Source organism: Acetobacterium tundrae (genome assembly GCF_008086615.1).
Classification (GTDB): domain Bacteria; phylum Bacillota; class Clostridia; order Eubacteriales; family Eubacteriaceae; genus Acetobacterium; species Acetobacterium tundrae.
Window position 1 is genome coordinate 57672 of the sequence record NZ_RXYB01000007.1, and the last position, 98266, is coordinate 155937.

Annotated in this window: 90 protein-coding genes, 3 pseudogenes and 1 riboswitch; of the genes and pseudogenes, 35 read left to right on the forward strand and 58 right to left on the reverse strand. The window is 38.9% G+C overall.

Translation table 11 applies throughout. The annotated features are described in order from the left end of the window. Positions 1–174: 174 nt before the first annotated feature. The 5 genes from FZC40_RS07470 to FZC40_RS07490 form a co-directional block, all read right to left on the reverse strand. The gene (locus FZC40_RS07470) at positions 175–543 is read right to left on the reverse strand and encodes a DUF7670 domain-containing protein (RefSeq protein WP_148603283.1); all 369 of its coding nucleotides are present in this window, start codon (positions 541–543) and stop codon (positions 175–177) included. Positions 544–587: 44 nt separating this feature from the next. Further along, a complete protein-coding gene (locus FZC40_RS07475; RefSeq protein ID WP_148603284.1) occupies positions 588–1058 on the reverse strand; it encodes a methylated-DNA--[protein]-cysteine S-methyltransferase in 471 nt (156 codons plus the stop codon). A gap of 102 nt (positions 1059–1160) precedes the next feature. Then, the gene (gene nrdG, locus FZC40_RS07480) at positions 1161–1664 is read right to left on the reverse strand and encodes an anaerobic ribonucleoside-triphosphate reductase activating protein (protein WP_148603285.1); all 504 of its coding nucleotides are present in this window, start codon (positions 1662–1664) and stop codon (positions 1161–1163) included. Beyond that, complete coding sequence (locus FZC40_RS07485; RefSeq protein ID WP_148603286.1) at positions 1661–4015, reverse strand: anaerobic ribonucleoside triphosphate reductase; 2355 nt, start codon at positions 4013–4015, stop codon at positions 1661–1663. The genes nrdG and FZC40_RS07485 overlap by 4 nt, the downstream gene beginning before the upstream one ends. A 169-nt stretch (positions 4016–4184) precedes the next feature. Continuing rightward, positions 4185–4360, reverse strand: a riboswitch (cobalamin riboswitch). 142 nt (positions 4361–4502) lie between these two features. After that, the gene (locus tag FZC40_RS07490; protein WP_243135776.1) at positions 4503–5843 is read right to left on the reverse strand and encodes an HAD hydrolase family protein; all 1341 of its coding nucleotides are present in this window, start codon (positions 5841–5843) and stop codon (positions 4503–4505) included. A gap of 179 nt (positions 5844–6022) precedes the next feature. Between FZC40_RS07490 and FZC40_RS07495 the strand changes: the two genes are divergently transcribed. From FZC40_RS07495 to FZC40_RS07505, 3 genes are read left to right on the forward strand one after another with little or no spacing between them, the layout of a single operon-like run. After that, the gene (locus FZC40_RS07495; RefSeq protein WP_243135777.1) at positions 6023–6493 is read left to right on the forward strand and encodes a MarR family winged helix-turn-helix transcriptional regulator; all 471 of its coding nucleotides are present in this window, start codon (positions 6023–6025) and stop codon (positions 6491–6493) included. Continuing rightward, entirely contained in the window at positions 6490–6876 is a 387-nt protein-coding gene (locus tag FZC40_RS07500) for an FMN-binding protein (protein ID WP_148603287.1), read from the forward strand. Before FZC40_RS07495 ends, FZC40_RS07500 begins: the two co-directional genes overlap by 4 nt. A gap of 27 nt (positions 6877–6903) precedes the next feature. Further along, positions 6904–7401 carry a flavodoxin domain-containing protein gene (locus tag FZC40_RS07505; protein WP_148603288.1) on the forward strand — a complete coding sequence of 166 codons (498 nt, stop codon included), beginning with the start codon at positions 6904–6906 and terminating at the stop codon, positions 7399–7401. A 174-nt stretch (positions 7402–7575) separates the two neighbouring features. On the opposite strand, the gene FZC40_RS07510 is transcribed toward FZC40_RS07505, so the two are convergent. The 5 genes from FZC40_RS07510 to FZC40_RS07530 form a co-directional block, all read right to left on the reverse strand. Continuing rightward, the gene (locus FZC40_RS07510; protein WP_148603289.1) at positions 7576–8928 is read right to left on the reverse strand and encodes an MFS transporter; all 1353 of its coding nucleotides are present in this window, start codon (positions 8926–8928) and stop codon (positions 7576–7578) included. 269 nt (positions 8929–9197) lie between these two features. Next, the gene (locus FZC40_RS07515) at positions 9198–9824 is read right to left on the reverse strand and encodes a GyrI-like domain-containing protein (protein WP_148603290.1); all 627 of its coding nucleotides are present in this window, start codon (positions 9822–9824) and stop codon (positions 9198–9200) included. A gap of 15 nt (positions 9825–9839) precedes the next feature. Further along, entirely contained in the window at positions 9840–10301 is a 462-nt protein-coding gene (locus FZC40_RS07520; RefSeq protein WP_148603291.1) for a GyrI-like domain-containing protein, read from the reverse strand. A 65-nt stretch (positions 10302–10366) separates the two neighbouring features. Next, on the reverse strand, positions 10367–11272 hold the full coding sequence (locus FZC40_RS07525) for a helix-turn-helix transcriptional regulator (protein WP_148603292.1): 906 nt from the start codon (positions 11270–11272) through the stop codon (positions 10367–10369). Positions 11273–11502: 230 nt separating this feature from the next. Continuing rightward, positions 11503–12441, reverse strand: a complete 939-nt coding sequence (locus FZC40_RS07530; RefSeq protein WP_148603293.1) for a substrate-binding domain-containing protein — start codon at positions 12439–12441, stop codon at positions 11503–11505. Between the two features lie 223 nt (positions 12442–12664). On the opposite strand from FZC40_RS07530, the gene FZC40_RS07535 reads away from it, so the two are divergent. Together FZC40_RS07535 and FZC40_RS07540 are read left to right on the forward strand one after the other, a co-directional pair. After that, positions 12665–13726 carry an AbrB family transcriptional regulator gene (locus tag FZC40_RS07535; protein ID WP_148603294.1) on the forward strand — a complete coding sequence of 354 codons (1062 nt, stop codon included), beginning with the start codon at positions 12665–12667 and terminating at the stop codon, positions 13724–13726. Between the two features lies 1 nt (position 13727). Further along, the gene (locus tag FZC40_RS07540; protein ID WP_148603295.1) at positions 13728–14741 is read left to right on the forward strand and encodes a type I glyceraldehyde-3-phosphate dehydrogenase; all 1014 of its coding nucleotides are present in this window, start codon (positions 13728–13730) and stop codon (positions 14739–14741) included. Between the two features lie 75 nt (positions 14742–14816). On the opposite strand, the gene FZC40_RS07545 is transcribed toward FZC40_RS07540, so the two are convergent. Next, positions 14817–15146 (reverse strand): DUF2325 domain-containing protein, encoded by a 330-nt coding sequence (locus tag FZC40_RS07545; RefSeq protein ID WP_148603296.1) that lies wholly within the window; start codon positions 15144–15146, stop codon positions 14817–14819. Positions 15147–15498: 352 nt separating this feature from the next. Then, positions 15499–16635, reverse strand: a complete 1137-nt coding sequence (locus FZC40_RS07550) for a baeRF3 domain-containing protein (protein ID WP_148603297.1) — start codon at positions 16633–16635, stop codon at positions 15499–15501. Positions 16636–17130: 495 nt separating this feature from the next. Here FZC40_RS07550 and FZC40_RS07555 point away from each other — a divergent pair, with 495 nt between their 5' ends. The 3 genes from FZC40_RS07555 (at position 17131) to FZC40_RS07565 (ending at position 21601) form a co-directional block, all read left to right on the forward strand. Beyond that, positions 17131–18528 carry an aspartate ammonia-lyase gene (locus FZC40_RS07555; RefSeq protein ID WP_148603298.1) on the forward strand — a complete coding sequence of 466 codons (1398 nt, stop codon included), beginning with the start codon at positions 17131–17133 and terminating at the stop codon, positions 18526–18528. Between the two features lie 5 nt (positions 18529–18533). After that, positions 18534–19778, forward strand: coding sequence for a [FeFe] hydrogenase H-cluster maturation GTPase HydF (gene hydF, locus FZC40_RS07560; RefSeq protein WP_207706705.1), 1245 nt, complete (start codon positions 18534–18536; stop codon positions 19776–19778). Between the two features lie 188 nt (positions 19779–19966). Then, positions 19967–21601, forward strand: a complete 1635-nt coding sequence (locus FZC40_RS07565; protein WP_148603299.1) for a class I adenylate-forming enzyme family protein — start codon at positions 19967–19969, stop codon at positions 21599–21601. 73 nt (positions 21602–21674) lie between these two features. On the opposite strand, the gene FZC40_RS07570 is transcribed toward FZC40_RS07565, so the two are convergent. Together FZC40_RS07570 and FZC40_RS07575 are read right to left on the reverse strand one after the other, a co-directional pair. Continuing rightward, positions 21675–23648 carry an NAD(P)/FAD-dependent oxidoreductase gene (locus FZC40_RS07570; RefSeq protein ID WP_148603300.1) on the reverse strand — a complete coding sequence of 658 codons (1974 nt, stop codon included), beginning with the start codon at positions 23646–23648 and terminating at the stop codon, positions 21675–21677. 55 nt (positions 23649–23703) lie between these two features. Then, entirely contained in the window at positions 23704–24864 is a 1161-nt protein-coding gene (locus FZC40_RS07575) for an iron-containing alcohol dehydrogenase (RefSeq protein ID WP_148603301.1), read from the reverse strand. Positions 24865–25249: 385 nt separating this feature from the next. On the opposite strand from FZC40_RS07575, the gene FZC40_RS07580 reads away from it, so the two are divergent. Next, complete coding sequence (locus FZC40_RS07580; protein ID WP_186843673.1) at positions 25250–26788, forward strand: PucR family transcriptional regulator; 1539 nt, start codon at positions 25250–25252, stop codon at positions 26786–26788. Positions 26789–26858: 70 nt separating this feature from the next. On the opposite strand, the gene FZC40_RS07585 is transcribed toward FZC40_RS07580, so the two are convergent. Beyond that, on the reverse strand, positions 26859–27506 hold the full coding sequence (locus tag FZC40_RS07585; RefSeq protein WP_148603303.1) for a glutamine amidotransferase: 648 nt from the start codon (positions 27504–27506) through the stop codon (positions 26859–26861). 453 nt (positions 27507–27959) lie between these two features. On the opposite strand from FZC40_RS07585, the gene FZC40_RS07590 reads away from it, so the two are divergent. Beyond that, positions 27960–29414, forward strand: a complete 1455-nt coding sequence (locus FZC40_RS07590) for a histidine kinase N-terminal 7TM domain-containing diguanylate cyclase (RefSeq protein ID WP_186843674.1) — start codon at positions 27960–27962, stop codon at positions 29412–29414. A gap of 118 nt (positions 29415–29532) precedes the next feature. On the opposite strand, the gene FZC40_RS07595 is transcribed toward FZC40_RS07590, so the two are convergent. The 3 genes from FZC40_RS07595 to cax all read right to left on the reverse strand — a co-directional run bounded on the left by FZC40_RS07595 (position 29533) and on the right by cax (position 32346). Then, positions 29533–30180, reverse strand: coding sequence for a glutamine amidotransferase (locus FZC40_RS07595; RefSeq protein WP_186843675.1), 648 nt, complete (start codon positions 30178–30180; stop codon positions 29533–29535). Positions 30181–30402: 222 nt separating this feature from the next. After that, positions 30403–31260 carry a YitT family protein gene (locus FZC40_RS07600; RefSeq protein WP_148603306.1) on the reverse strand — a complete coding sequence of 286 codons (858 nt, stop codon included), beginning with the start codon at positions 31258–31260 and terminating at the stop codon, positions 30403–30405. A 42-nt stretch (positions 31261–31302) separates the two neighbouring features. Further along, on the reverse strand, positions 31303–32346 hold the full coding sequence (gene cax / locus FZC40_RS07605; protein WP_148603307.1) for a calcium/proton exchanger: 1044 nt from the start codon (positions 32344–32346) through the stop codon (positions 31303–31305). A gap of 234 nt (positions 32347–32580) precedes the next feature. Here cax and FZC40_RS07610 point away from each other — a divergent pair, with 234 nt between their 5' ends. Beyond that, a complete protein-coding gene (locus FZC40_RS07610; protein ID WP_148603308.1) occupies positions 32581–33099 on the forward strand; it encodes a DUF1003 domain-containing protein in 519 nt (172 codons plus the stop codon). A gap of 149 nt (positions 33100–33248) precedes the next feature. Here the strand turns inward: FZC40_RS07610 and FZC40_RS07615 are convergent, their stop codons facing one another. The 4 genes from FZC40_RS07615 to FZC40_RS07630 form a co-directional block, all read right to left on the reverse strand. Continuing rightward, complete coding sequence (locus FZC40_RS07615) at positions 33249–33635, reverse strand: hypothetical protein (RefSeq protein ID WP_148603309.1); 387 nt, start codon at positions 33633–33635, stop codon at positions 33249–33251. 25 nt (positions 33636–33660) lie between these two features. Next, the gene (locus tag FZC40_RS07620; protein WP_148603310.1) at positions 33661–34563 is read right to left on the reverse strand and encodes a phosphodiester glycosidase family protein; all 903 of its coding nucleotides are present in this window, start codon (positions 34561–34563) and stop codon (positions 33661–33663) included. Between the two features lies 1 nt (position 34564). Then, positions 34565–35617, reverse strand: coding sequence for a bifunctional glycosyltransferase family 2/GtrA family protein (locus FZC40_RS07625; RefSeq protein WP_148603311.1), 1053 nt, complete (start codon positions 35615–35617; stop codon positions 34565–34567). 221 nt (positions 35618–35838) lie between these two features. Continuing rightward, positions 35839–36753 carry a ketopantoate reductase family protein gene (locus FZC40_RS07630; RefSeq protein WP_148603312.1) on the reverse strand — a complete coding sequence of 305 codons (915 nt, stop codon included), beginning with the start codon at positions 36751–36753 and terminating at the stop codon, positions 35839–35841. 451 nt (positions 36754–37204) lie between these two features. On the opposite strand from FZC40_RS07630, the gene FZC40_RS07635 reads away from it, so the two are divergent. The 4 genes from FZC40_RS07635 (at position 37205) to FZC40_RS07650 (ending at position 41061) form a co-directional block, all read left to right on the forward strand. After that, positions 37205–37873 (forward strand): GTP pyrophosphokinase, encoded by a 669-nt coding sequence (locus FZC40_RS07635; RefSeq protein WP_148603313.1) that lies wholly within the window; start codon positions 37205–37207, stop codon positions 37871–37873. Positions 37874–37998: 125 nt separating this feature from the next. Next, positions 37999–38595: an LOG family protein gene (locus FZC40_RS07640; RefSeq protein WP_148603314.1), complete on the forward strand. Its 597-nt coding sequence runs from the start codon at positions 37999–38001 to the stop codon at positions 38593–38595. Between the two features lie 530 nt (positions 38596–39125). Beyond that, positions 39126–39611: a hypothetical protein gene (locus FZC40_RS07645; RefSeq protein ID WP_148603315.1), complete on the forward strand. Its 486-nt coding sequence runs from the start codon at positions 39126–39128 to the stop codon at positions 39609–39611. Between the two features lie 157 nt (positions 39612–39768). Then, positions 39769–41061, forward strand: a complete 1293-nt coding sequence (locus tag FZC40_RS07650) for a hemolysin family protein (protein WP_148603316.1) — start codon at positions 39769–39771, stop codon at positions 41059–41061. A 272-nt stretch (positions 41062–41333) separates the two neighbouring features. On the opposite strand, the gene FZC40_RS07660 is transcribed toward FZC40_RS07650, so the two are convergent. The 3 genes from FZC40_RS07660 to FZC40_RS07670 are packed head-to-tail and all read right to left on the reverse strand — an operon-like array spanning position 41334 to position 43662. Next, complete coding sequence (locus tag FZC40_RS07660; RefSeq protein ID WP_148603317.1) at positions 41334–42098, reverse strand: acyl-CoA dehydratase activase; 765 nt, start codon at positions 42096–42098, stop codon at positions 41334–41336. A gap of 30 nt (positions 42099–42128) precedes the next feature. Beyond that, a complete protein-coding gene (locus tag FZC40_RS07665; RefSeq protein ID WP_148603318.1) occupies positions 42129–42386 on the reverse strand; it encodes a putative Se/S carrier protein in 258 nt (85 codons plus the stop codon). A 1-nt stretch (position 42387) separates the two neighbouring features. Then, positions 42388–43662: a double-cubane-cluster-containing anaerobic reductase gene (locus FZC40_RS07670; protein WP_148603319.1), complete on the reverse strand. Its 1275-nt coding sequence runs from the start codon at positions 43660–43662 to the stop codon at positions 42388–42390. Positions 43663–44027: 365 nt separating this feature from the next. On the opposite strand from FZC40_RS07670, the gene FZC40_RS07675 reads away from it, so the two are divergent. Then, a complete protein-coding gene (locus tag FZC40_RS07675; RefSeq protein WP_148603320.1) occupies positions 44028–45047 on the forward strand; it encodes a spermine/spermidine synthase domain-containing protein in 1020 nt (339 codons plus the stop codon). Between the two features lie 31 nt (positions 45048–45078). Here FZC40_RS07675 and FZC40_RS07680 read toward each other — a convergent pair whose 3' ends face one another. From FZC40_RS07680 to FZC40_RS07710, 7 genes are all read right to left on the reverse strand, one after another. Beyond that, positions 45079–47808, reverse strand: coding sequence for an FtsX-like permease family protein (locus FZC40_RS07680; RefSeq protein ID WP_148603321.1), 2730 nt, complete (start codon positions 47806–47808; stop codon positions 45079–45081). Continuing rightward, positions 47809–48510, reverse strand: a complete 702-nt coding sequence (locus tag FZC40_RS07685) for an ABC transporter ATP-binding protein (RefSeq protein WP_148603322.1) — start codon at positions 48508–48510, stop codon at positions 47809–47811. Positions 48511–48657: 147 nt separating this feature from the next. After that, positions 48658–49269, reverse strand: a complete 612-nt coding sequence (locus FZC40_RS07690) for a TetR/AcrR family transcriptional regulator (protein ID WP_148603323.1) — start codon at positions 49267–49269, stop codon at positions 48658–48660. Positions 49270–49530: 261 nt separating this feature from the next. Continuing rightward, positions 49531–49758, reverse strand: coding sequence for a hypothetical protein (locus tag FZC40_RS07695; protein ID WP_148603324.1), 228 nt, complete (start codon positions 49756–49758; stop codon positions 49531–49533). A 321-nt stretch (positions 49759–50079) separates the two neighbouring features. Further along, positions 50080–51174 carry a ribosome small subunit-dependent GTPase A gene (rsgA, locus tag FZC40_RS07700; RefSeq protein ID WP_148603325.1) on the reverse strand — a complete coding sequence of 365 codons (1095 nt, stop codon included), beginning with the start codon at positions 51172–51174 and terminating at the stop codon, positions 50080–50082. Positions 51175–51510: 336 nt separating this feature from the next. After that, entirely contained in the window at positions 51511–53850 is a 2340-nt protein-coding gene (xdhB, locus tag FZC40_RS07705) for a xanthine dehydrogenase molybdopterin binding subunit (protein ID WP_148603326.1), read from the reverse strand. Then, positions 53840–55408: a xanthine dehydrogenase small subunit gene (locus FZC40_RS07710; RefSeq protein ID WP_186843677.1), complete on the reverse strand. Its 1569-nt coding sequence runs from the start codon at positions 55406–55408 to the stop codon at positions 53840–53842. The genes xdhB and FZC40_RS07710 overlap by 11 nt, the downstream gene beginning before the upstream one ends. Positions 55409–55771: 363 nt before the next feature. Between FZC40_RS07710 and FZC40_RS07715 the strand changes: the two genes are divergently transcribed. Next, positions 55772–56755, forward strand: coding sequence for a Gfo/Idh/MocA family protein (locus FZC40_RS07715; protein WP_148603328.1), 984 nt, complete (start codon positions 55772–55774; stop codon positions 56753–56755). A gap of 33 nt (positions 56756–56788) precedes the next feature. Here the strand turns inward: FZC40_RS07715 and FZC40_RS17090 are convergent, their stop codons facing one another. The 3 genes from FZC40_RS17090 to FZC40_RS07730 all read right to left on the reverse strand — a co-directional run bounded on the left by FZC40_RS17090 (position 56789) and on the right by FZC40_RS07730 (position 58247). After that, complete coding sequence (locus tag FZC40_RS17090; protein ID WP_186843678.1) at positions 56789–56926, reverse strand: hypothetical protein; 138 nt, start codon at positions 56924–56926, stop codon at positions 56789–56791. A gap of 260 nt (positions 56927–57186) precedes the next feature. Next, on the reverse strand, positions 57187–57552 hold the full coding sequence (locus FZC40_RS07720; RefSeq protein ID WP_148603329.1) for a hypothetical protein: 366 nt from the start codon (positions 57550–57552) through the stop codon (positions 57187–57189). Between the two features lie 272 nt (positions 57553–57824). Then, positions 57825–58247 carry a hypothetical protein gene (locus FZC40_RS07730; protein WP_148603331.1) on the reverse strand — a complete coding sequence of 141 codons (423 nt, stop codon included), beginning with the start codon at positions 58245–58247 and terminating at the stop codon, positions 57825–57827. A 416-nt stretch (positions 58248–58663) separates the two neighbouring features. On the opposite strand from FZC40_RS07730, the pseudogene FZC40_RS07735 reads away from it, so the two are divergent. Together FZC40_RS07735 and FZC40_RS07740 are read left to right on the forward strand one after the other, a co-directional pair. Next, a pseudogene (locus FZC40_RS07735) lies at positions 58664–58801 on the forward strand (AraC family transcriptional regulator); the annotation flags it as partial. A 105-nt stretch (positions 58802–58906) separates the two neighbouring features. After that, a complete protein-coding gene (locus FZC40_RS07740) occupies positions 58907–59122 on the forward strand; it encodes a hypothetical protein (RefSeq protein WP_148603332.1) in 216 nt (71 codons plus the stop codon). Between the two features lie 174 nt (positions 59123–59296). Here FZC40_RS07740 and FZC40_RS07745 read toward each other — a convergent pair whose 3' ends face one another. The 3 genes from FZC40_RS07745 to FZC40_RS07755 are packed head-to-tail and all read right to left on the reverse strand — an operon-like array spanning position 59297 to position 61015. Further along, positions 59297–59827 carry a flavodoxin family protein gene (locus FZC40_RS07745; RefSeq protein ID WP_148603333.1) on the reverse strand — a complete coding sequence of 177 codons (531 nt, stop codon included), beginning with the start codon at positions 59825–59827 and terminating at the stop codon, positions 59297–59299. 35 nt (positions 59828–59862) lie between these two features. Next, positions 59863–60702 (reverse strand): nitroreductase family protein, encoded by an 840-nt coding sequence (locus FZC40_RS07750; protein WP_148603334.1) that lies wholly within the window; start codon positions 60700–60702, stop codon positions 59863–59865. Positions 60703–60721: 19 nt separating this feature from the next. Beyond that, positions 60722–61015, reverse strand: a complete 294-nt coding sequence (locus FZC40_RS07755; RefSeq protein WP_148603335.1) for a putative quinol monooxygenase — start codon at positions 61013–61015, stop codon at positions 60722–60724. Between the two features lie 515 nt (positions 61016–61530). Here FZC40_RS07755 and FZC40_RS07760 point away from each other — a divergent pair. The 4 genes from FZC40_RS07760 to FZC40_RS07775 are packed head-to-tail and all read left to right on the forward strand — an operon-like array spanning position 61531 to position 64285. Further along, complete coding sequence (locus FZC40_RS07760) at positions 61531–61860, forward strand: PadR family transcriptional regulator (protein ID WP_148603336.1); 330 nt, start codon at positions 61531–61533, stop codon at positions 61858–61860. A 15-nt stretch (positions 61861–61875) separates the two neighbouring features. Beyond that, complete coding sequence (locus FZC40_RS07765) at positions 61876–62742, forward strand: pentapeptide repeat-containing protein (RefSeq protein ID WP_148603337.1); 867 nt, start codon at positions 61876–61878, stop codon at positions 62740–62742. Between the two features lie 13 nt (positions 62743–62755). Next, positions 62756–63517, forward strand: coding sequence for an ABC transporter ATP-binding protein (locus tag FZC40_RS07770; protein ID WP_148603338.1), 762 nt, complete (start codon positions 62756–62758; stop codon positions 63515–63517). After that, positions 63518–64285 carry an ABC transporter permease gene (locus FZC40_RS07775; protein WP_148603339.1) on the forward strand — a complete coding sequence of 256 codons (768 nt, stop codon included), beginning with the start codon at positions 63518–63520 and terminating at the stop codon, positions 64283–64285. A 151-nt stretch (positions 64286–64436) separates the two neighbouring features. On the opposite strand, the gene FZC40_RS07780 is transcribed toward FZC40_RS07775, so the two are convergent. The 3 genes from FZC40_RS07780 to FZC40_RS07790 all read right to left on the reverse strand — a co-directional run bounded on the left by FZC40_RS07780 (position 64437) and on the right by FZC40_RS07790 (position 67638). Next, positions 64437–64844, reverse strand: a complete 408-nt coding sequence (locus FZC40_RS07780; RefSeq protein ID WP_148603340.1) for a GNAT family N-acetyltransferase — start codon at positions 64842–64844, stop codon at positions 64437–64439. Between the two features lie 258 nt (positions 64845–65102). Next, positions 65103–65960, reverse strand: coding sequence for an AraC family transcriptional regulator (locus FZC40_RS07785; RefSeq protein ID WP_148603341.1), 858 nt, complete (start codon positions 65958–65960; stop codon positions 65103–65105). A gap of 202 nt (positions 65961–66162) precedes the next feature. After that, positions 66163–67638: a protein adenylyltransferase SelO gene (locus FZC40_RS07790; protein WP_148603372.1), complete on the reverse strand. Its 1476-nt coding sequence runs from the start codon at positions 67636–67638 to the stop codon at positions 66163–66165. 428 nt (positions 67639–68066) lie between these two features. Here FZC40_RS07790 and FZC40_RS07795 point away from each other — a divergent pair, with 428 nt between their 5' ends. The 5 genes from FZC40_RS07795 to FZC40_RS07815 all read left to right on the forward strand — a co-directional run bounded on the left by FZC40_RS07795 (position 68067) and on the right by FZC40_RS07815 (position 72737). Further along, on the forward strand, positions 68067–68735 hold the full coding sequence (locus FZC40_RS07795) for a response regulator transcription factor (protein WP_243135778.1): 669 nt from the start codon (positions 68067–68069) through the stop codon (positions 68733–68735). Next, positions 68725–69549 (forward strand): sensor histidine kinase, encoded by an 825-nt coding sequence (locus tag FZC40_RS07800; protein ID WP_148603342.1) that lies wholly within the window; start codon positions 68725–68727, stop codon positions 69547–69549. Before FZC40_RS07795 ends, FZC40_RS07800 begins: the two co-directional genes overlap by 11 nt. A 91-nt stretch (positions 69550–69640) precedes the next feature. Further along, on the forward strand, positions 69641–70258 hold the full coding sequence (locus FZC40_RS07805; protein ID WP_148603343.1) for an ABC transporter ATP-binding protein: 618 nt from the start codon (positions 69641–69643) through the stop codon (positions 70256–70258). Continuing rightward, positions 70255–72252: an FtsX-like permease family protein gene (locus tag FZC40_RS07810; RefSeq protein WP_148603344.1), complete on the forward strand. Its 1998-nt coding sequence runs from the start codon at positions 70255–70257 to the stop codon at positions 72250–72252. Before FZC40_RS07805 ends, FZC40_RS07810 begins: the two co-directional genes overlap by 4 nt. 203 nt (positions 72253–72455) lie before the next feature. Continuing rightward, a complete protein-coding gene (locus tag FZC40_RS07815) occupies positions 72456–72737 on the forward strand; it encodes a hypothetical protein (protein WP_148603345.1) in 282 nt (93 codons plus the stop codon). A gap of 79 nt (positions 72738–72816) precedes the next feature. Here the strand turns inward: FZC40_RS07815 and FZC40_RS07820 are convergent. From FZC40_RS07820 to FZC40_RS07830, 3 genes and pseudogenes are all read right to left on the reverse strand, one after another. Then, a pseudogene (locus FZC40_RS07820) lies at positions 72817–73675 on the reverse strand (AraC family transcriptional regulator). A 103-nt stretch (positions 73676–73778) separates the two neighbouring features. Continuing rightward, positions 73779–74558 carry a GNAT family N-acetyltransferase gene (locus FZC40_RS07825; protein WP_148603346.1) on the reverse strand — a complete coding sequence of 260 codons (780 nt, stop codon included), beginning with the start codon at positions 74556–74558 and terminating at the stop codon, positions 73779–73781. Positions 74559–74740: 182 nt separating this feature from the next. Continuing rightward, on the reverse strand, positions 74741–75673 hold the full coding sequence (locus FZC40_RS07830) for a helix-turn-helix transcriptional regulator (RefSeq protein ID WP_148603347.1): 933 nt from the start codon (positions 75671–75673) through the stop codon (positions 74741–74743). A gap of 120 nt (positions 75674–75793) precedes the next feature. On the opposite strand from FZC40_RS07830, the gene FZC40_RS07835 reads away from it, so the two are divergent. The 6 genes from FZC40_RS07835 to FZC40_RS07860 all read left to right on the forward strand — a co-directional run bounded on the left by FZC40_RS07835 (position 75794) and on the right by FZC40_RS07860 (position 80640). Then, complete coding sequence (locus FZC40_RS07835; protein ID WP_148603348.1) at positions 75794–76285, forward strand: cysteine hydrolase family protein; 492 nt, start codon at positions 75794–75796, stop codon at positions 76283–76285. Between the two features lie 174 nt (positions 76286–76459). Further along, complete coding sequence (locus FZC40_RS07840; RefSeq protein ID WP_148603374.1) at positions 76460–77161, forward strand: lantibiotic protection ABC transporter ATP-binding protein; 702 nt, start codon at positions 76460–76462, stop codon at positions 77159–77161. Next, positions 77158–77922, forward strand: coding sequence for a lantibiotic immunity ABC transporter MutE/EpiE family permease subunit (locus FZC40_RS07845; protein WP_243135779.1), 765 nt, complete (start codon positions 77158–77160; stop codon positions 77920–77922). Before FZC40_RS07840 ends, FZC40_RS07845 begins: the two co-directional genes overlap by 4 nt. After that, complete coding sequence (locus FZC40_RS07850) at positions 77919–78641, forward strand: lantibiotic immunity ABC transporter MutG family permease subunit (protein WP_148603350.1); 723 nt, start codon at positions 77919–77921, stop codon at positions 78639–78641. Before FZC40_RS07845 ends, FZC40_RS07850 begins: the two co-directional genes overlap by 4 nt. 17 nt (positions 78642–78658) lie before the next feature. Next, positions 78659–79333, forward strand: coding sequence for a response regulator transcription factor (locus FZC40_RS07855; protein WP_148603351.1), 675 nt, complete (start codon positions 78659–78661; stop codon positions 79331–79333). After that, positions 79309–80640, forward strand: coding sequence for a sensor histidine kinase (locus FZC40_RS07860; RefSeq protein ID WP_148603352.1), 1332 nt, complete (start codon positions 79309–79311; stop codon positions 80638–80640). The genes FZC40_RS07855 and FZC40_RS07860 overlap by 25 nt, the downstream gene beginning before the upstream one ends. A 227-nt stretch (positions 80641–80867) precedes the next feature. Here FZC40_RS07860 and FZC40_RS07865 read toward each other — a convergent pair whose 3' ends face one another. From FZC40_RS07865 to FZC40_RS07910, 10 genes are all read right to left on the reverse strand, one after another. Continuing rightward, positions 80868–81656: a FlxA-like family protein gene (locus FZC40_RS07865; RefSeq protein WP_148603353.1), complete on the reverse strand. Its 789-nt coding sequence runs from the start codon at positions 81654–81656 to the stop codon at positions 80868–80870. Positions 81657–81835: 179 nt separating this feature from the next. After that, positions 81836–83230, reverse strand: a complete 1395-nt coding sequence (locus FZC40_RS07870) for a sensor histidine kinase (protein ID WP_148603354.1) — start codon at positions 83228–83230, stop codon at positions 81836–81838. Continuing rightward, the gene (locus FZC40_RS07875) at positions 83231–83947 is read right to left on the reverse strand and encodes a LytR/AlgR family response regulator transcription factor (protein WP_148603355.1); all 717 of its coding nucleotides are present in this window, start codon (positions 83945–83947) and stop codon (positions 83231–83233) included. It abuts the gene before it with no gap. Between the two features lie 862 nt (positions 83948–84809). After that, on the reverse strand, positions 84810–85199 hold the full coding sequence (locus FZC40_RS07880) for an FMN-binding protein (protein WP_148603356.1): 390 nt from the start codon (positions 85197–85199) through the stop codon (positions 84810–84812). A 165-nt stretch (positions 85200–85364) separates the two neighbouring features. Further along, positions 85365–86327, reverse strand: a complete 963-nt coding sequence (locus FZC40_RS17415; RefSeq protein ID WP_148603357.1) for a response regulator transcription factor — start codon at positions 86325–86327, stop codon at positions 85365–85367. 226 nt (positions 86328–86553) lie between these two features. Further along, complete coding sequence (locus FZC40_RS07890) at positions 86554–88230, reverse strand: recombinase family protein (protein ID WP_148603358.1); 1677 nt, start codon at positions 88228–88230, stop codon at positions 86554–86556. A gap of 253 nt (positions 88231–88483) precedes the next feature. After that, complete coding sequence (locus tag FZC40_RS07895) at positions 88484–89629, reverse strand: replication initiation factor domain-containing protein (protein ID WP_148603359.1); 1146 nt, start codon at positions 89627–89629, stop codon at positions 88484–88486. A gap of 73 nt (positions 89630–89702) precedes the next feature. Then, a complete protein-coding gene (locus FZC40_RS07900) occupies positions 89703–91016 on the reverse strand; it encodes a type IV secretory system conjugative DNA transfer family protein (protein ID WP_148603360.1) in 1314 nt (437 codons plus the stop codon). Continuing rightward, positions 90991–91422, reverse strand: coding sequence for a hypothetical protein (locus FZC40_RS07905; protein WP_148603361.1), 432 nt, complete (start codon positions 91420–91422; stop codon positions 90991–90993). The genes FZC40_RS07900 and FZC40_RS07905 overlap by 26 nt, the downstream gene beginning before the upstream one ends. Beyond that, positions 91416–91682, reverse strand: coding sequence for a hypothetical protein (locus FZC40_RS07910; RefSeq protein ID WP_148603362.1), 267 nt, complete (start codon positions 91680–91682; stop codon positions 91416–91418). Before FZC40_RS07910 ends, FZC40_RS07905 begins: the two co-directional genes overlap by 7 nt. A 131-nt stretch (positions 91683–91813) precedes the next feature. Between FZC40_RS07910 and FZC40_RS07915 the strand changes: the two genes are divergently transcribed. Next, the gene (locus FZC40_RS07915) at positions 91814–92833 is read left to right on the forward strand and encodes a hypothetical protein (protein ID WP_148603363.1); all 1020 of its coding nucleotides are present in this window, start codon (positions 91814–91816) and stop codon (positions 92831–92833) included. A gap of 363 nt (positions 92834–93196) precedes the next feature. Here the strand turns inward: FZC40_RS07915 and FZC40_RS07920 are convergent, their stop codons facing one another. The 4 genes and pseudogenes from FZC40_RS07920 to FZC40_RS07930 form a co-directional block, all read right to left on the reverse strand. Then, entirely contained in the window at positions 93197–96940 is a 3744-nt protein-coding gene (locus tag FZC40_RS07920) for an ATP-binding protein (RefSeq protein ID WP_148603364.1), read from the reverse strand. A gap of 105 nt (positions 96941–97045) precedes the next feature. After that, on the reverse strand, positions 97046–97276 hold the full coding sequence (locus FZC40_RS07925; protein WP_243135780.1) for a 23S rRNA methyltransferase: 231 nt from the start codon (positions 97274–97276) through the stop codon (positions 97046–97048). A 421-nt stretch (positions 97277–97697) separates the two neighbouring features. Beyond that, entirely contained in the window at positions 97698–97859 is a 162-nt protein-coding gene (locus tag FZC40_RS17095) for a hypothetical protein (RefSeq protein ID WP_186843679.1), read from the reverse strand. Further along, a pseudogene (locus FZC40_RS07930) lies at positions 97852–98266 on the reverse strand (deaminase); the annotation flags it as partial. The pseudogene FZC40_RS07930 and the gene FZC40_RS17095, both read right to left, overlap by 8 nt.

The following is a 98266-nucleotide window of genomic DNA, read 5'->3' on the forward strand; positions in this document are numbered from 1 at the left end:
AGAAGGGACAACCATAGGAGGCAGGTTACTGACAGAAACTTTCTGCGTCTGGACTACCGGCCAGAACTGTGTTTTTATCTACGCATCAATATTATAGCATCTTTTAAACCTAAATCAATTCAAATTAATTTAGGTTGCCAACCAACTGTCATACCGATCAACTGTTAATCTTAGTCAAGTTTTTCTTTTTAAATGCCAATTAAGCAAAAACAATATTCCAATTAAAATCGCTGGTCCGGCAATCGTCAAGCTCCAGGAAATGGCAATATACCAGGGGATACCCCCTTGTAAAGCCATAATTATATAAGCTATTCCTGCTACAATAAAAGCAATGCCGCCAATGATTTCGAATTTCCAGGCGATCGCCAAAATAATAATTAAAGCAAATGTGGGAACATTGTGTATCAGCAATCCCTGGATGATTTCTCCAATGCTGAGTTCTGGCGTGATTACATCCAGAGAAAACAAACCAATGAAAATAACAAACAGAATAGACAAGATTCTTGGCGTCCAATATATAAACCCATTGATTTTTCTTGCCAAATTTCTCACTTCCTTAGTTTTATATCATTTTGGGTCGGTACCCCTTATTTGAAATTATAATTTTTTTCCAATTCGAGCAGCTTTTCTTTTAAATCAACTCCGCCGGCATAGCCAACCAGGGCCCCACTTGAACCAATCACGCGATGACAGGGAATAAAGATGGCAATGGGATTATTGTGGTTTGCACCGCCAACCGCCCGGGACGCATTGCCATTGCCAATGGCAATGGCAATGTCTTTGTAGCAGCAAACCTCCCCATAAGGAATACTTTGCAGGGCCTTCCAAACCTTTTGCTGAAAAACCGTCCCTTCAGGTGAAAGCGGCAAATCAAAACTTTTTCGTTTGCCGTTTAAATACTCTTCAAGCTCCTGATGCGCTTTTTTCAGTAGCGACGTTTCATTGACTGTCAGCCCTTCTGAAATTTCTTCTCCAAAATACAATTGGGTAACAGCCATCCCGTTTTCAGCAATGACAACTTTTCCCAGCTCTGTTTCATAACAGAATGCTTGTTTCATAATTTTTCATCTCATTTTCAATAATAATTAATTAGTATCCTGGCTTATTGGTATCCTCAGCAATCCTTTTTCTTAGTATTATGATTACCCAATTTTCTGCTCTTATATCTCACTCAACACGGTCTCTTTTAATAAAAGCGATTTTTTTACATCAATGATTCTTTGATTTTTCGATCCTCTGAATTTTAACATCATGCTCTTTTTCTCTATCTGAAATTTTCCATCGACCAATAGATCAGTTCTTTCTAATAGATCATGCCAGGCTTTGTCACTGTTTTCCAAAAGTGTTTCGTACGTATAGCCAGTGTATGTCATCACATGATAGCCCAAAACCTCGGCTCTTTCAGCCAGTTCGCCAAAAGCCTCGGCCTGTTCAAACGGTTCTCCCCCACTTAAGGTTATCCCATCCAGAAGTGGATTCTTTTTCATTTCACTGATGATGGCATCAATAGCCACCCATTGTCCGCCTTTAAAATCATGGGTTCCGGGGTTATGACAACCAGAACAATGATGGGGGCAACCCTGGGCAAAGACGACAAGCCGGATCCCCGGACCATCGACAATCGATTCTTTAACAATCCCGGCAATTTTTATTTGGTTATTCATAGCTGTTCAATATTATTTTCGTTGCTGCCTTCACAATTGAAATGTTTGATCCGATCTTTCTCTTCTGCCTTTTTCGCGTCATTGAAGCGGTCCAGGGTTCCAACGAGATATCCGGTAATCCTTCTGATTCGTTCAAATCTCATTTCATCGTCTTCCGGTCGGCCGCATTGCGGACATTCATCCCCGATAATGCCGGTGTAGCCGCAAACCGGATCTCTGTCCACCGGGTGGTTGATGGAGCCGTAGCCAATTCCAGCTTCTTTCATGGCCCGGACAATTTTTTCAAAAGCGTCCAGATTATGAAGAGGGTCTCCATCCATTTCAATGTAGGTAATATGCCCGGCATTGGTTAATTCGTGATAAGGAGCTTCCAGCCTGATTTTTTCGTATGCGCTTGTCTGATAATAAACCGGCAGATGAAAACTGTTGGTGTAATATTCTCTGTCGGTTACTCCCTGGATACTGCCGTATCTGCTTTGGTCCATTTTAACAAATCGCCCTGCGGTTCCTTCCGCCGGAGTTCCCAGAAGGCTGAAGTTCAGTTGGCGCTGCTCACTTTCTTCATCCATTCTTTTTCTCATGTAGCCAATTATTTTAAGGCCCAGTAATTGGGCTGTTTGCGACTCACCATGATGTTTTCCGGTTAGCGCCTTCAAACATTCTGCCAAACCAATGAATCCCACGCTCAATGTGCCGTGCTTCAGCACTTCCCGTACTGCCATCTCTTCTGTAAGATTATCCGAGTCTATCCATATCCCTTGACCCATTAAAAACGGATAGTTTTTTACTTTCTTTCGTGCCTGAATTTCAAACCGTTCCATCAGTTGGTCAATGACCAGATCGACTTTGGCTGCCAGTTTTTCAAAAAATAATGCGATATCATGATTGCTTTCGATTGCGATTCTTGGCAAATTGATCGTCGTAAAACTTAAATTTCCTCTTCCATAGGTGATCTCCCTGGATTTATCATGAACATTTCCGATCACCCGGGTTCGACATCCCATATAGGCAATCTCTGTTTCTGGATGGCCTTCTTGATAATACTGTAAGTTGTAAGGGGCATCCTGGAAGGAAAAATTGGGAAACAGCCTTTTGGCACTGACTCTGCATGCCAGTTTAAACAAATCATAGTTTCTATCCCCGGGATTGTAATTCACGCCTTCTTTCACCTTGAAAATATGTATGGGAAAAATCGGGGTTTCTCCGTTTCCCAGTCCTTCTTCGGTCGCCAGCAACAGATTTTTAATCACCAGTCTGCCTTCTGTGGATGTATCCATTCCATAGTTGATCGAACTAAAGGGAATTTGAGCCCCTGCCCGGCTGTGCATAGTATTGAGGTTATGCACAAAAGCCTCCATCGCCTGATAAACACTTCGGTCAATTTCTTTTTCAGCATTTTTTACTGCAAACTCCTGGACCTTTATCATAACATCCGCATCATCGATCCACTGTGATAACTTTTTAGCTTCATATTCCTGATAGTTTTTCGAATCATCCAAAGCCGGAATCAACCCAGTTTCTGCTTTAATCTCACCACAAATATTTTTGACGCTGGCCGAAACGTCTTCCATTTCTGTCAGCAGACTTACTGCCTTGGCTAAGTTTTCCCGATAAAGACGGGCATAGGTTTTTTTTACCCCATGAGCCATTGCATATTCAAAGTTGGGAATGCTCTGTCCGCCGTGCTGATCATTCTGATTCGATTGGATGGCAATACAAGCGAGCGAGGCATAGCTCTGAATATCATTCGGTTCCCTCAAATGCCCGTGTCCCGTACTGAATCCATTTCTGAATAATTTTTCTAAATCAATTTGACAGCAGGTAGTTGTCAGTGTCAGAAAATCCATATCATGGATGTGAATATCACCATCCTTATGGGCTTTTGAATGTTCTGGTTTCAACACAAACATTTCATTAAACTGCTTCGCTCCCTCAGAACCATATCTCAGCATCGTTCCCATCGCGGTATCGCCATCAATATTGGCATTTTCACGTTTTATATCATTATCTTTTGCCTCTTTAAAAGTGAGCCCTTCATATATTTTCATCAGCCGGGTATCCATTTCGCGAATCCGTGTCCGTTCAGCCCGATAAAGAATATATTCCTTAGCTGTCCGGGCATGGCCGGTTTCAATGAGAATCATCTCCACGGCATCCTGAATTTCCTCAACGGTCGGCTTCTTATTGTCCAATTCCTCTTCAATATAGAGAGTTACACTTTCAGCCAAAGACATGGCGGTATTATAGTTTTCGCCCCCCAGGGCACTTGATGCCTTAAAAATAGCATTTGCAATTTTTTCAATATTAAAAGGTGCTTCTCTTCCATCTCTTTTTTTAATTTTAGTAATCATGCTCTTTTCTTTCCTTCTTTCTTGGTATAACCCTTTTCAAACTAGCTACAAGCAAGCTTGTGATTGACTCATTTATCTTCACTCAAACAAAAAGCCTCCAGACAAAGTGTCAAGAGGCCATCATAAGATTATTTTCATGGTTCTTACACCCTCTATCACGCGTAGAGTGTTTGTGCAAATAATATGGGTGGTGATCTGACTTAGGAAAAATTCTTCACTGCTTTCCAGGTTTCCCTATTTGTTCTGTGAAAAACATCCCATTACAGTGGCGGGACCGTGCAGGGCTTACACCTGCTTCTCCTTTGCCGCACTATCAAGTGCAGCCCCAATATCATCATATTTAGTTGTCTGTTATTTTATCATATACCACATGTAGTGTCAATTGTGTTTATTCGGTATCGTATGTAAGTACCAAAGTAACGCTGCATGGTCATCACTTAGTATTTTGTATCAGAGATATCTATACGATCGCTATTTCTGCATTTTATTAAACATCCTCTTTATTTCGCCCAAAAGGTCTGAGATAAAAATGTTTTTCAATGGTCTTTACCACTGAATCGCTGTCATTATCGCCAATGATCCGTGAGGTTGTTCTTTTCAATTCAGCTGTTGCGTTTTTGACAGCATAACCAAAATCGGCCGCCTCTATCAAAGGAATATTTTTCTCATCATTACCAAAAGCGATGACCTTATCTGCTGACAAATGCTCTTTCATTTCCATTACTGCATTTTTTACCGATGCCTCAGCACCGGTTATTTCTATAAAATAATATCCTTCATGTGCTTCATCAACATAGTATGAAACATTAATTAAAGGTGCTATGTCTAGACTCATGAATATATCAATTAATTTTTCTATTGTTTCAAGTTGGTCCACGGCAACAATTGAAAGCACATCCTGATTTTTCGGCAAATCGCCACAGACATAACTTTTTTCTGGAAGCCGTTTTTTAGAGTGATAGAGCTTTTCCTCTGCGGGGTTTACCAGCTTAGTATAATAGACATGTAAAACATCATTGATGATGGTATGGGTAAAACAGTTTAGATCCAGTTTGTCAAAAACTCCAATTACCCGTAACGCCGTTGTGAAATTCATCGTTTTACATTGCAGATACGTCGATTTTTTGAGATCATACTGTGCCGCTCCGTTCATGATGATAACAGGGAGCTTCATTTCCAAGTCTTTTATAAGCGGCAACAGGGTTTCGACACTCCGGGTTGTGGCAATGGTGATCAAAGCCCCCCGGTTGATCATTGTATTTAATTTAAACTTAGAATAATTATTGATTTCACCTTTCGAGTTCAGCAAGGTTCTATCTAAATTCGTCACAAATAATGCACTTTTATTTTTCCTTCGCGGTAAATGAAAAGCATTGATGCCAAGGGAAACAAAAATACCAATTAACGTATCAATCATTCGATTTATCGCAAACATATACGGATTAACATCAGCGCCATGTACTACCGTAATACTCAAAAATACAACACAGGTTATATAAGACGCCGTCGATTTTTTTACCCGTACCGTGAAATATATCAATGGAATAATGCACAATGAAACGATAAAGTATTGTAACACCGGCAGATCCGTTGGTAAAAAGCTTTTCTCCAAAATCAAAAGACACATTCCCATGATCCCACCGATAAAAGTTCCAACAGTACGATTCGCAGCCACCTTAAAGCTATTGGAAACATAATTTTGCATACATAAAATTGCTGCAATAGCGGAATAAAAGGGATCTCCCTGTTTCCCGAGCAGCAGATAGATTAGAAAACATACATAAACTGCAATAAATGTTTTGAAAATTCTCATTCCTATTTTTGGCATCGAATTTCTCCTTTTTTATCTGTTTTTTTATAATACCATATAAAATGATACTGTATACCCTTAACTTCACTGCAAACCCTTTCAATTTTTTTAATTAAAAAACTATTGACATGCAAATAAAGGTAATGTATCATCTATTAAGGTAACACATTACCTTAATAGAATTTTGGAGGTATTATTTGAAAAATATTGATGCTATGGCTGATCGGCAATTTGTCTTTGGTTCTGTTCAAATTGTCTCAAATCAGATGAACACTTTACTTGAAAGAGATCTTAAAGAACAAGATTTAACTGCAAAACAATGGTTCCTTACCGCTATTATTCAAAAATCTTTTGATTACGCTCCCACAATCAAAGAAACTGCCGAAGCAATGGGCAACTCTCATCAGAATGTCAAACAGGTTGCTCTAAAACTGGCACAAAAGGGATTCCTTACCTTAGAAAAAGATGAGAAAGATGCCAGAGTCACACGGATTAAATTAACAGCTAAAATTGATTCTTTTAGAAAAGAGACCCAATTCAAAGCCTCTAATTTTACAAAAAATTTGTTTGATGGTATCTCAGAAGACGAAATGGCGACAACTCGGTCCGTTCTTGAAAAAATGTTATCAAATTTAGAGAAAATGGAAAATGGAGGTCAAATCAAATGAAAAAAGCACTCATTATTATCTTGGTTATCCTTGGTGTGATTATATTGGCCATTGGCGGTGGTATCCTCTATATAAGCAATGGCTTAGAATCAGGCAAAAATTTAGTAATTAATTCCGTGGATCCCACACAAGTTTCAGATGGTGTTTATACCGGAAGTTATCAAGGCGGAAGATGGAGCAATGAAGTAGAAGTAACTGTTAGTGAAAAAAAGATTACTCAAATTAACGTAATTAAATCCGTAAAGTTTGAAAAACCTGAAGTAACCAATGCACTAATCAATAATGTCATTGAAAAGCAAAATACGCTGGTGGACTCAGTCAGTGGCGCAACCGTTACAAGTAAAGCTTATTTGAAATCCATCGAAAACGCTTTATCAAATTAAATAATTTTTTTGGAGGAATATCATCTTATGAAAACAATGATCCTTTATGCCAGCACCTATGGCTATACCCAGGAATGTGCCGCGAAGCTTTCCAACGAATTAGCTGGCGATGTCCTTCTTGTAAATATTAACACCGATCCTGTTCCGCCATTGGAAGCATATGATACAATTTTAATCGGGGGATCCATTTACATGGGCCAGATTCAGAAAAGAATTAAAGAATACTGTCTTGCAAATGCAGATTCACTGAAAAAGAAGAATCTTGGCTTTTTTATCTCCTGCGGCAGTGCTGAAAACTTTAATGAGAGTGTTAAAAACGCTTTCCCTGAAGACTTAATAAAAACCGCCCTTTCAATCGAAAATTTTGGTGGCGAGTTTCGAACCGACAAAATGAAACTTTCACATAAATTAATCATGAAAATGGTAGCAAAAGCGACTGAAAAAGATAATAAACCACCCGCTAAACCGATGCCTGAAAAAATCGAAAAAATGGCACAGACAATTAATCATTCCCAGGCAATGTAATAATTTAAAGGGACTGTTTTCACAGTCCCTTTAAATTATCGACAAATCGGTCTCGGAGACAATAAAAGATCATTGCTGCTGGTATGCTCGCTCATACCAGTAACTGATGTTGTTGTTATCTTAAAATCTTACTTTTACACTTCATCTGCAGTTTCTTTTAAACATTCAACTATTTCATGTCAAACTTGTGTCTCCACTAATTTCTTCCAATGATTTTCCCATCGTCTCTTTTCCAAATAAGATAACGACCAGTGTGACAATTGCAAATACCAATGTCAGCATGATGAACACATTTCGATAGCCAATATCGGTTCCATAGTAGTTGTAGATAACCGGTACAATAAAAGGCGCTATGAATGCCCCAATTCGTCCGAATGCGGCTGCCCATCCAGATCCGGCAGCTCTAAATAAAGTTGGATAGACTTCCGGTGTGTAGGCGTAAACACATCCCCAGGCACCTAAACTGAAGAAATAAAGCATTGAACCAAACATTAATATTTGTTCTACGCTTCCGGCCTGTCCGAATAACCATGCTGACAATGCCGTTCCGGCAAAGTAAATCGCCAGCACTTTTTTTCGGCCCACTTTTTCAACCAGATAAGCGGCGCTAAAATATCCCGGGAGCTGAGCCAAGCACATGATTAGTGTAAATTCAAAACTTTTTGTAAGATCAAACCCTCTCGCCACAAGAAGAGAAGGTGTCCATAAAACAAAACCATAATATCCAAAGTTAATGCCAAACCATATGACCCATAATACAATTGTAGAACGGATATATTTTTTTGACCATAAATCGAAAAATGATGTCTTTATATTATTATCGGTCCTTTCTTCTGTTTGGTCACTTTTTGCCTGACTGGTGATATTTGCCTGTTTTTCCATCTTCATCACCAAATCTTCAGCTTCATTTGTTTTTCCGACTGATTGCAGATAACGTGGCGATTCAGGAACAGCCATTCGGAAGAAGGCCGCAAAAAGTGCCGGAACTCCGCCAACAAAGAATGCTATCCGCCATCCATATATCGGAATAAGCATATATGCCACAAAGGCAGCAATGATCCAGCCCCAGGCCCAGAAGCTTTCTAATAAAATAACATTTCTGCCTCGTATTTTTGTTGGAGAATACTCACTTACCAAGGTCGATGCGGCAGGCAATTCACCGCCAAGACCGAAACCGGTTAAAAATCTTAAAATTAATAGCATTGTAAAATTGACCGCAAAACCGGAAAGAATACTGGCGATACCATAAATAACCAAAGTCCACATGATTACGGATTTTCTGCCCCATTTATCCGCTGCCATTCCCGACAGTGCGGCACCTAAAATCATGCCAAGCATGCCAATACTGCCCAGCAATCCGATTTGGCCAGTGCTCAGTACCCACTCCTTGCCGATGGCAGCCATAACACCTGATACCATCCCCTGATCCATAGCATCAAACATCCAGCCAATACCCGTTAAAAGCAAAATTTTCTTTAACATAGGTGTCATCGGCAGTTGATCAATACGTGAAGCAATGTTTATCATTATTCGTTAACCTCCTTATAAATTAATCTGACGTTATTATAGCATATTTTTTTGTTTTTTTACACCTGTCTTTTCAGCTGCTATAAAATTTATAGAAAACAAACTCAAATATTTGTCTTATCTTTCCCAAACATAGTCTTCAACCAAATATAAACCTTTTTTTCTTATCACTTTCGCACAAAGAAAGTGCGCCATAAAGAACCAGTAACTCTTGTTCTCTATGACGCATCTTATCTTAAAATTATGTAAAGACAAAAATTCTTATTAATTCATTTTCCAGCTTTCACTGAATACCTTAATACGGTTTTTAATTTTTCTTTGTCAGTTTTTCTTGCATCGGTAATATATATTTCCCGATGTGTCAGTTGTGCTCTCACTAATCCCTTTTCTTTACAGAATTCTGCCATTTTTCCAAAACTAGCCGGTTCATCGTCATAAGAGCCTTTGTGCAAAATCTGGACGGACAAGCCGTCTTCAATGATTTTAAATCTCACCTTATCCAGCAAAGGGTGTTGCTTCTTCTTTTTGACTTGATTAATTATCTCCGCAGCAAGATCTTGAGTAACAAAGTCCGGCTGGCGGATCATTATTTGATAGACAAGCTCATCTTTATTAAAGACATTTGTTTTTTTCGCTTCATCGCTTAAATCCCAGATGCCCTCAAGCGGGTAGATACTGTAATCAAAATAGCCGTCAGGAATTGTTCCTTTTTTTGGCAGCATCTTAACTCCATATGACAAGGCGTACAGCACCCCAATTGCCGTTGCAAATTCTTCGTCATTAGGATTTCCTTTTCCTTCAATGACATAAAAACTGAAACCCGGAACATCAATTACTTCAGGCTCTGCTTTAGGCAAATATATTGACTTCTCCTGTTTCTTCCACTCATGTTTCATAGCATCATGCTCCAATTATTCGTTGATAGAAATATAAACATGTATTTCTGAATTTTCCATATCCCCTCCGGCTTGGTACTCTTCAAAGTCACAACCAAATTTTCGATTAAGATCCATTCCCCATAACTTAGTCCAAAAATCTGCTACAGCATTTTGAGCATGTCCCCGAACCACAAACTTTGCATATTTTCCTGCATCAATGGTTTTTGCATCTAAGTCAGTCGGCAATTCCTTGATTTCAGAAACTTCACAGCAGACTGTTACATCATAGGCATCGCTGGCCCCGTCGTTATAGTTCGAATACAGTCCGATACTGCAATCGTTATTTTTGTCTGGAATCGATCCGTAAACCCCTTCTCCATAAAACTTCTGCCATAAACCGCCGATGGTCTTTGTCATGTTCTCATCTTGATTGCTCGTTCGCGCCGTTAAGCCCACAACCTTCTTTTCTTTTAGTTCAACTACTTCATAATTCATTCTGTACACCTCATTCATTTAATGAACTCAGTTTAGCACAGCTAATGTGACACCAGCATGTCATATTATAAATACTTTTTCAGCGCTTTTTCATATTTTTCCGCAATTTTCTTTTTCATCCGTTCCGGTTCCAGCACCTCAACGCGTTCCCCATAGGACATCAGATAACCGTAAACCCAATTGCCCTCAGGCATACAGGTCTTAACGATAAAGCTTCCGTCCGGATTTATCTTAATGTCTTCTGCCGAAAACTCATCATACAGACGATAGGCCATCTCCGCATCAAACTTCAATACCAGGTTGACAGTCCGACTCTCATAGCCGCTGTCTGTTTCCGTCCAGATGTTTTCAGGTGTCGCCCTTTCAAACGTCTCATCTTTCATGCTGATATTTCTGATCCGAGTTATTTTGAAAATTCGATAGTCACATTTCAACCTGCAGTACCCATATAAATACCAGCTTTGTCCTTTAAACATCAGTTTTAACGGTTCCATTAATCGCGTTGATTTTTCTCCGTAAGAACTGTAATAATCAAAGTCCAGTACTTTTTTATCCAAAATTCCCGTCTTTATTAGTTTGAACTTTTCTTTTTCCATTTCGTCGCTGCCCCAGTGTGAAAAATCCACATCAATCCAATTTGAACTGTTTTTATTAAACAGTGTTGCCATTTTGTTCAATATCGGATCAACGTTGCTACCATTAAGGGCATTCAAACTTTGAAGCGCAGAAATAATTTCATTTTGTTCGGTATCCGAAAGGATCGATTTGTTAAAAACAAACTCCGAAAGGATACTGATCCCTCCACCTTTCCCCTTCGTAGTATAAATGGGAATGCCAGTCTGACTCAGAATTTCCACATCCCGATAAATAGTCCGTTGTGAAACCTCGAAGTGTTCAGAAAGCTCCCGAGCCGTCACTGTTTTTTTATCTAATAAAATATATACTATTTCGAATAATCGATTGATCTGCATTTTCATCACCCACGATATTATATTACATTGCTAGGACACCGAGTTCGTAAAAAGAACAAAGAGGTCTTTCAGGAAATCAACAGTAGCTGCTGCAAAAGCAGTCAGCAGTGTGATCCCTGTATAATCTGGCAATCCCTCTTCAATTTGATATTCATATAAGAATTATAGTATCGGCATCTTAATTCAAATATCCGAAAATTTTCAATGTTTTTACTTCCAAACAAAACTTACTAAGTTTCAATCACAATTTGACCCATATGACTGGCATCATAACCTCCAATTTTATCAAATTCTTTTTTAAACTCATTCGATCGAATAATTTTTAGCATTATATTCACTTCTGGGGTGTTCCAAATCGATTTTTTTATTACCAAATCATAGTGTTCTTTCTGCATTGGTATAAAATCAATATTATCAACTTGCCGGGCTATTTTTTCATTTCCGACTCCGACATCGACCTCACCTCGACCGACAGCACTGGCCACAGTCAAATGAGAGGATGTTTCATTTTGGTAACCATTTACTGTGTTACTGTCAATTTCAAGCAACCGTAGATGTTCATCCAATAAGACTCTAGAACCTGCCCCTTTTTCACGATTGATAATCGAAATATCCTCACGTCCTAAATCTGACCACTCTTTGATCATTTTAGGATTCCCCTGTTTTACATAAAACCCTTGCATACGACCAATTAGATGAACAACGATGCAAGGTATTCCCGGTAAAAATCTCCGAACATAAGATACATTATATTCATCCAAATCACTGTCCCACAAATGTGCAGAAGCAACTTGAACTTTATCTTGATAGAGGGAAAGCAAACTTTCAAAACTGCCTATGTAAGCACGCAAAGCAGGTACTCCGTTAAGACGGAGATAATTTGACAATACATCCAGAATTAAATCCTGACCACAGATAATAAAACTCCGTTCACTTTGTAATCTGCTGAAAACAAGCTCTTCATTAGCAAAACTTTTCTTCAAAAATCCATCCTGCTGATTTCTGGCTTTTCCAATATAGAAATCAATATCCTCCTGGGTAAATCGTATCTTTCGGCCAATCTTATAATAATTGATTTCATCTTGATGGATCAATTTGTAAATTGTGCTCTTACTCACATGAAGCATATCCGCAACCTGTTGGGTTGAAAACGCCTTTTCCTTTTCCATACATTTTTCCTCACTTTAAGCTTTATGTTATTTCGTACTATTTCGTATTATTTCGTGCGTTTCATGTATTTCCATTTTATAATACACCATATTTTATTGTTTTTCAATAAATTAGATGCTAAAATAGCAGATATTTGCTCATTAGAGTGCTTACAAAATCCATCTTATATATCATTTAACATTATTTCATTGTATTTAATATCAGTATTGGAGGCAAAAGTAGGTGTTTAATCTTTTACTCACATTGTTATTCGGTGGCGTCCTGGGTTTTATTTTCAACAAGTTAAAAGTGCCTAGTGGCTTTTTGATTGGTTCGATGATCGGTGCAGCAACATTGAATATTTTCTTTGCTTCTGCTTATATGCCAAATCAAACAAAAATTATTGTGCAAATTATTGCCGGTGCGTTCATTGGCTGCATTATGGAGAAAAGTGATGTAAAGCGTTTACCTCAAATTTGGAAACCGACCATGATCATGCTGATGGCTTTGCTTATTTTAAATCTGACTGCGGGGTTTTTAATTTATTATACGAGTCCTTTGGATTTAACAACCTCACTCATGTCCGTTGTCCCCGGTGGAATCAGTGACACCCCAATCATAGCCGTTGCTATGGGAGCTGATGGACCCAAAGTTGCCGTTATGCAATTGGCCCGTCAAATTCTCGGTATCGCTGTATTACCTGGTCTTATCTTTGCATGGGATCAACGCAGCAAAAAAAATAATGCTCTAGCAACCAGAGAAGCTTATACTAAAAAGCGCCAGAAATCGAAAACAAAGTCCTGGCAGGCGTTTCTTTGTACATTAGCAGTCGCCTCAATTTTCGGTCTTTTAGGAAATACCTCCGGCTTACCATCTGCTACTTTTGTATTTCCAATTATCTCGGTGTTGGTTCTAAAATTATTTTTTGACTTTGCTTACATTCCACGCTGGGCCAAAAAAATCGCCCAGGTGCTCAGTGGTTGTTATCTAGGCAGTACAGTCAGTAGTTCCAATATCTTGGAATTACGATATCTGCTGTTACCATTGTTCATTGTTGTTGTCGGATACACGGTAAACTGTTTTTTAACAGGCAAGCTGATCAGTCATACCTGCCATTTCACTCAAAAAGAAGCGATGCTGATCACCACTCCTGCAGGCGCATCGGATATGGCCCTTATATCGGCAGATCTCGGCGTCGAAAATACCGATATTATTATTTTACAAGTCGTGAGAGCCGTCGTCGTTATGACGCTTTTCCCACAAATCATCGGTTTAATTTTACGTTTTGCACAAGGAGGACTATAAAATGACCGTTAGAATTGCAATTAATGGATTTGGCAGGATTGGCAGGATGACTTTTCGACAATTATATTCGTTAGCAGAATTTGAAATTGCCGCAATCAATGATATTGTCTCACCGGATTTGTCTGCATATTTATTAAAATTTGACACCACACAAGGGAAGTTCGATTTAGCAGATTATGTTGATTCAGGAGACAATTATATTTCAGTGGACGATATTAAAATTCCGTTTTTTCAAGAACAAGATGCTTCTAGACTACCATGGAAAAATTTGAATATCGATATTGTCCTGGAATGCTCAGGTGCTTATCTTTCCAAAGAGAAATCACAAGCTCATTTGGCTGCCGGTGCCAAACATGTTGTGATATCTGCTCCAGCAGGAACTGATATTCCCACGATTGTCTTTGGGGTGAATGAAAACACGCTTTCAACTGAAGATAAGATTATTTCAGGCGCTTCCTGTTCAACAAATGCTTTAGCTCCTATGGTTAAAATTCTCAATGACTATGCAACGATCAAGAGTGGCATGATGCTAGTAGTACATGGTTATACTTCTACCCAGATGCTTTTGGACAATGCACAGAAAAAAGGAAATTTCAGAAGATCAAGAGCTGCCGCTGATAATATTATCCCTACCACAGCAGAAGCTGCAAAAGCAGTCGGAAGAGTGATCCCTGAATTAAATGGGAAACTTTTTGGTTCAGCCGTCAGGGTACCTGTTCCAGTGGGGTGCCTGATTACCTTTACTGCTGTCGTTATGGGATCAAATATAACTGCCAATGATATTAACAAAACCATGAAATCATCAGCCACTGAAATCTTCGGTTATACTGAAGAAGAGTATGTTTCCTCCGATATTGTTGGCAACACTTTTGCTTCTATTTTCGATTCCTCACAAACACTGGTCAGCAAAATCAGTAATAATGAGTATCAAGTGCGTATTGCCGCATGGTTTGATAATGAAAATTCATTTGTTAGTCAATTGGTAAGACTTATACAATACTATTCTAATTTATAAAACAAACCATTCCTATAAAAATAGGCCTGATCATTTTCTGAATTTAAATTGACAACCGGCTTTAATTTTTAGGAATCAATGAATTTTTCCTTGATTATAATGCTGACACTCAACACAATTTTTGCCTGAACAGTAATCTGCCAAAATGTTGTTTAAAGCGCAGGCACTGCTGCTATGAGAATACACAATTTGAGCGCCCGATTTTTCACCGCTTTTTATTGCATTATGAACCATCTTATGTGAAACCGTGTTCGTAAAAAGAACCAGGAGGTCTGGACTTCCAATCATGTTTTTCATGTCCCCAGGCATTTGTGTGAAAACCTTCACTTTGCATTTATATTGTTTGCAAATTTCTTTATATGTACAAACCATCCGATCATGGCCTCCAACAATTACTACACTCATATCAAATCACTGAAAATGGCACTTCTCATATCAACAATAACTTCTATAAATTAATACCATATTTTTATAAAAGTAAAGTCACTTGAAATTTCAAAAACTCTGATTATCCAATTGTTAATAACAATTGGTGCCATAATTTCTTCCTCCTTCTTTTTATTTTATTCATATTATTCTTATATGTTTAATATATATTAACATGTCTTCTAGCTACCGTCAATATTTTTATTAATCTTTTTATTGTTCTCTTGATCAGTTATTTCAAAATAAATAAAAAGGATTAGCTCTTTTCTATAGAAACTAATCCTTACCTATTATCTGACATCTGACAACAACATTCAATTTTAAAATGATTTTAAAACCGATATACCGCAGCTATGTCTCTTTCAGTTGGCATTTCTCCTTTTTCCATGATGACAACTTCTCCGCCCCGGCTAAGAACCGCCTCGGCCATATCATCATAAATATCGCCAATGTAATGATCCGCTGATTTGCCCTCTATAATGGTGCCGTGGTTGCTATCGAATCTTCCTGGATGGACTTTATCTTCCTCTAAATAGAGCGCTCCAACCCGGTTATCGGTAATTGCTCTGGCAATTTGAACAACATCGTCAGATCCCATATCTTTTGAATGTGCTTGAGTAAATGCTTCCATTCGCTCTTTCACTTCTTTTTTTAAAATCACTTTCATAATATCCTGAACCTTATCATGAAGTGTTTTTTCATCCATCGAATCAATATCACTTTTGATACCTTCATTAATGATGTATGAGTTTTTTGATGACTTTCGGAATTCTCCCTGATGTTCATCTAAGCCAACGAGAATCAACGGTACTTTGTAACGATTTGAATATTGCTCTTGAACAAAGGCATCAGCGTGACGAAAAAACCGCTCCTGATCCATGTTTCTCTCATCTTTTGCACCTCCATGTCCGCGATAAACAGATTCTCCTCCGCTTACTCTGGAAACACTTTGATAACGAGATGTTATTTCCGATCCCAAAACCCCTTCCATCGTTGAGTCTTTTTCATCTAAATGAATTTTGTGCATGCCATAACGATCTGCTTCATAGAGAGTAAAACTATCCCGATTGAGGCCAAGAACATGATAGCGGCCATTCAACTGGTAACTTTTCAATATCGGTTTTATATAAAAACTATCTGCAACGATGGTTCGATTGGTTACACTAATCGGCAGTTTGTATACTATACATTCTTCTTCATCTGCCAAGATAGCCATGCCTTCTGTGGCACCTTCCCAGAACAAAGCATCATCCTCCATTTGTTTAAAAAGCGAAAACAGATCTCTAAACCCTCTCACTTCCTCATGTTTTATAGACTCCTGCGCTTCTCTCACAAGATTTTTAAAATAGATGGGATTTTCAAGGCGATCTGGTTTTTTTATTTTGGTGTCAATATAAATAGAAATCACCGGGCTTTTTCCTTTTTCCATAATAGAATGAGGAAATTCTTTGACAATTTGGTATTTCATAATATTAATCCTCCTCTCTGGTTGTGTAATACGTATTTACCCATTTTATTGCTATAATCACACAAACAGCCGTGCTCTTTAATACTTTTATTTTTTATCTTCTGGTTTTGTCAGCAAGGTTGAAATAAATATCTTTCCTCTTCATTCCAGCAAAATCATCTATCTTGACCTGATGAATTTCACCTCTGTTTTTTCTGATTATGAACAGCTCATGAAAATAGCACAAAATAGTATCATAAAGCTTCTTTGACAAACGTGAAAAACAATGCTAAGATAGTGCCAACAATTAACTGTAAACGTTAATAAAACTTTGTGCCTGATCACAGGAAACTGTTCTCCGGCATGAAGCTTGTCATATTTATCCTAACCGAAAAGATTTTTCTGACCGGAAAGGTGCGCATTTGGCAAAGTGTGTAATTTTTGCTCTTACGCTCTCTTTCTGTCTATTTTCAGAAGGAGAGCTTTTATTTTTTGAAATTTTGAAATGAGGAAAAAATGCGAATAGAACATGATTTACTAGGAGAACTTGAAATAGAAGATAATGCCTATTACGGCATTCACACAGTTCGGGCTTTACAGAATTTTCATATAACCGGTATTCCCATCCACAAAGAACTCGTGGAAGCTTTGGTCACCATTAAAAAAGCAGCCGCCATCACCAATCGCAATATTAAGTCCCTGGATGAAAACGTGGCGGAAGCCATTATTCTGGCGTGTGATGAAATTCTGGCGGGCGCTTTTAGAGATCAGTTTGTGGTGGACTGCATGCAGGGCGGTGCCGGCACCTCTGCTAATATGAATGTCAATGAAGTCATTGCCAACAGAGCCATTGAGCATTTAGGCGGAAAGAAAGGGGATTACCATCTGATCCATCCACTGGATCATGTGAACATGCATCAATCCACCAATGATGTTTTTCCCACTGCCGTCCGTATTGCTGCCATCCGCCTTTTAAAACCGGTCACTGAGTCTTTTGCCAATCTTCAAACGGCACTTCAGGAAAAAGAAGAAACGTTTTCAAGAATCATCAAGGCCGGACGAACCCAATTACAGGATGCCGTTCCCGTCACTCTTGGTCAGGAATTCGGTGCCTGGGCTCAAGCCATTTCACGAGATCGCTGGCGTCTTTACAAAGCGGAAGAACGGCTGCGCCAGGTAAACATCGGCGGAACTGCCATCGGAACCGGACTGAATGCCCCTCGCTCCTACATCTTCACCATGATCGAACGCCTTCGGGACCTGACTGGTATCAGTCTTGCTCGGACCGATTATATGATGGATCCTACCCAGAACTGCGACGTCTTTGTAGAAGTTTCCGGACTCTTAAAAACAGCGGCCGTGAACCTTTCGAAAATAGCCAATGATTTACGGCTTCTGTCTTCCGGACCCTACACCGGCATTGGCGAAATCACGTTGCCGCCCGTTCAGGCGGGATCTTCTATCATGCCTGGGAAAATCAACCCCGTGATTCCTGAAGCCGTCAATCAGGCCGCTTTTCAAATTATGGCCAATGACATGGCCATCACGCTGGCCGCCATGTCCGGGCAGTTGGAACTCAATGCTTTTTTACCGGTGCTCTCCAAAAATCTGTTTGAAGCACTGGACATTTTAAAAAACATCCTGCCCTTGTTTACCGAACGGTGCATTGAAGGGATCGTGGCTAATGCCGATGTCTGTCGGCGAAATTTGGACAACAGTACCGTGATGCTTACTGCTCTGACTAACTATATCGGCTATGACAAAGCAACTGAAGCGGCATTATTATTAAAAGAAACTGGAAAATCAATTAAGGAAATCATTATCGAAAACAACTGGATGGATGAAAAATTATTGGATGATCTCTTAAGACCTGAACGTCTGACATCACCCAGCTCAAATAAGGAAGGAAAATAGAAATCATGAATAGTATGAACGAAACACCCATGGCCAACAGAATGGCAATTGGTCTTTTTGGAAAACGAAACGCGGGAAAATCTTCACTCATTAATGCTTTAACGGATCAGCCTGTTGCCGTTATATCCGATGTCGCCGGGACAACAACCGATCCGGTTTATAAAACCATGGAGCTTTTACCCATTGGGCCGGTTGTTTTTATTGATACCGCCGGTTTAGACGACTCCGGTGAACTGGGACTGCTTCGCATTGAAAAAACATATGAGGTCCTGCGAAAATGCAATTTTGCTATTGTCGTCGCCGATATTGAAACCGGGATTACCGATTTTGAAAAAGACTTTATCGATCAACTCGCGCAACGAAAAATTCCCAGCGTCTTTGTCTTAAACAAGTGTGATAAAGGCACCCCCACATCTGAAGAAATCGAGATATTACAAAAATCGATTAAAATTCCGCTCTCATTTACCAGCGTTTATGACGGCACCGGCATCAAAGCCCTGAAAAAGAAAATCATTGATCATGCCAATTATGAAGATGTCGAGCCAGCCCTGGTCGGAGACCTCATTGATTCTGGCGACATGGTTGTACTCGTGACGCCAATTGATAAATCAGCACCAAAGGGACGTCTCATCCTTCCCCAGCAGCAAACCATACGGGATATCATCGAAAAAGATGCGATAGCCATGATCACCAAAGAACATGAACTTAAGCATACCCTGGAAAGCTTAAAGACCCCTCCGGCCCTGGTCATAACCGATTCCCAGGCTTTTTTAAAAGTCTCCGCCGATACCCCGCCCGAAATTCCGTTAACCTCTTTTTCAATACTATTTGCACGACAAAAAACCGATCTTGCCGAAATGGTAAAGGGCATTAAACGGATCGAGCAGCTTGTTCCCGGGGACAAGGTACTCATTGTGGAAGGATGTACCCACCATCGCCAGGCGGATGACATCGGCAAAGTGAAAATTCCCCGTTGGATCAGGCAGATTGCCGGCGGCGATATAGAATTTCATTGGGCTGCCGGCGCTCATTATCCAAAAGAGATTGACGAATACGCCGTCATTGTCCACTGTGGCGGTTGCATGCTTAATCGCCGGGAAATGCAATATCGAACCCGTACGGCAAGACAAAAAGGTGTGTATATAACAAACTATGGCATGCTGATTGCCTATGTTCAAGGAATCCTCAGTCGAGCTTTGGAGCCCTTCCCTGCCGCAAAATTAGCTTTAGAAGAAAATGATCTGGTTTAAGCCTAAATCAGCCATTTCTGATTCGTCCAAAATACAAAGATGTTTTTATAAAGAACATTAAGACAAGTGCCTCCAATGAAGTGTTTCACTTGACTTGAATATTCATCCTATAATAGAATAGAGAAATAATTGCTTTGATTCATATAGACCATAATTTTAAAAGAAACTTTTAGGAGGAACAAATAAAAATGCCGATAACGGAAATATTGTCTCAGAATGCCAAAAATTTCGGTCAGGACATCAGCCTGGTTGAAATTAATCCGGAGACATTAGAAAAACATCAGATCACCTGGAGTGAATTTGAACTGGTTGAAGCGACTTCAGGAATAAAATTTCGGAGAGAACTTTCCTGGAGCGATTTTGACAGCCAGGCAAATCAATTTGCCAATCTCCTGCTGGACAGAGGTATTAAAAAAGGGGATAAAGTCGCTATCCTATTAATGAATTGCCTGGAATGGCTGCCAATTTATTTTGGAATATTAAAAACCGGTGCCATTGTTGTTCCCCTAAACTATCGATATACTGCCGACGAGATAAAATACTGCCTGGAATTATCAGAAACTGATTTCTTGATTTTCGGCCTGGAATTCATTGACCGCATGGAAGCAATAAAGAATAACATTCCTCAAGTGGAAGCCTTATTCTTTGTTGGTAAGGATTGTCCGCCCTTTGCTGAAAGCTATGATCTTCTCTCAGTAACTTATTCAGCTGAGGCACCAAAAATAAAACTGGCGGATGAAGATGATGCCGCCCTGTATTTTTCTTCAGGCACTACCGGTTTTCCAAAAGCAATTTTGCATACCCACAGCAGTCTGATGTCGGCATGCTATACCGAAAACAATCATCACGCTCAAACAAAGGAAGACACCTTTTTATGCATTCCGCCCTTGTATCATACCGGTGCAAAAATGCATTGGTTTGGAAGTTTTTTGGTCGGCGGAAAAGCCGTTTTACTTCGTGCCGTTAAACCAAAATGGATTTTGAGAGCTGTTTCGGAAGAAAAAATTACGATTGTCTGGCTTTTGGTGCCCTGGGCCCAAGATATTCTGGATGCCATTGAAAGAGACGAATTAAAATTGGAAGATTATGATCTTGATCAGTGGCGACTGATGCACATCGGTGCTCAGCCGGTTCCGCCAAGTCTTATTCATCGTTGGAAAAAATACTTTCCAAACCATCTTTATGACACCAACTATGGCCTGAGCGAATCGATCGGACCTGGCTGTGTCCACCTGGGGACGGAAAACATACACAAGGTTGGGGCGATTGGAAAGCCTGGTTACAAATGGGAATTGATGATTGCTGACGAATCCGGATCCCCGGTTCCCCAAGGACAAGTTGGTGAACTGGTCGTTAAGGGGCCCGGCTTAATGAAATGTTACTACAACGATCCTGAAGCCACCGCGGCTGTTCTCAAAGATGGTTGGCTGTTTACCGGTGATATGGCCCGAATGGACAACGATGGCTTTGTTTATCTGGTCGACCGAAAAAAGGATGTCATTATCAGTGGCGGCGAAAATATATATCCGGTCCAGATTGAAGATTTTCTCCATGGCCATGAAGCAATCAAAGATGTTGCAGTGATTGGTTTGCCGGATCATCGACTGGGTGAAATTTCAGCAGCTATCATCGAGTTAAAGCCGGATTGTCTATGTACAAAAGAGGATATCGCAGACTTCTGTACTACGCTTCCACGCTATAAGCGCCCACGCCAGATCATATTTGATATTGTGCCAAGAAACCCAACCGGAAAAATTGAAAAACCGCGACTCCGCGAAAAATATTGTGGCGGCAGCGTCGTTGAAGCACAAACCGAAAACTAAATAATTAATTAAAACATTAAAAGGCTGCTGAAGAATCAATTGATTCTTCAGCAGCCTTTTAAATGTTTAATTTCTATAATTGATAAGCAGCTATGAATCCTGTCTTAACCGCATTTGCAATTCTTCCAACTGTTGCCGTGTCACCAATTTTCACCACTTTATCGAAGTTTTCCGCCAATTCGTCAGCCAAGGTCTGATCGGCCTTTACCCCTAAAGATAAAACGACGCAATCAACGGCTAATTCCACTTGTTCACCGTCTTCTTTTTCCAGTTTGATGGCATCCTTCGAAATTTCAACCAGCTTATGAGATGGCATAAAAACGGTTCCGAATTCGATCAAACGGGCCTGGACATCACTAAAACTCTGCCAGCTTGCATCTGGACCGATTCGATCAGCCATTTCCACTACATAAACTTCATTGTTCTGAGTTTCAAGTAATTCTGCCGTTTCAACACCGGTCATACCTGAACCGATTACGGCTACTTTCTTACCGGATAATTTTACTTTTCCACCCAGAATCTCGGTGCTGGTGCAGACATTTTTCCCATCAATACCCTTGATCGACTGAGGAACGATTGAAGCTGATCCGGTACCAACAAAAACAGCATCAGGGTTTAATCCTTTAATCACATCTATGGTTGCTGGTGTATTCAAGCGAATATCGACACCAAGTTTTTTCAGCTGAATTTCATAATATTCAATCAGCCAATTTATTTTATCTTTATGCGGTGGCTTGTTGGCAAGACACAATTGACCCCCCAGTTCATTTCCTTTTTCAAATAAAACAACCTTGAATTGTCGTTCTGCTAACGCTCTCGCCGCTTCCATTCCGGCAGGACCGCCGCCGACGACAACAACTAGACGATTATTTCCATCCTGTCGCGGATCATTGTAGAACCATTCCCGGGCCGCCCGGGCATTGATTGCACAAGCAAACGGTTCACCCTCCATCGCATTGGTAATCATGGAATCCATACAATTTAGACAGGAAATGCATCGTCGGATATCTTCAACTCGTCCTTCAGCCGTCTTCTTAACCCAATCCGGATCAGCCAGTAAGCCACGGGCAATAGTGACGCCGTCAACTTTTCCGGCGGCAATTATTTTTTCTGCAAAATCGGGATTACGGATTACGCCGACACCAAATACCGGGACATCCACGGCCTTTTTAACCGCTTCAGCCAGATATATTTTCCAGCCTTCAGGATAGGAAATTGGTTCCCAGGCGGTATTCATGGTTTCATAGATACCAGCTGATACATTAATGGCATCAAGGCCAAAAGGAACAAGATATTTGCAGATTTCCACCGCTTCATCCAATAACAATCCGTCTTCCTGGAATGGGAACATTGACTTGCGCAAAAATTCATCCGCTGAAATTCTGAGCATTACCGGATAGTCGCGACCGACACGAACCCGAATGCCTTCAATGATTTCTTTTACCACACGGGCACGATTTTCTGTGCTTCCGCCGTATTCATCCGTTCTTTTATTCGTCATCGGCGATAAAAACTGGTTAAGCATATAACCATGAGCACCATGAAGTTCAACCCCATCAATGCCAGCTTTACAGCATCGTTCTGCCGCATTGATATAATCCTGGACAAAGCTTTTTATTTCCGCATTGCTCATTGCCCGACAGTCCGCCTGAGTCAGCATGCTCTTAATGCCGCTTGGAGAAATGGTTGGCTGCCCGCCAATTGCTTCACAGGAAGTTTGTCTCCCCGGATGATGGAGTTGGATGAAGATCGCCCCATCATAAAAATGAACCGCCTTTGCCAATTTGGCAAGTCCTGGGATACAGTCATCCGTAGCCGCCGATGTTTGTCTCGGCATCATGACACCGGTGTCGTTGTTTACCCGGGTTACCTCATTGATGATAAGACCGACCCCACCTTTAGCACGTTCGGCATAATAGGCACATTCACATTCAGAAACAGTAGCGTTCTCGTTAGCTGTTCCGGAACCCATTGCCCCCATTACAACACGATTTCTGATCTTTAATGTTCCGATATTGATTGGTGATAATAAATTTTCAAAAGCCATCTGAACCTCCTAATTTTTACAACTTAGTGTTGATTTAAAAAAAATGCGGATCTCTCTATTGATACCCATCATAGATTTGTCCCAGCAATTCTGATATTTGTTCTTCTGTGACCTGAACCGGACAAAGAAAACGAAGACCCTCATTGGCTACATAATTTGTGCAGCTACCAATCTGCTCTTTTGATATTTCTAAATCTTTTAAGGTTGGAATATCCAACTGTTTCATAAACTGACGAATGTTGTCGGCAACTTGCAGACCGATTTCCTTTGAATCCGATGAATTAATGGTAAGACCCATAATTTCACCGATTTTTTTGACTTTTTCAGGATAAACGCTTGCCGTCAGTTCCAGCATGACCGGTGTTACCAGCGCACAGCAAATACCATGAGGAATATGAAACGCCGCCCCCATTGAATGGGCTGTCGCGTGTCCGAGATGAACCATTGCATCATTGAAGGCAATCCCCGCGTTATTACTTGCCAGAGCCAGATTTTCTCTTGCTTCAAGATTATTTAAGTCTTTGGCTGCAATTGGCAGCCATTTTGTAATTCTTTCAATTGAATCATAACACAGAATGTCTGAATGGGGATTGGGCTGAATACTGGTTAGCGCTTCACAGGCATGTGAAAAAGCATCCATCCCGGTATAAACTGTAACCTCCTTTGGCATCGTCAGCGCCAATTCAGGATCAACAATGGCAAAGGTCGGCGGTGCCATTGTGCCAGTTTTTTCGTGGTTTTTAGTATCGCTGATGACTGCAATAATCGTACTCTCCGAACCAGTTCCTGAAGTCGTCGGAATGAGGATGATCTTCAAAGGTGGATTTTCCACCGGCATCATTTTTTTTGAGCAGTCCAGCAATTCAGCAACAGTAATATTATTTGTTGCCAAAACACTAATTCCTTTGGCACTATCCAGGACACTTCCGCCACCGATGCCAATGATGCCATCGACACCTTCATTTTTAGCCAAGTCTGCGCCTGCCTGTACCGTGTAGTCAGGCGCATCCATCTCACAACGATTAAATAAAACGGTTTGAATACCAGCTTCTGTTAAACTGTCAATTACTTTTTGAGAATGGCCGAGTTGTTCAATGTTTTCATCCGTAACCACTAAGACCTTCTTTAAGCCTAACTCTTTTCCCACCTCTCCAGTCGTGCTGACCGCGCCTGTTCCAAAAGCCACTGGACATAATTGTGTGTATCTGCGTACCATATTAAAACCTCCATAATATAACGATAGCGACTATAAAAACTAATTGATAGTCGCATTCCTATTTCCTGTTATGAGTCTATCAATTGATAGACAGTATGTCTTCGGTGTGGTTTGAGATTTTTGGGCATTTTTTAGTAATTTCTTATAAGTCAAGTTTGTCGAATTTTACAAATTGAAGCTATAAAATTGTCAAATATTTATAAACAAGCTTAACTGAATTTATATTAAGGGTTTTCAAACCTATTTTTTAAAAAGGTCCTTCCAAATGATCTGCCTTAACTGATTGGTTTATAGACACAATTTAAAAATGAATGATATAATTAGTACTAATAAAAGATGCTTTATCCTGAATTTTGAATTTCCAAACATCCTGAAAGGAGTTTTTATGGCTATTGAGCTTACCAAAATAATTTCCGCATTTGATGGATACCCAAACAAAACAATAATTAACGACTATATGGATATCGAAGGCTATGGCACTTACCCGCAATCTGCCGATAGTTTATTAGCTACAAATATTTATGTTGTAAATGCTTCAGTTATTTCTGATGTATCATTAAAAATTAAAAGCAATTTTATCATTATTGAAGACAGTCTGCTTTCTGAAAACAATATAAAAGACAATGCCGCTAATATTATTATACTCGAAAAGAATTGGACCACGGAAACTGTTATGGACATTCTTGAAAAACTATTCAAAGACAAACAGCGCGTTGGGGATTATTCGGTAAAACTTTTACAGGCCTGTCAAAAAGGATATACCATTCAACAATTAATGGATTTAGGCTATCAGTTTTTAAATAATCCGTTATTACTGGTTGATATTTCCCTTTGCTTTATCGCCCATTCTGGAGGAAATAATATTATTAATGAACCACTTTGGGAATGGACGCTTTCAAAAGGCTATGTAACTAAGGAATACGCCCAATCCATCATGATTGATGACGGTAAATTTGAAGATGATGATGAATTAATTATCTGGGAAACGGGTTTATTGAATCATCGTCAGCTCGTGGGAAGAGTTCTTAAAAGCAATCGACCCCTGGCATATTTAAAGCTCCTCGAATACAACCAGCCGATAACAGCTTGTGATGAAGAAATATTGATTATGCTGTGCAATGTTATCGCTTTAAACATAGAAAACACCAGTACCTTCGGCCATTCTAAAAATTCATTAACTGATACCTTTCTGACTGCCTTGTTGAATCAGAAAATGTATAATCATGCCGCGATCGAGGAACGGGCAAAAATGTATGGCTTGAAATTATATGAAAATCTATTCGTCATTACCATAAGAATTGATAACCGCCAAAACACAAACGACAGACTGTATTATTTGAAAAGAATATTTCAGAATTTCTTCAACCGTCAAACTGTGCTGATCTACAATGGGCAGCTTGTCATTTTGCTTGATACCATGACCGCAGAAATACAAAACGAAAAAGAAATGTTATCATTTCAAGGATTACTGGAAGAAAATGATTGCACCGCTGGAATCAGTAAAATATTTTATCATTTGTACGATTTTTGTGAGCATTATAAACAAGCAGCCAACTGTTTAACTTTAGGAGAACTTTTGAAGAAAAACGAAAGATTATTAAATTATAGCAACCTCATCATTCCTCATATGATCTTAAGCTTTAGAGGCGAGACAAATATCAGGAACTTAATACACCCCGTTGTTAAAACACTAAAAGCGCTTGATGAAAAAAAAGGTAGTAGCTTTTTAGAAACATTAATCATCTATATTAAACATAATCAGGATACGACGCTAACCGCTAAAGCCCTGCATGTCCATTATAATACTTTAAAATACCGAATTAATCGAATCATTGAAATAACCAATATTAATTTTACCGATAATGACATGCTTTTCGATATTCAACTTTCAATTAAAGTCCTTGATATTCTAGCATGTATATAAAGCAATCGTTAAAGCAACTTTTTGACAGTAAAAAAGTTGCTTTAACGTTCTCAAACTGTTCTTTTCACCTTTATCCTGCCAGCTCGAGAAATCTTCTTATCAAAGTTCCGCCATATGAATTTTGACATGTCGCTTCACAAAGAAAATTATCGGTACATTCGGGATGAAACTGCACGCCCCATATTTTTTCGCCATACAAAACTGCATGATATGGTTCGAAATTATTTTTTGCAAGAACGATTGCATTTTCAGGCAACCGTATAACAGTTTGTAAATGAGAAGCATAGGCTAAGAATTTTGCAGGCAATACCCCCAGCAATGGATCCTTTTTTCCTTCTTCGGTCAGTTCAATTTCAATTTCTCCCTTTTCCTCACCTAATTTATGATAACCCACAGATCCGCCAAAGGTTTGAGCCAAAAGTTGATGTCCATAACAAATGCCCAGAATTGGAATATTCTTTTGTGCAATTGCCTTGATCCATTGTGATGTAGCAACACTCCATGGCTCACAGTCTGTAACCATAAATGGCGAACCGGTAATAATAATGGCCGAAACATCGTCCATTAAAACTGGTTTTATATTCTCATATACCGATACCACCTTTACATCTTTATACGGAATTCCTGCGCATCTTGCGATGCGAACATCGCAATCCCCACATTTTTTAATAATTGATTTATCCGAAACTCCGGTTTTTATAATCAGTAACTTACCCATCAAACCTCCCTCTTTGAATCATTCTTAATTTATGCCATTCAAATAGGATTTCATAGATGACCTATATGATAGTTGTATTCTATTGTCTTTTGTTGAAAATGTCAATAACCTATCAGGGTGTCAAATACGAGCTTACTTAAGTGAACACTCTCCACCAATTCAGAATCACACCCTAACTATGATAGTTTATCTGTGACCTTTAAGAGCTTACCGGTAACCGCGAGTTCGTATATCTTCTTAATTTGTTGAGTTTTGATTTTCAAACCGCTAACATTTTATTAAGCTAGTTTACTTGTTTCACTAAAGACGATATGATATCCTAAAAGCGTACAATTTTTATTGAACAAATTTATGTTATTAACACTATTTTGATAACTTTTTTCGAGTCAAACTTATGTAAGTTAAACTTATATGATTTTAACTTGTCACACAAATAATTTAATTGAGGTTTCCATGAATATCTTATTAAGCCGTTTTTTAATATTGACAGCTATAATCCTGATTATCCTAAGTGTTGTCGGAATTAAACATAAAACAGTTTCCGGAGCAAGAGCTTTTGCCATTCTTTTGATCGCCATGGCCATTCATTCGATCGGATATGGCGTTGAACTTATAAGCACAACTGAAGAGAGCCTGTATTTTTGGGTCTGTATTGAATATATTGGTGCTGCCTTTTATCCCATCCTTATTTTATGGTTTGCCAGAGAATATGCGGAAGAGAAGCAATTTGCCAACCGATTCGTTTTAGCTTTTATCTTGGGATTGAATCTATTAACACTGATTTTTGTTTGTACAAATCAGCTGCACGGATGGTATTATTCATCTCTTGGCATTAATTTCAGTCTTGGCTTTCCTTTATTGGTTACTGGAAGGGGAATTTGGTACCTGGTCCAATTAGGCTCTTTTTATTTCGCTATTGGATATGCATTAACTGTTTTTTTTAAGTGTTTTCTTAAAGCACCGATTTTTTCCCGCAAACGGATTGCCCTAATGTTTACCGGAATGTTGATCCCTGCTATTACCAGCATCCTTTATTTAATGGGATTAGGTCCAGCCTTTATTGAGCTCCCCCCTTTCACTTATTTACTTCTAAGCATTTTTGTAGCCCGTGGATTATACCAATATGACATTCTGTTTCTAAGTGAAATTACCCATGAAATGGTTTTTAATACCATTGAAGAAGCCGTCATTGTCATCGACCATGACGGTTTTATTTTAAATCTTAATCAGGCCACGGATCAATTATTTAATACGCTCGGAGTATTAAATATAGGAAATAATGTTAATATGTATCCCGTTTTATCTGAGCTTCTCGTTGGCAACATGGCTCAACTTATAACGATTGAACAGCAGCATTACCAAGTTCGGATGATACCAATTGCAAAACACCATGGGCTCATTGTGGTATTCACTGATGTAACAGAAATTACAAATACAAAGAAGCAATTGGAAGTCTTGGCAACGACGGATCAATTGACTGGCCTTTATAATCGTCGTTATTTTATCGATTATTTTGATAAATTAGAAAATGATGGCGTCATGATATTTCTGGATATTGATGAATTCAAAAAAGTCAATGATCAATACGGACATTCTTCCGGAGATCAGGTTCTAATCGAACTTTCAGTTTGTTTACAAGAGTATTTCCCGGATGGCATTATTTGCCGTTTGGGTGGTGAAGAATTTTCCGTCCTTATTGAAAATGAAACAACGAAAACAATTTATTCTCGGTCAGAGCAATTTTTGCATGCCTTTGATCATCGAAAAACAGACTTCCCATGTACTGTATCAATTGGTTTGTGTCCCTATGAACAAGGAAATTACAATAACACGATAGACATGGTAGATAAACTTTTGTACCAGGCAAAAAATACCGGTAAAAATCGTGTTGTAGCTAGCGATAATTAAACAAAAAATAACCAAGCTCTCTTTATAAAACAGTTTGTTTGATCTGACTGTCCATTCTAAAGAGAGCTTTACTAATACGAACAATTAATAACACTTCTGCACGATGCCTTTCTCATTCTTATCCTGCTAGTTCAACAAAACGTCTTAACAAAGTTGCACCATGGGTGTTTTTGAGTGTGGAGTTGCAGAGAAAATGATCTGTGCATTCAGGATGAAACTGCAATCCCCAAACCTTTTCGCCAAAAGAAACTGCATGAAATGATTCGAAATTATTTTTTGCAAGAACACGCGCATTTTTAGGCAGCTTCGTAACAGTCTGAGTATGAGAAGCGTAGGCTGAAAAATGTGAAGGTAACACACCGAGCAGCGGATCTTTTTTGCCGTCATTTGTCAATTGAATTTCGACTTCACCCTTTTCTTCACCCAGCTCATGATAATCCACAGATCCTCCTAAGGTCTGCGCCAACAGCTGATGCCCAAAGCAGATCCCCAAAATTGGTATATTTTTCTGTGTAATCTCTTTAAGCCATTGCGATGTTGCAACACTCCAAGGTTCAAAATCAGTTACCATGGCCGGTGAACCGGTAATAATAACGGATGATATCTCGTTCATCAGAACTGGTTTCATATTCTCATATACCGATACGACCTTTACATCTTTATAGGGGACGCCCGCGCATCTCGCGATGCGAAAATCACAATCGCCACATTCTTTAATAACCGATTTATTCGAAACACCTGTTTTAATAATAAGCAGCTTCCCCATAACAATTCTCCCCATTTATATTTCAATATTTATTTCATATTAAACATGTATGTTTTACTTTATAATACAATTTTACCGTCTCTTTATAATAATGTCAATACCTTAAAGGGATTTATTTTTGATATAAAAGGAGGACGTATCCCATATTTTAAATTAGTATGCGATATGTCCCTATATTATTATATTTCAATGTACTTAAATTTACTTCATTACCTCTTACTGTTAATGGATTGATCGCTTCTTTTGTTTTCCTTTCATTACATCAAAAACATCACTGATTGTGAGAAATGCATGTTCATCTTTCTCAGCAACGATCGATTTTAGTTTGGAAATTTCCAAACGTGTAATGACCGAATAAATAACGGTTTTAGACTCTTTTGAAAATCCGCCTTTACCCTCAAGAAAGGTTACCCCTCTACCTAATCGGGCCAAAATTGCCTCGGCAATCTCATCTGGATTATCAGATACAATAATTGCTGCTTTCTCCTCATCCAGGCCCTCAATCGTGACATCGATCACTTTGAACGCAATATAATATGCCAGCAGTGAATACATTGCCCGATCCCAACCAAAAACAAGTGCCGCACTGCATAGTATAAAGATATTGAAAAACATAACAATTTCGCCCACTGAAAAGGAACTTCTTCTGGTAAAAGCAATCGCCACCATTTCAGTTCCATCCAGCGAACCGCTGTTACGGATGATTAAACCGACACCAATCCCCAGGATAATCCCCCCGAAGACTGCTGCCAGGAGTACATCATCCGTGAGACCGGGTATGGGTTTGAAAATTGACAGCCAGAATGATAAAGACATAATAGCCAGTGCGGACGAAATGACAAATGTTTTTCCGATTTGTTTATATCCCATAATAAGAAATGGGATATTCAAAACAACAATAAATGCACTCAGGGGAACTCCGGTCAGGTAACTCAGTATGATTGAAATACCGGTGATACCACCATCGATAACATTATTGGGAATAAGGAAAATTTCCAACGCAAACGCTGCAATAATCGAACCGGCTAAGATAAAGAAATATCTTAATATTTCTCTTTTTACACGATTTTTTTTAGTCATTCATTATCCTTCCTTTTTATTTTATTTTATTTTACTTCTTTGTTATAAAATGAAAAATGAAACGGCTATTATTAAATAGACCGCCAGCAGCTGAACCCCTTCCAGCCAGTTGGATTTTCCATCACTGGACACCCTGTTTGCAATGAGAACCGAAAATATCAGAGCAACTAATTCAAACTCATTGAAAACAATGCTCATTGGGGTAAAGAACAAACTGAGGAATATTAGCACCGGTGTTACAAAAAGGATGATCTGCAGACTCGAACTAATTGCAATTTCAACTGCCACATCCATTTTATTTTTATAGGCCATTACAATGGCGGTGCTATGTTCAGCGGCGTTTCCAATAATCGGTACCAGAATAATACCAACAAAGAATTCGCTTAATCCAATCGCCGCCGTCATTGGTTCAACCACACTGACGAAGAGCTCACTCTCAACACCAATGAGTACCGTTGCTCCGACTAAAACTATAATTGCTTTTTTAAGCGACCATTTTGAAATGACTTCCTCGTCATGCTGTACCGCATAGATATCCTTGTGGGTATAAAATGAAAAGTACAAGCTCATCAGATAAATACTAAACATAATAACGGCAACGATAATGCTTAACCCTTCGTACCGGGTATTAAGAAGGTCTGAAGCGACGGTATGTGTAAAAATCGCCGGTATTGTCAATCCAATCACTGCAAACAACAACATACTTGAAGAAACTTCAGTTGATTTTTTATTAAACGACTGTGATTTAAACTTGATTCCGCCAACCAGCATACTCATACCTAGTACCATCAGGATATTGCCAATGACTGAACCGGCAATCGATGCTTTAACGACATCAAACAGTCCTGCTTTCAATGCAAAAAAAGCAATGATGAGTTCGGTCGCATTGCCAAAAGTTGCATTCAGAAATCCACCAATCCTTGGTCCGGAATAAAAAGATATTTCTTCAGTTGCCTCACCCATTAGGCCTGCTAAAGGAATAATCGCCAATGCTGCCAGAACGAACATTAGGGTTGGAGAAACTTGCAACAATTCTCCGATGATACTTATTGGGACAAAAATCAGTAAATATCTCAATATTTTCATTTATCATCTCATCTTTCTAATTTTCTTTTAATAAAAGCATAACATAATGCAACCCAAAAAACAAATAGGATTCCCCTTACATACACAAGAATAAATATTCGCCAATAGACAAATCAAGATAAATCACTTTGGTTAAAGGAAAAGATTGTGCTAGTCGTGTTATTGTATAAATATAACTGGAGAAAATCAACTAATTAAATCTGTGCTGCAAATAAAAAATGGAGAGTGAACAGTATGTCAATCAGTGAACAAAGACTTGAGTTAATCAAAACTATTATTCAAGATGATGAAAGCGCAACCGAAGAAGAAGAAATTCTGCACAAACTCCTGGAAGAGAGTTTATCAAAAAACACCGTTACCGAACATGAAAACAAACTGACTTTTGGTCAGAAAGCGGCTGACCGACTTGCAAAATTTGCCGGCAGTTGGGTTTTTATTATTCTGTTTTTCCTAACCCTGGTGGTGTGGATTACCATAAATACACTGCTCCTCACAAAACCATACGATGTTTATCCTTTCATTCTACTCAACCTCATTCTATCTTGTCTAGCCGCTATTCAAGCGCCAGTCATTATGATGAGCCAAAACCGTCAAGAAGAAAAAGATCGACTCCGAGCAAAAAACGATTATCGCGTTAACCTTAAATCCGAAATAATCGTTGAAGACATTCACCAAAAACTGGATGATATCCTTGAAAATCAGGACGAGCTTATTAAAAGACTTGTTGCTTTAGAAGCAAAGCAAAACAGCTAAATATAATATGCTAAAAGCATGATTTAAAGTCACCATTATAAATAAAAAATTAAACCATTTGAGGGGGAGCGACATTATCGTCGCTCCCCCTCAATATTTTACAAATCAATGTAACCATGACAAACATTATTATTACTAATCCGCTTTTTTCATGCCTGACTTTTCTTGAGGTTTACTGCCAATACCAATAACATCACCAATCCTAGGGCAACAAACAACTCTCCAATTGCATAGAAGACTGCTATATACACAGAACTTGTTCCGGCAATATCAAAAATTCCCTTGAGAAAACTGCCTAGACTCAATGTTGCAATTCCCGAATTATAAATATTGTAAAACATCCGATACGCAACAAAGCGAGCGATATCTGGAACCAACAAGAAAATTAAAAGGTATAAAACCGCTCCGCCCAATAGCGGATATAAAAACATCCATGTCATGGAAGCTGAATGAACCCCATGTCCAAAAAGACCATAAACATCGTTTATAACGATCGCAATTAGCGACAATGCCAAATAAACCAAGGCTGTTTTCATAATTTTCTTTTTATGACTTTTTATTTTAGTATCCAAAATAAACAATATCGCTTACCTCTCTTTCTCCTGTACTTTTACCATCCGTCGGATTATTAACAACTTTCCCATTGAAGTACATGGTGGATGATCCTCCCCCATCAAGATTATAGGCCGTCGTACAGCCTCTTTCCTGAAATTCCTGAGCAAGTTGAAGCAGGGAAAGTCCGGCACTCTCACTGGTGCGGCCATCAGAAACGATAACGATATAATGTAGAGCAGAAATCTGACCAATGGCAGTTCGTGGATTACTTGTCATCGATTGTGAAACTTCACTTGAGCTGTCCACGACAATTTGTCCGTTTTCCACAAGTCCGGGACCAAAAGATAGTACTTGCCAATTATTACTCAATGACTCCATACTCGTCTGGTTTTCCGAAACAACGGATAGATTTCCATCTTTGTCAATTACTAACGCATCATCATCTCCGGCACTTCTGGCGGTATTCCTGTAAGTTACCCCATTACGCAATACATAACCACCATCTCGGAATCCATAATAGTCACCATTGATAGCAAAAATAGCATTCTGCGCTTCTGCAATTTCAGACGTTGTGGCTTTAATATTTCTTCCGTAGGTATTATTGGCAAATGCTGTTTTTAAATAAGAAGCGTCTGAAACCTGAATATCTGCTACGTAAATTGTTGAATCATCATCACGAACGGTTTCAATACTGATTTTTATATTATCATCCTCGTAAGAGTTGTCGCTAATTACCGGATCTGATTGAGAAGCAGCGGTCTCATTCGCTACCATCGCCGACTCTGGTTCAACGACGACAAGGGCTTTCTGTATTGCAAACGTATCTAGCAGAACAAAAGCAACGGCTCCCATCAATAGAATTGAGAAAACCGCCGCCCATCTGTAGGGTTTTGAAAAGAAATTTTTCATTTTAAATTGTACCCTTCCTTTTTTTATGAAAAATCAAATTCTTTTGGATTTGATAACTGAGCAAAAATAATGAGCTGTCTACTAATATTTTTATAATGGTGAGATTATCAGATAAGTTGCTCAGACAGGTTACGAAAAGCCAGCTCAAGATCATCTGAGAAAAAAACAAAACCATGTATTGCAGTACCTCACTGCTGTTATTATTCTTACTTTGAAAAACCCAATGTTTATTGATCATAAAATTCACACAACCGGACATCACTCGTGCAGTGACTGTTGCGGCCAGTATTCCGCCCGATCCTGTTCCAAACAGATAATTAACAAACACTGTAAATAATATTAGATCAATAATCGCTGAAGCCAAAGAAGATAGACTGAATTTTAAGATATTTAAATAAATGCAGACCGAATCTTTTATGGCATGAAAATGAGACGATTTATTGTCTTCCAAATAAATTGTTTCAATCGGCACATAGATAAATGGAATCCCATTTTTTCCAGTTTCCAACAGCATGTTCATCTCATACTCATATCGATCTCCCGGTATTGAAAGACACATTTCCGTGAATTGTTTCGGAATCCCACGAAGACCCGTTTGTGTGTCGGAGCATTGATGACTTGTGCTTAACAAAAAGACAAAAGATGTGATTCGATTTCCCCATCTGCTTTTAAAGGGAATGTTTTTTTTATCAAAATCTCGTGTACCCAGAACTAAACTATCCGGGTTTTTATCCAGCGTATCGGCTACCTTCAGAATATCTTCTGTTGAATGCTGACCGTCAGCATCTGCCATAACATAGCCGCTGCAATCCGGGTATTTCAACGAAGCATACCGAAGTCCTGTTTTTAGCGCAACGCCCTTCCCCATATTTTTAGTATGGGTGCATAATTCACACCGAAACTTGTATTTTAGCAGTTTAAATATATTGTCATATTTCTCTTCACTGCCATCGTTTATTATAACAATACGTATATCGTTCTGCTTTAATTTTTCAACCAAAGTAATTAATTTTTCATCTGGATTAAGGGCGGGTATGATCAAGACAGATTCCATTTCTTTGACCTCCTTGTCTTTCTGTCAATATCATAGCGCGCCAATGTGATTGTTTCGTGACAATAAAATGAATTGTTTTTTTAATCCACTCAAAAAAAGAGTCTCGAAATATCGAAACTCTTTTTTGAAATTTATCTAGTAAACAGATTAATAATGACCAGCAATATCGCCGCGCCTACAAAAGAAACAGAAATTAGCTCTATGCATTTAAACCAACCATCTCAGGCTTTAAGTCCAAGTTTTTCGGCAATCATTTCATAAACGGGCATTTTCACACCGTACTCTCTGCCCAAACGCACCACCTCAAATATAAGACCGTCAATTTCAGAATTCTTTCCCTGTCGCAAATCCCTCTGCATCGAAGTTGAAGCGGTGGGTTCCAACGTATCCAGAATATATAAGTTAGTCTCTACAATATCCACATCGAAATGTATGCCCAGGGCTTGAGCCAATACCTCAATCTCCCGCATCAGTGCTACAAAAGTTTCTCTGACCTTTCCTTTCTGCTGAGCTGCCCCCGCATCAATATCATAATATTCACCACAAGCAGCCATTGGAGACACGTAGGAAAATTTCTGAAGTGCATCTCTTCTGATATCATCAGATACAATACTTGTAATCCCACTATCCTGTAAATCTGAAGCAATCTCATAAAGGACGGGTTGACTTTCGGATTTATTTCTTTCACCATAGACGATTCGAAAAATATCACCTTTTTGCAAGATTGTTCCTGGTTCCTTGATCTCTGCCGCGATATAAATACAGCCATCCGTTACCAATAGATCTGGTAACAGTTTCTGCATTCTTCCGCCGGTGCCATAGATGTTCAAAACCGGAATAACCACCGTATTCTTATGAGCAACTCTTTTGATAAAGGGTATGGTATCTTCCAGTGAATATCCTTTTACACAGACAAATATTACATCTGGCTGTTCATTATAATGTTTCATTTCACAAGCTTTCACAGGATAAACAGTAAAATTTCCTTTAATAGTTGTTTCCATTCTCAAACCGTTATTTTGAATTGCTTCCAAGTGTTTTCCTCTAGCAATGACTGTAATGTCTTTATCCGCCGCTGTCATAAATGCTCCGATGCTTCCACCCGTTCCACCAGCGCCAATCACTAAATACTTCATTTTTTCCTCCGTTTGGTAACACCATAACATCAGTCGATTTTTAAAAGTTCTCTTTTAAAACAAATACTTTTTAATAAGTGTTCCAACAACGATTATAGTAGAGTTAACATTTTCTATCAAGAAAAAAAGTTCAAATAAAAATTAGTTGATTCGGGAATTTTTTATTTTTCAGTATTCCAATTCATTGATCCATTTCATGTTTATTCGTATACATTACATCCCCTTCCTGTGCTTTTGTTGGATTTCTTAACTTATATCTAAGGTTTGAAGATTAGAATAATACCTTAGGCAAATAATTTGTGATTATACAAACGCCATATTCACAACAATTTTAGCCTACTTGTTAATGCTTTTACCGATAACAAAGCTTTTATCTTTTAACACCCTGATCAAAAATAATAATCAGCGAAAGGCACTTTTCATGATTAATGATGAAAAGTGATATGGAATCATGCAAATCAATTCAAAAGATATATCTTATCCCGACAATCTGGAAATTAATGAAAATTTAGAAGAATTTGTTCTTCAACAACAAATCTATCGAGCGGCCATCAAAGAAATAAAAACCAAACTTGAAATACTGGATGAAGAATTTCAAGTCAAATATGATCATAATCCAATTCATCATATGGAATACCGATTAAAAGCTCCAAAAAGTATTGCCGAAAAAATGAAAAAAAAGGGATTGGAACTCAATGCCGACTCAATTAGAAAAAATCTAACAGATATTGCCGGAGTTCGTGTTATCTGCAATTATTTAGACGATATTAATCGTATTACCAATTTACTGCTCCGTCAGGATGACATCAGTCTTGTTCGCAAGCGTGATTACATTTCAAATCCGAAGGAAAATGGTTATCGCAGCCTACATCTTATTGTTCTCGTTCCGGTGTTTTTAGCGGAACGGACAGAATCTGTCCCAGTGGAAATTCAAATTCGAACCATCGCCATGGATTTCTGGGCCAGTCTTGAACATCAACTTAAATATAAATCTCATAGTGAAATATCTGAAGAATTACGGGAACGTCTTAAATCTTGCGCTGAATCCATTACTCATCTTGATATGGAAATGCAGACAATTTATAAAAAGATTAAATCAGAAATATGTCTATTTGAATGATATCTTGTCAAACAACTATTTATTTGTTATTCTATATGATTCTATTAATCATTATTTTAATTTTTCTGTTGTTATTGATACAGAAGAATTAATTGAAATTTATATTACCTCAGGAGGTTATACTAATGAAAAGAATATGCGTATATTCAGGGTCAAATCTAGGTGTCCGACCAGAATATAAAGAAATCACCAATCAACTGGGTGATGTGCTTGTCCAGAATAATATTGAATTAGTCTATGGTGGATCAAACATTGGTTTAATGGGTGAAATCGCCAATGAAATAATGAAAAAAGGCGGTCGGGTCACTGGTGTTATACCCAGAGATCTTTTCCCTAACGAAGTTATTAACACTCAACTTACCGAATTGATTAAAGTTAAAAACATGCATGAAAGAAAACAGACAATGACCGATTTATCAGACGGTTTTATCGCCATTCCCGGGGGCGTTGGCACCTTCGAAGAACTTTTTGAAGTTCTTAGTTGGGCACAGCTTGGCATTCACAAAAAACCGGTTGGTATTCTGAATATATCAAATTTTTTTGACCCTTTTATTGCCTTGATTCAAGAAATTGTTAAAGAAGGCTTTATGAATGCATCAAATACCAAACTTCTTTTAGTTTCAACTGAACCCCATGAACTGATTAAAAAAATGGCAATCTATACCCCACCGACTTTAGGCAATAAATGGCGGCAGCTAGATCCGGTCTTATCAAAACTGTAAAAGGAGCACTCTTTTGTACTAAAGAATTAAGAACTTTAAATATAGTTCTGTTCTAAAACACTTTTTGTTACGAAAACCAATCGCACTAAGATGAGTTAGTCAAGCCTTTTATCTCATCCTCGTGCTATTTTTTTCTTGCACCTTCATGCTTTAGCCTATCCGCTTTCCTTCCCGATATAATTCAATTTAAGCAAAGCACTTCAGTCACTATTTGTCGTTTTGATCCTCATTTTCTTTCAGTCATTTTTCTTAAAACCTCTGCTTTATCCGTCTTTTCCCATGGCAGATCCAACTCTGATCTGCCGAAATGCCCATACCTGATCGCAATACTAATCTTCATAAACTTCTTAATAAACTTCTTAATAAACTTCTTAATAAAAGCTAAAAAAGCCAAAGGTCATTCAAACAATGGTTGAAGTTAAGTTGAAATTTAAAATCAATATTAACAACTTAGTTGACAACATTGAAAAAATATTATACAGTAGTTACAAAATAGGAAATCCTATCAAATAGACGATTAGAGGAAAAAAATGGAAGATGATTATTTAAGTATTAAAGAATTTTCAGTTCGTGCAGACGTAACACCGCAAGCAATTTACAAACGCTTAAACAACGATCTGACAGCTTACACTAAAGTTGTCAACGGAAAAAAGATGATTAACATCAGTGCTTTAACATTATTTACTGTTAAACCAGTTGACAATATTGTGCAACCGACCGATCAACCCGTTTGTGAAATGGAAAACCAGTTGTTGGCAACTATAAACAACGTCGTTGAAACATTAAATACGCAATTATTAGTTTTAACCAATCAATTAACAGAAAAAGATAAACAGATTGCTGAAAAGGACAGGCAGATGGCAGAATTAAACGAACATTTACGTCAATCTAATACTATGAATGTCAATCAGCAAATCCTTCTGGGACGGCAGCAGGAAAAGCCAAGGATTGAGGAAATCAATCAAAATCAAGAGCCCGAAAAGCAAAGTTTCTGGAGCCATTTCAAAAGAAAATAGCGGCAATTGTTTATCAGTTTGATTCTTAAATAAATTGTTTATCTCGCGCTACAATATTCTTTTGAAATAAATTAAAACTATGATATAATAACAGATATTATTTTGTTGAATATTAATTATTGAAAGTTACCAAATTTGGGAGGTAAACTAATATCATATGGGTAATTTAATAAATATAATCATCGTACTTTTACTTGTATCCATGAATGCCTTTTTCGTTGCCACCGAATTTTCGATGGTCAAAGTCAGAAAATCCAGACTGGAAACCTTAGTAACGGATGGAAATAGAAGTGCAAAATACGCTTTAAAAGTTGTCAGAGATCTAAACTCATACTTATCTGCCTGCCAGTTGGGAATAACTGTAGCGTCTCTGGGCTTAGGTTGGGTAGGAGAGCCGACTGTTGCAAATATGTTGGAACCGCTGTTTCAATTGATGAATATGCCGGAAAATTTGGTCCATTCTGTTTCATTTATCATCGGCTTTTCGCTTATTACAACCTTTCATATCGTCCTTGGTGAATTATGCCCTAAGTCCCTGTCGATTTTATTTGCCGAAAGAATTGCTATCTTTACAGGCCTGCCTCTCATCCTTTTTTATAAAGCAACTTATCCGATCATGTGGACTTTTAATCACAGTACCAACTTGATTTTAAAAGTATTTGGAGTCTCACAAGTTGATGAAGCTGATGAAGCACATACTGATGAAGAGATAAAACTACTGGTCGAAGATAGTTATAAACATGGTTTAATTGATAAAACCGAATTGGCTCTTGTTGACAATATCTTTGATTTTACGGAAACAACGGTAAAAGATATTATGATCCCACGTACCGATATGGCCTGTCTTTTTATTGAAGATTCTTTTGAAAAAATTGTCGCCTTTACCTTGAACAACCCCTTTACCAGGTATCCCATTTGTAAAGCCAGCAAAGATAATATTATCGGTTTTATTCATATCAAGGATTTATATAAGCAGCAGGTTGAGGGTACTCATAATATCGAAAGCGCGATACGTGACGTTAACTTTGTTCGTGAATCGATGTCTATCAGTGAATTATTAAAATTATTTAAAAAACAAAAGTCCCAGATCGCTATCATTATTGATGAATATGGCGGAACCTTTGGCCTGGTTACTGTTGAAGATATTTTAGAAGAAATTGTCGGAGAAATGCAGGATGAATTTGATATCGGCGTTGATGAAATTGTTAAAAATGAAGATGGCAGCTACATTGTCAATGGTAAAGTTCTTATTGAAGACATAACCGACCTGTTGGGTATAAATAATGAAGTTGAAAATATTGATACCATTGGCGGATGGCTATATTCCCAGTTAAAATCATATCCCAAAGCAAATGACAAAGTCCTTTATGAAAATTACGAATTTACCATATTGAATTGCAGCAAAAAAAGGATCAACACCATAAGGATTAAAAAAACACTTGCGAAATAATTAACGGTTGAAGCATATGCAAAAAATTTGGTTTTGCTCAAGGAACATTCTAAAACTTTTTCAAGTCTACGGAATTGTTTGTTTGCATTATACTGTCTTTTTCTACACTATTTATTTGACACTCATTCCAGTTTTGATGAATAAAAACATTCTATCAGCTGCATTTTTCAATAATTCTTTCGAATGATTGAAAGCATCATCCAATGTTATCTCGCCATTAAGAGTTGTCATGATGCTTCCCAGATTATCTGGCCAGAAAAGCCCGGCATTATTTACTCAGAAAACCGCTCCCGGGCAATTAAAGCTGCCCCAATAGCACCTGCGTATCTTCCCAGTTCCATTGGAATAACTTCTGTTTTCAATTTTCGAGACATCAGTTCCGCAAAATAGTTGCAATGACTAATCCCTCCGGTTAAAATCACCGGCTTCGACAGCCTGCATTTAAAACCTAGGGCGGCTACTTTTTTCGCCACAGAATCCACTACTCCCGCAGCAATATCCGCTTTCGCTCTTCCTTCACCCATAAAATTAATGACTTCCGACTCTGCAAATACCGTACAAAGTGAACTAATCGAAATGGCATTTCCTTTTTGTGCCAGCTCAAACAGCTCATCAATGGTAAGTCCAAGCCGATTTGCCATAATCTCGATGAACTTTCCAGTACCCGCAGAGCATTTATCATTCATCAGGAAATCCGATACCGCCCCCTGCTCGACCGTAATCACTTTCGTATCCTGTCCTCCTACATCAACAATGCTGCAATCCTGACCATACAGATGCAAGCCGCCTTTTGCATGGCAGGTTATTTCTGTTACAACGGCATCTGCATAGGCGACTGAAATACGACCATACCCGGTGGCTATGGTATGGACGTCTTCGGAAGTGACATCAATCCCCTTTTCCAATAACATTTTCTGAATGGCGTTTGCGGTTTCCTTGCTGTTCCATCCAGTCGGGATCGAAAAATAATAAAAATTATTTTTCAAAACTGCGATTTTAGATGCGGTGGATCCAATATCAATTCCAATATAATCCATGCCATACTCCTGTTTCTAATTTTTAAATTTCTAGCAGAATTTATGTCGATTGCTGTCAAAGCTCTGCTCTATATGAACGATATCCAAAATATCCATCTGGTATTCTGCAATGTATTTACGTATTACTTCCTGATCTTCTGCCAAAAACATTAACGATATTCCGCAGGAAGTGCTTGCACTGCGAGGTGTTGGTGCAATAACAGTACGGATCTTTTTTTCTTTTAACCCCTGGTATAAAGCCATCCCACTGGTATGATTTCGAAATAATATATAATGCTGTGTTTCCATTTTATTTTGACAGCATCTCGACAAATGCACCGATTCTGGTACTCAATTGCTGTGCATCACTGTCTGTATAATCTGTTTCAATGCCTAAAATCGGAATACCGGCTTCTTTCAGAGCACGTTCAACTTTGTATCCTTCGGTATCATAAAGCTCACAGAACTTCAGATTGACATCAATAACGCCATCTGCTTTGTATTCTTTTGCAAGACGAATAATATCATCAATTCGCTTATCGTTTGGAGTAAAGCATGCACAATTGATATTCATATAACGTTCCGCCAAAGCTTCCGCTTGACCATCAATTGTTGTTGCCGTCTCATCAACCGGGTGTTCAAAATAGCGAATTCCGGTACACATTTCTTCCCCAACAACTGCCGCCCCGGACGTTTCAATAATATGATGAAGTTTCCAGTTTGGAATTGCCAATGGGGTACCAGTCAACAGAATTCTCTTCGTCCCTTTAGGGAATACACTGACACCTTCTTTTACTCGTTGGTCTAATTCATCACATAACTTATTAACCTTCTCTGTGAAACGGGTGGGATCATCATAAAAGGCAATCTGGGAAATCACTAGGACATCTTTTCCACTGATTGGAATATTCTCATTTTTTCGCAAATCATATAATCTTGCCAATGCTGTCCGTTTGGCATTAATTAATCGAATGCTGTCTGCCAGAGATTCTTCCGTTACTTTATTGCCGGTAAAATCTTCGACAACTTTTATGAAATCCCTAATCTCTTCAGCCCATGCTAAAATATCTTTCCGGCGTTTCATTTGCGGTAGATTCATGACATGCATCGGTACATCTTCACCTAAAATCTCATAGGCTTTTTTCTTGCCATCACAGGTGGTTTCACCGACAAACATATCTGCGATTCGGAAGAATGGACATGTTCGATCTAATCTTGCCCCAACGGAAGCTTTAATTAATGGACAGGTGTTGACTGGCAATACTTTTTCGCCCCCCGGCACCCAAAACTGCGAGCCCCCGCAAAGACCTGTTGCAATCGCTCCGGCTGCAAAGACAACTTCATCCGGCACATAAAGACAGAATGTACCAAATACTTTCCCACCTTTTTTCTGATGTTCGATGAGTTCCGCCGGACGGACCCCATGAATCTCAGCTACGACAAAATTAAAATAGTCCATCGCCTCTGGACGATTTTCCTGTGTTAAATACACATCACCAAATGCCTGAGGAAGGATCTCGCACAATTGATTGTGCATTTCAACATCCATTCCCAGATCTTCCCACATTTTTAAATAGTCTGCCATTACAAATTTCTCCTTCAATTTTTTTTATTTTATAAAACTGGATTTGTTTTAACTAAATATTATTACTACTGTCATACCATTTTTTTTCTCTGTTAAATAAATATAGTTAATGTGATTCTACCTTTTTTATTAGTTTTTTGCAACTATATTTGTATTTAAGCAATAAGTTTCAGCGATTTTGATGCCTTATACTCCGTAAAAAAAGCAACACACTTATTTCCCGCATTTTGCTTTTTTGTTAACGGGCAAACCATATTAATAATCGGTAGTTTCCAGTGAATAATAACTCTTACAAGAAACACAGGAAATATGGTATTATAACAATAATAGCACTTATGACAATTTACAATGATTCGAGGAAATAAATGATTCAATTTGATAAAAACAGAGAACTGGAAATGGCAATAAATAACCTTATTTGCTCCATGGTTGATATGGATGACTACGTCACCGCTATTCTAAACTATACCGAAAAGGTTCTGACTCCCCAAAAGGAAAAGGAACTGATCGAAATATTAAAAAAATATCATGTTCCTCATGACAGTTTGAAATTCAATTTGAAACGCCTGACTGAAAATCCCTATTTCAGAGACATCAAACTGGACAAAGTGGCTACTGAGACCGTGAAGTATCAAACTATCACCATCAAGAAAAGAACTTTAATGAGCATGAATTTCCATCAGCCTTTGGGAAAATATCTGTTTCACCAGCATCCCATCGGATACTTTGAAAAAGACATTGATATGCCCGTCCTGACGGAAGACGGGTCCGTATGGATGTCTCCTGCCATCAGTGAACTAGAAAGCATGCAAGCCGGAATTGAAAAAGGGGTTGGAAAATGTCTCACCATGGGGCTTGGAATCGGATTCCTCCCCTATCTCTGGCTCCAGAAAGATAACGTTGAAAGTGTAACGATCGTTGAAATCAACCAGGACATCATCGATTTATTCGAAAAATACATCCGACCACAATTTAAAACCGATAAAAAGCTTGAGATCATCCATGGTGATGCTTTCGACTATTATAATGAGAAGTTTCTGAATCAGTTCGACTATGTCTATCTGGATTTCTGGGAATCCAGCGGTGACGGTTTGGGATTTTACACAAGGCTGATGCAAATAAAACGCGACTTTCCTCATGTCGATTTCTGGATCGAGGACTCAATGCTTTACGATGTGAAATACATTGTCGCCCCCTATCTTTACGCCGTCTATGCCGGTGATAGTATCACTGAATTCATTGCCTCAATGGATGGCGATTTGAGGGAACTTGCCAAGAAGGTAAACCGGTACTTCAAGGCACGAAACGATGTGATCAGAACGGAAGATGAATTGCTGGGTATCATCCATGATAAGGATGTTTTGAGGGCGATCCTTGCCCAATAAAATGCATTGATTTCGTTTTATGACAGCACTTTCATTCTCTATTTTTAAGCACTTCCGCCGGTTTCATTTTCTGCAGTCTTCCCGTTAAAATCCAATTTATTCCCAGATAGCAAAGCATCACACCGGCATAGATCGCGATATACACTTGCCATGAAAAAGAAAAATCCATGCCGCATGCTACATTTGCGATTAAATAGGGATACATTAAATCCATTGCTTTTTTGGCAAGTGGGATGCAGAATGCCGCTGCTACCGCGACCATAATAAAATTGCCATCCAGATATAGTTTCTGTATTTCTTTTTGCCTGAATCCAAATATCTTCATCAGTGATATATTAAACGCTGAGCGATCCACCATGACCTTCATCATCAAATACATCACGACCACGAAGATAATCACTGAAACACTGATAAGACTTACAACCATTGGCCTCATCTGATTAATGAATACTTCTGAATTCCTGACGATATCATTTTTAGTTGTGGTTGCATATAGTTTTCCTGAATCAATATTTAAATCTTTGTCAGAAAAAACGACATTGTAATAACCCTCTTTTTGATTAAACAGTTCTCGCATATCATCTATATCCATAAAGACATATAATCCAACGGAATATGGTACGATGCGGTCAATTGTAAAAGCATAATCAATATTTTTTACGTCATCAGTGAGAACCAGCTTTTCTCCCACTGAAAGATGGTATTTTGTTGCCACCGATTGTGATATGGTAACATTATTCTTTCCTTTCGCCACATTAAAATCAAAGTATTTATTATCTTGATCCATTCCCAGAAGGGTAACGTTAAGATCATATCCGTACGCTTCCTTTTTTAAACTTTCGGCATAGCCGGCTTCTCCCCCTTCCGGCACTTCTTTTGTGGGATACTTGTAAGAATACATATATTCATAGGTCGTATCCGCCTTACTATTGCTGCTCATATTGTTGCAGAGCACATAGCAATCAACTCCCATCATCAAAATCAATAAAGCAATAAACATTCCAAAGACTACGGTAAAACTGGTTCTGATTTCACGAAGAAACTGCCTGATTTGGAAACGTCGTATAAATTTTATATTTCCCAAATTCACATTACTGATCTTATTCTGTTTCTGCTCATTACGAATCATTTTAAGTGCTGGTTGCGATAATTTTTTATTAATTACCAAGTAGTTCACAATGATTGCAACAAGTGATGGCATCACAATGCCGTATAGCAGCAAATAGACAGGGTATACTGTGTTAAGAACCGGCAGTGAATAATAACTTGCCGTGTCAACGGATTGAACACCAACGCCCATCGGGCTAAATCCAATGATCATTCCAATCATTCCGGCAAAAAAGGTAATCATGACAGGCAGTGTCAGATAATGTTTCATCAGCTGTTTACTGGTCGCTCCAAGTGCATATAAAGTTCCAATAATTGTGCTGTCCTTTTCTATTCCATGGATAACGAAAACGGATATTACATATGTAAATAAAACCATTATAATCACTCCGGCTACCATTCCGGCATATTTATTAATCATCACATCATTGACGGATGCTCCAATTCTGGGATTATTCCCTTTTTCCACAAACTGCGTCAAATTATCAATGTCTACCGTAAAATATTCATTCATTAATTTTTCTGTTTTGTTCTTTAATTCACTTACTCCATCTGCCAGCTCTTTTGAACTGTTTGCTGCATCTTCTTCCGCATTCGTGTATGTTTCTGTTCCTTCTTTAAAATCTTTCAGACTGTTCAGTTCTTTTAATGCTGCTTTCGTTTGAAGAGCGGTACTGGAATTACTACTCCCATCGATTATGTTATTCAGAATCGCTTGATAATTATCTTCGGTCAATTCTGTTCCCAATCCATAAGCCGAAAGCGTCTTTGAAGTTTCCTGCAAAGACTGTTTAAAAATCGCTGAAGCACCGTTTTTTAGCTCTTCATTGTTGCTTTCCAGTTCAATCAATCCCCTGCTGAGTTTATTCGTTCCATCTGACAGTTCGCTTATTGCCTGCTGAGTTTCTGTTTTTGATTTTTCCAGTTCATCCAACATTTCCAAAAAATACGTATCCGTCACTTTGCTTCTGTCAATTTTTAGCTTAGCCAAAAGGTCTTTAAGTTCATCCGCAGTCATTATCCCATTTAGACGATAACTATACACACATTCTTCTGATTTTGATGCGTTTCCATTTTCTTTCAATTGATCATATTGTGCCGCACTGACAAATCCAGTTCCAAAGCCGGCACTCTCCACCGATGAGTCGGTCATCTTTTTTAAGGCCGCATCATAATCCGGTGACGAACCTATTCCCGTCACCCTGAATAGCTTTCCGCCTATTTCAATTTCACTTCCTACCGAAAAATCATTTTTTTGAGCGTAGTGCTTTTCCAGAACAATTTCGTCCTTATCAACAGCCAGACTTCCTTCATCCAGTTCAATGCGATTTATTTGATCTCTGTTTTTATAGATTCGGACTGTTGATCCATTCGCCAACGCATAATCCAGATAGAATTCTTTTTCTAAAGAAATCCCTTTGTTCTGCAATTGTTCAATCGTATTTTCCTCCAAAGGAATAAAAACAGTAAATTGTCCGTCTTCGACCTGATTTCTGTCTGCCGCTTCATTAACGTTTACAACCACGGTGTCCGCCGCCCCGACCAGGCTTATGATTAAATACATTCCGACAGTAATAAGTAAAAACAAAGCAAAATAGCGAAAGAAATTTACCTTTAGATCTCGAAAAATTCGTTTATTTAACACCCTCTGCATTTATAAGTCCTCCAGATCTGCGGCCGAAACTAAAACTTCGTTGGCATAATCTCTGGTTATTTGCCCGTCTTTAATTTTTATGACGCGATGCACCATCTCCTTTATCGCTGCATTATGAGTAACAATCAGCATGGTGGTTCGATATTTTTTGTTAATCTCTTCAAGTAAAATTAAAATATCTTTTGATGTCTTAGAATCAAGTGCTCCCGTTGGTTCGTCACACAGAAGTAATTTCGGATTTTTAATCAGCGCTCTTGCAATCGCACATCGCTGTTGCTGTCCTCCTGAAAGTTGTGATGGGAATTTATGCTGATGTTCTGTCAGTCCTAACGTCTCAAGAAGATCGTCCATATCAAGGGGATCTGCTGTCAGATATTCACATACCTGAATATTTTCCTTAACAGTAAGGTTGGGCACCAAATTATAAAACTGAAAGATAAATCCAAGATTATTTCTTCGGTACTCTGAAAGTTCTTTCTGTTTTAGACCGAATATTTCTTTTCCAGCTACTTCTATCGAACCCGAATCTAATTCATCAAGTCCGCCGATGGCATTTAAAAAAGTCGATTTTCCCGAACCGCTTGGTCCATATATCACACACATCTGTCCCTTTTCCAGACCCGTTGTAATACCTTTCAATACCTCCATGTAGCTCCCGTTTTCGCCATAACTTTTTTTCATATCCTTAACTTCTAAATACATCTTTTCCTCTCATTCTTCAGCAACTTCACTTTTGTTATTGCTGAATTTTTACCGTTGACATAACATCGTTATGTCAACGGCATTTTTTTAGCTATATGACCGCTATTCTGTTTCATGTCATATAGCTTGTAAATTTTTCACGCCTGATCATTTATATATTCCAAACCATCCATTAATTAAAAACTTAACAATTGTATTGATGTGTTTTAATGCTTCTTCCTTTGAAATATCATGGGTAATCAGCTGGACAAAGGAAAGAATTTGAAGATGCGAAATCCAATGAATTGTATAATCATCAATTTTCTCAGTCTGACAACGCTCCGACATTTCATCAGCCAATACCCGGTAATGTGCTTCTGATATCTCTACAAATCGATCCGTACAATTTTCGTATCGCGAGCCCGCCGACTTTGTCAACAGCAGTGTAAATTCATCATGATGTTCAAACATATAGTTTAATGCCATTACCGCAGCTTCTGTGTCTTCTTTAGAATCATGATTCTTTGTTGCCGCTGTTTTTAATTCTTTAATTTCAACTTCATAATGGGTTTTCATGAACTCATATATTTTTTTTAAAGGCTCATCAACTAAAGAACCAAATAAGTCTTCCTTATCCTTAAAGAAAAAATAAAGCGCGCCTGTTGTTACATTGGCCTTCCTGCATATATTTCTAAGTGACGCTGCCGCATAGCCCTTTTCCATGAATTCTTCTTTTGCTGTTTGTTGAAGTTTTTCTCTGGTCTGTGTTTCCTGCTTCATTCAGAACCGCCTTTCATAAAATGCGCCTGCGTTAGATAACACCGTTATGCTATCATCCTGTCCCTCTTTTGTCAACGAAATTAATTTTTCTTTGTCCCATTTATGATAATATCCTATCGGCTATTCTTCTACCTTCATTTTCGCAAAAATATAAAAAACGAAAGCCATACCAGTATTTGGCATGCTTCCGTTTTTTACTTTAAGATAGTTTGACTTCAATCTATCATTTTTGAATTAATTACAAGAGTAAATGCACTTATATCATTTTGGATATTTTAGCTCAATCCATAACTTAGCGTATGTATCATTTAATGTCCCAATATATTTATTATGCTCGCAATTCTCAATGACTCCATTTCTGGAGCAAAATTGAATGACGCCAAACGCCATATTTCTTACTTGAGTTAAATTTTCAATATCAGCAGAGACACTCATCTGTAGATACAAATCAACTAAATAATTTTCAAGAATGGCTTTATTAATTTCCATCATCCTCATTCAAACAAGCAGTAGGTCGCTATCCTTATTTTATTTATATTAAAGCACTAATTGCAACCTGATGCAACTTATATTTAAATGAATAATTTCCCGGCAATAAATATTATGTAATCGACACTGCTATGATGGCAAGATCCCTCCCAGACTATGGCCGATTAGATAGAGTCTTTTATCTTTCGGACGTTTCTATACAATCTCCACCAACTCTTCGCACATTGACTGATAAATCCGGCAAGTAAAATGACATCCTGTTTGTTATAGGATTCAGTTGGCTTCATTCCGGTTCATCTTTTTTCTCCTTAGTTTTCAGGATTATTTATTGTGTTTTTTATTTCTCGCATGGTGCAAAGCCTGTTTCATTTCCGCTTTACTGCCAAACATCTTTTTTATTTTCGCAGCTTCCAGTTGTCGGGAATTAAGCCCTTCGTAATCCATTTCTTTTTGAAGTTTGCCATAGTTTTCAAACCGCTTTTGAGGCAAGATTCCAGCTTCAATGGCAGCTCGCACCGCACAACCCGGTTCGCTGGTGTGAGTACAGTCGCGAAAACGGCAATTTTCTGCCAGTTCTTCAATATCCTCAAAAGACTTAGACAGATTAGCGTGATCCAGATGGAGTTCCCGCATACCAGGGGTATCGATAACAACGCCGCCATTGGGTAACAGCAAAAGCTGTCGATGGGTGGTGGTATGTCGTCCGCGATCATCATTGCGAAGGTCTTTGGTCTGAAGTCGGTCTTCGCCTAGAAGATGGTTGATGATGGTGGATTTTCCCACCCCAGATGAGCCCAGAAAAACGATTGTTTTTCCTGGCGACAAATACGCTGCAATTTCGTCATAACCCCGCTTGTCTTGACTGGAACAAACGACGACATCAGTTCCCACCCGAACGGCGGAAATTTGATCCAGTCGTTCGACCAGATTATCACATAAATCTGCCTTGGTCAGTACAATTACCGGCATGGCCATGCTGTCCCAGGCAACGGAAAGATAACGCTCCAGTCGACGCAAATTAAAATCGGCATTTAAAGACATGCAAATAAACATCAGATCAAAATTTGATGCTACAATTTGAATCCCGTTGCCAGTTCCGGCCGCCTTTCGTTCAAACAAGCTTTTGCGGTTTAAAACATGGTGAATCACCGCATTGCCGGAGCTTTCCTCGATCCGGTCTATCATCACCCAGTCACCAACAACTGGAAAGGCGACATTGTCATTCGCGACAAACGCAAATTTCCCGGAAACCTCTGCCAGTAACTCGCCATTTTCGCCGATCACCTTATACAGTTCCCGATGCTGTTCGCTCACCCGGGCAATAAATAGATTGCTGTAGCCGTTCGCTTCCTCTTTAAATTGATCGGTCAATCCATAATTTTCCAAATCTATTTTATCCAAAACATGATTATTCATTTTTTTCCTCCAAATTTTGTATTGATCCTATTGGAGGGTCAAAGGATTATTGTATTTCTTTGCCCTCCGGCATCACTACACTATCCATTTTATTATTATTTTTCATAAATTCTCCTTCTTTTTTAAGTTATCAATCATTTAGGCGTGTCGATAAAAACATATCCTCATACCGACAACACCCTATTTATCATTGTAAATGATTCTTTTTAAATAAGTCAAGAAAAGAAATGCATTATGCGCAAGAATTCTTGTGCTAACAGTTTTTTTTGCTGGAAACTGCCGATAATATGGTTGATCTTGGACAAAATCATTATCACCAAGCGTCAGGACTGGAAATCACTCCTTGCTATCACCTGATTTTTTGCATCGCTTAATTTCGCGCCAAACTTTTTCCGGGGTTGCCGGAATACTTAATTCCTGCGGATATCTCCCCAGCGAGCACAAGGCATCAACGATTGCCAAAAATACTGCTTCGCCATAAACAAAAGGTGGTTCACCAATTGCTTTCGAGCGTTTAATTCCCACTTCATTAAAACTGCCCGCCAACAGCTCGATGTGCAGTTCCTCCGGGATATCGCCGATGGTTGGGATTTTATAGGTCGCCGGGGAGCTACTAAGCAGTTTTCCGCTTGCATTATAGACCAGTTCTTCGGTAGTAACCCAGCCGATCCCCTGGGCAAAAGCGCCTTCAATCTGCCCCACATCAACCATCGGATTAATACTGCTGCCGCAATCATGAATAATATGTGAACTATCTAAAGTTATCTGTCCGGTTAATAAATCCACTGTCACCTCACTGACTGCCGCCCCGAAGGCGTAATACAGGAACGGATTTCCTTGACCTGTATCGCGATCGAAATAAATTCCCGGCGAGGCGTAAAATCCATGGGCCGATAAATCAACACGTTCAAAATAAGCCGTTCTCACCAAGTCTTTAAAGGTAGTCAGGGGGAATTCATAATCAGTTTTTCCCGCTGTTACCAGGTAGATAAAGCCATTTTCAAATACCACATCGGGTTTTGCAAATAATTTAAACACCAACGCTCTTAGTCGCTTCATAATCGCTAATGACGCATTCTCTACCGCCTGGCCGTTTAGATCACAGCTCGACGATGCTGCGGTGGGTGAGGTATTCGCAACTCGTTTGGTATTATTGCTTTCAATTCGGATCTTCGTTAATGGTACTCCAAAATTGGTGGCGGCAATCTGGGCAATTTTGGTATTAACCTCCTGCCCCATCTCAACCGCTCCATGGGTTATCGAAATAGATCCGTCCAGATAAACGTGGATAAGCGCACTGCCCTGATTCAAATGCTCGGCGGTAAAGGAAATTCCAAATTTAACCGGGGTCATCCCCAGGCCTTTTTTACAATATTTATTGGTGTCGTTAAAGGCGGCAATCCGCTTCTTGCGCTCATCCCATTGGCTGTCTTTTCTTAATTTATCAAAAACCTTCCCCACATGCTCGGCATCCAATATTGCTTCCCCATAAGGTGCCTGATCGCCTTTTCGATAGCTGTTTTTCATTTTAATATCATAGGGGTCGAGACCTAATGTAAAGGCCATTTTCTGGATGACACTTTCAATCACAAAAATTCCCTGAGGACCGCCAAACCCCCTAAATGCTGTGGCTGGATGCAAATTAGTTTTGCAGGGTCTGCCGATAATGCGGATATTTTCGATCTGATAACAGTTCTCGGCATGAAGCATCGCCCGCTCCAACACTGAGGTACTGACATCGGCAACCGCCCCGCAGTTGGAATTGAGTTCCACCGAATAGGCGAGGATCTTACCCGCTTCGTCAAACGCCACCCGGTAATAACTTTCAAAGGCATGTCGTTTACCGGTGCATAGCATATCCTCATCTCTAGTCAAACAAAGCTCGGTTGGTCGTCCGGTGTGAAAAACTGCCAGCGCCGCTAAACAGGCCCAAACCGTTGCCTGGGATTCCTTGCCGCCAAAACCGCCGCCCAGCCTTTTAATATCGACCGTAATCTGGTGCTGGCCGACGCCCAGTACATTGGCAACCATCCGCTGAATTTCATTAGGATTCTGCGATGACGAATAGATTGTCATCCCGCCGTTATCTTCAGGTACTGCCAAGACACATTGAGTCTCCAGATAAAAATGCTCCTGTCCCTCATTTCGGATTACGCCTTCCAGATAATTGGAACAGTCGGCAAAAACATTTTCCACATCGCCCCGCTCAATTTTTCGAACCGGTCCGACAAACTGATTTTTTGCCAAAGCGTCTTTTATTGTTAGTTCTGGGATCTCTTCTTCCAGTTGTAATTCGATTTGACACAGTGCCGCTTCTGCTTGTTCGATGCTTTCTGCCACCACAATCGCTAGTGGTTCACCGATGAACTGCACATGGTCTTGTGCCAGACAAACTTCATCCTGAATAATCCCGCCAATCTGGTTCTCTCCGGGAATATCCGTGGCCGTCAAAACGGCCACAACACCGGGCAAGGTTTTCGCCTTCTCGGTGTTAATTGCAATGATTTTTCCCCTGGCCAGAGGACTTGGTAGGATTTTTACATATAAAAGGTTCCGGGGCTTGGGTAAATCATCAATAAATTGAGAACGCCCGGTGACATGATCACGTCCGCTTAAATGCCAAGGCGACGTACCCACCTGACCCCACGGGGAACTGCTTTTTTCTTTATTTTTCATAAAGCGTTGCCTCCTGACTCTTTTGATAGGCCAGATAATGTTTCATTAGTAGATTTTGCATCATTGCCTGGCGATATTCGGCACTGCTTCTGACATCTCCAATCGGAGTTGCTTCGGTGCTGATAACCTCAAACGCCCCTAAAAAAGTTACTTCTTTCATTTCTTTGCCTTCCAGATGACGAGAAGTCTTCGGCATGTAAAGGGTCGTTTCCCCAACGCCGCCACAGGCGATATGGGCTTTTATAATAATCCCCTTTTCCACCTTTAGGGCAATTGCTGAATTGACGGCAGAAATGTCCACTTCTTTTCTTTTGCTTACTTTTTCAAAATTAATAAAGTCACCGTCACCTAAAGGAATGGTGATGAAACTAATCCACTCTGTCTCTTTATTTTCAGTCTTTTTATAGCCATGGAAAAAGTCTCTAAGGGCAACGTTTCGCTCACCCTCCAGCCCTTTTAAGGTAATCCGGGCCTCCACAACCATCAGTAGTGGCACGGTATCAGCAACCGGTGAAGCATTAACAATATTTCCAGCCACCGTCGCTGAAGAACGCACTTGCTCGGAACACATCTTTTGTACCACCGCAGCAAATTCCGGAAATACACTTGTCGTCTCATCGATGATGCGCGAAAGTGACACGCCGCCGCCAATAATGAGTATTTTTGCTTCTTGCTCATTATTCGCAAAGGTGCTTATCTTAGTACGGTTATTATTGCGATCTCGATTTTCGTGATTTTTGGTTTCAAGAGTATTATTTTCTGCGATATCCTTACCATTATAATAACAAATCATCTGCAGGGTAGCGATTCTGCTTAAATCCAGCAATAATCGATAGTGCTGATTCCTTTTTTTGATCCCCACCACCACATCACTGCCACCGTTAAGATAACAAAAGTTTTTTTCTTTTATCAATTCTTGATGACTGTCTAAAAACGCTTCCAGGTGCTCCTCCGAAACTGGCGAATAATAAGCATTGTTGCCGTCATCGATAAAGATATCCTCAGAATCAAAAGAAAGCTGCTTTGCTTCTGTTTCCGCTAAATAGCCGAGTCTGATATTTTCGGCAGCGATTGAAAGTTCCGCCAGATAGTCCGGCACTTTGCGAATCGAAGCATAACCGGTGCAGCGGCAAAGATTTCCTTCTAAATAACGCTGAAATTCCGCCTTGGTCGGATTGCTTTTTTCCAGATAAAGCGCCAGAATGGAAAGACTGACTCCCGGGGTACAAAAGCCGCATTGGGTTGCGTGGGCATTGAGGATCGCCTCTTGAATTGGATGAAGTTTATCATTTTCGGCCATCCCCTCGATTGTTATTAAGTGTCTTCCTTCTAGTTTAGCGGCTAGATATAAACACCCGGCGACAGCTTTATAATGAATTTTGCCGGCTCTAACCTCGCCGATTACTACCGTACAGGCACCGCAGTCGCCTTCCCCACAACCTTCCTTGATGCCGTTTAGCTCAAAATTATTACGAAGTAATTCAAGTACCGTAGTTTCGGCTTTTATCTCGATTTCTTTTAGCTTTCCATTTAGAAAGAAGTGAATTATCTTCTTCATATTTGCACCCAATCCTTTCGTTCCGTTCAAGACCCCAAATGGCCTGAAACACCTGCTCGTTCCGCTTTCATCGCCTGACATTTTTATCAGTATATCACATTTTCAAATCATGACAATAAAAACCTCTCATTGTCATTCGCTTCGACATTCTAAAAATGCTCGACAGTTGCACAGCTGTTCAACTATACTATAATTACAATTGAACCGCTACGCAACTGTTTACAAATCTATATTAAAAAAAGGTTAAAATTTTAGTTTTTATTCAATATCTTAGATTGAAAATAAAACCTCAGACCACGATCTCTTCGCATTTATAAAATGGTACTAATTCGAATTTTTTATTGACGAAAGGAATTGAAAAAGATGAACGATCAAAAAGGATATAATTGGGCGGTCTTAGGATGTGGCGTAATCGCCAATCAATTAGCCGAAGCAATGAAAAAACATGGTCGAAATTTGTATGCCGTAGGTAATAGAACCTATGAAAAAGCATTGCACTTTGCAAAGAAATATGATGTGAAAATAGCTTATGACAACTACCAAGAGATATTTAGCGATGACAACGTTGATATTATTTACATCACGACACCGCATAATACTCATATTCAATTTTTAAAAGAAGCCTTATCCAGCGGAAAACATGTTCTTTGTGAAAAATCAATTACCTTAAACAGCCAGGAATTAGACGAAGCCATCACCTTGGCAAATGATAAGCATCTGATCCTTGCCGAAGCGATGACCTTATATCATATGCCTTTGTATAAAAAACTCGATGATCTTATCAAAAGAGGACGTATCGGTGATGTTAATCTCATTACCATGAATTTTGGCAGTTATAAAGATTACAATATGAATAATCGCTTTTTCAACCGTCATTTAGCCGGCGGTGCAATGCTGGATATCGGAATCTATGCACTTTCCTTTGCCCGCTGGTTCTTAAAATCCAAGCCGGAACAAATCGTCAGTCAAGTGAAGTATGCTCCGACAAAAGTAGATGAACAAGCCACTGTTTTGTTGATGAACAACCAGGAACAAATGGTGACGATCGCACTTTCATTGCATTCCAAACAGCCCAAGCGTGGGATGATCTCCTGTGATAAAGGCTATATTGAAGTAATGGAATACCCCCGAGCCATGGAGGCTATTGTGACCTATAATGACCGCGCTGAGAAAGAAATTATTCAGCTGGGAAATCTCTCGGATGCCCTGTGGTATGAAGTTGAAGATATGGAGAATGCCGTTTCTGGGAAGGAAAATCAGATGCATCTGGATTATACCAAAGACGTGATGGATTTGATGACTGAGATAAGAAAAGCATGGGGCATGCGATATCCTGAGGAAGAATAATTCAATTTGGCGCAATATTTATAGCTCACTATTTTAATTTGCGCCATTTTTTTTTAATACTTCAACGGTCATGATCGCCGCTTCACTGGGGTCTGTTCCAAACATCTGCGGTTTATTACTGAACGTATCTTCCCAATGGGCATGCTGTTTGTTTAAATTTTCTTTTTTCATATCAATTTCCTTTCCAGTTAATTAGGACTTGGAGACGTCTTGTTTGTAATGTTCATTGCCTCACTTAATACTTGCTCCACCATCATCTTACCCAATCCCAGCACCTGACTGAATTAACGGATACTGCCCCCGGTTAATGGAAGCTCGCAAGAGATTCCATATCCAATTTCAACTTATCGAGCCGTTAAATAAATTTAATAAGAGTATCTAGCCAGAAATCAGTTTGGGCGAATAAGAACGCTCAAGATTGAGTAAGATGATTAATTTGCTAAATCACCAAGAGTGATACCAATAATCTGATCATAAAATACTGCCAATTCCTTGAATTTAGCTTCTAGACCATTATTTGTAATTATTACATCTTTTAAAACGATCACGCCATCATTCCCATCCAAAGGTTTGTTTTCAATTTTGTTAATTTCTCGATAATGATTGATGAATCCATCCACCATACTACATAGTGGCGAATTTGCAAGGTCTTTTTTGATTCCTTTTAAGTCATCGAGACTGCCGGTAATTATACCAATCGAGGTGATTAAAACAATCGCGTTTGATTTTAAAGTTTCAGTTTTTGTTGATACTGCAATACTACATACAATATGCTTTTTTAAACTTTGTAATGCCATAAAATATTCTCCTAAAATTCATTTCAGTATTATTATAGTAATGATTTTAGTATATGGGGATGACCAAAAAGAAACAAGGGTAAATATAATTTGGCTTTTTTAACGTTTCCTTAAGCATCCCTGCATAGGTTTCAATACTTTGCGGATTTTCTCTAACATAGTCCATGATCGCATCCAAATCTTTAGCATCGTCAATTAGCGTTCGATGCCGATTTGAAGGAGATCTATTCTGTAATCCTCCCATCCATCAAAAACGCTCTCATCAGATAGTTTTAATCACTTCTCATCGTAAAATCAAATTTCTTCGTTGTAAAAACAGTGTCCTCATCTGATACAAAATAAAGGTTTGTATTTGATCCCAACTCATACCATCGGTTATATTTTTCACCTATTTTTATCAATTCAAAAACAATTCCATTTGACCGCTTTGCCGCATCAATCCCATCAGCATAACCATTAACAATCATATATAAAGAATTCTCACCTTGATATTGCATGGTTATCATATCCGGGTTTCCATGTTTTGTATAATCTTTAACGTCTATATTTTCATATATTATTAATTCCTGTTTTTCACTATCATTCGTCATTAATTTCCCATTATAAAAAATATTTGTGTCATGAAAAATGTCATGCTTTTTTAATAATTCGGCTATTTCTTTTACCATCATTTCATTCGTCTCATAATTTGTCATCATTTATCTCCTTTTGCATCGTTTAATATTGCAACTCGTGATTATAATCTCCCTTTTCGTCCTTTTATCATATATATCGGTAATTTACCATCAATCACTTCATTTGTCCATAAAATTGTCATTTTTCCTTTTAGTATACAATCGGTTGATACTGGAATAAAAATAGTACCAATCGAAAGCTCCAATTTTTTACATTTCCCTCTTCACCCCTTATACTCAAGATATGTCCATTTATAGGTATTTAAAAATGTTATCCAGATGTAATAATACATTGATGATCGAGAGGTAAAAACCATGGTTCGAATTTGGGGAAAACTTATGAAAAGCAATAAATTTCGAGAAGAAAAAGTTGTCGAATTTGATAACAAATCCTTGAATATGAATGATAACATCGAGGCTGCTTTAGCGACCATCTGCAGGGAACCTATGGTGTAACTCCAAGCGAATACCGAAAAAAGCTTAAGCCTGTCGTTCTTCGTACAAAAATAAATCCTTTCGATCGCTACTTTTTTAGATTTGGAGAGATTGGTATGATGAAATCTACAGATGATGTTGTAACGAATCTGATTGAGAGCAAGGAACTCTTATCGATGGAAACCGCGTACTACGCCGATTTGATCCTGTGAAAGTATTTCTACACCCCTTTTATCAACTATAACATGCGTTATAAAGGCAAACTTCAAGGTCATTTTTTTGTCGTTGGCATGCTCAAGAAAATCACCCCGGGAGATATCCAACTAACCAATCTGGACGGACCTTATATCCTTGACGCGATCCGCTCTGATCCAAAATTCCAGACGACACGAGGCCATTATTATGAGCACTTCATCATCGATATCCTCGAAGGAAAATCTTTCCGGGCAGGAATATCTTAAAAGTCAGGTTGAAGCGCTCTATCTTGATATCAACGGCTTTTTCACCATTGCCAAAATCAAACCGCAACTTCACAATGAGCTGCATAATAAGCAGATTGCACACCAATTAGAAAACTTTAATGGCTGCAAACCGATGGGTGTTAGCATCGTGATGACCGCATATATGCTCATCAGCTATCCTAAATTTTCGGCAAAATCACGTACTTTTTTAAGCTCGGGCGCGTTATGCATACTGCCTTTTTCTGCCATCCCTGGAATTTTGATAATGCCCTTATTTTCCCATTTAAAATATGAACTAATGGCATTTAACTGGGCTTCAGCAGCATTGTATACCTTATCCGCGCCTGAATTTAACAGCATTGCAATCGAACCGATGCGAAAACCTTTTTTGGCGAAAGCATACATCCGGTCAATAAAGCATTTTGTCTGTGCGGAAACATCAAACCAATAGATCGGCGAAGCCAATACCAGCAGATCCGTCTGTTCAAGATCTTTTAAGATGCTGTTCATATCGTCTTTCTGCACACAGACCCCATTATGTGTAAAACAATATTGACAGGCCTGACAAGGTTTAACCACCAGTTCGCTTAACTTCCTTAGTGTCACCTGATGACCGGCATTTATTGCCTCTTTTGTAAATACATCTGCCATAATCTCAGTATTTCCGCCTTTTCGCGGGCTACCCGTAACAACTAAAATATTCATATTCATTCACCAATTGCCTTTCTGAGCATTATGCTTTAGCCCATAACCCACGAAAATAGATAATTTACCGGATCTGTCGCTTGAATTCCGGGATCTTCCAATTTTTCAAATTTTCCCGGCAAATCGCTTTCCATTGCTGCCAAATGAAAATGGCAGGCGCCGATGCCAACATCCGTCCGCTGAATGTCAATCCCAAGCTTGCTCTCTTTTGTGGGACGGACTTCATAAAAATGATAGGCATTCTGATCCTGAACAATCCGCCATGGCTGTTTATTCACCGCAGACGGAGCCCGACGTAGCATCTCCAACGGAAAAGCATAGTCTCCCGCCGCAGTCGGCGTCAGGGGATGAGCAAAATCATCGGCATAAAAGATCTCATTCCATTCGCGACGGTGATCGGATTTTGCCGCCCACCGTGCCACCGATTCCAGCACCCTCTTCTTGCCGGCGGGATAACCGATCGGGGAAATAACCGGAAAAAGGTCGCCTGTCTTCAGCTTCATCGCCGCAGAAAATCCGCTGCGGTCAAAGGTTCCTCCCAGCCAGCAGGTTCCCAACCCCAGCGAGGTGCAATATAAAACCAACTGTTCAAAGGAATAACCCAGCGCCTCAAGCCCTAGTTCACCCGGGGCCACGGACACACCGACATAATTGGTGGCGCCTTTGATGACGCCATAGGTTCCCAACTTTTCGCCGTCAGCCGACGCCGTGTTTTCCAATAAGTGAAAGTTAACATCTATGGCAAACGGATTAGATAAACCAGCGATATAAGTGCTGATTTTATCTTGATCCGCTGCCGTCAGCGGGCGATTCTGATAGGTTCGCACACTCTGTCGGGCTTTCACTGTTTCTTCAATCGAAAAATCCATCTTCATCTGTATATCCCTTCTCTTCTCAGGCCAATGTTTTGTAAAGATTAATTTCACCAGGTTTTTCCATATAACTTGCAAATGACGCCATCGCGTCTTTAAAATGCTGCGCCGACAGATGTTTGTTCAGCGATTCCTGATCATCCCATTCTTCCAGTATTGTAAGCAGTTGCGGATTTTTCACATCCTGCAGCAATTCATATCGGATGCAACCAGCATCATATTTTCTGGTATCCTGTACAAGCTTTTTTGCCAGCACAATAAATTCATCTGTTTTATCCGCTTTAACGTTATTTTGAGCGACTACTTTAATCATCATAAATTCTTCCTTTCACTTACAATTTAGTATAATGAACACCGCTTGCTATCGTATTTTTTGTTAATCTGCTTTGCTCTCTAGTTTGTCCAAAAGTTTACCGCTTAATTCAAGGAAACGGACAGTTTCTGCTTCAGTTAACATGTTTCGATAATGGTCATGAAGCTGAGTCCATGACGCTATGATTTGATCTTGTTGTGCCAGTCCCTCCGCGGTTGTACATACAATTATACGTTATCATGTCTTTGTTTCCTTGTCAATTCTAGTATAAACTACTTTTTTATTGTATAAGCCCAAATATCATCAACCTATTGACAACTAGATTCTAAAAAAATACCATCAAGATATTATTCAATCAAAAGATGGTGGAGATGGGGGTGTCCGGAACCAGTGAAAAAGCCATCATAGAAGGTCGAAACGTCATTATCATTTTATATTATAAATATAGTGTTAAAGTCACCATACTACCTTGACAGACATAGTAATGTGCCGTATAATGCAAATATGGAGGTGATCATATGAGCAATAACAAAATCACATCCGACCTGCTGCGCGGCCATACCGATACGATGATCTTACGGCTTTTATCCGAAGCTGACCGCTATGGCTACGAGATTGTCAAACTGATAGCCGAGCGCTCAAGTGGTGAGTATGAATTAAAAGAAGCCACAATGTACTCCAGCGTTCGGCGGCTCGAGGCGGATGGTGACATCGAATGGTATTGGGGCGATGAATCCCAGGGCGGACGGCGTAAGTATTTTAGGATTACCAAAAAAGGTAAGGCTACTTACACCCAGAACAAAAGCAATTGGGAGTACGCAAAGCGTGTGCTTGCTAATTTATTGTAAAGGAGATTTGATATTATGAACGAGAAATTAACAAACTATTTAAACGGCGTTTTTGCCCCATATGATGGAGTAAAAAGCGTCACCGAACTAAAGGCTGACCTACTCTCCGATTTACAGGAGCGGTTTTGTGAACTCAAAGCTGAGGGCAAGGACGATGAAACAGCCTTTGCGATGACACTTGATAGTATCGGCGATATTGAACAGACTGTTCTAGAAGTTGCCAACCTCTCCCGCTCACTGGAGCAGCAGGTGCTGACAAACTTCAGTGCCAGTAACCTGCCAAAAAGCGACTTTGCAGGCGTTACCGCACATAAAGCAAAATTTGAAACAAGCGTACTGCGGGGCTCCGATTTTGCGGGTGCAGACTTAACCGGCAGCTCCTTTAAGTCCAGCGATCTGCGCGAAGCCAATTTTGACGGTGCAAATCTGACCGACTGCAACTTTACCACGCTTGATCTGGCGGGTGCGAGCTTTAACAAAACCATTCTTGTACGTACCAACTTCAGCGCGTCGGGGCTGATTGGAGCAAAATTCATCGGTGTAAAACTGACTGATGTCAAACTGACTAAGACCGACCTGAGAAAGACGATCTTTGAAAACTGTATCTTCAACGGCGTAGATTTCGGAGAATCCGACCTGCGAGGGTTATGTCTTGATGGGCAAACCTTTATCGGTGTCAATTTTGACAAATCTGCAATGAACAACGTTTCGTTTAAGTCCGCGACACTCAAAAATGTGTCTTTCCGTTGGGCGTATATCTTATCCAAAAAATATTTTCGTGCCACTAAAGGCGTTTGCTTCGACGGCGCAATGATGGATAAGCTAACTTATGCCGCACTCAAAGGCATGTTGGCTGATTTGTCAAAGGTTACTATTATATAAGGAGGCAAAGCATATGCAAAACAATTCAATTCAAGTGAAAGGACTGCAAAAGTCCTACAATCAGCTTCATGTCCTGAATGGTGTCGATTTCGAGGTGGAACAGGGCAGTATTTTCGCCCTGCTCGGTTCCAATGGCGCGGGCAAAACGACAATTGTCAAAATCCTTACCACGCTGCTTAAACAAGATGGCGGAACCACCACCGTAAACGGCTTCGATATCACTTCAAAGCCCGACAATGTGCGGCAGTCGATCAGTTTGACCGGGCAATTTGCCGCTGTGGATGAGATTTTGACCGGAGAAGAAAATCTGATCATGATCGCTAAGTTAAGGCACCTCGAAAATCCGCATCAGGTTACCGACAATTTGATAAAACGCTTCGGCTTAACAGACGCCGCAAACCGCAGGGTAGCTACTTATTCGGGTGGTATGCATCGCAAGCTCGACCTCGCCATGAGCCTGGTGGGAAAACCACAGCTCATTTTCCTTGACGAGCCGACCACCGGGCTGGACCCCGAGGCGCGCCTTGAGGTATGGAAGATTGTCAAGGAGCTTGCCGATAGTGGCACAACGGTATTCCTGACCACCCAGTATTTAGATGAGGCTGAACAGCTTGCCGATCAAATTGCCATTCTGCATGAAGGTCGGATTATCGCCAGCGGCACTCTCGCCGAGCTGAAAAGGCTGCTCCCCCCGACAAAGGTAGAGTATGTTGAGAAGCAACCGACATTAGAGGAGATATTCCTTGCCATTATTGGTAAGAAGGAGGCAAAGTAAATGGAAGCTACAAAGAAACACTTTTTTAGCGATATGAGCGTTATGTTGGGACGTTCCATGCGCCATATTTTCCGCAGCATGGACACCATCATCACGGTCACCATCATGCCGATTGGTTTTATGCTGCTGTTTGTCTATGTGTTCGGCGGTGCAATCCAAACCGGCACGGATAACTATGTGAATTACCTGCTGCCCGGTATCCTGCTGATAGCGATTGCCAGCGGGATATCCTACACTTCTTACCGCCTGTTTATCGATGTGCAAGGGGGAATATTCGAGCGTTTCCACTCCATGCCAATTGCACGTTCAACGGTACTGTGGGGACATGTGCTGTCCTCGCTGGTATCCAACGCTATTTCGGTTGTTGTCATTATTGTCGTAGCACTGATGATGGGTTTTCGCTCATCAGCGGGGGTACTACCATGGCTTGCCGTGGCTAGTATACTCATGCTATTTACGCTGGCCTTATCTTGGGTCGCAGTGATTGCCGGATTGTCCGCAAAATCGGTGGATGGCGCCGGCGCTTTTGCCTATCCGATTGTCTTCCTGCCGTTTATCAGCTCAGCCTTTGTGCCAACCGAATCGATGCCGCCGATCGTTCGCGCCTTTGCCGAAAACCAGCCGGTAACCTCTATAGTGGAAGCCATCCGTGCGCTACTGTCAGGTCAACCGGTAGGTAATGATATATGGATCGCTCTTGCATGGTGCATCGGGATTACGATCGTGGCCTACATCTTTGCGATGAGGGCGTATAAAAAGCGGGTATAAAAAGACACAATTTTTTGTATCAAACCTCTGAGTACTGATGCAAATTCTCACATGTTATCTATCCCCCCAAAAAACATGTGAAGCACTGATACCCAAAGGGATTTCGATTACTAACCCTGCCTGGTCTGACGGAAACACTTTAATTTTTACCTCATTTGAGTATTTGTCCCCGTAACATACCACACATATTAGGTGGCAAATACTCAAATCGATACTTACAATATAATACGTCCGCAGGACTATTCGCTATTAAACATATATAACTATCTTCAAAAGTATTTTTTTCAAAGTAGTTATTTAGTTCTTTCATTATTTGATCTGCAAATCCTTTTCTTCGATATTTTTCATCCACCATAATATCACTTACAACATAAGTGATTCCTCCATCACCTACAATTCTTCCAAATCCTATCAATTTTTCTTTGTCATAAAGAGATACTGTAAACAAAGAATTTGTTATTGCTTTTCTGCTTCTTTCCAAATCCTTATTTCCCATTCCTGAACGAAGCCTCAAGCTTACATAATCTTCTGCTTTCGGTTTTTCATAGAGCATTTTCATTTCCATATGCCTCCCTTTATTATTCTCGAGTTGTTATTGTATTTATAATTTTCCTACCTCTATTTTAATTTATATAGCGCTATGTTACAATGCAAACAAATTCAATGTGTACCGGTAATGATTTATTTATCTTTGGTACTCCGAGGGGAACTTCCTATTCTCAATATATGACTAGGGTATGACGAGGGACCGTTTCGTTTGTCATGTAAAAAATCAGAAGCCCCTGCTTTCATCACGATAGCAGGGGCTTCTGATTCGTTATTTTCTTTTTACCGGAATCCATATCTCCGCATAATAATTTTCATCCTGTGTTCCCTTGGGATATTTATCGGGGGTAGCATACATTTCCACGCAGTAACCGGCGGCAAATTCATACTCCCTTAATGCGGGAAGCCATTCCGAAAATATTTTCTCATTCACATTTTGAAGCGACATTGGCATTGCTCCTTGACAGGGAAAAACCGCCCAGGTGAACGCCGGAATGGTTTTGGTTATAAAACCTTCGGGAATATCCATCACCGGATTATAAACATCGGCGATCAAATACTCAAATTTTTTATTTCCCATTTCCTCGTCGATGTTAATTCCAAACATTCCGCAAATAGTCTGGCCTTTCCCCGACGCATAATGCTCCTGCCAGAAAGCGGGAATTTCCTGTTTGGCATTCTCGTAAGAAAATTCTTTTGCTGAACCAATAATGGTAAAACTGTCCTTTTTCGTAATTCTGTAATCCATAAGATAACCACCTTTCAACGCTATTGTTAATTTCAGCGGTGCAAAAGACTTAAGCATTGTTCCTTCTTTTCGCACCTGAGAAGGTGTGATGCCATGAAAGCGAGTAAAAGCTTTGGTAAAACTATCCGGTGAATCATATCCGTACATCATTGCAATATCAATGATTTTAGCATCACTATTCGTTAATTCGACTCCGGCCAGAGCCAGCCTGCGATTGCGGATATATTCCATAATCGAGTAGCCACATAACATGCTAAATCCTTTTTGGAAATAGAAGGTCGAGATACAAACATGTTTCGCAACATCATCCACCGTAATATCTTCGGTCATGTTGCTTTCTATATAATCAACCGCTTCACCAATGGCTTTCATCCATTCCATGCCAATCACCTCCTGCTGTAATGACAGTATATCCTTTGGCAGTTACCTCTTCCCGATAATGCCTGCTTTGTTTTGTCTGATTTTATATTGATATAGGTGCTATTGACTTAAACGACTGTCCTCATAATTAGGGAATATTTCATGTTCCACGCTTCATCTTTGTTTTAAACAGCACTTTATTAAATAAAACTGTATTAAAAAATCACGTCCCACAATAGGTCTTATAGGGACTATTCGACGGTTCCGGTGGTGTCATATATTCCTGGTTAAGAGAATCATAATTATATGGTGCTTGAAGAACTTCCAATAACCGCTGCAAGGGTTTAAAATCATCCTGATCATTAGCCGCTTGTAAGACTTTTTCAACCTGATGATTTCTTGGTATGACCACCGGATTCGCTTGTTTCATTAACTTCTTGATGTCTTGATCTGTCTGCTCCGATCTTTCCAAACGGGCTTTCCATCGTTCTAGCCAAGCTTTAAACCCATCACTTTCATATACTTCAGACGATTGGGTTCGATCAAGTGTTAAATCAACAAAGGTATTGGTATAATCGGCCTGATACTGCTTCATTAACCCCAGTAACTCGGCGATCAGCAGCTCGTCTTGCGGCTCTTCATTGGCAATACCCAGTTTTAATCGCATTCCCTGGAGCCAGTTCTGTTGATATAATGAAGCAAAGTTTCGCAGTGAGGCTTCGACTAATTGAATGGCTTGTTCCTGACTGTCATCGACTAACGAAATCAAGGTTTCGGCCAAGCGAGCCAAATTCCATAAGTCAATATTGGGTTGATTCCGATAAGCATACCGTCCCTGCAGATCAATGGAACTAAATACCGTTTCCGGATCATAGTGATCCATAAAGGCACAGGGGCCATAATCGATTGTTTCGCCACTGATGAACACATTATCGGTATTCATGACCCCGTGAATAAAGCCGACCAGCTGCCATTTGGCAATCAGTGAAGCCTGCGCTTTGATGACTTCGTCCAATAAACCAAGATAAACATTTTGTTCCGACAGAAGCATGGGAAAATGCCGTTTAATGGCATAATCGGCCAGAGCTTTGACATCAGCGGTGGTTCCCCACTGAGCTGCATATTCAAAGGTACCGACCCGAATATGACTGGCTGCTACACGGGTTAGAATAGCCCCTTTGAGAGGGTTTTCGCGATACACCGGATCGCCCGTTGTCACGACCGCCAAACTGCGTGAAGTCGGAATGCCCAGATAATGCATCGCCTCACTGATCAGATATTCCCGAAGCATCGGTCCCAGCGCCGCTTTACCATCGCCACTGCGTGAATAAGGCGTTTTTCCTGATCCTTTGAGTTGGATATCAAAGCGCTCACCGGCTGGTGTGATCTGTTCACCAATCAGCATTGCCCGGCCATCACCGAGCATGGTGAAATAGCCAAATTGATGACCGGCATACGCCTGGGCGATTGGTTTAGCTTTGGCTGGTAGAGCCTGACCGGCTAAGATATTGATCCCGTCCTGCCCCATCAGTGCTTCAGCATCCAAACCAAGATCTTTTGCTAAAAGCTGATTCAAAATAACCAGTTTCGGATCGCTGACCGTCTCTAATTTAAGTGGGGTATAGAATAATCCCGGCAATTTTGCGTAACTATTTTCCAAATTCCAACCGCTGTCATTTTTTTCCATCGTTATCACCATTCCTTTCGTTTCACTCAAGGCCCCAAGCGCCCTGAAACGTCATGCTAATTCTGATTTCGCCTCGTGTTGTTTTTTTTCAGTCTACCACACTTGTGATGGCATGACAAACGAAACAGCTCATGTCGTACCCATGACATAGCAACAACCTACAGGCAATGCCCCGGCAATTTGAAGAACAGGCATAGCCGCATTAAGCAACCAATTTCAGACCTAAACACAGCCAAAAAATGAGACTGTCATACCCATAGCAACGGTTCTATTTCAAATTTTGGCCGTGTATTTGCATTCATGAAAACAGAAAGACCGCTTAAACATTGTGCTATATCATCATTCTCGAGTATGATATACTTTCATTACTACAGTATAATTTTTCAGCGTGTCCTCATCTCCTAGCGGTATGAGGTAACAAGCAGAAAGGCAGAAAGAATGTGATTCCGATACAACAAATTTTATTAGTCGAAGACGATCTGATGATTGCATCGGGGCTGGTTTATGCTTTAGAACAGGAGCAGTATGCGCCGTTCCACTGTAAGGATATTAATACCGCCTGCCGCGCGATTGAAACAGAGCGATTTGATTTAGCGATACTAGATCTGCAATTGCCGGACGGGACAGGCTTCGAGATTAGTCAAAAGCTAAAAAATACCAATACGGCAATTATTTTTCTGACCATTGTGGACGACGAAAACAAAATTGTGCAGGCCTTTGAAAACGGAGCCGCGGATTATATCACAAAACCTTTCCGGCTGCGTGAACTGCTGGCTCGGGTGAAACGAACCCTCAATAGCGACTCCGGGGCAAATCAATCGCAGTTGATGACCCTTGGAAAAGCAAACATTGATACAGCGGCCGGAAAAGTGTTTGTCGGAACGGCGCCGGTCGAGTTGACTGCGCTGGAATATCGCTTGCTTTTGACCTTTGCGGCAAATAAGTCGCAGCTTCTTACGCGAACGCAGATTTTGGAAAGCATCTGGGACAACGGTGGTAATTTTGTAGAGGACAACACGCTAACTGTCTACATTAAGCGGCTGCGCCAAAAGCTAGGAGACGCCGTTTCCATCGAAACAGTCAGGGGGGTTGGGTATCGTGCTGATTAAAAAGCAGGAGATCACAGCATTATCAGACGATATTCGCAAAGCCATCGATGGAAAAGAAGTCGATTTTCGAGACAATCGCGAGGGCCTATGGAGCATCTTGAAAAACGACATCAGCACCCTTGTGCGCATCAACAACGAACAGCGGAACACGGCACAGCGTGATCGGGATTTACTGGCGGACTATCTTGCCGATATTTCGCACCAGCTGAAAACACCCCTTACCTCCATGCTGATTATGGTAGATTTATTGGAAAATGCACCTGCCGATAAGCAGGAGGAATTTGTCGCCAATATCAAAATCAGCCTCACCCGCATGGAATGGCTTGTTGCAACACTACTGAAAATGGTGCGACTGGATTCCGGCGCAGTCGAATTTTCTATGGCAGAAATTTCGGCCGGTGATCTGTTAAAGAAAGCCCAGCAGCCATTGGAAGTCTTGCTCGATGTGAAAAATCAAACGGTCGAACTGTCCAATGATACCATTCTGTTTTGCGATCGCCACTGGACAGCAGAAGCCCTGACAAACCTGCTGAAAAACGCCTCGGAATATTCGCCGTTGAACAGTAAGATCACCGTGAACAGCGGTATCAATCCCATTTACCGATGGATTTCCGTGACGGACTGTGGCAAAGGAATTTCGAAACAGAAGTATCCCGGCCTTTTTAAGCGGTTTGAATATTCCCAAAACGAGAACGGGTATGGCATCGGGCTGCCGCTTGCGCTTTCCATTGTGCGCGGCCAAAACGGAGATATCGAAATTGACGGCGGCGGCAAGGAAACCGGCGCCACCTTCACCATAAAGTTTTTTAAGTGAATAGATTGTCATTTTAAAATGTCCCGAAGTCACGCGGCAGTCACTTTTGTCTGCTACAATGTGGGTATGAAAATTACAGGAGGACACAAAAATGGCAGTATTAGAGATCAACAGCCTTACAAAAACATACGGCAAGGGCGACACCAGCGTGACAGCCTTGGATCATGTAAGCTTCAGCATGAATAAGGGGGAATTTGTTGCAATCATAGGAGCATCCGGTTCGGGTAAATCCACGCTCATGAATTTGATTGGCGGAATTGACCATTCCACCTCCGGAAGCGTGAAAATCGACGGCAACGAAATCTACAACCTGATCCCCACCCTGACGACAGCGGAAAACATTATGCTGCCGCGCCTGCTGGATCACCGCAAGCCAGACCCGGATAAGCTTTCTTCGATTCTCGAAACGATTGGTCTTTCGGAGCGCGCAACGCATCTGCCCAGCGAATTGTCCGGCGGCCAGCAGCAGCGGGTGTCGGTGGGCAGAGCCCTGATTAACGACCCGGCTTTTATTCTTGCCGATGAACCTACGGGCAATCTGGACAGCAAAGCAAGCCGCGAGATTATCGACCTTTTGAGGCTTGCGAACAAGCGCAGCAATCAGACGCTGCTGGTCATTACCCATGATGAAAAAATAGCCTTGCAGGCAGACCGGATCATCACTCTCGGCGACGGTCAAATTCTTTCGGACGAGGTGATGAAAGCATGAGTATCACGGCAAAGCTGGCATATAGCCAGTTGAAAATAAATCGTTCCCGCACCATCGGTGCCTTGATCGCCATCACCCTTGCCACGGCGCTGATTACCGCTGTATGCAGTTTTGTGGCGAGTGGCAATGCCATGCTGGTTAGCTTTTTAGGCGTGAATTATGGCGAATACGGCAACAGCTATGTGGCGCTGCTGCTTGTTCCGGCAATTCTTTTCGGCCTCATCATCCTTTCCCTGGCGATCATCGTGATCTCCAATGTTTTCCGTGTCAGTGCCGGTGAGCGCGTGACGCAGTTTGGCGTTTTGAAATGCGTCGGTGCCACCAAAAAACAAATTATAGACACCGTTATGTACGAAAGTATCCTGCTTTCGGCAATCGGCATTCCGCTGGGCATCCTTGCAGGGTTGCTCTTGACCTTTGTTGGAATCGGTGTCGCAAACCATTTCCTGGACGATCTGAACAGTTTGGTTCACATCATGATAAACGAGATTACGTTGTCGCTTTCGTTTGTAGTATCCTGGAAAGCCCTACTGCTGTCGGCGGCGGTTTGCTTTTTGACAGTGCTGCTTTCCGCATGGCTTCCGGCGCATAAGGCGGCGAAGGCTTCCGCTATTGATTGTATCCGCGGCACCGGAGAAGTAAAAATTGACCGCAAACAGGTGCGCACCAGTCCTTTGGTAGAACGGCTTTTGGGTATTGAGGGAACGCTGGCCGCCAAAAACATCAAGCGTAACCGCCGAAATTTTCGTTCGACAGTGATTGCGCTGGCCGCCGGAGTCATATTGTTCGTCAGCCTCGGGGAACTAAGCGGTCAGGCAAACGCCATCCAAGCCTATCTCCATCTCGATATTGATCAAACCGTTTTGACAGAGTACTCCTCTGCTCACGACAGGCGTATTAACGAAGCGACCGGTAAAAAGGAAACCGTTTATATCCATCCCATCAGCAGTGAACTGGGCAACACCATTACCCAAAAGCTGGAAGAATTCGACAACACAGAGATCTTCGGCATGGGTAACGATCTTGACACCTATGAAACCATTTTGCCTGGAGAACTTATTTCTGCACCGATGCAGAGCGTATTAGAAGCTTCTGACCAGCAGAATAAGCAGGAACTTCCGGTGGAGATGATCGTTTTGGATGATACGCATTATGCCGCACTTTGCGAAAAGGCCGGTGTCCCGCTCGGCTCCACCATTTTACTCAACCACTACAGCTATAACGACAACGGAACAAAGGTTGACCTTGTGCCATTTTCGCCCCAAATGAAAGCTGTTACGCTTGTGAAAGCGGACGGGAGTAGCTCTGAACTGTCGATACAGGGCATCTTGACGCAGTCCGAAATGCCAAAAGAGCTTTTTTACCCCAATACTAATCCGGTTCGTTTGATTGTGCCGCAGGCCGAGGTTCGTGGCTACTCTTGGTATTCCGCCCCCTCCGATGTGGCGGGTTTTATCACCTACGCAGACGACGTGATGGCACAGACATTCCCCGAAAATAGGGATGCCTCTTATATGGAGTCCGGGTTTAATACACGGGTCTATAAAGTGGATGACTACATGAAGGTCATGAACATCGCCATTGTTCTGGCCTCGATCTTTATGTACAGCTTTGTCGTGCTGCTCATGCTAATTGGGTTTACAAATGTGATCAGTACAATGTCCACCAATGTACGGATGCGCTCCCGTGAATTTGCCATTTTACAGAGTGTGGGCATGACAGCGGCAGGATTGAAGCAGATGCTGAACCTCGAGAGCGTTTTATGTTCGTTGAAAGCGCTCATGTATGGCCTGCCCGTTGGAATTATCGTGAGCATTTTTATAAATTTACCGATTCGATCGATGTTTCCCATTCCGTATGCGTTGCCGTGGCTTGCCATCGTGCTGTGTGTGCTGGCCGTATTTCTAATCACCTGGAGTACTACCCGCTATGCCGCCCATCGACTGCAAAAGCAGAATATCATTGAAACAATCCGCTCGGAAAGCGGGAAATAATACCGGTCATACCTGATGGCATCAGTATTTTACGAGATAATTCCGGTTTCCCGACAAACAATATGTCCCGTTACCAGAACGAAAACGCCAATTTTCTTTACATTTCCCTCGCCACCCCTTATACTCAATATATGTCCATTTTACAGGCATTTAAAAATGTTATCTGGATATAATAGCACATTGATGATCGAGAGGTAAAAAACATGGTTCGAATTTGGGGAAAACTCATGAAAAACAATAAATTTCGGGTAGAAAAAGTTGTCGAAATTGATAACAAATCCGTGAATATAAATGATAACATCCAAGCTGCTTTAGAGACAATCTGCTATAACTTTGATTTGGAAAAACCGATGTGGTTTGACAAAAACACAAAAGAACTTAACCAGATTTCCAAAACATCTTTTCGCGAAGACCAGTTTATTGAGCCCATTTGGTTTGATTATTTAGAAATCGAAATTATTGACGATAGTAAAAAGAAAGCGTAACTGTGATGAGAAGACATTTCGTTTTCCCTACATAAAGCCATAAGACCCTGCTCCCATCATGGTTGCAGGGTCTTATTTGCTATTTTCTTTTTATTGGAATCCATATCTCCGCATAATAATTGTCATCCTGTGTTCCCTTGGGATGTTTATCGGGGGCATCATACATTTCAACACAGTAACCCGCAGCAAATTCATACTCCTTTAATGTGGGCAGCCATTCAGAGAATATTTTTGCATTTACATTTTGAATCGACATTGGCATCGCTCCTTTACAGGGAAAAACTGCCCAGGTGAACGGCGGAATTGTTTTGGTAATAAAACCTTCAGGAATATCCATTGCCGGATTATAAACATCGGCGATCAAATACTCAAATTTTTCATTTCCCATTTCCTCGTCGATGTTAATTCCAAACATTCCACAAACAGCCTGACCTTTCCCCGATGCATAATGATCCTGCCAGAAAGCGGGAATTTCCTGTTTGGCATTCTCGTAAGAAAATTCTTTTGATGCACTAAGGACGGTAAAACTGTCCTTGGTCGTAATTCTATAATCCATAAGATAACCACCTTTCAACGCTATTGTTAATTTCAGCGGTGCAAAGGACTTAATCATATTACTTATCCTTTCGCACCTGAGAAGGTGTGCTGCCGTGAAAACGAGTAAAAGCTTTGGTAAAACTATCCGGTGAATCATATCCATACATCATTGCAATATCAATGATTTTAGCATCGCTATTCGTTAATTCGGCTCCGGCCAGAGCCAGCCTGCGATTGCGGATATATTCCATAATCGAGTAGCCGCATAACATGCTAAATCCTTTTTGGAAATAGAAGGTCGAGATACAAACATGATTTGCAACATCATCTACCGTAATATCTTCGGTCATGTGACTTTCTATATAATCGACCGCTTCACCAATGGCTTTCATCCATTCCATGCCAATCACCTCCTGCTGTAATGACAGTATATCCTTTAGCAGCTACCCTTTGCCCGACAATACCTGCTTTATTTTGTCTGTTTTTTTATTGATGTGGGTGGTATTAACTTAGCCGCTTGTCCCTCAGCGGTTTATCTGATTTGAGTATTCTCTTTAGGTAGGCGACATCTAACAAATTCACGGTCTCAAATTTTCCTTTATAAACCCCCCCCCAGTTATTGAAAACGCAAGGCAGTTCCTTTGCTTTTTGTAGCGTATCCACTTGAATTAAAGATACCGGAACCTCATTTGTTTCACAATACTGCTTAATCTTCTCAATGTTTTGATAGATATAGGGGCATTGCATATCGTAATAAATTGTGAGCTCCTTACTATCAATTTCTTGGTTTTTAACATTTTGTGCGAACTTTGGCGTTGTTCCGTCAAATGAAAGTGCCAGCAATTCATATCCATTATCGGTGGTATCAACAACCTCAAAGCCGAACCGCTTCACAAATGATTGGTTAGAAAGCCAGGCTTTTTGTTTTTTTGCTCCGAGCATGCAAAGGCCGGATTTACCCTTTTCTTTGGCATCAGCCAAACAATACTCCAGCAGCGATTTCCCATATCCTTTTCCTTTATGACTACCAGAGACCCATAAGCAATACAGATAATAATAGTTGTCCCCCATTATAGGAACCCAAGCGGTTTCAAGCGGCGCATATTCTATAAAAACCGTCGCCTTTTCATTTAATTTTCTAAAGACATGACCTTCATTGAGTCGGTCTGAAAGCCATTGTCGCTTTGCGTCAATACCTTGATGGGGCTTTTTACTGCGAATAATGCAGCATAAATGCTCATTGACAAGATTTTCTGTTGTTAAGTTTACAAAATCAGTATTCATGTGTACCCTCTCTTTACATCTAAACTTGTATTCTTGTTTTTTACCTTAATTGCCAAAACAGACAAAATATTGCCCGTCCATTGATAGGCTTGATAGTTGGAACGGCATAAAAAGGGCAAGACAACTCGTTTGTCTTTTTCGTCTTTTTCGTCTTTTTTGTCTTTTTCGTCTTACTCTATGTATTAACTTTCGTATATGGCAGCTATATCATGTATTCTACGCTTCATTTCGGTGCGGATATGTAATGGCTCTAAACACTCGCATTTATCCCCAAAACTGAAAAGAATATTGTAATGGTATTCGTTCTCGATGAAAGGAAAACTAACAATGAAATGTTCATCACCGTCTGGCGAAAAGTGATCATAAGGGCAATAATCAAGTACCCTGTCCATGATCGATTTATGAATCCGAATTTTTATTTTTGTCTGCAACGTTGCCAAAATATCAGTAAAATCTAACTGCGGTTTTTGATAATCTCGTGGCGTAAAAAACTCCTCTTGTATTTGTAGGTTAGATATGCGGGATAGTTTAAATAAGCGAAAATCATTTCTTTTATGGCAATACCCTTGCCAATACCAATGACTACTTTTCAATACAAGCTGATACGGCTCAGCTGTTCGTGCGGTTTTATTGCCGTAGCGGTCGGCATATTCAAACGACAGTAGCTTGCTTTCCTGTAAGGCTGTTTTGATTATTTCTAAATCGGGTTGTACATTCCTGTTGCCCATCCACGGACTTAAATCGATGCATATTTGATTTGCTTTTAATTCAATGTCTTTCGCTCTGTCGGCGGGGATAAAACTCTTGACTTTCGCAAGGGCGTTTACCAGTTCATCACCGCGGATCATGTTGGAAAGACTGGAAAGCCCCATCAAGATCGCGGAAAGATCGGCAGTCGAAAAAACCTTTCGATCAATCTTGTATTCCGGCATGATTTCAAAGCCGCCGCCCACTCCCGATATAGAACAAACAGGAATACCCGCCATGTTGATCGTATCGATGTCGCGGTAGATTGTGCGGGGTGAAACTTCAAACATATCTGCTAACTCCTGTGCGCCGATACGCTTTTTATCAAGGAGTATCATAATAATGCTAACCAGCCTGTCAACTTTCATCGGATCGCCGCCTTCCAAAATTTCTTGTTATCATTATAGATTGTTGCCATACTGTTGTCAACAATTGCAAGGTATAATAAAAAAGCAAACAAATTAATCTACCGATCAGGAGGAAACGCGATGCAGAAAAAAGCCTTAGTAATAATCGATATTCAAAATGACATCACAAAGAATTATAAGGATGTTATTGACCCAATCAATAAAGCGATTGATTGGGCCGTCAATACTAATATTCATGTTGTTTATATCAGGCATGAAAATTTATCAGCCGGCACGAGGACTTTTAAACCCGATACCTATGGGTCTGAATTAGCTTCAGACTTGAAAATAGTATCAAAAAATGTTTTTACAAAATACAAAGGAAACGCATTAAGCTGTGAAGAATTTACAGACTTTATTAGTAAAAATGAACTATGTGATTTCTACATAGCAGGAGCAGATGCTGTTGCTTGTGTTAAATCAACCTGTTACAACTTACGCAAAGCAAATTATGGCGTTTATGTCCTATCCGATTGCGTTACTAGTTATGATAAAAGGAAAATTGACGAAATGCTACTTTATTATGAAAGTAAAGGTAGTAAAATTATTTGTTTGAATGACCTATTAATTTAAGCTCTTTCCATATTAACCACAAAGCGGCGGGCATTTTTTTTCCCGCCGCTTTTTCTCGTTTCCTTATAAAATCCTTAAAAATAGCTGTTACCATAGTAGTAACAACTACAAGGAGGAACATACCCTATGAAACGGACACTGTACAAACCGGAATGTAAAATGGCGGATGTTAAGATGTATGAATACATCATAAAAACCAATCATGTTTCTAAGAAATTCAAAAAGGCATATGCAATAAAAGATTTATCGATGTCGGTAAGAAAAAATTCTGTCTACGGTTTATTAGGGCCTAATGGCGCTGGCAAATCAACATTATTAAAGATGATTACCGGCATTATCCGACCAACTTCAGGCGAAATATCATTCAACAATCACCCGTGGACTCGAAAAGATTTATTGACAATTGGTTCGTTGATCGAATCACCGCCACTGTATGAAAATTTAACGGCATTTGAAAATTTAAAAGTGCGAGCGACGCTTATTGGGATTTCAACAAAAAGATGTCACGACGTTTTACGACAGATGGATTTAATGGATACTAAAAATAAAAAGACCTCCGATTTTTCATTGGGAATGAAACAGCGCTTGGGTATCGCATTGGCACTGCTGAATAATCCCCAATTATTAGTCTTGGATGAACCGACAAACGGGTTAGACCCTTTTGGGATTGAAGAATTAAGGAAAATGATTAAAACATTTGCAGAGTCAGGGATTTCTGTCATTATATCAAGTCATATTTTAAGTGAAGTACAACAAGTTGCCGATGACATCGGGATCCTATCCAATGGATCGCTCTTGTATCAAAATAAAATTGATGCAACTGAGAACCTGGAACAATTATTTATGGATATCATCCGAAAGGAGCGTGCATCATGATGTTAGGAGCCTATTTAACAGCAGAAAACTTGAAATTTAAATGCTCCCTATTTAGAAAACTGATGATACTTATTCCAGCAGCTTTAATTTTAATAGCGATGGTATTTATATTTGTTGGTATTGGGTTAGGTGGTTTTTCAAGCGCCATAGTTTGCAATTGGTGTATGCCGATTGCATCTTTGTCCATTATGTTTTTATGTCATTTAGTGAATAATAAGGATCAAAAACACAAATACCGAACGCTTTATAGTTTGCCCATCGACTTGAAGAAGACCTTTATTGCTAAAACAATTTTGATCGCGCTAAATCTTCTGATCATCTCATTATTGCTATCACTTATCACGGTTATCTCTGAATGCATCGTATCAGGTGTTTCAGCTGCAATTGGTCATAGCGGTTATTATCTGTTAGGATACGGCTTATTGTGGCTCTCGTTATTATGGCAGATCCCGTTTTGTTTGTTTTTGGATCAAAAAGTCGGATTTGTTGGTTCGGTGATCATAAATTTGTTCGCCAGCGCATTCGGCGGTTTGTTTTTTTCCTTGACGCCGTTGTTCTGGTTCTTCCCATATAGCTGGCCGGCACGATTTATGGTGACATTATTTGGCGTTTTGCCAAACGGATTATTGGTCGAAGCCGATGCAAAATGGATTTTAAATTTAGGCGAAAGTGCGTTGCTGGTATTGATAAGCTTGGTTGTCGCGTTCGTTCTTACCGTTTTATTTTCACGCTGGTACAAAAAGCAGGTGTATCGCCAATGACGATTATCAGGGAGTTTTTTTCCAACTTTACCAAGATCAAACGAACACCAATTATTTTATTGCACTTGTTACCGCCGATTGTGATTACGACATTATTCTTCGTTTATTACGCTTCTGGCGGATACCACCTTATTTCTGATGTGCGGTTGTTTTTCGTTATCTTACAAATATGTTATCCGATTTTTGTCAGTATTGTTGTGCCAATTTTTATTAATTTAGATCGGAATAACGAAAATGCACTGGGTTTAGTGGCGTCGCGAAGCAGCGTATACCTGGGGAAATTGTTCTTTCTACTATTTCTTTCAGCCATAAATATGATACTATATGAACTGTGTTTCTATGTTGGCGTCAATTTTTTTCTGGCGATCAGTACCGCACCTGTTGGATCATATCTTGCTCTATTTTATCTGTTTTTATTTAGCAACTTATTTTTATATTTATTACACGTACCGATTGCTTTTCGGTTTGGTTCAAGTATTTCTGTTTTGTTAGGGATATCGGGCACAATTTTAGCCGGTTACTTTGAAAATGCGATTGGTGATAAAATTTGGCCGATCATTCCCTGGGAATGGGGTGTTCGGTTTTTGGAAAATTATTTTGACTTTTCAAGGACACCTGTTTTTCCGGGAATGATTGCTCTGATTATTATTACTTCGATTGTTCTGGTTTTATCACTACGATGGTTTAGTAGATGGGAAGGTAAAGTGATACAAGAATAAAACAAGGAGGTGAGATGATGTCGAAACTGTTAGTGGTCGATGATGACCTTGATATGCTATCCCTGGTGCGCGCCGCCCTGGAAAAAGACGGCCACCAGATAGACACCGAAGCGGATGCCGCGACCGTGCAGCCCGCCCGGTGCCGGCTGTACGATCTTCTGCTATTCGATGTGATGATGCCCGATAAGGATGGCTTTTCCCTGTGCCGCCGGATCCGTGCCGAGGTGGATTGCCCCATCCTGTTTTTAACCGCCAAGGCGGAAGAGGCGGCCCTTGTCCAGGGATTTGGCCTGGGCGCCGATGATTACATAAAAAAGCCATTCAGTATTGCGGAGCTGCGCGCACGGGTAAACGCCCATCTGCGGCGGGAGGTGCGTCAGCCGACCCGCACCCTGAGCCGAGGCGGTGTGCGCTTTGATATTCAGGCAAAAGTGGCCATCGCAGGTGAACATACACTGCCCTTTACCAAGGGCGAATACGCGATCTGTGAGCATCTGGCCCTGCATGCTGGACAGGTATTTACCAAAGAACAATTATATGAAGCAGTTTTCGGCTGTGAGGCCGAGGGCGATCCGTCAGCCGTTGCGGAGCATATCAAAAATATCCGTGCCAAGCTGAAAGCCGACGCCATCAGCCCCATCGAAACCGTTTGGGGGGTGGGCTACAAATGGCGAAAAAGCAGCGTTCTGTAAGCCTTTCCTTTGTGCTCTTGCGTTTTGCCATCGTAATGCTTGGCGGTATGCTGTTGTGTTGCCTGGTCTGGTATTGCTGCTTTGGGTGGCTTCAAAACACCGGCGTTATTTACCAGGGATACGTCTCCAACCAACAGGTGGAGCAACTGCTAGCCGGAGAGCCAAAAACATTTGTCTCTCCGGGTGACGATTTTCTGGCCGAGTACGCTTTGTTTGGCCAGAACGGCGACGTCTTGGCAAGCAATGTAGACGGACAGAAGCTGGAAGTCCTGGCCGGGTTTTTACAGCAGGACACCGACAGCATCCATGTTTCGCGGCACACCTATGCCGATGACAGCACCGCAATCTTTCACTGGTATTACCGGGCCGAGTTTGTCAACCCGGTGCTGCGCGGCATGCTGCCCCCCTTTGAATACCTGTGGCTGGCCACACTTGGTGGAGCCTGGGTGCTTTGTCTGCTGTTTAACACCCTGTGGCTCCGGCGATGTCTCGCCACCAAGCTGAAGCTGTTTGGTGAGGTGAGCGAAAAGATCGGCGCGCAGGAGCTCGATTTCGCAATTCCCCACGCGGGCATACGGGAGTACGACCAGGCGCTTGGTGCGATGGCGCATATGAAAGATGCCTTGTACAGCTCCCTGTCCTCCCAATGGGCGGCACAGCAAGAACGCGAGGCGGAAATAGCCGCACTCACGCATGATTTAAAAACCCCGCTCACCCTGGTGGGAGGCAACGCCGAACTTCTCCTTGATGAAGAACTGTCTGAGAACAGCCGCAAAATGGTGGCAACAATTGTGGCCAGCAACGACCGCGCCAAGCAGTATGTTGCCAGTCTGTTAGAAACCTCCGCCGGTACGGATGAGACATTTGAAAACACCAGCCTGCCCGCCATGTTTGACGAGCTTTGCCAGCGCACAATCGCCATTGCCGAAGTTAAGAGGATTTGCCTGCACACCCAAAACGGCTTGGAAGGTAATGCGAGGATTCAGAAAGACCATTTACTTCGGGCCCTCGGTAATGTGGTGCAAAACGCCATCGAGCATACGCCGACGAATAAAAACGTATATTTGGAAGGCCGCATGGTCGATGGCGGCTGGCAAGTCGCGGTGTGTGATGAAGGCCCCGGTTTTAGCAAGGCGGCGTTACACCATGCAACCGAGCGCCTATGGCGTGGTGATGCAGCGCGTGGTGCCGATGGACACAATGGCCTTGGCCTATGGTTTGCCGCACGAGTCGCGAAAACACACGCAGGACAACTAGAACTACGCAACTGCGATTCTGGTGGGGTAGTTATAATCAAGTTTGGCTAAGCCGCCACACGTCATATTTTTTGCGAAAGTTACTTGAGAATAAAATTTGTTTAAGCTAGTATAAAATATTGGGGGATGAACCATAAGAAAAAGCAGGAAACATTGTGCATAGCAAAGGATATTACATATCACTAAAGTAGCATATCAATAGCCTTTGCTATGAACTTTTGTCGTTATATTTTATTGTTTTCCTTAACTTTGTTCTCTAGCGCTTTCCTGCCATGGATTTAAACCCTGATATCCATCGACTTAACGCCTAAAAAAGCCGAACGTTCTACGGTAAATATCGTTTGACTACCCGCGCCAGCAGGTAACACAGCATTTTCATCCGTCTCCGTGTTAGCAACTGCCGGTGTCTCAGTGGTATTGTTACTTTCCATCTTATCGATACTTTCTTCGGTCTTGTCTGTCTTATCAGCTTCTGACATTCTACCATTGGCATCCGCAAGTACTTCTATCTGGGAAGAAGTTGCATTTTTAATATTTTCTTGTGTGTCTGTCAGCTCTGCTTCTTGAGAGGTTGTCGAAGCACCTCTAAGTTTGTTGAGCTTTATTTCACTTTCCAGAACGCCGACACGCCCATTCATGTTCGTCACAACACGCTCTTGCACCTGTGCCTGCTTCAGCACAGTATCTCCAGATATCACCGCCATCATACTTTCCTGAGACAGGCCTGTTCCCTTGAAGTTTTGGGTGGTACTGTTCGCTTTTGGTTGGCCGCCCTGAATATCATCCGTTGATGAACCGGTTGATTGGAGCTTCTCTTTTCTAAGATCATTCTGATGTTGTCTTAATTGTTTATTCAAATCACTAATTTGCTGATTGATTTCCTGACGCTTTTTCATCTTATCTTCAGAACTTAACTGGTCATTTCCAGCAAGCTCCTGTAATTGTTTCTGAGCATTTTCAATCTGCTTCTGGATATTTTTTGTTTGCGAATCCGTTCCTGCGGATACTCCTGCCGATCTTCCTGAAAAATTAGTTGAACCACTACTTAACGCACTTCCTATCTGCATAATTATTGCCTCCTTAATAATTTGATAATCTTAGCGATTTTCTATATCTGTTTTCGGTTTCAAGGAGGGGTATTTTAGCAGGACGTTGTGAATCATCTTATTTTTGTAGTAAAGTAGTTTCGCATAACCCACCTACCAATAAATTCAGCCATTCTGAGAGAATTTACTACACTCATTCTTTATTCGATCATTATCATAATCGTTAAATGAAAGCTATTTTTCGTTAGTTCTATTTCAATATCACCATAATATTTTTTTGTCACTTCGCGCAAATTTGTAAGACCCATACCGTGGAAATTGGCATCATTTTTTGATGTCAGGGGAAGCCCACTGGTTTCATCCATTTCGATTGAACCACAATAGCTATTCTCCACCATCAGTAAATATGTATTTTTCTTTCTGTAAGATTCAATCGAGACAAAACCGTTCGCACCTTTTTCACTTGCTTCAATCGCATTTTCAAGCGCATTATTCAGGATGATACTCAAATCAAATGCATCAATATTGGTGTCTATCGGAAACGCAAATTTTGATTGAAATTCAATATTTTTCTTGACCGCTTCGTTGTATTTTCCATTAATAATGACATCTGTTATCGGATTGCCGGTTTTAAAATGATGATCCAAAATTTCCACGGCCTTATTCATGGAACTTAAATATTCGGTCGCTTCGTCATAGTTTTTCTGTTCCATAAGACTTTTTACTGTTGTTACATGATTTTTGATATCATGTTTTAATCCTCGCATTTTCTGGTAAAGACATTCAATTTCACTAATATGTGATTGAATATCTTTTATCTGACTCTGTAATAGATACCGCTTTTGCTCTTCTTCCTTTTTTTGCTCCAAATTTTGAAAAAGAACGATCACGACAACAATTGTCATTATCGAAATGAAGTCACTTAAGAACCTAAAAATATAAAAATAAGGAGATGAGCTATAGAGATCTATTCCCAACATATTTTCATAGACATTATTATAATTCCGCATAATTACATAACTAAGCAGTCCTGATATTGCGGGCACTAATAAAAAAATGGTTTCCTTGAAGCTATATCTAGCCTTTTTACAAACAAATGTTTTAATTATAATTAGTACCGGAATTCCAACAAAAATACAATTTACAACGAGATCAACTATTGTTAAACATACATATAGGATGAAATTGTATTTCCACAATTCGGCGGAAGAAATATCGATCATGTTCTGTGCGGCATCAGAAATAGGAATATAAATACAGCTTCCCATCGATAATCCCAACCAACGCACCGCAAAAAAAGTAACGGAAACAAATAACTTAATCTGCGTATTTCCTCTGCATATACAAAGCATTGCGACAAAGGAAATAATCATTCCAATAAAATATACAACCGTATTTTCAAGTTCATAGGGAATAAAATATATCAAAACAACACTTGCAAAATATACGATACCGACTATCCACGACTTGCAATTTTTCTGTTTGAAAAATGCCTGGGTCATCTTATACAAAAAAAATGCTGTCATGGCCTGAATCCCGATTGTATATAAGATTGAAACAATCCGATAATACCCTTCGATCGTTTCAGCATTCATTTACATTATCTTCCTTTTTGAATATTTCAAATATTGCTTTACAAATTCTCCGTATTTTTGTTTTGCCATCATGATATTATCGCCATTTTCCAACGTGACAGATGTAGCATTATACTTTAGGATATATTTCATGTTAACTAAAAACGACCGGTGTATTCGTGCGAAATCATCGTCCAGGCTTTGCTCTAAGTCAGAAAGTTTCGCATAGAATTCTAGCGTACTATCGGTTTTATGTAAAATCACCTTACGATTATCAGCTTCGATATAAATAATTTCTTTTCTATAAATCTTATTTGTTGTCATTCCGATCTTGATATTTATACTTTTTTCTTCTGGCATTAACTGTTCTAATTTGCTTTTTTCATTCCATTTTGCAACTGCACATTTTAATACCTCAAAAAATTTAACTTTATTAATCGGTTTTACCAGATAATGAAATGCCCCAACATCAAATGCTTGAAAAATATATTCTTCCAAAGCCGTAATAAAAATAATAATGGACTGGGAGCCGTTTTTTCTAAGCTGCCTGGCAATATCCATACCATTTCTACCACCCAAGTGGATATCAAGAAAGATTAAATCAAACACCTGTATATCATCCAACAATTCTTCACCGGACCGATATAACTTAACTAAACAATCTGGCGAAAATATTTTCACATATCTCGCGATCATATTTCTTATTTCATTTTCATCATCACAAATAGCAATTTGCATCAAAACTCACCTTCAAACATTTATTATCAATATTTTTGCAAATAAATCAGGGCAAAGCCGGATATTATTTAGCCTGGTTTTTACACATTTTCCGTTCTACCATACAACATGTTATGTTTAAAGTGGTTTGTTTTTAGTTCTTGCCACAACGTGTCATCAGAATCACTATTTCAACATGCCCAGTATAGTGAGTGTCCATTTTATAATATATTTTATCATACATTGATATTCTTTGAAAGTGGCTTCACAAAAGCGTTTTTAAGGCCCCTATTTTCATTTTTGTTCAGTTTTATATTTTAATGGATCTTAACATTTTTTATTTTAGGTGGACAAAATAGACTGATTCTGACCGAACCGCAAGTTCACTGCTTACATGCTGGGAGCGACACTCATCTGACATATTATTATAAAAACGGAAGCAATACCAGTATTTGGTATGCTTCCGTTTTTTACCTAGATATAATTCAACTTCAATCCAGCATTCTTTGAATTTATTGCAGAATAAAATATTTTTATTTTTTTACATATATATACTCAATCCATAGCTTAGAGTATATATCGTTTAATGTACCAAGATATTTATCGTGATCACAATTCTCGACAACTCCACAGCTGGTACAAAATTGAATTATGCCGAACGCCATATTTCTTACTTAAGTTAAGTTTTCAATATCAGCAGAGACTTCCATCTGAAAATACAAATCGACTAAATAATTTTCAAGAATGGCTTTTATTAATTTCCATCATCCTCATTCAAATAAGCGGTAGGTCGCTGTCCTTATTTATTTATATTAAATCACTAAGCACAAACTGATGCAGCTTATATTTGATGATCTATCGTAGAATTTTTGGTGCTGCTTTACTATTTATTCAGTGCAAGTTCTACTGCCTTAAGGATTGCTTTACTTGTTGTAGTTGCTCCTGATATCGCCTCTACATCAATTTTCTGTTCAGAAATAATTTCTTCAATTACTCCTTCAGCAGCCTTTGCCTTTTCGCTGTTTCGCCCATGAGTAACATTGATTTTTTCAATTATATGATCTTTAATCCCTACCTCAACACGATAGGTGTAATGCCCATACGCAAATTCACCAGTATAGGTTCCATTTTCTAGATTATTAAGATCTACATTATGGATTTCCATTTGCCTGATCAATTCATTGTCCCTTTCTGGTATTACCACAACCAATAGAAATGCTGTTAATAACGCTGCCAGAATGATTGAAATAACCACAATTCTTTTTTTCTTCATTTTTAATCCTCCAATTTATGTTTTATTTGCATGAACAGTTTACAAATAAACGCCTCTATTAACTATCAGGAAATAGGAGGATTTCCTCGAAAACGTCTCATACTTTTGTATGAGATATTCAAAAAAATGAAAAACAGCATGATTTTCATACTGTTTACTTATAGCCTAATGTTTTTCTATGACTATATTTATTAATTCGATTTTATTTCTAATACCAAGTTTTTTATAAATATTCTGCACATGAGTTTTAACTGTCGGAAGCGATATCACAAGCGCAGCGCAAATGTCATTATAGGTATATCCATTTATCAATAGGTCTATTATTTCCTTTTCACGGCTTGTAATCTTAAAGCTTTCCAGTAATCTCTCATTATTTTTATTTAAAACTATTTTTCTATCTGTGCTTAATTCTATATTTACTTCCATTTTAACCTCTGCATTTTCAGCCAATGGATTCAGTAATGCACTATAATTTTTAGCAATATAATAAAGACTCATACTACTCAAAACAAAATAATACGCAAACACTGACATAAGACCAAACGGAAAGTTTTCACCAATCTTTGGCAATTTTTCCACTAGCGTATCTAGAAACAGGATGGGAAACATTAAAAGTGATACAACTAGAAAATTTCTTATCCCCGCTTTTAATATTAAATTTTTGATTTTGTCAATATTCCCCACTAAAACGAGAATGTTGTATAGTACCGTTCCAAAAAATAAAACACTCGTAGCTCTGACAATCATTTGATTGCCCGTAATATAATAAAGAGTCATCATCATTAAAGGTAAAACCGAAAATAGTATCAGCCACCATTCTTTTTTTTTTGTAATTATTCTTCCTGTTATTATCCCTATCAGCTTAGTTAGTGCATAGATCATAAGCCCGCAGCCTATCGTGGAAATATATCCTATAATGATATTAAGACTATTACTTTTAATGACATTTACTGTATCATAGGCAGTTACCATTTGCTCAAGAAGTATTAATGTAAGCGAAAATACTGAGGCCATAAAATATTTAAGCATTTCTTGCTTATTTTTAAGCCACAAGAAAAAACCTAGGATTATGACCGAAAACCCGGTTGTAAAAACAATAAAATAAAAAAGTATTATAAACTGCTCCATGATAACCCTCCGGTCCCTTCTTAAAGGTCTCTTTGCCCACCGATTTTAAGTCGGAGTTTAACGATTTTCTCTTAATATCGTTTTCTAATCGGCACTGCTCATATACTTCTTTTCTCTGTCTGATTATAATTCATCATAAGAACCACACACTCAACATGCATCAACACATAATTCTTATAAAGCGCACCTACATCTTAACTGCAAAGCCCCTGTACCTAGGCTTTTACTAGGCTTTTGTTGAAAGCAACACCACCGTCTCAACATGCTTGCCATTGTCCAAACCTAATTCCATTTGATCTTCAATGATCGGAAGTTTGAATATAATCGACTTTAACCACTGTCCGCATGGCTTTGCTTCTTCATATATATTGATTTCTTTGACCAGGGCTGATAGTAATGTTCGTTTATCTGCATCTTCCATAATAGCATATAATTTATCAAAATAAACCAATGTCTTATAAACATTTTCCCCTGTCAGCTTTTCAGCTTCAATTGCTTTTTTTCTATCCTTGCATTCTTTCAAGCTATGTTCAACATCATCGATGTAATCATACATTTTATCCAATCTGTCCTGTAAATCGGACAATTTCCGGTCATAGTGCTTATCTTCAACATCCAAACTGTCAATCTGTTTTTCCAGACTTCTTTTTGTTCCAATGTATTTTCCCAACTGTTTTTGAAAATTTGAAATTTCTTTTTCAACTTCAATCGTATCCGTTTTGATATTGATTTTCTTTTGCATCATATCCGCAAATTTGGGATTGCTTACCAACTTGCTTATGACTTCTGCCACAGCATTATCCAGTTTTTCCTCATTCAGCTGTTTGTTGTAAGTGCAGGCATGACCATTTAATAGCGTCCGATGTTTGCAACCATAATAGTAATAATCTTTATAATGCTTACCATTCTTTCTTTTAATCGACTTGTTGCCATACATTCCAGCGCCACAGATGGGACAAAGTAAAAGACCTGATAAAAGATGTGTTTTCTCATCTTTGCCCTTATTCACGTGCTCATATCGTTTGGCCTGTGATTTTCGTTTTTCTTGTGATTTTTCCCATGTGCTTTCGTCAATGAGTGCCGCATGGATTCCATCGACTATCATAAAATCATCTTGCTTGACGATGTGATATTTTCCTCTTGTTCCCGTTACTTTTTCATTTTTTCTCCGCCCATAAGCGATTTTTCCGCTATATATTGGATTGTCAAGAATCTGTCTGATCAGACTTGCTGAAAAGTAAGGACTTTTTCCGTTCTGCCGTGCAATCTTATTGATTCCCTGTTGCTGTAGATACCTTGCAATCCCGTTTGCTCCCATATCCGTATTGATATACTTGTCAAAGATCAGGCGTATTGCTTTGGCTTCGTCTTCCTGTATTTCTAATTTTCCGTTGATAAGTATATAGCCATAGGGTGCAAAACCGCCATTCCACTTACCTTCACTCGCCTTCTGTTTTCTGCCTGCCATTGTCTGAACCAAGCTATTTTCACGTTCAATCTCGGCTACAGCGGATAAAATTGTAATCACTAGTTTTCCTGCATCTTTGGAGCTATCAATGCCATCTTCAACGGAAATCAGATTCACATCATTGTCATTCATCAACTGTAGCGAATTCAATATATCTGCTGCATTTCGTCCGAACCGAGATAGTTTAAACACCAGAACATAAGAGACCCCATCTTTGTTTGAATTGATATCTTCGAGCATTTTCTTGAATTCTGGCCTGCCCTCGATGAATTTACCTGATTTTCCAGCGTCTTCATACTGCCCCACAATTTCGTAACTAAACGCATCTGCATATTTTTTGATGCGATCTTTTTGAGCGTCAAGAGAAAATCCGTCTATCTGCATCGTAGTTGATACTCTTGTGTAGATATAGACTTTTATTTTTTTATCTGCCATCTTTTCACCTTATCCCAATGAGTTTGGACATTGTTTTCACGTTCATTATAGCAATGCCTATGTATATAAACAAGCAAAAAAAAACAGACCAACAAATCAGTTATCTGTTGGCCTTGGTGGATCTGGTAAACTTTCCAAATCAATTTCTTCTGCATATTTTTCGATGAGATTAGCAAGAAGGTCAGCTAATCGATCTATTTCATTGTCCATACTAACCTTCTCCTTTCTCATAGCATACATCTTTCAAAATGCATCAAAAATATTCTTGTAATTTATATTGTCTTAAAGTACTTGCATGCTTTCTCAACCATGTTAAAATTTCCTTATTATTTTGAGCTTCTTCAATATAATAATTTTGATATTCTTCAAAAAGATATATTAATAGCTCTACATCTGCCCCATCGCCCCAAACACTTAAAGATTTAAAAAGTGTAGAGAATAATCCAGAACCATTTATTAGATAGTTTATTGACCTTTTCAGATCATTATCTTTTGGTTTTTCACTTCTTAAAAAATTAAATTGATTGTTCCCAACAATTGCCAATAATGCTCTTGTATACTTCATAAATTGATTTGTATCCTTGTCATAGAAACTGTATTTCTCGGTAATCTTTTGTGCGATAAATGCTTGTAGTTCATAAGGAGTATTAATGTTTTTCAAAAGTTCACTTGTAATTTGGTGGGCATATATGTTTTTGAAAACAACCTCCTGACGTATCCATCTTTTGCAATTGATTGCTTCTTCATACCGGAAATTCTTTGTCTGTAAAATTTCAAGCCTTTTATTATAAATCCTGCTAAAACACCTTGTATTTGATTTGCGTGAGCCAAGATAAATTGTTGAATATAGACCATCTATATCTAATGCTGTTTTTGAGCGTATCATGTTTCTGTTTTTGTAGTCCTTAATTCCAATGCTATCATTTTTTAGTCCTCTGTATATATCATCAGGATTAACAGACAAGTGAAAGTTCTTATAATCTGCTACAAAATCTATTCTTGATAACCTTGTTATGTACTCATCACTCTGTAACATCCGAATAAAGGTAATAATATCCATTTTCACATCAAATCGTATTTCAAAATCTGTCTGAAAGCTTGCCCAAGCGTATGCAGAAAAGCGAATGCATACACCCATATTAGAAAAATCTTCATGCCAACTAATACACAGATACCACGGCTTATTTTCAATGATCAATCCATTAGTATAACCCTTTTGAATACCTTTTTCAGTCTGCACCATTTCGTCATACAGTTCTTCTAATCTTGATTTTTCAATAAACGTCTGTATAATTATTTTACATTTATCAAGCCATTCTAAACAATCTAACTTTTTCTTTGGCATTAAAACAACTGTGAACTCATCAATACCTACAGTGATAGAAGTTTTGCTATTCATAGTATTGTATACTCCTTATCATTTTATTTTTCTCTGCGGGGGTTATTACATAACCCCCGCAGACTTGTTATAATCAATCTACAGCCGCTAATATGTCAAAATCCAATGTCGGAAAAGAACAAACTTTGGGCTGGCGTGTCAGACCTTGATAAGAATAAAGCCCCTGTCCAGGACCGAATTTCAATTTCGGCAGATTAGCATATTCCTCAAATGCCGTTTGATAAGTCATATCCGAAGCACTACCAAGTACTACCTTCCAGACAAGATTATCTCTGATTGATGTGGGTATGATTTTACTATCTGATTTTTGCATTGCTATCCACAAATAAATTCCCAAAGCTCTACCTTTTTGAACAACGTTCGTCAAATACATTAAAACTTTATCCCTTGTCTGTTTATCAAACGTATTAACAACAGACTGAAAAGACGAAAATTCGTCTATTATAAGCACCTTCGCCGACATGCCCCAAGTTTTGTAATCACTATCAAGTTTTTTGTTCAGATGTTCCTTTAACTCTAATTGACGCTCTGTCATAACATTATAAAAAATTCCCAAAAGTGCAATAATTTCTTCTGTTGTTCCTGCGGTCCGTGTTGCAGCTATTTTATTCCCCAATACACATATTGACGAATTTTTTGGATCAGCAAAATAAATTTCTGGCTGTACAGAAAAATTTAGAAGTTGCAGAATCAAGGAAAATAATGCATATGTTTTTCCAGACCCAGTTGATCCTACTATCAAAGCGTGTTGAAGCGGTACTGGGACTTCACTCTTACCATCCATAAACAATGTGTAATCTTCAAATTGATGACAATACTGCTTAAACTCGTTGTATGTATTAAATACAAGTTGCTTGATTTCACTTGTTTCAAATTCAAAAATATGAGTATTCATATCTTTCGAAAGATATTGTTCCAAAACAACAAAATTACCTAATGCCGAAGATATATTCACATCCTCAAATATTTTGTGATATTTGATTTTATTTTGAATATATACTTTTCCCTCTACCATATCATTTGAAAGAGAGACTTTAATTTTAGGAGTAACGACTGTTTTTTCTCCTAATGTATATTGTTGAACACTATATCTGTTTCCTGCTTCTTGTAATTCACGTCGTATATTCCTGATAAGTTTACAGTGAATAAATGAATATCTAAAACCGTTATATAACTTATGATAGACGTACCAATAAACTATGTATGCAACTATCTGCACTCCAGCAATCAAATAGAAAACAAACCCTATTTTTCTAATTAATTCAACTCCAATAGGGAAGTTATTGGTTGGCAACTGATAATTCAGTAGCCAACCAATGCTAATTAGAGCAAAAACTTCTAAAATAAATAGTTCAAATAATTTACTTTGCCTGTCCTGCTGCAGCATTGCTTACACTTCCTTGCCCTTGTAGATTTGCTGACTTCAATAATTTAATCCCATGAAAACGCAGAATAAAACTGAAATTGATGTAGTAGCTTAAAGAAGCATCAAAATTTTCAAGTGCTACATAATCTCCTTTTTTGTATGGTAAAGGATACGCAACACCTAAAATCGTACAATCAAAGGTTTCTAAAACATTATTATCCTGTTCAAGTCCTGTCGCTTTATCAATAACTAGCTTTGAATGGTCTTCAACAATTTGAAGTGTAACTGTAGCTCCTGCTTCAAGACCTTTTTCCGCATTTCCCTTTGATGCTCTTTGATTAACAAAACGATAACGGTTACCCGTATCTTTTAGCAATTCTTCACCTAACACCATTGTTTTCGTATAACGGTACCCATTTTTTAACATTTTTTCTTATTCCCCTTCCATATGTTGGGGATATCTAATCCTAATCCCCCATAAGTGTTATTACTAATCGTACCCATGATTGTGCGTAAATCATACACATGGTTTACATAGTCCAAATCATCCGTACAAATATTCACGGTAATTGTCTGTTTGTCATACGCATCAACAATTGCTTTTATAGCAATAAGACTAGATTTTTGCCTCGTGTATTTTTGAAAAACATCATAATATTTCTCTTTCCAACGCTGATCATCATTCATACTTTTCATTCCCTTCAAGTTGTTTTATTTGCTTAAGCTTGAATTCATTATACTTTTTTTAAACGATATTTTTTTAAATGTCTGTTGGTGAATTTCATGATATACTAATTTAAAAAAGAGGGGATGCTAGTATGGATGAAGAACAACTTATATATTTTGATGAAGCTTTTAAACAATTAAAAAAGAATTGGTTCCCAAATGATGATCCCTGTTATAACGATAATTACATCACATTAACTAGAACATCAATACAGTCTATTATCAAAAAAGATATCGTTGGCAGATATTTAGGATTAAAGGACGGAGAGAGAAAAAAGAAAAAGTATACTGATTTAAACAATGAATCAAAGATTGAAGATTTATATGTATTCCCTAAGTATAATTTTAGAAATGAAGAACCTCTTATACTATCTGTCTGGGATGAGCATTTCAATAACAAAAAATTAATGTCTTTACATGAAAAATATATCAAATCTGGCAGACCCAATTATCTCATGAATAATGCTTACGTTTTTTCACTCAAACATGAATTAGAACGTCGACAGTATCCGCTCAAATCAATATATATATCTATTGATAGTAAGGCTCAAATTCGAAATTCTATATCTGATGATGATGCCAAAAGCCATTTTACAGAACTCATTTCTGAAACGTTAAATAATTTTAATATGCGAATTCAAGAACATGTATCTATCCATAATAATACAAAAAAAGTAGAGTGCGATCGTCTAAACTCTATTATTTTCTATATTAACAATAAATTGAAAATTTTAGACAAAAATATTCAATTAAAAAATTCTTTCCTAACAGAAAAAGAAAATATCAATGAATTAATGGATATGCTAAAAAAAGATTTCAGTTTTAACTTTAATACTGAAGAGAAAATTCAAAACACCATAGAGAAATATTCTAAATGCAACTGTAGAATTGATCAAGAAAAAGAATATATTTCAAGAGAACTGTACGATTTTGAAACAAATATAATTAAAAAATATTATGTCCTTATTCAAGAAGATAACACCCTTAGAAAAAAAGCATTCTTCGAACGGAAAAAATCTGAGACTGCTTTATTACGGGCAATTTCTGCTATACAAAATTCTGAAGAACGTAAATACTACCTCTCAGGACTTGAAATTATCGGAATAAGGTGATCATTTCTATTTAGAACGTTATTGCTGCCGGTTCGGTTAAATTATTAAAACCCGATTACAGATTTGACTGTCTGAAATCGGGTTTATCTTCGCTCTGAACATTACCAATTAAATTATCTTCAAAGATATGTCCATATCAACAAATCCCCTCAATTGTTTTATCTTTCAATAAACACTCAATGTATATGTAATATTTTGAAGTGTGATATTTCAAGATTTGACACCTTATGATGAAAAAAACAGACTTTCAATAACGAGTAAATAAGAAATATTGAAATATTACAAAGATTATCCCTTGTTTTATTTTTGAAGTATTTAATAGAGATACTTAACTAAGCTGCAAAAACAACTTTAGATTTAACTTCAGCCTCTCAAAATTTCATTAATTTGTTCTGTCTCAATTTGCTTTTTTAAGTAACCAATTTCTTTTTCAAAATAATTTTTATGCTTTATCCACTTTAAGCCTATAAAGAATGGAAGCAACGATTCAAGAAACTCAATCCTAGTAGAATACATGGGCACTGCACTACCTGACCAACTGCACGATGTAGGTACTAAAGGTATCTTTTCAAAATCCTCAAATAATGGGTTGTTCTCAAGGAAAAGCCAAAGATATTCTTGTTTTATATCAACTTTCAATTTGGATATAACCGAAAACAAACAATACATTTTTGTTTCATCATTAGAAAACAGTTGTATACATTGCTGAATCCACTCATTTTGTTTTATTAACAAGTTTTCTTGGTTTTGAACTGGCAATAATAAAGACTCTAAAAAATATGGTACAATCATTGTGGGAAATCGACTTTCCTTTATTAGTTGCTCAAATATTTTATTATAAATTTCTATAAAATCATCTAAATCAAAAAAACAACGAGTTCTTTCTTGATGGTCGCAAAAAGAGCTATTACTATTATTAACTAAATAATCAATATAATCATCCAGTATAGATGGTTCAACCATATAAATCTCTTTTAATAATTTACCGTCATGGTCATGATGATTTTCATATGACAACATTATAAAATAAATTTCTTTTAGCAATTCTAAGTTTTTACTAAATTTTTGAATAACGGATTGTGGGGTATTGTGATACTGATTAAATAGCAAATGAAAATAAATATGCACCATAAAAGATGAGTATTCCACCTTAGTTAAAATGATTTTACACCCTTTTATCAAAACATCTCTATCTATAAAGCTATACTTTTCCAAAAATTCTACATCACGGAATGATGACGAAGTAACAACCCTATCAGAAGTGTCTGCTAAAAAGTCGTAGAGTCCGTTTAAATGTTCATCAGTAATTAACTCTGTCGGCAATTCGTGATAATATGCATACAACCAGGCGTTCTTTTGAGTATATTCATTATTATTGATCACTTCAAACACTTCCAAATCGGGTAACAAGGAAAAGAGAACCTTTATCAAACTGTGTGGTTGCAAATTGTTTGGGGTATTTTTTTCTATGTAATATTTAATTGCATCAACATAACAATCTTTTTTAAGAGAAATTGCATTAAATGCAATTCCCAATCCCTCTCCGACTTTCCAAGCATCGTGATTGTCAAGATAATTGATGTCACTACAAACATCAATTATTCTCTTAAACATTCTTAAATCACAATTAGAAACATATTGTTCAATTTCTTGTCGTTTTAATTTTTCAAGTTCTTTGTAATCGATTTCTTCTTTATAATCTGATCCTTTGAGAAGGTTGTATAGATAAAAGTTTTCTCCTTCAAAATATTCATCAAATAATGATTCGCAAGAAATGTTCATTCGTGTAAAAACGCGAACTAACTTATCTGCTAAAAGACAATTTTTTAATTCGCTTGTAGGAAAATATGATTTCAAAATGGAATTAATATATGTCAGGTCAAATTGTATAACTGAAATACTTACTTTCTCAATTGTATCGCCATAAGAATTAAGAACTTCTCTGATTTTTTCATTATAATTCTCAAATTTACAAAGAGAAGTTAAGTATTGCCAAATTAACTTTCGATATTTTTCAACGCCTTCAGATGTAACTAATGGGATTTGATAAATCGTAAATGTATTTTTTCGTCCTGCCTCCGTTGGGGAAAAGTACAATTTTAAAAATTCTTTTGCTATATCTAAAAAAAGGATTACAATGTATTCTTGTTCCCAATCATTTGAATATTCTTCTATCTTCTCAAAAAAGGCTATTTGCGTATAAAATTCATATAGCATAGAGTTTTTATTTATACCATAGTATTGACTAATTGCGTGATAAAATTCCATATATAAATCTGGTCGTTTTAAAAAATACTGAAAAAATAAATCTAATGCTGTAGGTAAATCAGTCATGTCAGCGAAGCCACCAAGGATTTCAATAATATCATTCGTAACATTCTGATAATTCTTTCCTTTTACAGTATCAATATCAGTGCATTCAATAACAACACTTTCTTCAAGCTCAATTTTATTTTGCAAAATTAGAAGTGTCTCCGTAGGATTTATTCTAAAAAATGCTTTGACAAATTCAAAGAAAAATGGAGATTTTTCTTTTGATAATTCATTCCACAACATTTCTATTTTTTTTTCAACAAAACAGATGAGAGCATCATTTCTAAAAATATTAAGCAGGGTACTAATGGTCAAAATGGTTCGTCCTCTGTAACTTTGAAAACAGACTTTAATCATTTCGGATAAGCTGATTAGTTTTTTATCGAAAAAAACGTATTTTAGCAAATAATTTGACAGGCACTGGTCTGAAAAGCGTACAGCTTTATCATTGTAGATATCAACAATTTCTTTCTCATGAAGCTTACGGATATTTTCAATAAAACTATCGCTATTCAAGCCGTTTGCCAGTAAAATAGACAAAAACGAGTCAATATGTTCTAAATGAATTGCTTCCAAAAAGGCAACTATACCAGCAGTTATACACATCTGATGATCAGCAAGTAATTGATTTTCTTCTAAAGAAGAACCGTAATAATCATCATATAATTGTGATACATCATTAATGGAATCCAAACGATTTGAACTACAAGCTAATTTTCCAGCAAGTATAGCAATTCGGGCATTTCCTTCAGCGATTTTAATAATTCTTTCATGATAATTTTGATTGACAATTCCTAATACAGTTTCAAGGATTTTCTTAATCTCATCATCTGTGAATGCGCTTATATTTACAGTCTCATACAAAGCAATATTCCGAATATCGTTCGTCACTTTTTGGAGTGCATAATCTCGTACGGAAATAAGTATTTTTACATTATATCCTTCAAGCTTCATGGTTGTATAATCAATAATATGATGTAATCCTGATAATTGATTTGCATCATCAATAAAAAGAAAATAATTCCCGGGACTATCTATAAAAAACTTCAAATCCTCGAATATTGGCAAGGCATTGCTATGAATACAGTAGAGTTTTTCATTATGGATAACAGCGTGATTTTTCGCATAATGCAAAGCTAATCGGGTTTTTCCTGTCCCCGATGCACCGCTTAGTATTACAATATCAACTTTTTGATAAGCCTCATTGATGCTTTCAATTTCTTTATCTCTAAATAAAAATCTCGTGTCAATTGGGGCTGCCATTCTGTTTGAGTTATAATTCTTAACAAAATCATCAAATGATTGAATTTGGTCAGTACTTATTGATATTCCTAAAACATCACGAGCAAGATTATGATGAAAAAGGTACACATCTGCTGCAAGTTTATCAATACCAATAATCGTTAGCTTAATTCCAGAATTTTCACATAGAATTCTTACCTCATTGTCTTGTGAGGGTGTAATGTTGGATGAAGTGTGGCAATAAATAATTTCAGAAATTTCATCATGAGAAATGCCCGTTTTGGATGTATCAAGACATTTATCAAGATCATCCTTGATTTTTTTAAATAAGCTTGTCTTTTGAGTTGTATACTCTACAAAAATGTACTTCTCATCTGATGTCATAAAATAAGTATCTGGTGTGCCACGAGTGGTTTTCCGTGTACCTGCTTCTCCACCAAGAGAAACTATATTAGGATAGCCGATTTTATACAAATATAAATCACAAAAATTTTGAAACGATCCTGCATCCAGTTGGAGAATTTTTTGTTTAATGCTTTCAATATTAGCCATTATTGATACCTTCAATTATTTAAAATTTTTTTGTCGCTTATAAACCTTACTTTTATTTTCACATTGTAGTCATAATGTTACATGATTAAATTCCTATCTCTCGCCCTAACTAATCATCCTAAAATTCTTTAACGCATCTTCAATAGCTTGTTCCTTTTCCAATGGAACTTGCGGTACCTTTGCTTTTTCATCACCTACATTATAATTTTCCCGTTCAATTAAACCATGCTTTCTTTTAACCTGAGCTATGTACAGAGTTGATACCTCTAACCCATTATTCTCAAGTATATACTGCTGCATTTCTTCATACGTAGCTTTACTTTCTGATTTAGTCAAATCCCTGTCATCCAGCTCAAATTCAATCTCTATAGAATTAGATGAATTTAGTTTGGACAATAACACAACCGTTTCGACATGCCCGGTATAGTGAGTGCCCATTTTATAATATATTTTATCATGCGTTGATGTTCTTTGAAAGTGGCTTTATAAAAGCGTTTTTAAGGACTCCATTGTCATTTTTGTTCAGTTTTATATTTTAATGGATCTTAACGTTATCTATTTTTGGTGGACAAGACGTGGACAAAATGGACTGATGCAGTATGATATAATTTTATTTTAATATACCCCATGTTTTTATGCCTAAGTTTTTTGATTCATGGTTTTCTCAATTACTTTATTTTTATAATTTTTTAATAAAATGAGATAATTTTCTAACAATATTAAAAGACCGACTGCACAGTCGGTCTTTTAATATAAACTAATTTAAGTTTAGCTTTCCTACATTATTAGAAACAAACAAGTTATTGTATGCTTCTTTTTTCCAACTAGGCCATGCCTCAATCTCTTTATTAATCTTTTCGTAGTTTCGGTCCCTTTCCGCATCAGATAATTGTTTTAATTCTTTAGTTTTTTCATCCATTTTTACTTCCTCCTTTAACCGCAGTCTTCAAAACATTTTGAAATCTATTAGCAGCTGATTTTTCAGCATCTAAGTAATTAAAGACACTCAACGGTGTTCTTAAACTAGCATTTTCCTCTTTCCATTCTAAGGTATTTCCAAAGCTATCTTTTCTTTTTCTCTCATTCCAAAATGAAGATGAAACTGAAAACAGATCAATAAATCTTCTTGGTCCAACTCCATAAAAATGAGTAAATAAAACTTTCTCTCCAGTAATGGATTCTTCCTCATTTTGAGTGACTTCTTGTTTATAAAACTCAAGTGCTTTGCTTTTGGGATATGGCTCAATATACACAACTTTTTTTATACCAGCCGCAATAATATGTTTTGCACAATTATGACACGGAAATGTTGTTGCATATAGAGTG

Excerpts from the sequence above, each read along its gene's own strand:
- FZC40_RS07525 (WP_148603292.1), bottom strand. The coding sequence starts at position 11,272 with ATGCAGATCAATCGATTATTCGAAATAGTATATATTTTATTAGATAAA.
- FZC40_RS07485 (WP_148603286.1), bottom strand. The coding sequence starts at position 4,015 with ATGATTACTAAAATTAAAAAAAGAGATGGAAGAGAAGCACCTTTTAAT.
- FZC40_RS07515 (WP_148603290.1), bottom strand. The coding sequence starts at position 9,824 with ATGAAACATGAGTGGAAGAAACAGGAGAAGTCAATATATTTGCCTAAA.
- FZC40_RS07580 (WP_186843673.1), top strand. The coding sequence starts at position 25,250 with ATGGCTATTGAGCTTACCAAAATAATTTCCGCATTTGATGGATACCCA.
- FZC40_RS07475 (WP_148603284.1), bottom strand. The coding sequence starts at position 1,058 with ATGAAACAAGCATTCTGTTATGAAACAGAGCTGGGAAAAGTTGTCATT.
- xdhB (WP_148603326.1), bottom strand. The coding sequence starts at position 53,850 with ATGAAAAATAAAGAAAAAAGCAGTTCCCCGTGGGGTCAGGTGGGTACG.
- FZC40_RS07650 (WP_148603316.1), top strand. The coding sequence starts at position 39,769 with ATGGGTAATTTAATAAATATAATCATCGTACTTTTACTTGTATCCATG.
- FZC40_RS07610 (WP_148603308.1), top strand. The coding sequence starts at position 32,581 with ATGTCAATCAGTGAACAAAGACTTGAGTTAATCAAAACTATTATTCAA.
- FZC40_RS07850 (WP_148603350.1), top strand. The coding sequence starts at position 77,919 with ATGACGATTATCAGGGAGTTTTTTTCCAACTTTACCAAGATCAAACGA.
- FZC40_RS07765 (WP_148603337.1), top strand. The coding sequence starts at position 61,876 with ATGAACGAGAAATTAACAAACTATTTAAACGGCGTTTTTGCCCCATAT.
- FZC40_RS07600 (WP_148603306.1), bottom strand. The coding sequence starts at position 31,260 with ATGACTAAAAAAAATCGTGTAAAAAGAGAAATATTAAGATATTTCTTT.
- FZC40_RS07510 (WP_148603289.1), bottom strand. The coding sequence starts at position 8,928 with ATGATAAACATTGCTTCACGTATTGATCAACTGCCGATGACACCTATG.
- FZC40_RS07880 (WP_148603356.1), bottom strand. The coding sequence starts at position 85,199 with ATGAAGAAAAAAAGAATTGTGGTTATTTCAATCATTCTGGCAGCGTTA.
- FZC40_RS07790 (WP_148603372.1), bottom strand. The coding sequence starts at position 67,638 with ATGGTGATAACGATGGAAAAAAATGACAGCGGTTGGAATTTGGAAAAT.
- FZC40_RS07545 (WP_148603296.1), bottom strand. The coding sequence starts at position 15,146 with ATGAGTGTAGTAATTGTTGGAGGCCATGATCGGATGGTTTGTACATAT.
- FZC40_RS07855 (WP_148603351.1), top strand. The coding sequence starts at position 78,659 with ATGTCGAAACTGTTAGTGGTCGATGATGACCTTGATATGCTATCCCTG.
- FZC40_RS07745 (WP_148603333.1), bottom strand. The coding sequence starts at position 59,827 with ATGAATATTTTAGTTGTTACGGGTAGCCCGCGAAAAGGCGGAAATACT.
- FZC40_RS07640 (WP_148603314.1), top strand. The coding sequence starts at position 37,999 with ATGAAAAGAATATGCGTATATTCAGGGTCAAATCTAGGTGTCCGACCA.
- FZC40_RS07575 (WP_148603301.1), bottom strand. The coding sequence starts at position 24,864 with ATGGTACGCAGATACACACAATTATGTCCAGTGGCTTTTGGAACAGGC.
- FZC40_RS07630 (WP_148603312.1), bottom strand. The coding sequence starts at position 36,753 with ATGAAGTATTTAGTGATTGGCGCTGGTGGAACGGGTGGAAGCATCGGA.
- FZC40_RS07875 (WP_148603355.1), bottom strand. The coding sequence starts at position 83,947 with ATGCAAATTGCTATTTGTGATGATGAAAATGAAATAAGAAATATGATC.
- FZC40_RS07715 (WP_148603328.1), top strand. The coding sequence starts at position 55,772 with ATGAACGATCAAAAAGGATATAATTGGGCGGTCTTAGGATGTGGCGTA.
- FZC40_RS07845 (WP_243135779.1), top strand. The coding sequence starts at position 77,158 with ATGATGTTAGGAGCCTATTTAACAGCAGAAAACTTGAAATTTAAATGC.
- FZC40_RS07890 (WP_148603358.1), bottom strand. The coding sequence starts at position 88,230 with ATGGCAGATAAAAAAATAAAAGTCTATATCTACACAAGAGTATCAACT.
- FZC40_RS07720 (WP_148603329.1), bottom strand. The coding sequence starts at position 57,552 with ATGGCATTACAAAGTTTAAAAAAGCATATTGTATGTAGTATTGCAGTA.
- FZC40_RS07910 (WP_148603362.1), bottom strand. The coding sequence starts at position 91,682 with ATGAATGATGATCAGCGTTGGAAAGAGAAATATTATGATGTTTTTCAA.
- FZC40_RS07750 (WP_148603334.1), bottom strand. The coding sequence starts at position 60,702 with ATGAAGATGGATTTTTCGATTGAAGAAACAGTGAAAGCCCGACAGAGT.
- FZC40_RS07615 (WP_148603309.1), bottom strand. The coding sequence starts at position 33,635 with ATGAAAACAGCCTTGGTTTATTTGGCATTGTCGCTAATTGCGATCGTT.
- FZC40_RS07530 (WP_148603293.1), bottom strand. The coding sequence starts at position 12,441 with ATGGAAAAGGAAAAGGCGTTTTCAACCCAACAGGTTGCGGATATGCTT.
- hydF (WP_207706705.1), top strand. The coding sequence starts at position 18,534 with ATGAATAGTATGAACGAAACACCCATGGCCAACAGAATGGCAATTGGT.
- FZC40_RS07590 (WP_186843674.1), top strand. The coding sequence starts at position 27,960 with ATGAATATCTTATTAAGCCGTTTTTTAATATTGACAGCTATAATCCTG.
- FZC40_RS07865 (WP_148603353.1), bottom strand. The coding sequence starts at position 81,656 with ATGCAGATAGGAAGTGCGTTAAGTAGTGGTTCAACTAATTTTTCAGGA.
- FZC40_RS07895 (WP_148603359.1), bottom strand. The coding sequence starts at position 89,629 with ATGAATAGCAAAACTTCTATCACTGTAGGTATTGATGAGTTCACAGTT.
- FZC40_RS07775 (WP_148603339.1), top strand. The coding sequence starts at position 63,518 with ATGGAAGCTACAAAGAAACACTTTTTTAGCGATATGAGCGTTATGTTG.
- FZC40_RS07585 (WP_148603303.1), bottom strand. The coding sequence starts at position 27,506 with ATGGGTAAGTTACTGATTATAAAAACCGGAGTTTCGGATAAATCAATT.
- FZC40_RS07900 (WP_148603360.1), bottom strand. The coding sequence starts at position 91,016 with ATGCTGCAGCAGGACAGGCAAAGTAAATTATTTGAACTATTTATTTTA.
- FZC40_RS07675 (WP_148603320.1), top strand. The coding sequence starts at position 44,028 with ATGATTCAATTTGATAAAAACAGAGAACTGGAAATGGCAATAAATAAC.
- FZC40_RS07805 (WP_148603343.1), top strand. The coding sequence starts at position 69,641 with ATGGCAGTATTAGAGATCAACAGCCTTACAAAAACATACGGCAAGGGC.
- FZC40_RS17095 (WP_186843679.1), bottom strand. The coding sequence starts at position 97,859 with ATGGATGAAAAAACTAAAGAATTAAAACAATTATCTGATGCGGAAAGG.
- FZC40_RS07595 (WP_186843675.1), bottom strand. The coding sequence starts at position 30,180 with ATGGGGAAGCTGCTTATTATTAAAACAGGTGTTTCGAATAAATCGGTT.
- FZC40_RS07825 (WP_148603346.1), bottom strand. The coding sequence starts at position 74,558 with ATGAATACTGATTTTGTAAACTTAACAACAGAAAATCTTGTCAATGAG.
- FZC40_RS17415 (WP_148603357.1), bottom strand. The coding sequence starts at position 86,327 with ATGGAGCAGTTTATAATACTTTTTTATTTTATTGTTTTTACAACCGGG.
- FZC40_RS07860 (WP_148603352.1), top strand. The coding sequence starts at position 79,309 with ATGGCGAAAAAGCAGCGTTCTGTAAGCCTTTCCTTTGTGCTCTTGCGT.
- FZC40_RS07710 (WP_186843677.1), bottom strand. The coding sequence starts at position 55,408 with ATGAAGAAGATAATTCACTTCTTTCTAAATGGAAAGCTAAAAGAAATC.
- FZC40_RS07915 (WP_148603363.1), top strand. The coding sequence starts at position 91,814 with ATGGATGAAGAACAACTTATATATTTTGATGAAGCTTTTAAACAATTA.
- FZC40_RS07505 (WP_148603288.1), top strand. The coding sequence starts at position 6,904 with ATGAAAACAATGATCCTTTATGCCAGCACCTATGGCTATACCCAGGAA.
- FZC40_RS07840 (WP_148603374.1), top strand. The coding sequence starts at position 76,460 with ATGTATGAATACATCATAAAAACCAATCATGTTTCTAAGAAATTCAAA.
- FZC40_RS07770 (WP_148603338.1), top strand. The coding sequence starts at position 62,756 with ATGCAAAACAATTCAATTCAAGTGAAAGGACTGCAAAAGTCCTACAAT.
- FZC40_RS07620 (WP_148603310.1), bottom strand. The coding sequence starts at position 34,563 with ATGAAAAATTTCTTTTCAAAACCCTACAGATGGGCGGCGGTTTTCTCA.
- FZC40_RS07695 (WP_148603324.1), bottom strand. The coding sequence starts at position 49,758 with ATGGAAATTAATAAAGCCATTCTTGAAAATTATTTAGTTGATTTGTAT.
- cax (WP_148603307.1), bottom strand. The coding sequence starts at position 32,346 with ATGAAAATATTGAGATATTTACTGATTTTTGTCCCAATAAGTATCATC.
- nrdG (WP_148603285.1), bottom strand. The coding sequence starts at position 1,664 with ATGAATAACCAAATAAAAATTGCCGGGATTGTTAAAGAATCGATTGTC.
- FZC40_RS07780 (WP_148603340.1), bottom strand. The coding sequence starts at position 64,844 with ATGAAAATGCTCTATGAAAAACCGAAAGCAGAAGATTATGTAAGCTTG.
- FZC40_RS07570 (WP_148603300.1), bottom strand. The coding sequence starts at position 23,648 with ATGGCTTTTGAAAATTTATTATCACCAATCAATATCGGAACATTAAAG.
- FZC40_RS07730 (WP_148603331.1), bottom strand. The coding sequence starts at position 58,247 with ATGACAAATTATGAGACGAATGAAATGATGGTAAAAGAAATAGCCGAA.
- FZC40_RS07635 (WP_148603313.1), top strand. The coding sequence starts at position 37,205 with ATGCAAATCAATTCAAAAGATATATCTTATCCCGACAATCTGGAAATT.
- FZC40_RS07830 (WP_148603347.1), bottom strand. The coding sequence starts at position 75,673 with ATGAAAGTTGACAGGCTGGTTAGCATTATTATGATACTCCTTGATAAA.
- FZC40_RS07785 (WP_148603341.1), bottom strand. The coding sequence starts at position 65,960 with ATGGAATGGATGAAAGCCATTGGTGAAGCGGTTGATTATATAGAAAGC.
- FZC40_RS07670 (WP_148603319.1), bottom strand. The coding sequence starts at position 43,662 with ATGGCAGACTATTTAAAAATGTGGGAAGATCTGGGAATGGATGTTGAA.
- FZC40_RS07520 (WP_148603291.1), bottom strand. The coding sequence starts at position 10,301 with ATGAATTATGAAGTAGTTGAACTAAAAGAAAAGAAGGTTGTGGGCTTA.
- FZC40_RS07490 (WP_243135776.1), bottom strand. The coding sequence starts at position 5,843 with ATGCCAAAAATAGGAATGAGAATTTTCAAAACATTTATTGCAGTTTAT.
- FZC40_RS07815 (WP_148603345.1), top strand. The coding sequence starts at position 72,456 with ATGGTTCGAATTTGGGGAAAACTCATGAAAAACAATAAATTTCGGGTA.
- FZC40_RS07690 (WP_148603323.1), bottom strand. The coding sequence starts at position 49,269 with ATGAAGCAGGAAACACAGACCAGAGAAAAACTTCAACAAACAGCAAAA.
- FZC40_RS07645 (WP_148603315.1), top strand. The coding sequence starts at position 39,126 with ATGGAAGATGATTATTTAAGTATTAAAGAATTTTCAGTTCGTGCAGAC.
- FZC40_RS07680 (WP_148603321.1), bottom strand. The coding sequence starts at position 47,808 with ATGCAGAGGGTGTTAAATAAACGAATTTTTCGAGATCTAAAGGTAAAT.
- FZC40_RS17090 (WP_186843678.1), bottom strand. The coding sequence starts at position 56,926 with ATGAAAAAAGAAAATTTAAACAAACAGCATGCCCATTGGGAAGATACG.
- FZC40_RS07500 (WP_148603287.1), top strand. The coding sequence starts at position 6,490 with ATGAAAAAAGCACTCATTATTATCTTGGTTATCCTTGGTGTGATTATA.
- FZC40_RS07685 (WP_148603322.1), bottom strand. The coding sequence starts at position 48,510 with ATGTATTTAGAAGTTAAGGATATGAAAAAAAGTTATGGCGAAAACGGG.
- FZC40_RS07550 (WP_148603297.1), bottom strand. The coding sequence starts at position 16,635 with ATGAAATACCAAATTGTCAAAGAATTTCCTCATTCTATTATGGAAAAA.
- rsgA (WP_148603325.1), bottom strand. The coding sequence starts at position 51,174 with ATGAATAATCATGTTTTGGATAAAATAGATTTGGAAAATTATGGATTG.
- FZC40_RS07540 (WP_148603295.1), top strand. The coding sequence starts at position 13,728 with ATGACCGTTAGAATTGCAATTAATGGATTTGGCAGGATTGGCAGGATG.
- FZC40_RS07665 (WP_148603318.1), bottom strand. The coding sequence starts at position 42,386 with ATGGAAACACAGCATTATATATTATTTCGAAATCATACCAGTGGGATG.
- FZC40_RS07905 (WP_148603361.1), bottom strand. The coding sequence starts at position 91,422 with ATGTTAAAAAATGGGTACCGTTATACGAAAACAATGGTGTTAGGTGAA.
- FZC40_RS07625 (WP_148603311.1), bottom strand. The coding sequence starts at position 35,617 with ATGGAATCTGTCTTGATCATACCCGCCCTTAATCCAGATGAAAAATTA.
- FZC40_RS07755 (WP_148603335.1), bottom strand. The coding sequence starts at position 61,015 with ATGATGATTAAAGTAGTCGCTCAAAATAACGTTAAAGCGGATAAAACA.
- FZC40_RS07920 (WP_148603364.1), bottom strand. The coding sequence starts at position 96,940 with ATGGCTAATATTGAAAGCATTAAACAAAAAATTCTCCAACTGGATGCA.
- FZC40_RS07810 (WP_148603344.1), top strand. The coding sequence starts at position 70,255 with ATGAGTATCACGGCAAAGCTGGCATATAGCCAGTTGAAAATAAATCGT.
- FZC40_RS07835 (WP_148603348.1), top strand. The coding sequence starts at position 75,794 with ATGCAGAAAAAAGCCTTAGTAATAATCGATATTCAAAATGACATCACA.
- FZC40_RS07870 (WP_148603354.1), bottom strand. The coding sequence starts at position 83,230 with ATGAATGCTGAAACGATCGAAGGGTATTATCGGATTGTTTCAATCTTA.
- FZC40_RS07565 (WP_148603299.1), top strand. The coding sequence starts at position 19,967 with ATGCCGATAACGGAAATATTGTCTCAGAATGCCAAAAATTTCGGTCAG.
- FZC40_RS07660 (WP_148603317.1), bottom strand. The coding sequence starts at position 42,098 with ATGGATTATATTGGAATTGATATTGGATCCACCGCATCTAAAATCGCA.
- FZC40_RS07555 (WP_148603298.1), top strand. The coding sequence starts at position 17,131 with ATGCGAATAGAACATGATTTACTAGGAGAACTTGAAATAGAAGATAAT.
- FZC40_RS07740 (WP_148603332.1), top strand. The coding sequence starts at position 58,907 with ATGCGTTATAAAGGCAAACTTCAAGGTCATTTTTTTGTCGTTGGCATG.
- FZC40_RS07760 (WP_148603336.1), top strand. The coding sequence starts at position 61,531 with ATGAGCAATAACAAAATCACATCCGACCTGCTGCGCGGCCATACCGAT.